We start from the raw sequence: 112,254 nt of genomic DNA, 5'->3' as shown, positions 1-112,254 counted from the left end.
CGTGCAGTTCCGGCAGGTCCACGAGAAGGACGGAGGCCGGATCCGGTACCAGCGCGTCTGCGCGATCGACGGAGAAGAAGTTCCCTATTCAGACATCGCGAAGGGATACGAGACCTCCGACGGCCAGATGGTCGTGCTCAGCGACGAGGACATGAAGAGCCTTCCGTCGCGCTCGTCGAAGGAGATCTCGATCGAGAAGTTCGTTCCCTCCGAGCAGATCGACCCGCTGCTGTTCGACCGGTCCTACTACCTCGAGCCGGACAAGACCGGCCTCAAGCCGTACGTGCTGCTGCGCGACGCCCTGGAGAAGGCCGACCGGATGGCGCTGGTCACGGTGTCGATCCGCACCCGGATGACCCTGGCCGTGCTTCGGGTCCGCGACGGGGTCATCGTGCTCCAGACGCTGCTGTGGGCGGACGAGGTCCGTGCACCAGAGTTCGAGTCTCTCTCCGAGGAGACGCACGCCACCGACAAGGAGCTCGCGATGGCGGCCTCGCTCGTCGACTCGCTCTCGGGCGACTACGAGCCGGACGAGTTCGAGGACGACTACTCCGAGGCGGTCGAGGCGCTCGTGTCCTCGAAGATCGAGGGCGGCGAGCTCACCGAGACGCCCGAGACCAAGGGCGAGGAGACCGAGGTCGTCGACCTGCTCGCCGCTCTGCAGCGCAGTGTCGACAAGGCCAAGGCCGCCAAGTCCGGCGGCGCCGACGAGGCCGCGCCGGCCGCCAAGACCACCGCGAAGAAGGCCGCGCCTGGCTCCGCGGCCAAGACGGCGGCAAGCACGCCGGCGAAGAAGACCGCCGCCAAGAAGACGACCGCGAAGAAGACGACCGCGAAGAAGGCAGCCACCAAGCGCGCCAGCTGAGTCCGACGCGGAGCAACACACCCCGCAACACACCCGGAAGTCGCGAACTCCCCACAGTTGCAACTGTGAGGCGTTTACGACTTCCGGGTGTGTTGCGGGGACGGGGGCTGGCCCGTGAGACATCCACCACTCCGGTGTGGAGGTGGGCCCGCGGCGCCCGCCGGTGGGACACGATGGTCATGTGCAGACCGTGACCGTCGAGGAGCTGGCGGGCCGGCTCCGTGCCCTTCCCGACAACCCCCGAGTCGTCTTCAGCGGCAACATGGCGTTGCCCTGGGAGGGCGTCCAGGCCGTCGACACCGCGCTGGAGCGGTACGTCCTGCACGCGCTCAACGCGCCACCCGGCATACCCGACCGGGACGGCGTTACCGCGGAGACCTGCTTCGTCGGCGCGGGTATGCGGCGTCACCCCGGACTGCGGTACGTGCCCTCGCGACTGTCCCTCGTCCCGCTGCTCTACTCCCGCGCGCTGCCCCCGGACGCCGTCGTGCTGCACTGCGCACCGCCCGTGGACGGGCGGCTGAGCCTCGGGCTCGAGGTCAACGTCCTACCCGCGGCGATCGAGGCATGCCGGGCCCGCGGCGGCCTCGTCGTCGCGGTCGTCAACCCGCACATGCCGTACACCTTCGGCGATGCCCTCGTGCCCGTCGAGCACGTCGACGTGGCGATCGAGGTCGGCTCGCCGCTCGCCTCGCACGAGCCGTCCGAGCCCGACCCCGACAGCAGGGAGATCGGGGCACGCGTGGCGAGCATGGTCGGCGACGGCGCCACGATGCAGCTCGGGATCGGTGCTGTGCCGGATGCGACTCTCGAGGCGCTGACCGCCCGACGGGGGCTCCGGCTCTGGACCGAGATGTTCTCCGACGGCGTGCTGGCGCTCGACGAGGCCGGCGCGCTCGACCCCGACCACCCGCTCGTCACGTCGTTCTGCTTCGGCTCGAAGCGCCTCTACGACTGGGTCGACCGCAACCCGCGCGTGCGGATGCTGCGCACGGAGAAGACCAACGACCCCGGCCTGATCGCGCTGCAGCGGCTCATGACGTCGGTCAACACGGCGCTCGAGGTGGACCTGTTCGGCCAGGCCAACGCCTCGCGGATCAACGCCCGGATCCACTCCGGGTTCGGCGGCCAGACCGACTTCATCGTCGGCGCGCTGCACTCACCGGGCGGGCAGTCGTTCATCGCGCTGCGCTCGTGGCACCCCAAGGCCGACGTGTCGACCATCGTGCCGCTCGTCGACGAGCCGGTGACGAGCTTCCAGCAGAGCGCGGTCGTCACCGAGCACGGCGTCGCGGCGCTGTGGGGACGCGACGAGCGCGAGCAGTGCCGCGACATCATCGACCAGTGCGCCCACCCGCGGGTGCGTGACGACCTGTGGGAGGAGGCCGCCGGGCTCGGCCTGGCCTGACCGGACCCGCCCCACGAGCAAGGTATGCCGTGAGGCTGGTGGGACGGAGCGCTCACTCGACGTGAGGAGGGTTCACGGCGGTCAGATGCGGCTCGCGCCTCGGGTCGGCACCAGGGCGAGCCGGGCGAAGGCGAGGGCCTCGGCCAGGTCGAGCTCGCGCTGGTCGCGGGTGCCCTTGCGGGTCGACACCTCGACGACGACGTCGCCTTCCCAAGCACCGTCGGCCAGCAGCTCGAGCAGCTGGGCGCACGGCTGCGTGCCACGCCCGGGCACGAGATGCTCGTCCTTGAACGACCCCAGCCCGTCGGCGAGGTGCACATGAGCCAGCCGCTGCCCCAGCTCGCGAGCCATGAGCAGGGCGTCGGCGCCGGCGGTGGCGGTGTGCGACAGGTCGAGCGTGACGTGGTCATAGGCCTGCTCGACGGGATCCCAGTGCGGTAGGTACGCCATCATGTCGCGGCGAGCGGTCCGCCAGGGGTACATGTTCTCGACGGCGAGGCGGATCCCCCGGTCGTGCTCACGCTCGGCGACCCCCTCGACGAACCCGACGGCATACTCCCGCTGCCAGCGAAACGGAGGGTGCAGCACCACCGTCGACGCACCGACCTCGAGCGCGAGGTCGATCGAGCGGTCGATCTTGGTCCACGGGTCGGTCCCCCAGACGCGCTGCGTGAGCAGCAGCGTGGGCGCGTGCACCGACCCGATCGGTATGCCGTGAAGGGCAGAGAGCGCGCGCAGGGCCCCAGCCTCCTGGGTGACCGGGTCGGTCCACACCATGACCTCCACGGCGTCGTAGCCGAGCCGTGCGGCGGTCGCGAACGCTGTGGCGGCGTTGTCGGGGTAGACCGACGCGGTCGACAGCCCGATCCGGATCGTCATGCGGACATTCTCCGACAGGGACCTTTCGTGAGTTGCGGGTGTCTGGGATCAGGTCGTGAGGTGGTCGAGGCGCCGGAGGATCAGCCCCTCGCGCAGCGCCCACGGGCAGATCTCGACGACCTCGACCTGGAGCAGGTCCATCGCAGCCTCGGCGACCAGCGCGCCGGCCAGAAGCTGCCGCGAGCGCCCTGCCGACACTCCGGGCAACACCGCGCGCGACGCGGCATCCATCCCGGGCAGGCGGTCGAGGATCTCGTGGACGTGCTCGCGAGTCAGCGAGCGCGGCACGAACGGTCCGTCGTCGCGTGGCGCGGCTCCGGCGATCCGTGCCAGGGACCGCATCGTCTTCGACGTCCCGACGGCGCGGTCGGGCGCGCCGGCCTTGAGCAGCGGGCGCACCTGCTCGGCAAGCGTGCTCCGGATGTAGGCGCGGACCTGGCGCACGATCTTGGCCTGGGGAGGATCCCCGGACAGCCGCTCGCGGGTCAGCCGGCCGGCTCCCAGTGGCAGGCTCAGGGCGACGTCGGGCTCCTCGTCGAGCCCGTTGGCGAGCTCGAGCGACCCCCCGCCGATATCGATGACGAGCAGGCGTCCACTCGACCAACCGAACCAGCGGCGCACCGCCAGGAATGTCATGCGAGCCTCGTCCGCACCGCTGAGCACCTCGAGCACGACACCTGTCTCGCCGTGGACCCGGGCGATCACCTCGTCGCCGTTGGGCGACTCGCGCAGCGCCGACGTGGCGAACGCGAAGAGGTCCTGCACGCCCTGGTCCTCGGCGATGCCGAGGCAGTCCTTGACGAAGGAGACGAGCCGGTCCGCGGTGGCGCCCTCCACCCGGCCGGTCGGGTCGAGGCTCTCCGAGAGGCGCAGCTCGACCTTGTGCGAGAACGCCGGCAGCGGGTGGCCGCCAGGGTGTGCGTCGACGACGAGCAGGTGGACCGTGTTGGACCCGATGTCGATGACGCCCAGGCGCATGGCTCGACCCTACCGAGACCTGGTCCATGCGCGTTTCGCCCGCCCACAACGGCTGCCCCGGCTCCGCCTCGACCCCTGCGCCCCCCGGCCCCACCGCCACTCCTGATGCAACACACCCGGAAACCGTCGGCTCGCCGTAGTTGCAACTATGCAGACCTGCAGGTTTCCGGGTGTGTTGCGGGGCGGGCCGATCGTGCAGGGTCAGGAGTGCGGGGTCAGGGGGTGCGGCGGCTCAGCGTGAACGAGCCGAGGGCCAGTGCGGCGACGATGAACCCGGCCACGATCGCCACGTTGCGCAGGGCCGGGCCGATCGCGTCGGCGTTGCGGGTGATCTCGTTCATCGCGTCCACGGCATACGAGAGCGGCAGCAGGTCCGAGATCCAGCTGAGCACGGTCGGCAGCTCGTCGCGCGGCAGGAACAGCCCGCACAGCAGGATCTGCGGCAGCATGAACGCCGGCATGAACTGGACCGCCTGGAACTCCGTGCGGGCGAAGCCGCTGGCCAGCAGGCCGAGCGCCGTGCCGAGCAGAGCGTCTGCGAGCGCCACCACGAGCAGCAACCAGATCGGGCCGGCGACCTCGAGGCCACAGACCCAGACGGCGAACGCGGTGGCGACCGCACCCTGCAGGGCAGCGAGGGCGCCGAACGCGATGGCGTAGCCGAACATGAAGTCGCCCTTGGCCATCGGGGTCGTGAGCAGCCGCTCCAACGTGCCGGACTGGCGCTCGCGGAGCGTTGCGACCGAGGTGACGATGAACATGACGATCATCGGGAAGACGCCGAGCAGCGCCGGGCCGATGGCGTCGAAGACCGGCGTGCCTTGGTAGATCCAGGCCAGCAGGCCGAGCAGGACGCACGGCACGACGAGGATCATCGCGATGGTGCGGTGGTCGGTGCGGACCTGGCGAAGCACCCGCCCGGCCGTGGCGACGGTGAGTCCGACGCTCATGATGCGCTCCTCTCCCGCTCGGACTCGGCATCGATGAGGGCCAGGAACGCGGCGTCGGCGTCGTGGGTGCTCGTGCGTTCGAGCAGCTCGTCGGGCGTGACGTCGGCCAGCACCTCGCCGTCGCGCAGCAGCACGAGGCGGTCGCAGCGGCTTGCCTCGTCCATGACGTGGCTCGAGACGATGAGCGAGTGACCCTGCCCGGCGAGCTCGCGGAAGAACTGCCACAGGTCGCGCCGCAGCACCGGATCCAGCCCCACGGTCGGCTCGTCGAGCACGAGCAGCGACGGCCGACCGACGAGGGCCGCGGCCAGCGAGACCCGCGACTCCTGGCCGCCGGACAGGTCGCGGACCAGCACGTCTGCGTGCGAGCCGAGATCGACCTCGCCGATGGTGCGGTCGACTGCGGCCTTGAGGGCCGTGCCGGTCAGGCCGACCATCCGGCCGAAGTACGCGACGTTCTCCCGGATGGTGAGGTCCGGATAGACGCTCGGGCTCTGGGTGAGGTAGCCGACCTGGTCGCGCAGCACCGGGCTGCCGGCCTCCTGGCCGAGCACCGTGACCGTGCCTGAGGCGATGATCTGGACCCCGACGATGCACCGCATGAGGGTCGACTTGCCGGAGCCTGACGGACCGAGCAGGCCCACGACCTGACCGCTCGGGATGTCGAGGTCGAGGCCGGGGATCACGGAGCGCTTGCCCCGCACGACCTTGAGGCCGCGGATGGAGATCGCGGGCCCGTCACCGTTTTTCATCATGTGATGAAATCTACTCCCGTGGACGGGGCGTGTCCACCAGATGCTGCTGCAGAACCGGCCCCAGGCGCGCGACGATCTCCTCGTTGCTGGCCTCGACCAGCGCAGGCACCTGCAGCACGTAGCGCAGGACCACGAGCCCGAAGACCTGCGAGGCCGCGAGAGTCCCTCGCAGCTGGGCGTCGGGCGCGCCTGTGGCCGCCGCGATCCGGCTGAAGACCTCACGCCCGAGGAACTCCCGCAGCAGCCGGGCCGCGTCGTCGCTCGTCATGCTCGACCGGAACAGGGCCACGAGACCATCACGACTCTCGGGCGGGTCCCAGACCCGCAGGAACGTCTCGATGACGCGCCAGCCGAGAGTCTCCCGGTCGCCGCTGAAGATCTGCTCGAACAGGACAGCCGGGTTGATCGGCGCGCCGAGCATCTCGGCGAACAGCGCCGGCTTGCCGTCGAAGTAGTGGTGCACCAGCGCCGGGTCCACCTCTGCGGCGCGGGCGATCCCACGCAGCGACGTGCCGTCGTAGCCCTTGGCCGCGAACTCCGCCCGTGCCGCGTCGAGGATCACCGCGCGCGTGTCGACGCCGCCCGGGCGCCGCCCCCGGCTCCGCGGCATCGGCTCAGCCTGCGCGCTCCCCATGCGCTCACGGTAGCCCCAGCGAACCGGCATACGGTGGTGCTGACAGACCAAACGCGCCGCCAGCGCGCGACCACGTCGTGAGCGCTCTGACGGCAGCGGAATCCCCGACGGCATAAGGTGTGCCGGTGGCCGAAGCACCCCTGGACCTCCCCCGCGTGTGGGTGGAGTTCACCGACCCGGCGGACGCGAACCAGCGTTTCCGCTGCGACCTCACGTGGCTGACCAGCAGCTGGACGTGCATCTTCGGCGCGGGCTGCCGCGGCATCTACGCCGACCGCCCCGACGACGGATGCTGCACGCTCGGCGCGCACTTCACCGAGAAGGACGACTGGAAACGCGTCGAGAAGGCCGTCCAGGAGCTCGGTGAGGACGAGTGGCAGTACTACGACGTCGGCACCGCCACCGGCGCCAAGGAGGACTGGACCGAGATGGAGGACGACGCCCGCAAGACGAAGGTCGTCGACGGCGCCTGCATCTTCCTCAACCGCCCGGGGTTCCCCGCGGGCGCCGGGTGCGCGCTGCACCAGCACGCGCTGCTCACCGGCGTCCAGCCGCACACGCTCAAGCCCGACGTCTGCTGGCAGCTGCCGATCCGCCGCTCCTTCCGCACCGTCGAGCTGCCCGACGAGTCGAGCTACCTCGAGGTCACGATCACCGAGTACGACCGGCGCGGCTGGGGCCCCGGTGGGCACGACCTCGACTGGTACTGCTCGGGCAACCCCGAGGCACACGTCGGGCGCGAGCCGGTGTACCGGTCGTGTGCCGCCGAGCTGGTCGAGCTGATGGGACCCGAGGCGTATGCCGAGCTCGCCATCCGCGCCGAAGCCCACCTCGCGCAGGTTCGCGCGGTCCGTGCGCGCGGCGCCCGCAAGCTGCTGCCGCTGCTCGTCCACCCGGCGACCCTGGCCGCCGAGGCCAGCCGACCCACCGCCCGAACGCCCCGCAAGCGCGCCTGATGAGCGAGATCATCCCGTCGCCGAACATCTGGGAGACGCCGGACGTGTACGAGGTCGAGAACCTCGGCGTCGACCGCGCTCACGTCATCGAGACGGCCATGCGAAGCATCCGCGACTGGGCCGGTGGGGACGTCGTCGACATCGGCTGCGGGACCGGATTCCACCTCCCCTACTTCGCCGAGACCGCTCGGTCAGTTGCTGGTGTGGAGCCACACCCTCCACTGGCTTCCCTTGCAGCACAACGTGTTTCGGGTATGCCGTCCGTGTCGGTTCGCGAGGAGGGCGCGGCAGCGATCGGGGTGCCGGACGCCTCCTTCGACGTCGCGCACGCACGCTGGGCGTACTTCTTCGGGCCCGGCTGCGAGCCGGGTCTGGACGAGCTCGACCGGGTCATGCGCCCGGGTGGGGTGGCGTTCGTCGTCGACAACGACGCGACCCGGTCGACGTTCGGCCAGTGGTTCCGGCGCGCCCTGCCGAGCTACGACCCGCGCGCCGTCGAGCGGTTCTGGGAGCGCAAGGGCTGGGAGCGGGAGCGGCTCGAGATCCGTTGGGACTTCGACACCCACGAGGACTTCGAGGCTGTCGTGGGCATCGAGTTCGCCCCGGAACACGCCGACCTCATCCTGGCCGAGCACCCGGACGACCGCGGGGTCGACTACGCCGTCAACCTCTGGTGGCGCCGCTACTGACCCCGTCACCAGAGTGGCGGGGCGGCCACTCGACCGGGGTTTGGTGTGGCGGGGCGGCCACTCGACCGGATTTGGGTGTGGCGGGGCGGCCACTCGACCGGATTTGGGTGTGGCGGGGCGGCCACTCGACCGGATTTGGGTGTGGCGGGGCGGCCACTCGACCGGATTTGGGTGTGGCGGGGCGGCCACTCGACCGTCGAGTGGCCGCCCCGTCCCAGGGGCACAGCCGGCCGCCTCGGGGTCACGCCTCGGCGAGGTGGCGGCGCTGCAGGAGGCGCAGGCCGATCAGGGCGAAGGGCGAGAAGCCGACGAGGACCACACCCGCGACGAGCATCGGAGACACGGCGCCGAACACCATGAGCCCCGCCACACCGCCGACCAGCAGCCCGATGGACCACCAGCCGAGCACTCCGGCACGAGCGAGGCCGACGAGCACGAGGACCGGCCCGAGAAGGCTGAACAGCTCGGTCGCGTCCCAGAACGGCAGCAGCGAGGCTTCCTTGAACCCACGGAACACCGCGACCGCCTGTTCGGACGACAGCACCGTGCCGGCCGAGGCGTTCCACCAGTCGCTGAGGACCATCCCTGAGACGTTGGCGAAGCCGAGGGCGGCGAGGATGGAGCCGATGACCGCGACGACCCGCCCTCGCGTGCCGCGCACGAGCGTCGGCGCCGCCAGGATCCCGAGCGCGATGGCCAGGTTGCCGTAGTGCAGGAACAGCGCCGAGAGCTGGGTCATCGTCGTGTCCCGGGTCAGCGAGGCGATGTAGTCCGCATCCGCCATGGAGTCCTGGGGCGGCGACGTGAGCATGCCGAGCGACCAGAGGACCGGCCCGGCGACGAGGGCGACGCCGGCGGCAACACGCATCGGGTGGGCGATCCGCCGGCGCCCGGTGGTGCCGGCATTCGTGCCGGCGACCGCGTCGGACGTGCTGGACGTGCCGGACGTGTCGGATGCAGTCCCGGCGGTCGGTCGGGTCGAGAAGGTGGACATGTGACGGTTCCTTTCGGGTGACCCGGACGGTGCCGGGGCCGCCTTGCTCGGCGACGGGTCAACCTTCCGTGTCACGCGCCTCCTCGGACCTCGGCCATGAGGCACCGACCCGGGGTCCCCCCTGGTGCGGAGGTCGCCGCCTCTCGGGTCCGTCGCAAGACGGATACGGGCTCCGCCGCGGGCCCCTACTCTTGCCGCCATGCCCGCCTTCCCGAGCCTCCGCGACGCCCGGATCCTGCCCGCCGTCGCTGCACCGGTGCTCGGGGCGCTCGGGCTCGTCGAGGCGGCCACCGACCCGGTGTTCCGGGAGTCGTTCGGCCAGCTGGCCCTCGTCGCCGTGTGGATCGCGGCCGGGTTCCTGCTGCAGATCCGGTGGCCCGCCGCCGGTGCGGTCGTCGTGGCCGCGTCCTACCCGCTGGGCGAGCTGCTCGGTGCCCGCGGGCCCGGCGGGGCCGGGCTCATCTCCGTCCTCGTCGCCGTCGCGTATGCCGGGTATGCCGCTCGGCCGTCCAGGTCGCGTGCCGCGACTGCCGCGTCGGTTGCGGTCTTCGTCGTCACGGACATGGTGCGGGCGGGGGTGAGCTGGGACTCGATCTTCTTCCCGGCGATCTTCGTGCCGGCCTGGTGGTGCGGCACCTTGGTGCGCCGAGAGCAAGCCCGGGCTCGTGAGATCGCCTCTCTCGCAGCGCAGCTCGAGGCACAACGTGAGGCGACCGCACATGCCGCTGTCGTGGAGGAACGTGCCCGGATCGCCCGCGAGGTGCACGACTCGGTTGCCCACTCGCTCAGCGTGATGACGCTCCAGCTCGGCGGTCTCCGCCGCCAGCTCGGGCCCCTGCTGGACGACCGGCCCGCGGAGCGAGAGGTGATGCTCGGGCTGGAGCGTCTCGGGCGACAGTCCGTCGAGGAGCTGCGGGCCACCGTCGGGATCCTGCGCGGGCCGCGCGACTCCGCGGCCGACCTCGACCCGCCGGTATCGCTCTCGCGCGCCGACGAGCTCGTTGCGGACGTCCGCGCGGCCGGCCTCGAGGTCGAGCTCGAGACGGAGGGGGAGCTCACCGCGCTGCCGCGCTCAGTCGACGTGGCGGCATACCGCGTGGTGCAGGAGGCACTGAGCAATGTCCTGCGGCACGCCCCGGCGGCAAGGGCGCAGCTGCGAATCCGCAACGAGGCGAACGCGGTCGAGGTGACCGTCGTCGACGACGGCGCCGGCCCAGCGCGCAACGGGTCGCCCGCCGGCGACCCGAACGGCGGGCACGGGCTGCTCGGGATGCGCGAGCGAACCGGCATGTTCGGCGGCACGCTCGCCGCCGGACCTCGTCCCGGCGGGGGCTTCGAAGTGCGGGCGCGGTTCCCACTGCCCGGAGGTGCGGCGTGACGATCGGGGTGCTCCTCGTCGACGACGAGGCGATGGTCCGGGTCGGGCTGCGGATGGTGCTCACGGCCGAGCCGGACATCGAGGTCGTCGGGGAGGCCGCGGACGGCGCGGTCGCCGAGTCGATGGCAGTCCAGCTGGCTCCGGACGTCGTGCTCATGGACGTGCGGATGCCTCATGTCGACGGCATCGAGGGCGCGCGACGGGTGCTCGCTGCGAGCCCCACCTCGCGGGTGGTCATGTTGACCACGTTCGGCGAGGACGAGTACGTCGAGGCGGCGCTGCGCACCGGGGTGAGCGGCTTCCTGCTCAAGGTGTCGCCTCCCGAGCAGCTCATCGCGGCGGTCCGCACGGTCGCCGCCGGGGGCGGGCTGCTCGACCCGGCGGTCACGCTGCGCGTCATCGAGACGTTCGCGACGGCGCCGGCCGCCCGGGCGACGCGCTCCCGCGACCTGGACCTCCTCACCCAGCGCGAGCGCGACGTCCTCGGCCTCGTCGCGAAGGGTCTGTCCAACGCGGAGGTAGCGGCCGAGCTCTACCTGGGCGAGGCCACGGTCAAGACCCACGTGTCGAGCATCCTCATGAAGCTCCGGCTCCGGGACCGCGTCCAGGCAGTCGTCGCCGCCTACGAGACGGGCCTGGTGCGCCCCGGCGACGCCTGAGTGGGTATCGGGAGCGTGCCCCCGGTGGGCATCAGTCGGCGAGGTCGAGGGCGATGTCGACGATCGGCGAGCTGTGGGTCAGGCCGCCGACGCTGATGAAGTCGACTCCGGTGAGGGCGTAGTCGCGCGCCACCTCGAGAGTCATCCCGCCCGTCGCCTCGATCTCCACGGGCTCGGCATGAGCCCGCAGCAGAGCCACGGTCTCTGCCAGCACGTCGATCGACATGTTGTCGCACATGATGAAGCGCGCGCCGGCGTCGTACGCCTCCTGCGCCTCCGCCGGGGTGGTCACCTCGACCTGCACCGTGACGTCGGGATTCCGCATGCGCACGAGCTCGTATGCCGCAGCGACCGATCCGGCGGCGAGCTTGTGGTTGTCCTTGATCATGGCCACGTCGTAGAGGCCCATCCGCTTGTTGATGCCGCCGCCGCAGCGGACGGCGTACTTCTCGAGCCAGCGCATGCCGGGCGTCGTCTTGCGGGTGTCGAGGACCATCGTGGTGGTGCCCTCGAGGGCGTCGGCCCAGCGACGGGTGTGCGTCGCGACCCCGGAGAGCCGGCTCATGATGTTGAGGATCGTGCGCTCGGCGATGAGGATCACCTGCGTCTGGCCCTCGAGCCTGGCGATGACGTCGCCACGCTCGACCTGTGCACCGTCGTCGGCGAGAACCTTGACCTCAGGCGTCTCGCCCGCGACCGCCTCGGCCACCGCTTCGAGGACGAGCCGCACCACTGGCACACCGGCCACCACCCCGGGGGCCCGGGCGACGATCTCGGCCGTGCGCCGCTGCTCGGGCGGGATGGTCACGAGAGTCGTGACGTCGACGAGGTCGGGCCCCAGGTCCTCACGCAGAGCGGTGGCGACGAGCTCCCGCGCCCACTCCTCGGGGAAACCGTGTGGTTCGTCGATCATTATGAGTCTCCTTGCGCTGCAGTGACTTCCGCGGCCGACGGCGGCAAAGCACCATCAAGCCCAAGACCGTCGAGGTTGGACCGGGGCACCTCGACGACCGCGGCGGTGAGCAGACCATTCCCGGACCTCATGAGCTGCACGTGGTGGAGGAAGCGCTCGTCGTCGCGGGCCGGGAAGTCCTCGCGCACGTGACCGCCGCGGGTCTCCTCACGCAGCCAGGCGGCATACGTCAGGGCTCGGCCGAGATGCAGGAGGTTCGTCGTCTCCCAGCTCTTCGGGCCGCCCTTCTTCTTGGCGTCGTCGGCCGCCGCCCGGGAGGCCAGCCCGGCGAGGCTGGCCTCGGTCGCCGCGAGGGACTCTGCCGAGCGCACGCTCCCCGCACCGGCGGTCATGGCGCGCTGCACCTCCAGGCGGCGCTTGCCGCGGATCAGCTGGGGCTCGCCGCCCGGGTCGACCGGCGTCGTCTCCGGCAGCTCACCGGCGCCGAGCCGAGCCGTGAGGTCGTCCGCGATTCGCCGCGCGAAGACCAGCCCCTCGAGGAGCGAGTTCGAGGCGAGCCGGTTGGCGCCGTGGACGCCGGTGCAGGACGTCTCACCACACGCGTAGAGACCCTCGAGCGACGTGCGGCCGCGGAGGTCCGTCTTGACCCCGCCGCTGGCGTAATGCTGCGCAGGAGCGACGGGCAGCGGCTCGGTGGCCGGGTCGAAGCCGAGCTCCCGGCAGCGCTGCACGATCGACGGGAACCGCTGCTCGAGGAACTCCGCGCCCAGGTGCCGGCAGTCGAGGTAGACGTGGTCGGTCCCGGTCTCGCGCATCCGCCGGATGATGGCGCGGGCCACGACGTCACGAGGCGCGAGATCGGCAAGCGGGTGCTGGCCCACCATGAAGCGCTCCCCCGCCTCGTCGACGAGGAACGCGCCTTCACCGCGGACCGCCTCGGAGATGAGCGGCTGCTGGCCGCGTGAGCCCTCGCCGAGCCACAGCACGGTCGGGTGGAACTGGACGAACTCCAGATCTGCCAGGACCGCCCCGGCCCGCAGCGCCGCCGCCATCCCGTCCCCCGTCGCGACGGATGGGTTCGTCGTCGAGGCATAGATCTGTCCCAGCCCGCCGGTCGCGAGCACGACGGCTCGCGCGTGCGCGGCACCGACGCCATCGACCTGACCCTCGCCGATCACATGGAGCGTCACGCCGCACACCCGGTCAGCGGAGTCGGCGAGCAGGTCGACCACCAGGGCGTGCTCGATGACCTCGATGCCCGGGTCGTCGCGCACGCGGTCCAGAGCGGCGATGAGGGCCCGAGAGATCTCGCGCCCGGTCGCGTCGCCCCCTGCGTGAAGGATGCGGTCGCGATGGTGGCCGCCCTCACGGGTCAGCGAGATCTGGCCGGAGTCCCCACGGTCGAAGTCTGCGCCGAGCGCGATGAGGTCCCAGACCGCGTCCGGGCCCTCGTTGACCAGCGTCTCGACGGCCTCTACGTCGCACAGCCCGACGCCCGCGACGAGCGTGTCATGCATGTGCTCGGCCGGGCTGTCCTCTGGCGACATGACGGCGGCGATGCCGCCCTGCGCCCAGGCCGTCGACCCCTCGTCGAGCACGGTCTTGGTCACGAGCAGCACCCGGTCGACTCGCCGCCGCAGCCGCAGCGCGGTCGTGAGACCGGCGATGCCGGAGCCGACGACGATGACGTCGGCCGTTGCGGTCCAGCCCGGGGCAGGCGCGCGGAGGCGCCGCGGGACGGTGATAGCGCTCGCGCTCATCGCGGGCTCCTCCCGTGAGCAGTCACGACCCATACCGTATGCCGCCCGGCCCGGACGCGCTCCCACCGCCCGGCCCTCGACCCGTCACCACGCCGGCCCGCTCGCAACACACCCGGAAACCGGAAACTAGGGCCAGTTGCAACTGGTCCGGGTTTCCGGTTTCCGGGTGTGTTGCCTGGAGAGTGGCCTGGGGGGTCAGGGGTGGCCCTGGTAGTCGTGGTGGCGCTCGGTGACCGCCGAGGTCATCAGGCCGAAGCCGTCGGGGACGTCGCCGGCATCGTGCCCCACCTCGACCATCCGGTTGTGGTCGTCCACGAAGACGACCCGTGGCTCGAAGGTGCGGGCCTCGGTGTCGTCCATCGCGGCATACGCGATGATGATGACGGTGTCGCCCGGCGAGATCAGCCTGGCTGCCGCACCGTTGACGCAGAGGATGCCCGAGCCGCGCTCGCCCTCGATGGCGTAGGTCGTCAGGCGGCTGCCGTTGTCGACGTCGACGACATCGACCTGCTGGCCCGGCCAGAGGTCGGCGGCGTCCATGAGATCCCGGTCGATGGTCAGCGAGCCGACATAGTGCAGATCAGCCTGGGTGACCTTCGCCCGGTGGATCTTGGAGTGGAGCATGAATCGCTGCACGGTGGATCAGTCCTTGGGTCAGGGGTTTTCGACGGCAGTATCCGTCAGCGCGCCGAGAACGTCTCGAGTGCGCCGCCGCCGGGGCCGACGAGGACGGGCAGGTTGTCGATCAGGCGCGTGGTGCCGACCCGGCCGGCGACCGCGAGGAGAGCCTCGCCGCGGTACCACTCCGGCACATCCTCGAGAGTGTCTGGGTGGACGAGGACGAGGTAGTCGATGAGGGCCAGCGGCTCACGGACCAGCACCGCACGGGCAGCGCGCCGGATCGCCGACGGGCCCTCGGTCGCGGCGGCGGCGCCGGAGCGCAGCGCAGCGGACAGGCAGAGGGCCGTCTCGCGGTCCGAAGGCGTGAGGTACGTGTTGCGGCTCGACATCGCCAGGCCGTCCGGCTCGCGCACCGTCGGCACGGAGACCACGTTGACCGGGAAGTCGAGGTCGCGGACCATCCTGCGGATGAGGAGCAGCTGCTGGGCGTCCTTCTGCCCGAAGTAGGCCGACGTGCACCGGGTCAGATGCATGAGCTTGGCCACGACGGTGAGCATGCCGTCGAAGTGACCTGGCCGGGCCTGACCCTCGAGCACGTCGCCGAGCGGGCCGGCGGAGACCCGGACGCCCGGATCGCCGTCGGGGTAGACGACGTCGGGCGTCGGGGCGAAGACGAGGTCGACGCCGGCGGCCGTGCAGATCGCGAGGTCGTCGTCGAACGTTCGCGGGTAGCGCGAGAGGTCCTCCCGTGGCCCGAACTGCAGCGGGTTGAGGAAGATGGTGACGACGACGTGGGCGTGCGTCTTGCGGGCCTGGTGGATCAGCGTGGCGTGACCCTCGTGCAGCGCACCCATCGTCATGACCACCGCGACATCGCCGTCGTCGAGGGTGGCACGTGCCGCCAGAAGCTCGTCGCGGGTCCGGGCCACAACGGGCGCAGGCGTGCCCGGAGTCCCGTCTGTCGCGGTGAGTGCTTCGACTAGTGCCCCGGTGACGGGAGCTGAGTGGGTCGGGTCGGTCACGGTCGTTCCTCCTCGTGCGCGAGCAGCTCGAGCAGCGGGCCGGCGTTCGACGGTCTGAGGCGCCCGCTGAGAAGAGCCCGCTGTGCCGTCGCTCGGGCCAGGGCCAGGTAGGTCGGACGGATGTCCGGCGCAACCGTGCGTAGCATCGCGACGTGCCCGGCCACGGTACCGGCATCTCCGCGTGCCACCGGGCCGGTGAGGGCAGCATCACCCAGCTGGAGGGTGTTGGCGAGCGCCGCCGAGAGGAGCGGCTCGAGCAGGCGCGCGGGATCCTCGACGCCTGCCTCGCCGAGCAGCTGCAGCGCCTGGGCGACCAGCGTGACTAGGTGGTTCGCGCCATGTGCCAGGGCCGCGTGATAGGTGACGCGGTCCTCCTCGGCGATCCACACCGGGTCGCCGCCCATCTCGATCACGAGGGCCTCGCCGACGGGTCTGGCCAGGTCGGTCGTCGTCACGCCGAAGCAGCAGTCGTGCAGGCGCTCCAGGTCCACGCTCGTGCCCGTGAACGTCATCGCCGGGTGGAGGGCGAGCGGGACGACATCGCTGTCCGCGGCGTCGTCGAAGACCCCGATGCCATGCGCGCCCGACGTGTGCATGACCAGCTGTCCCGGCGTGAAGGTCCCGGTCGCGCTGAGCCCCGCGATGAGGTCGTGCAGCGCGTCGTCCGGCACGGCGAGCACGACGAGGTGGGCGCCGCTGACGACGTCGGGGATCGGCTTCACGGGCACGCCCGGCAGCAGCGTCGCCGCGCGCTCGAGGCTCGCCTCGCTGACGGCAGACACTCCGGTCACCGAGTGCCCGGCCCGCACGAGGGCGGCTCCGAGCACCGACCCGACCCGGCCGGCGCCCACGACGCCGACCTCGAAACGTGCGGGTCGTTCGTGCGGGGTGCTCACCCACGGCACGCTATCGCCTACAGTCCGGGGCGTGGATCCCGTCCCTTGGCGAGAGGCCTGGCACGACGCCCTGTATGCCGCCGGGCGCGGTTTCTACGTCGCGCGTGGTGGGCCGGCGGCTCACTTCACGACGGCCACGCACGGGGTGACCGGTGGCGTGCTCGCCGAGGTCCTGCTGGCCCTGTGGGCCCGGATGCACGGGCCGGTGATGCCTCGCGTCGTCGTCGACCTCGGCGCGGGCCGCGGCGAGCTCGCGACGCACCTGCTGCGCGCCGTGGCGGCCCAGGATGACCTGACGGCCGCCGGCACGCCCACGCCCACGGCCACCCCGACGGCCACCACCTCGGCCACCCCCACGGCCACCAGGATCGTCGCAGTCGACGTCGTCGACCGGCCCGGAGGTCTCGACGCACGCATCGAGTGGGTCCGCTCCCCTGGCGGCGCAGACCTGCCGGAGTGCCTCGCCGACCTCGAGGACGCCCTGGTCGTCGCCCACGAGTGGCTCGACGTGGTGCCCTGCGAGGTCGCCGAGGTCGACGGCGACGGCCAGACCCGAGTGGTGCTCGTGGATCGCGAGAGCGGCACCGAGTCTCTCGGCTCGGCGCTGCCCACGGCTGAGGCGGACTGGTGTCGCGACCACTGGCCGACGAGCCGTCCCCGCAGCCGCGTTGAGGTCGGGCTGGCCCGGGACGAGGCTTGGCTGCAGCTGCTGAGCGCCATCCGCTCGGGCCTGGCGGTGGCGGTCGACTACGGCCATCTCGCGACCGAGCGGCCGAGCGGGGGGACGCTGGCGGCATACGTGGGCGGACGCCTCACCCAGCCGGTGCCCGATGGCTCGCGCGACATCACCGCTCACGTCGCGATGGACACGCTGGCGGCCGACCTTCTGGTGCGCCAGCGAGACCTCCTGCGCGACCTCGGCTTCACCGGTGCGACCCCCTCGATCGAGCTCGCCACGACCGACCCACTCGCCTATGTGCGTGCGCTGGAGCGAGCGGGCGCGGAGGCGGACCTCATCCGCCCGGCCGGCGGCTTCGGCGACTTCTGGTGGGCGGTGAAGCGCGTGCATCGGGGCGACGTACCCTGATCGGCATGCGCCGCCTGTCGTCCCTGCTGCTCGCCCTCGGAGTCTGCCTCAGCGTCACCGTTGCCCTGCCGACCGTCGCAGCCGCGCACGACGTCCTCGAGCGGACGAACCCCTCCGACGGCGCGACGGTCGACCGGCTGCCGGGCGCTGTGGTCCTGACGTTCGCCGAGGCCCCGCTCTCCCTCGGCACACAGGTCGTGGTCACTGGTCCGACCGGCAATGTGGCGAGCGGGACTCCGACGATCGACGGGCGCGACGTGACGCAAGCGCTCCTGCCGACCGCGCCCGCCGGCGACTACACCGTGACCTACCGCGTCACCTCCGACGACGGCCACCCGGTCAGCGGGTCGTTCTCGTTCCACGCCACCGTCGGGCTCGACGGGTCGACCGCCACGGCCGGAGCCACTGTGCATGTGAGCCCGCAGCCGACGGCTGGCGACGAAGCGGAGTCGTCGCCGTTCGTGCCGATCCTGTTGACGATCCTCGGCACGACCGTGCTGCTCGTCATCGGCGGCTACGTCGTCCTGCGCGGCCGCGAGGCCGACCGCTCCTGAGACGTCCGAGACGGAGCGCTCACTCGACCTGTGACGGAGCGCTCACTCGGCCTGTGCCGGGGGCCGGTGCTCGAGGCGACGGCCCCCACTCCTATCGAGTGAGCGCCCATCAATCCTGTCGAGTGAGCGCCCCGTCACTCCCATCACACGGGGCAGTCACTCGAACGGCTGGTTGAGGAACCAGCGGTGCCCGAACGGGTCCCGGAAGACGGCCACCCGCCCGGCCGGCGGGCTGTCCTCGGGGCCTCGGTCGAGGGTGGCCCCGGCCGCCTGGACCCGGCGGCACGCCGCGTCGCAGTCCGCGACGGTGAGGTGCATCGTCACCGCGTTGCCGCGCGCCGGGTCTGGCGGGGCGATGTTCACGCCCTCGAAGCTGTCGGACATCATCCACCGGGCGCCGTCGACCGCCAGCTCGCAGTGCCCGACCCGCCCGTCGGGCATGATGATCGGCTCGAAGGTCACCTCGGCCCCGAGCGCCTGGCGGTACCACTCGATCGCGGCCCGCGAGTCCTCGACGCAGATGTACGGCGTCAGCTCACTCATCCCGGCTCCCTTCCTCTGGACCGGGGCGCGGTGCCCTGGCCACGACGAGATGCTCGTAACCCCGCAGCACGAACGTCGGCCGCTGCATCGCGTCGACGACCTGGAGCGCGCCGAGCCGGCGCAGCAGCGCGCGCACGGAGATCTGCAGCTCCATTCTCGCGAGCGGCGCGCCGAGGCAGAAGTGGATGCCGGCGCCGAAGGCGAGGTGCGGGTTCGGATCGCGGGTGGGGTCGAACCGGTCCGGCTCGGCGAAGACCCGCGGGTCGCGGTTGGCGGCCCCGAGCAGCGCGGCCACCTTCTGGCCGGTCCGGATCGTGACGCCGTGCAGCTCGACGTCGCTGGTGGCGGTGCGCTCGAACAGGTGCAGGGGCGAGTCGTGCCGCAGCATCTCCTCGACGAGGCGCTCGACCGCGCGGTCGTCGTCGAGGGCGGCGAGCACCTCGTCGAGGACGGCGGGATCACCGAGCAGCCAGTGCAGCCCGTTGCCGAAACCGTTGACGCTGGCCTCGTGCCCCGCGTTGAGCAGCAGCACGACGGTCGCGACCAGCTCGCGTCGCGAGAGGCGGTCGCCGCCGTCGCGCTCCTGCACGAGCGAGGTGAGCAGGTCGTCGCCGGGCGTCGCGGCGCGCTCCGCGGCCAGCTGCTCAACGTATGCCGCGAAGTCGGCGCACGCTCGCTGCGCGTCCTCCTGTGCCTGCGGGCTGGGCGCGACCTCGTACATCGTGACGATCGCCTGTGACCAGTCACGCAGCCGCTTCCAGTCCTCGGTCGGCGCACCGAGCAGCTCGCAGATGACCAGCACCGGCAAGGGCTCGGCGTAGTGCTCGATGACGTCGACCCGGCCGTCGGCGTCAAGGCGCGCCACGACACCGTTGAGCAGCTCATCGGCGAGCTCCTCGATCCGCAGACGCATGCGCTCGATGTGCCCGCGGCCGAACGCGCCAGACACCAGACGCCGCAGCCTGGTGTGCTTCGGGGGCTCCGAGTCCAGGATCGAGTCGGCGTGCAACCAGTCGAACGTCGTCCATGCGTCGTCCTCCGTGCTCGCCCGAGGCCGGAAGATCCGGCCGAGACGCCGGTCACGGAGCACGTCGTTGGCAGCGGCGTGGCTCGTGGTCACCCACTCGCCGAGGCCGTCGTGCCACAGGATCGGGCCACTGGCGCGCGAAGCGGCCAGGACGGCATACGGGTCGGCCACGAAGCCGGGGTCACTGAGGTCGAAGGGCTGCGCCACTCTCCTACTGTGCCGCACGGCATACTCGACCCCATGCCGGACGTAGGGTCGAACCGTGAGCGCTGACACGAGCCAGAGGACCACGTCGCTCGCCGCCGCCCCCAGGGGCGGCCAGGCGCTCACCGTCGGAGTCGGAGCCGGTGGGCTGGCGACGGCCGACATGGTGCTCAACATCGGGCCGCAGCACCCCGCCACGCACGGCGTGCTCCGGCTGAAGATCGTCGTCGACGGCGAGCGGATCGTCAGTGCGGAGCCGGTCATCGGCTACATGCACCGCGGCGCCGAGAAGCTGTTCGAGGTGCGCGACTACCGCCAGATCCTCGTGCTTGCGAACCGCCACGACTGGCTCTCGGCGTTCTCGAACGAGCTCGGCGTGGTGCTGGGAGTCGAGCAGATGCTCGGGATGGAGGTGCCGGAGCGGGCCGTCTGGGCCCGGACGGCTCTCGCCGAGCTGAACCGCGTGCTCAACCACCTGATGTTCCTCGGCTCGTACCCGCTCGAGCTCGGGGCGATCACGCCCGTCTTCCACGCGTTCCGCGAGCGCGAGGAGCTGCAGGCCGTGATGGAAGAGGTCTCCGGCGGCCGGATGCACTACATGTTCAACCGGGTCGGCGGCCTCAAGGAGGACCTCCCGGCCGGCTGGATGGGCCGCGTCGACAAGGCCGTCGCGAACGTCCGCAAGCGGCTGCCCGGTCTCGAGCGGCTCGTCGTGGGCAACGAGATCCTCGAGGGACGCACGCGCGGCGTCGGCGTTCTTCCACGCGCCACCGTCGAGGCCTACGGCGTCTCGGGGCCGATCGCGCGGGCGAGCGGGCTCGACGTCGACCTGCGGCGCGACACGCCGTACCTCGCGTACGGCGAGCTCTTCGGCGACAAGGGACCAGGCCGGGTCGTCACGCGTTCCGCCGGCGACTGCCTGGCCCGCCTCGAGGTGCTGCTCGAGCAGGTGCACGTGTCGCTCGACCTCGTGGAGGCCTGCCTCGACCGCCTCGTCCAGCTGCCCCAGGGGCCGATCAACGTCAAGCTCCCCAAGGTGCTGAAGGTGCCGGAGGGCGAGATCTACTGCGCGACCGAGAACCCTCTCGGCTTCAACGGCTACTACCTCGTGTCGCGTGGCGAGAAGACGCCGTGGCGGCTCAAGCTGCGCTCGGCCTCGTTCAGCAACATCTCGGTGCTCAGCGAGATGCTGCCGGGCCAGCTCATCGCGGACATGGTGGCGATACTGGGGTCGATGTTCTTCGTCGTCGGAGACATCGACAAGTGAGCCCCATCCGACTGGAACGTCCCGACGGGGACGGTATGCCGTCGGACGACGGTATGCCGTCTCGCCGGCTGACGCGGGGCGGGGTGGTGCGCGGCGTGGCGGTCGCGGTCATCACGGCCACGATCACGTTCGCGGCCGCCTGCTCCGACCAGGACACCGTCGACACGATCCCGCCGCCGTGGCCGGTTCGCACGACAGTGCCGGACGGGCCGGCGGGTCCCCCACGGGCGACGCCGACGTCGACGATCTCGGTCGTCCCGACGCCGACTCGCACGTCGACGACGCACACCACCGCCGCCGCCCCCTGACCGTTCGAGGTAATCGGTTCGATGTAGTGCCTCGTTGGAGGAGGCGACCTGTCACCTCGACCCGAGTACCTCGAAGGGCGACTCGGCGGTCAGGGCCTGCAGAGGACCTCTGTTCGTGCCCTGCCCTGTCGCGCCCGGGCTGGTCCTTCTCCAGCTTCGTACGCAGTCGGTGGGCCGAGGGGATGCCCCGGTCGGTTCGACTGAGCGGATGTCGACGTGGTCCGACGTCGGCACCACCCTCTGCCGAAGGCGCATCGCGCCCATGTGGGCTGGCTTGGACCCGCGGGCCGTGCCGTCAACGTGCAGCTCGAATACAAGCACCAGGGGTCAAACTCTGGATAACGTGATGCAGCCGCAGCAAGCGGAAGTGGATCAACGCATCGAGGGGGTGGAGCATGAGCGCACAGCTTCGCGAGATCGCCGACGAGGTCACTGAGGCCACCGAGCAGGACCTGCTGGGTCCGCTCCAGATCAACTGGGCCCACGGCTGAGCTTCGCGACCGGGTGGGCACCGTCGGACGGATGCCCGCCCGGTCGGGTACCGATGGAGGTTGAGAGCACGGATGAATGTTTCTGAGTTGGCCACTGATCTGCTTGCACGCCATGACCCGGACGCTGTCGCCGATGGGTTCACTGAAAGACTCACTCTGGCCGCCGCCCCGCGATTGGCACGGCGGACGACATTGTCACCGGAGTACCTCACCGATCTCGGAGTGCGGCGCAGCGCCGACCCATCTCGCTTCTGGCGCGCCCACTTGGCGTTGTTCGGCTGGGACGTCTCCTACTCGGTGCAAGACAACGCCGCCTGGATCGCATGCCTCGACCTTGACGATGCAGTGTTGGCTGCCGACGCGACGGTCCTGCTTGTCGGCGACTTCGATAATGCAGCCGCTGCACTTGCTCCGCGCGTCGCGGAGTTGACGTCCGGGGAATCGACGGACGTCTTGCCCCGGCTCGGGGTTCTTCTCGCTGCCGTGGGTGATCTCCGCGCCGTCGACGTCTTCGATGTCGTCGTCAGTCGCGGCACGGTGCGCCAGGCCACCATGGCCAGACATCGTCGTGCGGCAACCCAGATCAAACGCGGCAACGACCTTGAGGGCGGGGACCACACGCTGGATGTTCTGCTGGACGACACAGCGCGACTCCTGCGGGACGGCGCCATCACGGAACGCGACGCGACCGCGATCGCGGCCTTAGTGTGCAACTTGCGGGCGCTGGTTCACATGCGCCGTATGGACATTACCGCCGCCCGATACGAGATCGATCGTGCTATGGATCTCGTGCAAGGGGCGGGCGACGTGGTCGTCACACCAGACGAGGCGCTGCGGTATCAAGCTGAGATCTCGCTCAACGACGCCCAACTCGCCATGGTGGAAGGAGACCACTCGCGGGCGAGCCGAGTGCTTGAAACGAACATCGACCGCTGTCGCAGAGACTCGCCTGAGTACCTCAGTGAGGCCTTGTCGGCCGCTGGAGTCGGGCTCATCCGAGAGCGGCGATTCAACGAAGCCGTCATAGTGCTGGTCCAGGCCGTCGACTTGATTCGCCACGAGGCCTCGCCCGTGCGTCTGGAAATGACGCGCAAGTTGCTCGCGACTGCTCTCGCGAGGTCGGGTCGCGCCGACCAAGGCTGCCGGGTGCTGTACGCCATGCATCATGACGAGCTGGGCTTCTGGGGAACTGGCGCAGCATGAGCGACATGGCATCTGCGGCTCTTTCGCTTCGGGGAGTGTCCCGCAGATTCGGTGACCGGCTGGCCGTTGATGACCTGAGCCTCACCGTTCCTCGAGGCCAGATCGTCTGCCTGCTCGGGCGCAACGGAGCTGGAAAGACCACGACCGTCCGCATGGCTGCAACCCTGTTGACGCCGGACCAGGGTGGCGTTGAGGTTGACGGCGTGGATGCCCTGCGTAAGCCGCGGGCGGCCCGGGCCCACACCGGCCTGGTGCTGGGTGGCGAGCGTGGTTTCTACACACGCCCCAGCGCCTACGCGAACCTCATGTTCTACGCGGACGTGGCTGGGGTCCCGTGGAGGCGGCGCGCGCAGCGAGTCCGACAGGTCCTGGACGCGGTACGTCTGACCGACCGGGCGAACCAGGCCGTCGGGGAGTACTCGCGCGGGATGGTCCAGCGCCTCCATGTGGCTCGAGCGCTCCTCACCGAGCCGCGCCTGCTCATTCTTGATGAGCCCTCGGCCGGCTTGGATGTCCAGGCTGCGAAAGACCTGCGCGACCTCATCCGGGATCAGGCGAACGGCGGCGCCGGCATTCTCTTGACTACTCACGCGATGCCGGAAGCCGAGGCGCTTGCCGACCGTGTCGATGTCATCCGTCACGGCAGGATCATCGTCAGCGGCGGCGTCGCCGACATCGCTCGCGCGGCAAGGATCACGTCGGTGACGACGGTCATCACGAGTTGCGCACGCGATATGGCCGAGGCCATGGAGAGCCTGACCGGTGTGGCCCGGGTTGAGGCAATGCCGATGCATGGGCGTACGGCATACACCGTGCTCTGTCAGTCTCCATTGCACGTCCAGCGGGTTCGCGATCTCTGCGGTCCAGACGCCGACGTCACCATCCGGGAGCCCACGCTGGAGGAGTCTTACCTCGCTTTGGAAGGAAACTCGTGATCGCCGTTGTACGGATGACGGGGTTCCATGCGCAACGGTTCTGGAGCACCCCGTTCTTCGTGCAGGTCTTGATGTTCTCAACCACTCAGGTCGTGTGCCTGCAGGCACTTGCGAACCACGCCGGCGTCGGCGCCAGCCCGCATGGCTGGATTCGGGCTGCGCTGACCGGAGTGTGGACCGTGTCAACCGTGTCCGCGGGGATCATCGGCTTCCAGCGCTTTCAGGGCACCCTCGTCCATCTGGTCCGCAGCCCCCGCCCTGCCTGGCAGTCGGTCACTCCGGTCGTTGCCGCTGTCTCGACGTTCGGGTTGTTCTCGGTCCCCGTGTCTCTCGTCCTGTCGATCCTCCTTGGCCTGCCGGTCGAAGGGGTTACCGACGGCAGGCTTCTCGTTGGTGTCGGAATGTTCTGGCTCGGTTCGCTCACGATGGCGACGCTGATGGCAACGCTTTTCGTTCTCTCGCGTTACGCGACGACATACGAGGCGCTGATCGGCAATCCACTCGTGCTCCTGTCGGACGTGTTCGGTCACCCGCCAGCCTGGACGTGGTTCGACATTGCCAGTGCTTGGCTGCCTACTGCGTGGGCCGTCCGGCTGGTGTTCGACCCCGGCACGGGTTTGGGCGAGTCCACCGGCTGGTTCGTCTTCACGGTGGTGCTCTGGGCCGTGGCATCGGCGGTCCTTGGCCGTGCTGTACTTCGGCGCGCCACGCGCCACGGCACGCTGGAGGTCGTGTGATGCTCAGGTCGTTTCAGTACTCCATCGTCGTGAGCCTGCGTTCGACTGACGCCCTGGCGACACCTAGCACGGCGATGGTCTCACTGCTGCTCGTTCCGTTCCTGAACGCGGCGATCGTCACCGCGGTGAGCTTCTCGGTCGGAGCCATGGACCCGGCGATGTCGACGCACGCCGCTATGGTCGCCTGCATCGTGGCGTCAACCATCTCTGTCGTTGCGTCTCAGTCGGCCATGGACCGAGTGCGCGGGGTCGTCGCCGAGGTGAGCCCATACGGCCTGCTGCGCCCCGCACTGTGGGCGGGCAAGGCCGGCGTCGGACTGTTGACTGGCGTCACCACGGCAACCTTCTTGGTCGCGGTCACGGCGCTGACTGGGCACGGCGGGGCCCGAGTGACCGCTGTCGCCCTCTTGGCCCCTTTGGTGTCCGTCCCTGCCGCCGTCGCAGCGTCGATGTTGTCCCTGACGGCACGGGACCCGTTCACCGTGGCCAACCTCACGATGTGGGTCGTCCCCGTTACTGCAGGTGCCATTGTCTCGACCAAGCAGTACCCCGGCGTGCTCAGTACCGCAACGAGCGTTCTGCCTGGCACGTGGTCTGTGCGCCCGCTGAGGAACGAGGTTCCCCTGTTGCTCGGCCTGGCAGCAGAGTTGTGCGTCGGGATCGCCTGGCTTCTCGCGGCTGGCACGATGCTGCGTCGTGCCGAAGGTCGTCAGCGGCGCGGCCTGATCGACGCCTTCCCGATCTGACGATCCCACGACCGGTCGTTGCGGAGAGCCGGTTGGAGGTGTTGGCTCGCCGAATAGGGCGACACATCACCTCGAACCGAATACCTCGAACGGCGATTCGGCGGTCAGTGGGCGGCGGAGGACTTCCCGTTCGCACCGTTGCCTTCGTCCTCTTCGTCGCGCGGCCGGACCCGGCACCAGCGCTGCACGACCATCCCCGCGACGGCGAGCAGCGCGGCCACGGCTGCGTGGGCCACGAACGGCCAGATCCGGCTGCGCTGCGACTCGACGTCGGCATCGGGCAGCAGCACCAGGGTGTTCGCGACGTACCAGCCCACGAGCACGGCGCCCGTCAGAGCAGCCGCCTGGGCCAGGACCAGCGTGCGCGCCGCCCGCAACGGCGTCACTGAGCCGTCGCCCGCACCATCACGCACCTTGCGCACCTGCCAGCCGGCCACGAGCAGGCCCGCCGCAAGGAACGCCATCACCGCGATCGCGACCCAGCCCGGGTCGGGCAGGCTCGTGCCGCCGGAGGACACCGAACGCAGCACGAGCCACGCCACGATCGTCATCGCGAGGCCCGCGAGCACGAGGGTGGTCGCCCGGATGCCGGAGTGTGGTTTCACTGCTGCTCCCATTCGGGACCGGGACGTACGCCCGATCGGTCGAGTTCGGTCAGGACTTCGGACACGGGCCGTATGCCGCCGTCCCCCCGCCCCACGCGGATCGTGGCCTGGCCGTCGGCGTCGGCCCAGGGGACCAGCACGAAGGCGCGCTCGGCCGCACGGGGGTGGGGCAGTGTCAGGCCGGGGAGGTCGCTGAGGACCTCGCGCGGGCCGCCAGGGGCCCCGAACTGGATGAGGTCAAGATCGAGCGTCCTTGCGCCCCAGCGGATCTCACGAGTGCGGCCGTGCTCCGCCTCGATCGTGTGCAGGGACCGGAGCAGGTCGTCCGGGGCGAGAGTGCACCGCCCGACGACCACGGCATTGAGGTAGGGCGGCTGGTCCGGCCCGCCCACGGGGTCGGTCTCGACCAGGGACGACACGGCGGTCACGGTGAGTCCGCGCAGGTCACGAAGCGCTCGCACGGCTGCCGCGAGTGTCTCGCCGCGGTCGCCGAGGTTGGACCCGAGAGCGACGACGACCGCGGCCGCGTTGGTGCGCTCGAGCCGCACCTGGACATCGGTGAACGGCTGGCCCACGGGGGCCTCCGGCTTGTGGACCACGACCTCCACCGAGTCGACGAGGTCGTGACGCAGCACGTCGTCGGCGATGACCTCAGCCAGCCGCTCGATGAGGTCGAACGAAGGCCCCGTGATGCGGGCGACCACATCAGTGGCGACCTCGGCGTAGCTGACGGTGGCGGCGAGGTCGTCCGTGCGCCCCGCCCGCGAGAGGTCGGCCGTCATCGTCACGTCGACGACGAAGACCTGTCCGTCACGCTTCTCGAAGTCGAGCACGCCGTGGTTGCCGCGAGCCGAGACGCCCTGCAGCACAATGCGATCCGGCATCAGTCGGCATCCTCCAGTGCGTGGTCGAGCGCCGCCTGGACCACCGACAGCGCGCGCACGGTCGAGGCGACATCGTGCACGCGCACGCACCACATGCCCGCCATCGCGGCCATGACCGAGGTCGCCGTCGTCTCGACGTCGCGCTCGGCCGCCGGACGTGGCGGCTCTCCTTCACGACGCCCCAGGCGGCCGAGGAATGCCTTGCGGGAAGCGCCGACGAGGATCGGGTGTCCCAGGTCGTGCAGAATCGGCAGCGCGGCCATCAGCGCCCAGTTGTGGTCCGCGTTCTTGGCGAAACCCAGCCCGGGGTCCAGCACGAGCCGGTCCTGCTCGATCCCGGCACCAAGCAGCACGTCACGACGAGCGACGAGCTCACGGCATACGTCCTCGACGACGTCGTCATAGACGGCACGCGACTGCATGTCGGTGCTGTGGCCACGCCAGTGCATCGCTACGTAGGGAAGGCGGTTCATGGCCACGAACGACACCATCTCCGGGTCGGCGAGTCCGCCGGACACGTCGTTGACGATGGACGCGCCCACGTGCACGGCGGCCCGCGCCACCTCAGCGCGCATCGTGTCGATCGAGACGACCGCTCCGGCGGCGGCGAGCTCTGAGACGACCGGAAGGACGCGGCGCAGCTCCTCCTCGACCGAAGGGCGTTCTGCCCCAGGGCGGGTGGACTCGCCGCCGACGTCGACGATGTCGGCGCCGGCCGCCACGACGTCGTGGCCGTGCGCGATCGCCGCGTCGGGCTCGAACCACTCCCCGCCGTCGGAGAACGAGTCGGGCGTGACGTTGACGACGCCCATGACAAGCGTGCGGTCGCGCACCTCGAGCAGGTCGTCGGCGGTCACCGTCGGGGCAGTCATGGCGCACATCCTTCCACCGGGGAAGGCGTCTTCACCGGTGACGAGGACACGGCGGCGCGGAGGTGTCGCTCACTTGTTGCCCTCGAGCATGAGCGCCATGGCCTCTGCTCGAGTGGCCGGGTCGCGCAGCTGCCCTCGTACGGCGGAGGTGATGGTGCTCGCACCTGGCTTGCGGATGCCGCGCATCGACATGCACAGGTGCTCGGCCTGCACCACGACGATCACGCCACGCACGCTCAGGTGCTCGACGAGGGCGTCCGCGATCTGCGACGTGAGCCGCTCCTGCACCTGCGGGCGTCGGGCGAACACATCGACGAGCCGAGCGAGCTTGGACAGACCGGTGACCCGCCCATGCTTGTCGGGGATGTAGCCCACGTGGGCCACCCCGTGGAAGGGCACGAGGTGGTGTTCGCACGTGCTGTAGAGCTCGATGTCGCGCACGATGACGAGCTCCTCATGGTCGATCGAGAAGGTCGTGCTGAGCACCTCCTGAGCGGTCATGTCGAGACCAGCGAAGATCTCGGAGTACGACCTCGCTACGCGCGCCGGCGTGTCCCGCAGGCCCTCCCGCTCGGGGTCCTCCCCGATGGCGAGCAGCAGCTCACGGACGGCCGCCTCGGCGCGCGCGTGGTCGACCGCCACGTGTCAGCTCTTCTCGCCGGGGCGCACGGGCTCGTCGTCGGGGACCTCGATGACCTGCTCCGGCGGGTGCTCGTCCGTCAGCGGGTGGGCACCGACAGCGGCCGCCTCGTCGATCTTCTCCTCGATCGTCCGGTCCGGCGGCACGGGCGGCGGCAGGTGGCCGTTCTGTCCGTTCTGGCCGTTCTTCGCGGCGATCTCCGCGGGCGTGAGCACCGGGGGCCGGTCGCCCGGCACGCGGGCCTGCGACGACAGCCAGGTCGGGCGCTTGGGCACGCGATCGACGTGCTTGAACATGTCGGCGAGCTCGGCCTGGTTGAGGGTCTCCTTCTCGAGCAGCTCGAGCACGAGGTTGTCGAGGATGTCGCGGTTCTGGTTGATGGCCGCGTAGGCCTCGTCGTGCGCCGCCTCGATGAGCTTGCGCACCTCCTCGTCCACGACGCTGGCGATCTCCTCGGAGTAGTCGCGCTGGTGGCCCATGTCGCGTCCGAGGAACACCTCGCCGGTGCTCTGCCCGAGCTTGATCGCACCGATGCGCTCGGACATGCCGAACTCGGTGACCATCTTGCGGGCCAGACCCGTGGCCTTCTCGATGTCGTTGCTCGCGCCGGTGGTGGGCTCGTGGAAGACGATCTCCTCCGCCACGCGACCACCGAGGGCGTACGACAGCTGGTCGAGGATCTCGTTGCGGGTCGTGGAGTACTTGTCGTCGACCGGCATGACCATCGTGTAGCCGAGGGCCCGGCCGCGCGGCAGGATCGTCACCTTCGTGACGGGGTCGGTGTTGTTCAGCGCCGCAGCGACCAGGGCGTGGCCACCCTCGTGGTACGCCGTGATCTTGCGTTCCTTGGCCGACATGATGCGGGTGCGCTTCTGCGGGCCGGCGATGACACGGTCGATGGCCTCGTCGAGCGACGGGTTGTCGATGACGCGGCGGTCGCCACGGGCGGTGAGCAGCGCAGCCTCGTTGAGGACGTTCGCGAGGTCGGCGCCGGTGAAGCCGGGCGTGCGCCGGGCGACGGCCAGCAGGTCGACGTCAGGCGACATGGGCTTGCCCTGCGCGTGCACCTCGAGGATGCGGTGACGGCCGATCATGTCGGGCGCCTCGACGGCGATCTGGCGGTCGAATCGGCCAGGCCGCAGCAGCGCGGGGTCGAGGATGTCGGGCCGGTTGGTCGCGGCGATAAGGATGACGTTGGTCTTGACGTCGAAGCCGTCCATCTCCACGAGCAGCTGGTTGAGCGTCTGCTCGCGCTCGTCGTGACCGCCGCCGAGGCCCGCGCCACGGTGACGACCGACGGCGTCGATCTCGTCGACGAACACGATGGCCGGGGCGTTCGCCTTGGCCTGCTCGAACAGGTCGCGCACGCGGCTGGCACCGACACCGACGAACATCTCGACGAAGTCGGAGCCGCTGATCGAGTAGAACGGGACTCCGGCCTCACCCGCGACGGCGCGGGCCAGCAGCGTCTTGCCCGTGCCCGGCTGGCCATAGAGCAGCACGCCCTTGGGGATCTTGGCGCCGACGGCGAGGAACTTCGCGGGCTCCTGGAGGAACTCCTTGATCTCCTGGAGCTCCTCGATGGCCTCGTCGCAGCCGGCGACGTCCGCGAAGGTCACCTTCGGGGTGTCCTTGGTGGCGAGCTTGGCCCGCGACTTGCCGAACTGCATGACGCGGTTGCCGCCGCCCTGCATCTGCCCCATGAGGAACCAGAACAGGCCCAGGATGATGATGATCGGCAAGATCGAGAAGAGCAGCGACCCGAACCAGCTCTGCTGCTCGATGTAGTCGTCCACGCCCTTGGTCGGCGGCTTCGCATCGAGCGCGTCGACGACCTGCTGGCCGCGGGCGTCGACGTAGTAGGCATAGACCGACTTGGCGTCCTTGACGGTGCCGTCAGGCGAGTCGTAAGGGGTCTTGAGGGTCAGCTCCATGCGCTCGTTGTCGATGAGCTTGGCCGACTCGACGTTGCCGTTCGTGATCTGTTTCATCGCCTCGGATGTGTCGATCCGCGGCGGGCCGGACTCGGAGAACAACATGCCGAAGACGAGCGCGCTGATGAGGACCAAGATCCACAACAGTGGCGTGCGCAGAATCCGCTTTGCGTCCATGTACCTGCGGGGCGATGACGCCCCGGCCCTCCTGCTCGTCCGGTGAGTTGGTCCACCGGCACAACGTCCGGCGAACTACCAGTGTTCCGCATGTCGCGTGCCGGTGACCAACCAGCCCACGCGTAGACGTTCCCGACCGCCCCGCAGCCGTATGCCGCCGCCCCGCCGGGGTGCCGTCCCCTCGATCCTCGAGTGGCCAGCCCATCACGCTAGCCACGCCTGCCCCATCGTCGAGTGGCCACCCCGTCACGCTAGCCACGCCTGCCCCATCGTCGAGTCGCCCCGTCACGCTAGCCACGCCTGCCCCATCGTCGAGTGGCCACCCCGTCACGCTAGCCACGTCTGCCCCAGGGGTCCCGCGTAGCTGTGTGACGGAGCGGCCACTCGACGGGTGGGGAGGTCTGGGGACGGTCTATGAGGCGGTTATGGGAGGTCTATGGGGAAGTCGTCGCGCGAAGGGCGGCGAGCACGCGGGCATCGATGCCGTCGGGGCTCAGGCGGGCCTCGTAGTTCGCCTCGCCGGCCCAGTCCGCCAGGGCCGTCGCCAGGTCAGCCGCCCCGTCGCCGCCAGCCGCGGCAAAGGGATGGCCGGCCCGGGCCAGCCGGTCGGCGACCTCGGTGGCGAGGTCGCCCTCGAGCGGCTGGACGTCCTCGGGCTTGCCGAAGTACATCTCCCAGTCGTCGAGCAGCCGGCCGAGCTCCGGCACGGGCTCCCCGTGGTCGTCGACGCGGAGGTCGACGAGCACCCCGCAGCTGTCGTAGCCGGCACCGGGCTCGACGGCATACATGGCCGCGCTCTGACGCCCGCGCGAGTCCCCTCCGGCGGCGTCACCGGCGGTGAGCGCCGCGAGCAGGCGTCGAGCCAGACCACGCCCCTCGGAGTCGTGCCAGGCCTGTTCCATGGCCTCGACGACCTCGGGCCCGGTGAGGATGTTGCCCTGGATGGCGTATGCCGTGTCGCCGTCGTCGCGCGCCACGCCGCCCGCCCACGGGTTGCACTCGGAGCCCGTGAAGGTGGCGGCCGAGCCGGTCCCGACCACCCCGACCTGCCGGGTCTGCCTGCCGTCGTCGAGGGCGGTCGCGGCCTCGAGCGCGGCCGGGGCGGACTCACCCGACGCGAGACGCTCGAGCAGCTCCTCGAGATAGGCCACCCGGGCGTAGGACTGCGTGGCAACGGCACCGACTCCGGTGCGAGCAGCGGGCACGACCGCGCCGACCGCAAGGAACTTCGAGGCGACCGCGACACCGTAGGCCTCGCCCTGGCGCGCGACGATCGAGAACGTCATGGCCCGAGGCTCTCACGCCGCAACCTCGGTCGAGGTATTCCGATGGAGGTATTGATCCGGGGCATAGTGCGAGATATCACCTCGACCCGAATACCTCGAACGGGGTCAGGCGTAGACGTGCGGGGCGAGGGTGCCGACGCAGCGGAGGTTGCGGTACTTCTCGGCGTAGTCGAGGCCGTAGCCGACGACGAACTCGTTGGGGATGTCGAAGCCGACGTACTTGACCGGGATGTCGACCTTGACGACGTCGGGCTTGCGCAGCAGGGTGCAGATCTCGACCGAGGCCGGGCGGCGCGACTCGAGGTTGCTCTTGATCCACGAGAGCGTCAGGCCCGAGTCGATGATGTCCTCGACGATGAGCACGTGCCGGCCGGTGATGTCGGTGTCGAGGTCCTTGAGGATCCGCACGACACCGGACGACTTGGTGCCCGAGCCGTAGGACGAGACCGCCATCCAGTCCATCGGAGCGGTGCCGGGCAGGGCACGCATGAGGTCGGCCATGACCACGACCGCTCCCTTGAGCACGCCGACGAGGAGGAAGTCCTTGTCGGCGTAGTCCTTCCAGATGTCTACTGCGAGCTCGGCGAGACGGCTCTGGATCTGCTCCTCGGTGAGCAGGACCTTGGCCAGGTCGTCTCCCATGTCCTCGTGGTCCACGAAGGCTCCTCGGTGTCGTCGACAGCGGCGTGTCGGGTGCGGGCGGCGTAGACCATTCAACAGCACCGTGCCGAGGTGCCCAGCGACCCGCCGGACGCCGACGCGAGAGGTCAGAGCCGGGCGGCCTCGTGGTCGCGGATCGGGCTGAACCTGATCGAGCTGCCCGTGCGGCTCACGGCGATCCCACCCGGGACGTGCAGCGGCCCCTGGCCGTGCCACGACGTCAGCAGTGCGTCGAGCGACTCCACATGCGCGGCGTTGACGTCGGCGAGCGGGGCACCGGCCTCGGCGGCGAGGATCCGCCAGACGCGCGTGCGGATCGCCCGCGGCAGCGCAGCGAGGGCGTCGAGGTCCACGCCCGGCTGGCCGTCCGCGTCGGGAAGGCCCGCCCGCGCCGTCAGCGCCAGCCCCTCGAGGAAGTCGGCGTCCTCGCGCAGCAGGTCCGCGGACCTCGCGAGAGCCGCGCCGAACCCCGGCCCGAGGTCCTGCTCGAGGTGGGCCAGCAACCGGCGGGCCCGCACCCGCCGGAACGACGTGTCGCTGTTGTGCGGGTCCTGCCACGGCTCGATGCCGTATGCCGCACAGGCGGCGAGCGTGGTCGCGCGCGGGAGCGCGAGAAGGGGACGGACGAAGCGGTCCCGGCGGGCCGGCATACCGCTCAGCGACCGGGCACCGGAGCCGCGGGACAGGCCGAGCAGGACCTGCTCGGCCTGGTCGTCGCGGGTGTGCCCGATGAGGATGGCTGAGGCGCCGAGCCGGTTGGCGACCTTCTCGATCGCGGCATAGCGCGCACTGCGGGCGTCGGCCTCGAGGCCGGAGCCGGTGGGCCGGACGTCGGCTGAGACGATCTCGACAGGGTCGAGGCCGAGGTCGCGGCAGATCGTCGCGGCACGCTGGGCGACCTCGCGCGAGTCGTCCTGGAGGCCGTGGTCGACGATGACGGCGGCGGCACGCAGCCCGGACCTCGGAGCCTCGAAGGCGAGCGCGGCGGCGAGCGCCACGGAGTCGGGCCCCCCGGAGCAGGCCACGAGGACGACGGCTCCAAGCGGAAGGTCGGCGAGGTGCTCGCGCACAGCGAGGCGCGTCGCGGCAACGGCAGGGTCTGGTCCGGGCATCTCGGAAGGGCCTCGCACGGCGCTCAGCCGTGGACCCGGCGCACCCAGGCGCTGGGCTCGAGGATCTCGGCGGCCTTGGGCAGGGTCTCGGGCGAGGACCACACGGCGTTGAACCCCTCGCGACCGACCTGGTCCATGACGGCCCGGACGAAGACGGCGCCGTCACGGTACTGGCGCATCTTCGCCTCGAGACCGAGAAGCTTGCGCATGAGACGGTCGACCCCGACCGCGTTGTTGCGGCGCTGGTCGAACTTGCGGCGGATCTCGTCGACCGACGGGATGACCTTCGGCCCGACCGCGTCCATGACGACGTCGGCGTGACCCTCGAGCAGCGACATGACCGCGGTGAGCTCGGCGATGCGCGCCTTCTGCTCGGGCGTCGCGAACAGCTGACCCAGGCCCTCGCCCGAGGAGATCACCTCGGGAAGGTTGCGGGTGAGCTGCTCGAACCGCTTGTTGAGGTCCTCGGGTGTGGGGGCGAGGTCGACGGCGAGGCTCTGCGACTCGGTGACCATGTGCTCCCGCAGCCAGGACACCGCAGTGAACTGCACGCGGTGGGTCTCCTCGTGCATCGCGACCCAGCGGCGGAAGTCGTGCGGGTCGACCTCGAGCTTGCGCTCGGTGGCCACGATGTTCGGCGCGACGAGCAGCAGCCGGGGCGTGCCGCCCGGGGCCAGGTCGTACTGCCCGAGGATCTTGCTGGACAGGAAGGCGAGCAGGGTGCCCATCTCGGCGCCGGTCACCTTGCCGCCGATCATCGTCGCGGCCGAGCCCGGCGCGGTCTTCTTCTTCGCGTTGAGCTTGTCGACGACGGGGTCGAGCATCGCCCGGAACGAATCGACGTTGGCGCTGATCCAGCCGGCCCGGTCGACGACGAGCGGTGGCGGCGCGTCCTCGGGGGCGGCCAGTGCGCTGGTCTCGGCGACCGGTGCCACGGCGGAGGAGGCGGCGCTGCGCAGGTCGGCCACGATCGCCGCGGCCTCGTCGCTGGAGACCTGGGGCCCCGGCTTGACGATGGCGCGGCCGGTCCGCTTGGCGAACTCGTAGTCGATGGAGGCCGCCGGTCCCGCTGGGGGCACGCCTGGCACCCCTGGTCCCGATGCGCTCGTGACGGTCGTGTCGGTCATTCCAGGCCTTCCGGTGCGGTGCAGACGTCGTGCGCTGGGTGCGCCCCCCGCGACTCGTGCGGCACGCGTGGCGGCCCACCAGGTGGTCCAGCCGGCCGCACAGGGTTTCGTGTCGTCACCGACTGTCTTACCCCGAGCGACCCACCGGCCCGTCAACGGCACCCGCACGAGGCGAGTACCGCTACAAAACGGTCCAACGCCGCCCGCGCGTCTTTGGTTCCCGCTCCGGCGACCATGCCTACATAGACGATCAGCCGCCCGTCGTCGTTGACCACGCTGCCGGCGAGCGCGTTCGCGCCGGTCAGGGTGCCGGTCTTGGCCCGGGCTCGGCCTGCGGCCTCGTGGTCGTCGCCCTCGAAGCGTTTCTCCAGCGTGCCGGTGAGGCCGCCGATGGGGAGCCCGTCGAGCGCCCGGCGCAGCACCGGGTGCGTGCCGTCGTAGCCGAGCACCAGCACCTGGCCCAGCAGGGCGGCGCGGACGCGGTTCTCCCTGGACAGTCCGCTCGCGTCGGCGAGGTGGACGCCGGTGGTGTCGAGGCCGAGGGCTCCCACCTGCTCGACGACCCAGGCTCCGACCTCCGGGAAGTCGGTGCCGGACCCGGAGCGGTATGCCGCCTGGCGGGTGAGGATCTCGGTGAGCGCGTTGTCGCTGTCGGTGAGGGCCAGGGCCAGCTGCTCGCGAACGGGCGCCGACTCGACCGAGCCGAGGACGGAGCCAGGCCCGCTTGCCGGCGGCGTCGGTGTGCCGGTCGCGCCCGCCGTCGTGCCGGAGCTGCCGTCCGAGCCCGGCCCGTCCGGTGGGGTGGCGTGGGTGCGGTCGCCGGTCGTGACGGAGATGCCGCGATTCTCGAGCTGCTGGACGAGGAGGTCTCGAACCGACGCCACCGGGTCGGCAGGGCCGGGATGCGCCCCGCCCTCCGCCCGCTGCGTCGACAGGCCGAGCATCGCGACTGCGCCGGTGATGCCGGACGGCCGGAAGTTGGGACTCCATGTGGAGGCGAGACTCGGGCCGTAGGCATAGCTCTCGTCGACGTCGAGGCGCACCGAACGGATCCCCTTGTTACGCAACGACTTCGCGACCTGGTCGGCGAGGTCGCGCAGGCCCGCGCGGCCCGCGACCGCGGAGGCGTCGCCGCGGCCGGGGTTGATGAGGGAGTCGCCGCCGGCGACGAGGACGATCTCGTCGGGTCCCGGCCCTTCCCGCACCACGGTCTTCAGCGTGGCATCCGGTGCGAAGGCCTGGCCGATCGCGGCCGCCGACAGCAGCTTCGTCGTCGACGCCGGCACGCGCAGCTCGTCGCCGCCCTGGTCGAGCAGCACCTCGCCGGTCTGGCCGTCCTGCACCACGAGTGCGGAGTCACGCAGTGCCGGCAGGGCGCGCACCTGCGCGAGCGCCGCCTCGACCCCGGCCGCGCTGGGCGCCGCGGTCTCACCTGCGAGCGCCGGAAGCGGCATACCGACCGAGGTGGGCATCGTCGGCTGCGGGACGACGGGCAGAGTGCGCTTGCCTGGCGTCTCCGTCGGCGGCGGTGGCGGCGCCGGGGCCAGCGTGAGCACGCCGGGCGCGGCGTCCGCGACGTCGAGGACGGCATACCCGAGCAGCACGGCGACAGCGGACCAGACGGCCGCCATGGTGTAGGTCATCCCCCGAGCCATGCCCGAGCCACCCCCGTCCGTCGTCGCCTGTGGTCACTGTTTCGCGCAAGGACCACCCTTGCTGACACACTGTCGCGGAAGATTCTGTCAGCCGTCGGGGCGTGCCTCGGCATCAGAGCCCGCCAGCGGGCCGCACGAAGGGGAAGACGTGGAGTTCGACGTCACCATTGAGGTCCCTCGCGGACAGCGGAACAAGTACGAGGTCGACCACGAGACGGGTCGGATCCGGCTCGACCGTTACCTCTTCACCCCGATGGCGTACCCGGCCGACTACGGCTACATCGAGGACACCCTCGGCGAGGACGGCGACCCGCTCGACGCACTGGTGCTGCTGCCCGAGCCGGTCTACCCCGGGGTCGTCGTCGAGGCCCGCCCGGTCGGCGTCTTCCACATGACCGACGAGGCCGGCGGAGACGACAAGGTGCTCTGCGTCCCGGTCGATGTGCGGTCGGACGACGTGCAGGACATCGACGACGTCAGCGACTACACGCTCAAGGAGATCCAGCACTTCTTCGAGCGGTACAAGGACCTCGAGCCCGGCAAGCACGTCGAGGCCTCGGACTGGGGCGGTCGCGAAGAGGCTGAGAAGCTCGTCGCCGAGGCCTTCGAGCGCGCCAAGGAGCAGGGCACGTCGACCGCCCGGTGGAGTATGCCGCCGGGCCACTGACGGGGCGTCCGCCCCTTCCCACCCCACGTATGCCGCTGGGCGCGCTTCCTTCGCAGGAGGCGCGCCCAGCGGCACGTCGAGGGCGGTTGGCCTGGTCGGCCGCGGATCAGTCCGCGATCACGGCCGCGCTCGCGACCACCGGCGCAGGCTGGCTCGCGGGCTGTTCTGCTGGCCGAACGGCCGCGGGCTCACGCCGCAGGACCAGCGTGGCCAGCAGGAACGCGACGCCCGCGAAGATCGCCGAGGTGTGGAACGCCGTCGAGACCCCCGGCACGAACCGGCCCGGCACCGCTCCTGAGGCGTAGACGCTGACGATCGCGGCGAGGCCCACGGCGCCACCGAGCTGCTGGCAGGTCTGCAGCAGTCCGGAGATCGTGCCGGCGTGGGACCGGTCGACGCCGCCGAGCACGACGACCGTGACCGGCATGAAGACGAGCGCCGCCGATGCACCGTTGAGCACGAGCGGGCCGAGGAGCTGGGCGGCATACCCACTCGTCTCGGTGATGCCCGCGAGCCAGACGAAGCTCGCCGACAGGCCGATCGTTCCGACGATCATCAGCGCCCGCGGACCGACCTTGGCGACGAGCCGGGCGCTGACCCGCGACATGGCGAAGATCGCGAGGCTGAGCGGCAGGAACGCCGCCCCGGTGGCGACCGGGCTGAACCCGAGGACCCGCTGGAGGTACTGCGTCACGAGGAAGAACGTCGAGAACTGCGCTCCGACTACGAGTGCCATCACGACCAAGGCCGTGGCCCGCGAGCGGTTGCGCACGAGCGGAAGCGGCAGCAGCGGGTCGCGCACCCGGCCCTCGGTGCGCACGAAGAGCGCGAGCAGGACGGCGCCGATGGCGAAGGCGCCGATCGTGTAGGGCGACGACCAGCCGCGGTCGGGAGCGTTGATGAAGCCGTAGACCACCGCAACCGAGCCGAGGGTCGCCGTGACCGCGCCGACGACGTCGAAGCGGCTCGAGCGGCGGGGGGTCTCGGTGACGAATCGGCGGGCCAGAAGTAGGACCGCGACGCCGATCGGCACGTTGATGAACAGCGTCCAGTGCCAGCTGGCCAGGTCGGTGAGGACCCCGCCGAGGAGCAGGCCGATCGAGGCGCCTGCCGACGAGACGGCGGTGAACAGGGCCAGGCCGCGGTTGCGTGCGGACTCGTCGGGCGCGCTCGTCGTCAGCAGGGCGAGGACCCCGGGAGCGGCGAAGGCGGCGCCGACACCCTGCAGGGTGCGGGCGGCGATGAGCCAGCCCGGGGACGGCGCCAGGCCGCCGAGGAGGCTGGCCACGGTGAACACGCCGAGCCCGATCTCGAAGGTGCGGAGCCGGCCGAGCACGTCACCGACGCGCCCGCCGAGCAGGAGCAGCCCGCCGAAGGCGAGCGTGTAGGCGTTGAGCACCCAGGAGAGGCCGGCCGGCGTGAAGCCGAGGTCGGCCTGGATGCGGGGTAGGGCGACGTTCACGACGGTCGCGTCGAGGACGAGCATCAGCTGTGCGACGAGCACGATGCCGATGCCGATCGACGCCCGTCGCGCGTCGGTGGAGCGGGTGGTTGGGTTGGGCGTTGCTTGCCCGGTCGTGGAGCGCAGTGACATCGAGTGCCTCAGGATTCCTGGTTTCGTCGCGTTTCGTCCGCAGTGTCGGACTGGTGGGCACGCTCGACGCTGAGCGGGTCGCGTGCCATCGGGATGAACCCGGTGACGCGCTGGTGGGCTGCACCGTCGGCCCGCGTGCTCAGCGGCGCGCGGTGCGTGGTGGCGAGATGGGACAGGTGCAGGCGCTGGGCCTGTCGGGTCGGGTGGATCGTGGTGGTCATGGCTGCCAACTCCCTCGAAGACGACGGTCGGCGCTACTATTAGCGGAGAACCACTCCGGTTCTGCTCGACCCACAATACGGAGACTGTCTCCGTTTAGCAAGGAGCTTTTGCCGTGACATCTGTCAAGGTCGGCGAGGCGCAGCTGGACTCGTCACCGGAAACCGTTGCCGCCCAAGGCAGCTCGGCCGCCGGAGGCACCCCGCGCCCGATGCGCGCAGATGCACGCCGCAACTACGACAAGATCGTCGCGACCGCACGGGTGGTCTTCACCGAGCGCGGGACGGACTGCTCCCTGGACGAGATCGCCAAGCGCGCGGGTGTCGGCCCGGGCACGCTCTACCGCCACTTCCCCACCCGCGAGGCCCTCGTCGACGCCCTCATGCGCGACTGGGCCGAGCGTGTGACCTCCGACGCCCAGGCCGCCGTGGCGGCCGACCGCCCGGCCCGCGAGACGCTCCTGACCTGGTTCGAGAACTTCGTCGAGCACATCACGCTCCACCGTGGCGCCGCGATGAAGCTCTGCGCCGCCATGGACGACCCGACCTCGCCGATCTACGGAAAATGCCAGATCATGGGCGAAGCCAACCGCATGGTCATCGACCACCTCGACGAGCGCGGCGAGCTGCGCCCCGGCGTCGACCCGCGCAACGTCATGCGCCTCGTCAGCGGCATCGCGAGTGTGGCCGACCAGAGCCGGGTCCCGATCGACGCCCGCCCGATGCTCGATGTCGTCATCGACGGAATCGTCCGAGACTGACCGCTGTTGTCGCTGACCCCTCGACGCCGGAGCGGTCGCTTCGAGGCACGCCCACACCCGCCCACACGCGTCCGCGCGCGTCCACACGCTGCCGCGCGGATGAGAACGGCTCCAGGACGGTCGAGTGGCCGTCTTCATACGCACACCCACGCCGACGAGGAGAGAGATGGACCTGCGCGTCTTCACCGAGCCCCAGCAGGGAGCGACCTACGACGACCTCCTGGCCGTCGCCCGGACAGCCGAGGACCTCGGCTTCAGCGGCTTCTTCCGCTCTGACCACTACCTCCACATGGGCGGCGACGGCGGGGCGGGCCCTACCGACGCGTGGACCACGCTCGCGGGCCTGGCCCGCGACACCACCGCGATCCGCCTCGGCACCCTGGTCACCTCCGCTACCTTCCGGCTCCCCGGACCGCTGTCGGTCCAGGTCGCCGGCGTCGACCAGATGAGCGGCGGCCGGGTCGAGCTGGGCCTCGGCGCCGGCTGGTTCGAGGCCGAGCACACGGCTTACGGCATCCCCTTTCCGGCGCTCGGCGAGCGCTTCGACCGGCTCGAGGAACAGCTCGCCGTGATCACCGGCCTGTGGGCAACGGAGCCGGGAAAGACCTTCAGCCACAACGGAACCCACTACCCGATCATCGACTCACCCGCGCTCACGAAGCCGGTGCAGCCCGGTGGCGTGCCGATCATCGTCGGGGGCGGCGGCAAGCGACGCACCCCTGCGCTCGCTGCGAGGTATGCCGCCGAGTTCAACGCCGCCTTCGTGTCACCCCAGGACTCGGGGCGGCTCTTCGAGGGCGTTCGGGCCGCTGCGTCCGGCGCCGGCCGTGACCCAGCGTCGCTCACCTACTCGGCGGCGCAGGTCGCCTGCCTCGGCGACGACGAGGCGACGTTGCGCCGCCGCGCCAGTGCGATCGGGCGGGATCTCGACGAGCTGCGCGCGAACGGGCTCGCCGGCTCGGCCGACGAGATCGTCGCGAAGATCCGGGAGTTCGAGCAGGTGGGGACGCAGCGCATCTACCTCCAGGTGCTCGACCTGTCCGACCTCGACCACCTCGCCGAGATCGCCGAAGGCGTGCTCCGCCGCCTCCCCTGACCTCGAGTGGCCTCGCAACCCCAGCAGCCACACCCAAACCCTGTGACGACGACGAGGCCACTCGACCGGGTCCTTACCTCGAGTGGCCTTGCAGCCCCACCAGCCACACCCAAACCCTGTGACGACGAGGCCACTCGACCGGGTCCTTACCTCGAGTGGCCTCGCAACCCCACCAGCCACACCCAAACCCTGTGACGACGAGGCCACTCGACCGGGTCATTACCTCGAGTGGCCTCGCAACCCCAGCAGCCACACCCAAACCCTGTGACGACGAGGCCACTCGAGTGATGGACAGCGTCAGGCGACCTGGTCCTTGGCGAACCGCCGGACGATGAGCTTCAGCAGCTCGGACAGCACCAGGAACCCGGCCGTGACCACCAGGCAGATCACCCACTGGTTGGCGGTCAGCGGCGTCGTCTTGAAGAGCCGGTTGAACCCGTCGAACAGCGACAGTGCGATGGTGAGACCGATCGCGAGGAGCACCAGCAGGTTGAACCGGCCGTTGGCGATGGTCCCGCGGCTGAAGATGCTGTGGCTCGGGTCGCGCCACTCGACGGCGGCCACGATGTGCATGAGGCAGGTCAGCGTCACCGCCATGGTCATCGCGACCGGAAGGCCGTACTTGTCGTCGCCCCAGGCCACCACGCCGACGACGCCGATCGCGATGAGCAGGCCGGACACGGCGAGCCAGATGCCCAGGAAGCGGTTGATGATCGGCTCCGTCGGAGGCCGTGGACGGCGGTCCATCAGTCCCGGCGTCTCGGCGTCGAACCCGAGCCCGACCGCGAGCACGACATCGATCGCGAAGTTGACGAAGAGGATCATCAGCGGCGTCAGGGGGGTGCCGTTGGCGATGTCGAAGATGCCGGCGCCCAGGAAGGTCAGGATGAAGGCCCCGACGCCAAGCATCTGGAACCTGACGTACTTCATGAGGTTGTCGTAGAGGGCGCGGCCGCCGCGGACGGCCGACACGATCGTCGCGAAGTTGTCGTCCGTGAGGATCATCTCGGCGGCGTCCTTGGTGACCTCCGTGCCGGTGATGCCCATGGCGACACCGATGTCGGCTCGGGTCAGTGCGGGTGCGTCGTTCACGCCGTCACCCGTCATCGCGACGATATTGCCCTTGCTCTTCAGCACGCTGACGAGACGGACCTTGTCCTCCGGGGCGACGCGCGCGACGACGCCGATCTCGTCCACCTCGGCGAGGAGCTGGTCGTCCGGCATGGCAGCGAACTCCGCGCCCGTGATCGCCTTGCCCTCGATGCCCAGCTGGCCGGCGATGGCGGCGGCGGTGGTGGCGTGGTCGCCGGTGATCATCCGGACCCGGATGCCGGCGCTGTGGCAGGCTGCGATCGCGTCCTTGGCCTCCTGGCGGGGCGGGTCGACGATGCCGATCAGGGCAAGCAGCTGCAGGTCAGCGACCAGTGGGAACGGGTTGCTGTCTCGGTCGAACGTCGCCGGGTCGAAGCTCTTGCGCGCGAGCGCCAGCACCCGCATCCCCTCGGCGGCCATGCTGTCGTTGGCCTCCATGACCCGGGTGCGGGCGGCGTCGGTCATCGACTCCTCCTTGCCGTCCGCGTCGAGGTAGGTCGCCGACCGGGCGAGGAGCACGTCAGGCGCGCCCTTGACGAGGCAGCGGATGACCGTCGGCGCGCCCGGCGAGCGGTCGGCGGCCATCTCGTGGAAGGTCGCCATGAACTTGTACTCGGCGTCGAAGGGCACCTCGTTCACGCGCGGGTAGAGGCGCCGGGTCTCCTCGACGTCGATGCCGTCCTTTGCGGCCAGCACGACGAGGGCGCCCTCGGTCGGGTCGCCGATGCACTGCCCGTCGCGGATCACGGCGTCGTTGGCGAGCGCCATCGCGATCGTGAACGGCTCGAGTGCGACGTCGCCCGTGCTCGTGCCACCACCGTGCAGGATCCGGCCGGTCGTCGAGTAGCCCTGGCCGTCGACACTGAACCAGCGCCCAGCGATCATCAGCTTGCGGGCCGTCATCTGGTTGAGGGTCAGCGTGCCCGTCTTGTCCGAGCAGATCGCCGACGTGGACCCGAGCGTCTCCACCGACTTGAGCCGCTTGACGATGGCGCCCTTCTCGGCCAGGTCGCGGGTGCCCATCGACAGCAGCATCGTCACGACGGCGGGCAGGCCCGTTGGGATCGCGGCGATGGCGAGGCTGATGCCGACGATGAACAGGTCGTCGAACGCCTCGCCGCGGGCGAGACCGAGCAGGACAATCGCGACGAGGGCGACGGCCGCGAGCGTGGTGATGATGACGGTCAGCTGGTCGAGCTGCTTGGTCAGCGGTGTCTTCTCCTGCTCGACCGAGCTGAGCATGCCGGAGATCCGCCCGACCTCGCTCGACATGCCCGTGGCGGTCACGACCATCTCGCCGCGGCCCCGGGTGACCTGGGAGTTCATGTACGCCATGTCGACGCGGTCGCCGAGCGCGACATCATCGCCGGCGACGGCCGAGACGACCTTGGAAACCGGGGTGCTCTCACCGGTGAGGCCGGCCTCCTCGATCTCGAGGGTGGCCGCGACGAGGACGCGCCCGTCGGCCGGCACCTTGTCACCGGCCTCGAACCCGACGATGTCGCCGGGCACGAGCTCCTCGGCCGGCACCTGGACGCGCTGGCCGTCGCGGCGCACGTTCGCGGTCATGATCAGCATCTGGCTCAGGGCCGCGACGCTCTCGGCCGCCTTGCCCTCCTGGTTCAGGCCCATGACCGCGTTGAGCAGCGTCAGGCCGAGCACGACCAGCGCCGTCTTCACGTCCTGCAGCGCCACCACGCTGACGATGGCGGTGCCGACGAGCACCAGCTGCATGAGGTCCTGGTACTGCCGCAGGAACGCGCGCCAGCCCGGCTCCTTGGCCTCCTCGGCCAGCTTGTTCGACCCGTAGAGCGCGCGGCGCCGCGTCACTTCGTCAGGGCTGAGGCCCTGCGCCGGGTCGACGTCGAGCTCGCGGCATACCTGGTCCGGCGTCATCCCGTGCCAGTTGGGCTCGCTGCCGGCACGACCAGGCGCCGCGGTCGTCACTGCACTCATGGCCACCACCTCTCCGTTCGGGCCGCCGCGCGAGGGCGCGGCGGCTACTGCTGTGCGTCGGAAAGCTCCTGGGCGAAGAACTCCAGGGCCGTGCGCGTCTTGGTCTGCTGGGGTGCGTCGAGGTCGACGCCGCGCGAGTGCAGGTACGCACGCGCCTCCGCCACGACCGCGAAGGTCTCAGCGGTGGCGCACTTGGTCGACAGCTCGAGGATCCGTGAGCCGTCCGGGTACAGCCAGAGCTCGGCAACGAACCGGCGGGTCTGATCGGGGGGCGTGAACTTCAGCTTCATGACGTTGATCGGCCCGAGGACCGACAGGTCGTCGATGGTCAGGCTTTCGGGCGCGTTCGCGGCATACAGCGCGCGCTGCTCCTTGGTGAACAGCTTCGAGATCGGACGGTCGCCGAGGATCACCCCGCGGATCTTCGCGTCGATGGTCTCGACCTTGAGCCTCGCGGAGCACACGAACCCGCCGGGCATGGCATCCACCTCGACGCCGAACCCGGGCGACTGCCGCTGCTCCGCGCTCAGCTTCTCGGGATCGACCGGGCGCAGCTTGACGACACTGTCGCCGGCCCTGCCCTGGATCCGCCTCGCGCGCAGCACGACGCCGTGCTTGTTGAGGTAGAGGTCGGGTGTGTCGAAGAAGACGACCTGACGGATCTGGGCATCGAGCGGGTCAATGCCCAGGGCTGCGACTGTCGACCGCTGGTTCGCGTCGGGCACACTGAGCTTCAGCTCCACCGTGTCAGAGCCCTTGATCAGCCGCAGCAGCTCGACGAGCTGCTCGTCCGTCAGGGCCTGCCTGCCTGCCGGCGCGGTTGCTGGGACGGCACTGCTTTCTGTGGTCACACGCACCTCCTCGAAACGCCTCGACGCTAGGTCGGCCGTGGGTGGTTCGATACCACCCCGACCGGGGTGGAGGCGCCGCGGCCGCTGTGGCCGTATGCCGCCCGCACCCGCCCCGTATGCCGCTGACAGGGCCATCGTCAGGCCGGAGCGCTCCCGCGCGCTTCACCCGGAGCGGGTGTGTTCCTGCCGCCTCACTCGGTCGCGTGCCCGCCCTCGCGGGCGAGGCGCTCGAGCAGCTCGAGCTTGCCGCGGGCCTCGAGCCACAGGTCCAGGGCCGTCGAGTCGTCGACGACCGCATCGTCGTGGAACCCTTTGTCCACGAGGTCGGCCCGCTTGATCTCGAGGGCCACGGGGTCGGCCACGACCCGGGAGAGATACTGCTCCTCGGTCTCGTCGTCGCGCTTGGTCAGCAGGTCCACGAGCCCGACCAGCCGCTCGTCACCCGACTGCTCGAGCAGGTCGTGCAGGCTGATCGCGCCTTTCTCGACGACGTCGTGCAGGAGAGCGACCGGCACGGCGTGCGCATCGTCCGTCTCGCGCACGTGGTGCGCCACGCGTCGTGCGTGCGCGATGTGCAGGCCGCCGAGGCGCGTGCGCAGGTCGCCGAGCAGCCTGGCAGCCAGCTGGTCGGCCACCTCCGGTGACATGGGGGCGACAGTCGTCGGAGCGTCCGCGCCCGAGACGTCGGACATGCGGTCAGGACACCATCGATGACCTTTCCTGTGCAAGACCCGAGATCGGGGTGTTGGGTCCGGGTCCTGTGTCCGGGTGCTGGCATTTCACCCCGCCGGGGTGGGGTCGAGGCACCGGCCGCTTCCTAGCATCGGTGGCAGCCGCGCTACCGGGGGGGTGGCGCGGCCCCGCCCAGGCACAGCGCCGGAGGACTGACATGGCCGAACCAACGAGCGACCCGGCTCCGATCCCGGACCCGGCTTCTGATCCCGGAGCGGGGCACACCCCCGACCGCACTCCGGATGCTGCAGCCGAGCGAGCCTCCGAGCCCGCGCCCGCGCCGCCGTCGGAGCCTGAGTCGGAGCGGCTCGACATGCGCCTGGCCCTGCTCATGGCGATGGCCATGTTCGTGCTGGTCGTCGACACCTCGCTGATGAACGTCTCGATCTCCGCAGTGGTCCGCGACCTCGACACCACGGTGAGCGGCGTCCAGGGGGCGATCGCCCTCGAAGCCCTGGTCTCGGCCGCGTTCATCCTCATCGGCAGCAAGGTCGGCGACCTCATCGGCCGCAAGCTCGCCTACATCCTCGGCCTGCTCGGCTACGGCATCGGCGCCATCGCGATGACCCTCGCCCAGGGCCTGACCGCCATCATCATCTTCTGGGCGGTCATCGGCGGCCTGGGCGCCTCGCTGATGCTGCCCGCGATGCAGTCGCTCGTCCACGGCAACTTCGAGGGCAAGGCGCAGCGGCAGGCCTACGCGCTCGTCGGCGCCGCAGCAGCGATCGCCGCGGCGGTCGGGCCCCTGCTCGGTGGCTTCATCACGACCTACCTGTCCTGGCGGGTCGGCTTCCTGCTCGAGGCGGTCATCATCGCCGTCGTGCTGGCCTGCATCCGGCTCGTGAAGGACGCGCCCTACACCGGCTCGCGCGAGCTCGACCTCGTCGGCGCGGCCCTGTCGGTCGTCGGGATGGGCGGCCTCGTGCTGGGCATCCTCGTGTGGCAGGAGGGCGGCGAGGCCGTCGGGATCCTGATCGCAGTCGGTGCGGTCGCGATGGCCGGGCTCGTCACCTGGCTGCGCCGCCGCAAGCGCGCCGGCCGTGCGGCGCTCATCGACCCGGACCTGTTCCGGTCTGAGCCGTTCCGGCTCGGCGTCTCGGGCCAGATGCTCCAGCAGATCTCACTCGGCGGGATGATGATCATCCTGCCCATCTACCTGCAGATGGTCCTGGAGTACAACGCCATGCAGTCGGGCCTGTCGATGGCGCCGCTGTCCTTCAGCATGTTCGCCATGGCCCTGATCGCGGGGCGGCGCGCCGGGCACCGTCGCCCGAGCAGCATCATCAGGGCCGGGTTCGCCCTCGCCACGGTCGGCCTGCTCATCCTGCTGCCCGTCATGCCGCGCGCGAGCACGGGCTGGTGGCTCGTCATCCCGCTCATACTCACCGGCGCCGGCCTGGGCCTGCTCGTCTCGCAGCTGAACAACTACACGCTGTCGCCGATCTCCGAGGACCGGGTCAGCGAGGCCGCGGGCGTGAACTCTGCCGCCGGGTCGTTCGGCCTGTCGTTCGGCCTGGCGTTCGGCGGCGCGATCATGCTCGCCACCCTGTCCTTCGCCTTCACGACGATGTCGAACAACAGCACGGTGCTGTCGTCGAGCGAGCAGCAGCAGGTTTCGCAGGCCCTCGAGGAAGACGCCCAGGTGATGAGCAACACCCAGCTCACCGAGCAGCTCGCCGGCCAGCCCCCCGCGACGCAGGCCGAGATCGTGCAGATCAACACCGACGCCCGGCACGTGGCGCTGCAGGTCGCCCTCCTGGTGCCGATCCTCGCCGGCGCTGCCGGGTTCGTGACCTCGATGCGGATGCGGCGGCTGCCCGACCCGGAGCCGTCCGGCGCCGCCGAGAACATCCTCGGCGGCTAGCCCGTCGAGTGGCCCCCTCGTCCCACCAACCCAGCCCCACCCCAGTCGAGTGGCCCCCTCGCCCCATTGGTCACGAGTCGATGGCGTGACGCATGGGACCGCGAGGCCACTCGAGTGGGTAACGGTGGGATCGCGGGGCCACTCGAGTGGGTGGCGGTGGGATCGCGGGGCCACTCGAGTGGCTGGGGGGTGGATCGTGCATTCGACATACATAGGTTTTCTATGTAATCTGCTTCCTCGTGACCACGACCGTCGCTCTCGGCAACGAGCTGCTCCGCTCCTCGGCCCGCCTCTCCCGGTGGGCCAGCCGTCACGCCTCGTTCGACGTCCCCTTCGCCCAGGCGCGCCTGCTGGCCCTGCTCGACGAGCTCGGCCCAGCCAGGGTCAGCACCCTTGCGATCGCCGACCACAGCTCGCAGCCGACGATCACCGGTCAGCTGCAGCGCCTCGAGGCGCACGGCTGGGCCCGGCGCGAGCAGGACCCCGACGATGCCCGGGCCAGCCTGATGTCGCTCACCGACGAAGGGCGCCGCAAGCTGGACAGCCTTCGCGACGCCAGGGTCGCCGTGCTCGCCCCGTTGCTCGAAGAGCTCGATGACGACGGCGTCGAGGAGCTGCGCACCGCGGTGGCCGTCCTCGGCCGCCTCCTCGACTCGGCCGCGCGCTCGACACCGCGCCCCCGCCCGACGGCCGGCGCACGCACGACCTCAGCCGGCAGCGCTGCGTCACCTGTCCGCGCGACCTAGCCGGTCGGCATACCCCCTCGGGTGCCACGAGCGCCCTGACCGCAGTACATCTTCCGAGAAAGGAACCCGCCCGCTCATGTGGCGCCAACCCAAGACCGTCTGGTCCGTCGCCTTTGCCTGTGTGATCTCGTTCATGGGCATCGGACTGGTCGACCCGATCCTCAAGCCGATCGCCGACGAGCTCGGTGCCGGGCCCTCGCAGGTCTCGCTGCTGTTCACGAGCTACATGGCCGTCATGGGCGTCGCGATGCTCGGCACGGGGTGGGTGAGCAGCCGTGTCGGGGCGAAGCGGACCCTCCTGCTCGGGCTGGTCCTCATCATCGTCGGCGCGGCCCTGGCCGGCAGCCAGGACACGGTCGGCGGCATCGTCGCGTTCCGCGCCCTGTGGGGCCTGGGGAACGCCCTGTTCATCGCCACCGCCCTGGCGACCATCGTCAACGCGGCGGCAGGCTCGGTCGGCCAGGCGATCATCCTGTACGAGGCCGCTCTCGGCGTCGGCATCGCGACCGGCCCGCTCCTCGGCGGCTGGCTGGGCGGCATCTCCTGGCGTATGCCGTTCTACGGCGTGGCCGTGCTCATGGCCGTCGCGTTCATCGCCACCGCGACCACCCTGCCGCCCACACCGCGGTCGCCCCACCCGACCTCGATCATGGCGCCGCTGCGCGCGCTGAGTCACCGCGGCCTGCTCACCGTCGGCATCACCGCGCTCCTGTACAACTTCGGCTTCTTCACACTGCTGGCGTTCACGCCCTTCCCGCTCGCGATGGGCGCCCACGAGATCGGCCTGATCTTCTTCGGCTGGGGCGTGCTGCTCGCGATCACCTCGGTCTTCGTCGCTCCGAAGATCCAGCGGCGGTACGGCACCCTGCCCGGCGTCGTCGGCGCGCTGCTCGGCTTCGGCGTGATCCTCACGGCGATGGCGATCTGGACGGACCACAAGGCCGTGCTCGTCGTCGGGGTCATCGTGGCCGGCGCCTTCCTCGGCGTGAACAACACGCTCATCACCGAGACCGTCATGAAGGTCGCTCCGGTCGAGCGCGGGGTGGCGTCCGCGGCATACAGCTTCGTCCGCTTCAGCGGCGGCGCGATCGCGCCCTGGCTGGCCGGGAACCTCGGCGAGAAGTCGATCCACCTGCCCTTCTGGGTCGGCGCCCTCGCCGTGTTCCTGTCGGTCGGGGTGCTGCTGACCGCCAAGAGCATCATCACCAGGATCGACGCCCAGCCCGACCACGGTGCCGAGCCGCTCACGTCCCGCGTCGAGGCCGAGGCCCTCACGGTCGGGGACGCCTGACGCGGTCGGCCGGGGCCGGCCGAACCCCGGGCAGCTGAGGTCAGGCGAGCAGGTCGGCGAGCCCGACGTCGCCGCGGCGACGTCGGCCGCCGCGGATGTCGTACGAGTCGAGCAGGAGCTCCGCCAGCTCCTCGCGGTCGAGCCGGTCCAGCCGGCCCCACATCGACACGCGGTACTCGAACGTGTGGATGACGGGAAACACCGCACCCCGCGGTGCGAGCGCCTTGCCGGTGTCCATGTCGCCGGTCCAGACCTGCACGAGCTCGCGGTCCTCGTCGTCCCAGCGCAGCCGCGCGAAGGGATGCCGTCCGGCATACCAGGCGGGCGAGCCCTCGTGAGCCTGCCCGAGCACGGCTTTGGGCAGCCGTTGCGCCAGGTCACACACGTCACCCCACGTCGCCATCGCCCATCCTCCCGCCAGCAGCGTATGCCGCCCGGTCCCCCCGGTGCGCGAACGCGGCGTTCGGTGTCGAACGCGCCTGTTGGAACACTGGGTTCGCAACCGAACCTGCGTTCGGTGTGGAGGGTCCAGCCGTCAGTGGAAGGTGACGGACTGACCGGCTTGCATGGCGGCATACCCCTGGGGGTCGGCCTCGAGGGCGTAGCGCCGTGCCTTGCGGCGGTACCGCAGGATCTGGACCAGCCCGAGGGCCCAGACGGGGTACTGCACCAGCATCGCGGCGCGGAAGGAGTCGACGTCCCAGGTCGACGGGCCGCCCGGCGCCACCCGGTCGAGCACGATGCCCACGAGCGCCACCGCCGTCAGGGTCGCGATGAATCCGCCCGTGTTGACGATGCCGGAGGCGCTGCCCAGCCGGGTCGGCGGGTTGAACGTGCGAGCCAGGTCGAAGCCGATCATCGAGCCCGGGCCACCGATCGCGATCGCGACCACGAGCATGACCAGCAGCCACGCCGGAGCTCGCCCCGGCCACAGCAGCACGACCGACCAGGCGACGACGGCGGCCCCGACGATCCACAGGACGAGGGTGCTGCGCGAGAAGGGATAGCGCATCGTCAGGGTCCCGATGAGGGGGCTCGAGATCACCGTCGTCACGGTCATCGTCATGAGCAGGATGCTCGCGGTTGCGGGCGACACACCCTCACCGGCCACGAGAAAGGGGAAGCCCCAGAGCATCGTGAACATGTTCGCCGCGAACTGAGACGTGAAGTGCGACCAGAGCCCCAGACGCGTCCCCGGCACGACCCACGCAGCCTTGAGGGTCCGCGCGATCGCGGTGAGCCGCAGCTGGTCGCGGTGGTGGTCCTCCGAGGGGCTGTCCCGGACGACGACGACGAGGGCGACGCCGGTCAGGATGCCCGCGGAGGCGGCCACGGCATACGACGGCGTCCATCCGAAGTGGTCGAGCGCGGCCGCGAGCGGACCGGCAGCGGCGAGCGCCCCGAGCTGGCCGAGCAGGCCGGTCAGCTGCGTCACCATCGGCGTGCGGCGTGGCGAGAACCACAGCGCCGCGATGCGCAGCACGGAGATGAACACCATCGCGTCGCCCATGCCCAGAAGCACGCGGCACACGAGTGCGAGCGGGTACGACTCGATGAAGGCGAAGGCGAGCTGCGCGACGGTCAGTAGGCTGAGCCCGATGGTGAGCAGTCGCTTCGAGCCGTACCGGTCGAGCAGCGCCCCGACCGGCAGCTGCATCGCGGCATAGACGGCCACCTGCAGGATCGTGAAGGTGGCCAGCTGTGACGACGAGATCCCGAACCGCTCGGCGGCCTGCAGGCCGGCCACCCCGAGCGACGTGCGGTGGAAGACGGCGAGGACGTAGACCGAGATGGCCGCAGCCCAGATGCTCCAGGCGCGGCGCCCGTCGAGAGGGAAGCGGTGCCTGGACGGGGTCGTGCTCGTCATCCGTTCAGTTGGCTCCCGTCATCGGGATCGACGTGGCGGGCGCCTTGGGCACGCACTCGACGATGGCCCGCGCCACCGTCTTGCTCATCTCGGGCTGGAACACGCTGGGGATGATGTAGTTCGGGTTGAGCTGCTCGTCGCTGACGACCGAGGCGATCGCGTCGGCGGCCTTGATGAGCATCTCGGTCGTCACGTCGGTCGCGCGGGCGTCGAGGAGCCCCCTGAACACGCCGGGGAACGCGAGGACGTTGTTGATCTGGTTGGGGTAGTCGCTGCGGCCCGAGGCGACGACGGTCGCCCGCTGGGTCGCCTCGTAGATGTCGACCTCCGGGTCGGGGTTGGCGAGGGCGAAGACGATCCGCTCGTCGGCCATCTCGTCGATCCACTCGGGCGCCAGGATGCGTGGCGCGCTGACCCCGATGAAGACGTCCGCACCCTGCAGGCCGTCGCGCAGGGTCCCGCGCAGCCCGCGCGGGTTGGTCTTCTCGGCGAGTGCGCGCCAGGCCGGCGTCAGCGACTCGTCCTGCTTGTTGAGCAGTCCCGGCCGGTCGGAGACCACGACATCGATCGCGCCCGCTGCGAGGAGCAGCTGGACGATCGCCGACCCGGCCGCGCCGCCGCCCGAGACGACGATCTTGGCGTCGGGCAGCTTCTTGTCGATGATCCGCAGCGCGTTCTTGAGGGCGGCGAGCACGACGATGGCGGTGCCGTGCTGGTCGTCGTGGAAGACCGGGATGCTGAGGCGCTCGCGCAGCTTGGCCTCGACCTCGAAGCACCGCGGGGCGGCGATGTCCTCGAGGTTGATGCCGCCGAAGCCGGGCGCGATGAGCTCGACGGTGCGCACGATCTCGTCGACGTCGGTGGTGTCGATGCAGATCGGCCAGGCGTCGATGTCGGCGAACCGCTTGAACAGCGCCGCCTTGCCCTCCATCACCGGCAGAGCGGCCTGCGGACCGATGTTGCCCAGGCCCAGCACGGCCGAGCCGTCGGTGACGACCGCAACCGAGTTGCCCTTGATGGTCAGGCGCGGGACGTCCTCGGGGTGATCTGCCAGCGCCTGGCTGACCCGGCCGACGCCGGGCGTGTAGGCCATGGCGAGGTCCTGCCGGTTGCGGAGGTTGACCTTGGGCTCGACGCTGATCTTGCCACCGAGGTGCAGCAGGAAGACCCGGTCGGAGACCTTGTGCACGCGTACGCCCTCGAGGGTCTCGACGGCAGCGACGACCTCGGTGGAGTGCTCAGCGTTGGAGGCCGAGCAGGTCAGGTCGATGACGAGGCGGTCCGGGTGCGAGTCGACGATGTCGAGGGCGGTCGTGATGCCGCCGCTGTCGGCCACCTTGACGGCGAGTGCGCCGATCACCGCGGGGTCCGTGCCGGCGTGGATCCGCATGGTGATCGAGTAGGAGGCAGTGGTGGCGCGCGCGCGTTGGATCGACTCTGTCACCGCGCAATCGTCCCACGATCCGAGAAACACCCCGGAAATCGTCCGAGGACCGGCCAGTAACAAGGTTCGAGGTATTCGGGTGGAGGTGATGGGTCGGGCCATCGGGCGAGGTTGTACCTCGATCCGATCACCTCGAACCAGGCGTGGGTCGCTGACTCAGCCGGGCGGCATACGACAATGGGCGGGTGACGACGCACGGGGACGCCGCCCTGGTGGAGCGGCGCGACGACGGGTATGCCGGCCTGACGGGCTCCGAGGTCGCCGCGCGCGTGGCGCGTGGCGAGGTCAACCAGCTCTCCGAGCGCACCTCGCGCTCGCTCGGCGAGATCTTCCGCGCGAACGTGCTGACGCGGTTCAACGCGATCCTCGGTGCCCTCTTCGTCCTCGTCATGACGACAGGGTCGCTCGCGGACGGGCTCTTCGGCGTCGTCCTCGTCCTCAACTCCGCGATCGGCATCGTGCAGGAGTACCTCGCCAAGCGAAAGCTCGACCGCCTGGCGCTGCTCAACGCCCCCACGACCCGGGTCGTGCGCGACGGCGCGGTGCAGGTGGTGCCGACGAGCGAGGTGGTCCTCGACGACCTCATCGAGCTGCGGACCGGCGACGAAGTGCCTGCCGACGGCACCCTCATCGACTCTGCCGGGCTCGAGCTCAACGAGTCGAACCTCACCGGCGAGTCCGACCCCGTGGGCCACGACGCGGGCGACGGCATCCTCTCGGGCACGAGCGTCGTCGCCGGCTCGGGCCGGTACCGCGCGAGCCAGGTGGGCGCGGACGCCTACGTCAACCGGATCGCTGCTGACGCCCGGAAGTTCACGCGCACGCGGTCCGAGATCCAGGAGTCCATCAACACGCTGCTGAAGTACACGACCTGGGTCATCGTCTTCGCCCTGCCCATCGCGGTCTGGTCGCAGTGGCAGACCGTGGGCGACCAGGGCTGGCAGCAGGTCGTGATCCGGTCGGCGGCCGGGGTCGTTGGCCTCGTGCCCGAGGGGCTGGTGCTGCTCACCTCGGTGGCGTTCCTGCTGTCCGCCGTGCAGCTGACCCGTCAGAGCGTGCTCGTGCAGCAGCTGCCGGCGGTCGAGGGCCTGGCCCGGGTCGATGTCGTCTGCCTCGACAAGACCGGCACGCTCACGGTCGGCGAGATCGCCTTCGACGACGTCCGGCCGCTCGACGGCCAGGATGCGGAGCACGTCCGGTGCGCGCTCGGTGCGCTCGCGGACGACCCCAACGCGAACGGCACCCTGACTGCGGTCGCAGCCGCGATCCCGGCCCCGGACTGGACCCGCACCCGGACGATCCCGTTCAACTCCGCCCGCAAGTGGAGCGCGGCCGTCTTCGACGGGCAGGGCACGTGGGTGCTCGGGGCGCCGGAGATGCTTCTCGCCGACGGCGACCCGATCCGCGAGCAGGTGGCCGGCCTCGCCGAGTCCGGCCGCCGTGTCGTGCTGCTCGCCTCCAGCGACGTGGACCTCGCCGAGGCGACACTGCCGCCCGATCTGACCCCATCAGCACTCGTGACACTCACCGAGCAGGTGCGCCCCGACGCGAAGGAGACCCTCGCCTACTTCCGCGAGCAGGACGTGGCGATCAAGGTCATCTCCGGCGACAACCCGGTCACGGTGGGCGCCGTGGCCCGCGCGGTCGGGCTCGACGTCGGCGAGCCTTTGGACGCGCGGACCCTGCCTGACGATCCCGACCAGCTACGCGAGATTCTCTCTCGCACAACGGTTTTCGGTCGCGTTACGCCTGAGCAGAAGCGGGCGTTCGTCCATGCTCTCCAGTCCGACGGGCACGTCGTCGCGATGACCGGTGACGGCGTGAACGACGCGCTGGCCCTCAAGGACGCAGACATCGGTGTCGCGATGGGCAACGGCGCGCAGGCGACCAAGGCGGTCGCCGAGCTCGTGCTGCTCGACGGTCGGTTCTCGCACCTGCCGACCGTGCTCGCCGAGGGCCGTCGTGTCATCGGCAACGTCGAGCGGGTCGCCAACCTCTTCGTCGCCAAGAACGCCATGAGCCTCGTGGCGATCCTCGCCGCCGCCGTGATGACGGTGCCGTTCCCGTTCCTGCCGCGGCACCTCACGCTGGTGTCCGCGGTGACGATCGGGATCCCGGCGTTCTTCCTCGCCCTCGGGCCGAACAAGCGCCGCTACCTGCCCGGTTTCCTCGGCCGGATCCTGCGCTTCGCCGTGCCGTCCGGCGCCGTCGCCGGCGTCGCGGTCATCGTCTCCTACCTCCTCGCGGGCAGCCACTACGGAGTGCCGCAGGACGAGTTCGCGAGCCGCTGCGGCCTCGAGGCCGGGACTCGGACGGTGGCCGATGTCGCCTGCTGGCAGCCGGGCACCGGTGCCACGATCACACTGCTCACGGTGTTCTTCTGGATCCTCATCGTGCTCGCGCGGCCGTTCGTGCTCTGGAAGGCGCTGCTCGTCGGCTCGATGATCGCGCTCGCGGTGCTCGCCTTCGTGGTGCCGTTCGCCGCGACCTTCTTCAACTTCGACGCTCCGGCGTCGCTCGTGTGGCAGTCACTGGCGGTCGGCGTCGTTGGGGCCGCGGTCGTCGAGGCGATCTACCGGCTGTCCCCGTCGGTGAAGCACGCCCATCACCAGCCCGACTGAGGGCCAGGTGTTTCTCGCTGGGGCCTGCCAGCCTGACTCCGCAACACACCCGACAGTCGCAAACCCCTGACGGCTATTTCCGCAGACGTTTGCGACTGCTCGGTGTGTTGCGGGGTGTGGTGGTCAGCGCGGGAGGCGCAGGCGCATCGCGGGCCACGCGGTCCGGGTGAAGCCGAGATCCTCGTAGAGCCCGGCGCCCTCCCCTGTGGCGAAGAGCTCGATGACGGTCGCCGGCGTCTCGTCCCGGAACCAGGCGAGCACGCCCTCGACACAGGCCCGCGCCAGGCCGTGTCGCCGCGCGTGCGGCTCGGTGGCGACGTTGTTGAGCAGCCCCCAGACACCGTTGGGGTTGACCGGCGACGGCGTCTCGAACCGCAGGGCGCCCATGGCGCCAGCCACGACGTGGCCGTCAGGCCCTTGGGCCAACACCACCAACGTATGCCGGCCGGACAGCTCCCGCTCGAGCCACTCCATGGCTGCCCTCCGCCACCCGTCGTCGTCGACGCCGGGGACTCCCATGGCGCTGAACATGAGAGCGCGAAGACGGATCACCGCGTCGATGTCGTCACGCGTTGCGCGGCGAATCATCCACTCGCTCATGATGATCCGCCGTTTGCAAGCCAGCGTGCCAAGCCGCGCTCCCCTGCTCGCATCATCCACGTGTGGTTGAGCGTGAGCAGCGGCCGGGCCAGCGGGACGAAGTGCTCCAGACCTGCCGCGGTGACCGTCGCCTCCTGTCGGTAGTCGGCGATCGTCGCGTCGCCCGGAGAGCCGTCAGCGGCATACGAACCTGCTTCGGTTGCGTCGGGGTCGGGCGACACGCGGAACTCGCTCCATCCCTCGAGGTCCCCGCCGAGCCGGACCCGCAGGACGCCGGCCTGCGAGTCCTCGATCTCACGGGTGAGCACGAGGTCCAGCGTGTAGGGCAGCAAGCTCCGCACGTAGGCGTGGCCACTGTCGTCGTCGATCCGGCGGATCCCTCGGACCTGAGGCCACCAGAGCGGGTACCGGTCGACGTCGGCCAGTGCGTCGAACGTCGCCGCCGGGTCGGCCGGCACGTGCCACACGTGACGGAACGTGAAGATGCCCACGCTTCAGCCTTGCACGTACCGGGGCCTACCTTCGCGGCACCGTGGGACCGGGCGCTCACTCGACCGGAGACTCGCGCAACGGCATGCCCCGTCGAGTGAGCGCGCGGTCACTCAGGTCACTCTGGTCACGGGTCACTCTGGTCACGGGGCTGGTGGGACGGAGCGCTCACTCGACCGGAGCTTGGGACGCAGCGTCCACCCGAGGTGAGCGAGGAAGGCTGCTCGTGACCGGGCACCTCCTCGTGCCGCCCACAACATCGCCAGCCTTGAGGCCAGCGACAGGTCCGTGCCCGAGGCTCGTTTGGCCAGAGCCCACCGCGTCTCCAGGGCTCGTCGGGCGACCTGGCCGGGCGCTCGGTGATAGTGACGCAGGGCTGCGTCCATCGCGACGAGGAAGCGTGGGCTGACTCCATCGAATCCGACCGCACCCAACGACGTCTCCAGACGCCGGACCGTAACCAAGGGCTCGTCGACATAGGTGAACCGGCAGCCGAGGGAGGCGAGCCGCGCGAGAAGCTCGAAGTCCTCGTAGAAGAGGTGGTCGGCATACTTCCCGGCTGCGACCAGGACCGCCGTCCTCAAGAAGATCGACGCGGCCGGGATCCAGTTGGCATCGAGCAGGCACTCGAGGATGCGCTCAGAGCGGGCCGGCTCATCCGGCCACGGGAACTCGACCTTGGACGACGCGTAGGTCCTGCGGCCTTCGTGGTCGATCACCTCGGCATCGCTGTAGGCCAGGTCTGCTCCACACATCGCGGCCAGGTGCTTCGCGATGCGGTCGGGACGCATGAGGTCGTCCGCAGCGATGTAGGTGACGAACTCGGTCTCGACCATCGCCAGCATCGCGTTGAGCGTCTTGGTGAGGCCGATGTTCTCGACTGCCGGATAGAACGCGGCAAAGCCCGGATGCTCCGAGAGATAGCCCGAGATCACCTCGACGGAGTCGTCGTGGGACGCATCGTCGGCGACCAGAACGCGGTCCGGTGGGACCGTCTGCGCGCGGATGCTGTCGAGGCACTCCCGAACGTAGCGGGCGTGGTTGTACCCCACGACGATGACGGTGACTGTCCCCGGCTCCATCCATCCCTCCCCTCGTCGGCCTCCAGCAATGAAGACGAACGACTGCTCCGGCGATGACGGGTGACGGCGATGTCTCCCTGAGAGCCCTCAGCCGATCAGCTGGAGGAGGAGCTCGACCGCCCGGCGGGCCGCACTGTTGCCGGCAGGGTCGCGCACCACCGCGACAATGTGCCGCACGGGTGTCGGTGCGGTCACGGGCAGGACCCGCACCTTCTTCGGGATCACGTGAGCGGCGAGCTGGGGCAGGACGGTGACGCCGACACCTGCCTGCACGAATGCGATGGCGGTGTAGTGGTCCTGGGCCTGGACGGCATACCTCGGTTGGAACCCGGCCGCCTCACAGGCCGCGGCAAGGATCCGGGCGACCGCGGTGTTGGGCAGGTCGTTGCGGATCCACGTGTCGCCGGCGAGCTGCGCGAGTCCTACGCCAGGCTCGTCGGCCAGCGGATGGTCCGCCGGGAGGATGGCCACGTACGGATCGGCGGCGAGCGGGACGCGGCGGGAGCCCGGAGCGTCGTGGGCCCCGGGCAGATCGACGGCGATGTCGATGTCGAGGGCGGCTCCGACGAACTCAGGCACCTCCGTGAGCACGAGCTCCAGCGTCAGGTCGGGCAGCTCGGCCGTGAGTCTGCGCGCCAAGGTCGGCATCCACTCGGCACCGGCAGAGGCGAAGTAGCCGATCGTGAGCCGACCCGAGCGACCTTCACGCAGGTCGGCGACGACGCTGTCGAGCCGGCTCAGCTCGCCCATCAGCTCGTTGGTGCTCGCGAAGAGGGTCTGGGCCGCCGCGGTGGGGCTGAGCCCACGGCCTTCACGCTCGAACAAGGTCAGCCCGGTCTCTTTCTGCAGCGCCGAGATCTGCTGGCTGATCGCCGAGGCGGTGTACCCGAGATTGTCCGCGGCGGCCTGGATCGACCCGCTGGCCATCACTGACCTGAAGACCCGGATCCGACGTGTGTCGAGCACGATCCAACACTACAGACATTCTTAATGGTCATCAAGTAAACATCGCTTGTGCTGAATAGTTGAATGCCGGATCATAGAGACATGACGACGACTCGCTCCCTCTCCTTCAGCTCGCTCCGCGCCCTGGCCGCCTCGCGCCGGCACGACCTCGCCGGCAACTGGTCGAACCGCACCGACCGTGACCTCAGCCGGACCGCGACCGACCTGCTCGCGACGGCATACGACGACGGCGAATGGGCCGACCACCTGATCAAGGCCACGGCAACGACCATCTCTGCCCCGGTCGACCTCCACGCCCGCCGCGCTCGCAGCTCCCGCGGCGCCACCCCGAAGACGCCTCGCCCGGCCGAGCGTCACGCGCGCGCCAGCTGACGTGGCCCTTGGCCCGGTCTGACCCGGGCTTGAGGTCAGCGCCGCCCTGCGAACAAACTGAAGTTCACGTCATTCGGTCACCTCAACGTGATGCGCGTCGCGCTCATGCATGTGCTCGCCGAATGCTTCAAGATCCTCGGCTCCTCCGATGTCATCGACCTCTTTGGCGCGGACAGTGCTTGGGATGTCGTTGACGAGGTGCTCACCCGGCACTTCGACGAGCGGCTCCAAAGCTCTCTATGCCAGCGATGGCCGTCGCCGGACGCGACGTGCCCCCGCGGGCTCGCCGGCCCGCACATCCTGGAACGTCACGCGGCGAGTTCGAGGCCCGTCTGACGAACATCGCTGAGCCTGCCGAGGAGTGGCTGACCTCCACTCCGTCTTCGGCGTGGCGCCGGTCCTTTTGGGTTTCGGCCCAGCCGACGACGGCGCCCAGGGACCGCAGGAGTCCCTCAATCTTGGACGACTGGGCTCGGGGAGTCGATACACTGGTCATCCTGCTGGACCGGCTGCCGCCTGTTGCACAGAGGGGCGGAACTCGACGTGGGCCACCTCGAGAGCGCGTCATTCTGCCACCCACCTGTCGGGTAAGACAGTTGCTCCAAGCCCTCCCTGACCGCTCGCACTATTATCTTGACCAGGTTTGGGGTTCGACATGAAGATCTTTGTCTCTTCGACCTTCGAGGACCTGAAAGACTACCGCGAGGCAGCAATCAGGGTCTTGCGGCAAATGGGGCATGAAGTCATAGCCATGGAAGACTTCACAGCTTCGAGCGCTCCGCCCGTCGAACGAGTTCTCAAGCTGGTCAGCACGTGTGAGGCCTACATAGGCATCTTCGCCTGGCGATATGGCTTCATGCCTGAGCCGGCGGACATCTCACCCACAGTGATGCCCATGCTCCCGGATGGGTTTGTCTCGGGGAAGACGTCGATCACGCATCTGGAGTATCTTCAGGCGCAGAAGAGTGGAGCGGAGATCCTGGCCTTTCTGCTCGACGAGACCACCCCCTGGCCCCCACACAAGATTGACGCCTACACGCAAACGTTCGAGCAGACGGCCCACAACGAAGCTGACCGTGAACCGCCAGGCAAGAGCATTCGGGACCTGCGTCAGGCGCTCAAGCGCGCCCGAATCATCTCGTTCTTCACCAGCCCCTCCGACCTAGAGGCTCGCGTGGCCGCCGCGGTCACCAACCTCGGACTCACGACAAAGTTCGCGCGAAACCTGGAAAGCCTGACGAGCCCCGTTCCCGCGCCGGTGGCAGACAGTTCGGTGACGTGGGCAATTCAGGGGGAGATTCGTCAGGCACAGTCGACCCTCCAGCGCACGGTGACTGTCAATCTCGCAGAAACGTGGTGGGCATCCCGGCTGTACTTGCTCGCTGAGCTTGCAAAACGATTCACGCAGATCAGTCGAATCGTTCTGGTAAAGATGCATCCTGATCAGGACGAGTTCATAGGCATGCTTTCGGTCGCCACAACCCTGGAGCGTCTTGCGCTGCTTGACCCGCGGTTGGAAACATTCTCGGCGCAACTCCCAGGCGTTCTCGGTCGCATTCAGGACTTGGATGCGGCGCTCGACTCCGCGCTTGTCTTGTGGGACCAAACAGTTCCCGACGCCCAACAGCATGTGACCGTGACAGCGCCGAATCTCGACCTCTGGTTCGGGGACTCGCTTCTTCGCGAGCCAGTGAAAGTCACCGATCTCTCAAAGGTGACGCTGCTCGACATCGGGAGAATTCTCAGCTACCCAAACGACTTCGTGCCCGTGGAGTCAGACCCACAGGCGATGAAGGAGCTTCGCGAGATCTCCCCTGGGCCAATCTCGCCGACCGCCCAACCAAGCCCTCCCGCGGCCGGTCAGACGCCGAGCGCCTCGGCGGTCCCGATTGCTGTCGTGCACAAACGCGCTCTGAACGACCAGCTCGCTCAGCTGTATATCGATGAGCTGATGGAGCGTGCACGTCTCAAGTAGTGGCCCGAACGGTCTGCTCGAGGTGCCGGTCGGCGAGCTTGCGCAGGACGGGAACGGCTGCGGCCAGCGCGGCCCGCTCGTCCGCGGTGAGGTCGGCCAGCTCCGTGCTCAGCTGCGTAGCCGCCTCGTCGCGCAGCGTGTCGATCGTCTTGCGACCCACCGGTGACAGCACCAGCAGCAGGCAGCGCTGGTCCTGTGGGTCCCGACGGCGCTCGACCCAGCCGGCCTCCTGCATGATCTCCACGAGTCGGGTCATGCTCGGGGCCGACATGTTCATCAGCTCCGCCAGGTCGCCCTGCCGCACGCCGTCGGGGTAGCGCGTCAGGGCGGCCAGCGCGGCCAGCCGGGTCGGCGTGATGCCGGAGCGGGTCGCGGGTGTGCGCAGGTGGTAGGCCAGGCGGCCGACCTCGGTGCGCAGGTCGCCGGCGAGCCGGTCGACCTCACGTGACGGCATACGGGATGGTGTCACGACCGCACCTCCTCGGGTTCCGGAGCACCCGCCTCCGGCTGCGCGAAGTCCATGGGCACCTCGTCCATAGGCACCTCGTCCATGGGCACCTCGTGCTGGTCCTCAGCATGCACGAACTTCTCGCCCATGAACCATGAGGCCACCGCGGCGACGAGACAGGCCACGATCGCGAACGCGAACGCGACGATGAGCCCTTCGTGGAAAGGGCCGGAGATCAGCGACGGGAAGAAGGTCTGGCCCGTGAGGAACTGAGCGTCCGCGGGGTGCAGCTGAGCGAGCGTCTGGCTGCCGAGCAGCGACTGCACCGGGTTGTAGCCCAGCAGCGACGCGAACAGCACCGCGACCGGCGGCAGTGCCGCAACGGCGTGCGCCTGCTCGGTCGTCACTCCGTGCGCCGTGAGGCCGGCCTGCATCGTGTCAGGAAGGGAGCCCGCCAGGCCGATGATCATCAGGGAGAAGAAGATGCCGATCGACAGCACCATCGAGGCATTCTGGAACGTCGTGCTCATGCCGCCACCGACTCCGCGCCGGTTGGCGGGCAGAGCGTTCATGACTGCGGCGCGGTTGGGTGAGGCGAACAGGCCCATGCCGAAGCCGTTGACGAACAGCGCGGCCGCGAACATCCAGTAGCTGAAGTCCACTGAGAGCGCGGCGAACCAGAAGAAGCTCACCGCGGCGATCACCATGCCGCCGGTGGCGAAGGGCCGGGCGCCGTACCGGTCGGAGAGCCAGCCCGACAGCGGCCCGGCGACGAGGAAGCCGACCGTCATCGGCAACATGAAGATGCCCGCCCACAGCGGCGTCGACTCGAACGAGTAGCCGTGCCGGGGCAGCCAGATGCCCTGCAGCCAGATGATCAGGATGAACATCAGCCCACCGCGACCGAGACCGGCCAGCAGGCTCGCGATGTTGCCGAACGTGAAGGCCCGGATGCGGAACAGGTCGAGGTGGAACATCGGGTGCTCGACCCGCGTCTCGATGACGCAGAAGACGGCGAGGAGGCCGACGCCGCCGATCATCGACGCGAGCACCCACGGGTTGGTCCAGCCCATCACGTGGTCGCCGTAGGGCTGGATGCCGTAGGTGATCGCGACCAGCACGCCGATCAGGCCCAGGGCGAAGGTGATGTTGCCCCACCAGTCCATGACGTGGTGGCGGCGTGGGCTGAGGTCACGCAGCTTGAGGTAGCCCCACAGCGTCCCGAAGAGGCTGAACGGCACCGAGACCAGGAACACGTAGCGCCAGTGCACCGGGGCGAGGACGCCGCCGATCACCAGACCGAGGAAGGAACCGGCGATCCCGGAGACCATGTTGAGGCCGAGCGCGAGCCCGCGCTGGTCCGACGGGAAGGCGTCCGTGATGATCGCCGAGGAGTTGGCCATCAGCAGCGCGCCGCCGACCCCTTGCAGGATGCGCATGACGATCAGCCAGACCACGCCCTGCGTCCCGGTCAGCCAGGTCACGGCAAGGGCGACCGAGAAGAACGTGAAGATCGCGAAGCCGGCGTTGAACATCCTGACTCTGCCGTACATGTCGCCGAGGCGCCCGAACGTGACGACCAGGACTGCGGTGACGACGAGGTAGCCCATGATCAGCCAGAGCAGGTAGCTGGAGTTGCCCGGGGCGAGCGGGTTGATCTGCAGGCCGCGGAAGATGTCGGGCAGGGCGATCAGCAGGATCGACGAGTTGATCGTGGCGATCAGGACGCCGAGCGTCGTGGTGGACAGGGCGATCCACTTGTAGCTGGGACCGAGAGCTGTGGGGGTCGCTGGCGAGTTCATTAGTTCAAGGGTACTAACTAATTGGCCGCCGGCAACGGAATGTCGCACCTGAGATGATCAGTGTCATCTCGGATGACCCGCCTCGGAGGCCTGCCATGGCTGACCACACCCTGATCCTGCTCCGTCACGCGAAGTCCGACTGGTCGGGCGGCGAGGCCGACTTCGACCGGCCTCTGGCGCCGCGCGGTCGGCGCCAGGCGCCCGAGGCAGGCGTCTGGCTCGCGCGCCATGTCGACCGGATCGACCTGGCCGTCGTCTCGGCGGCCAACCGCACTCGTAGCACGTGGGACCTGGTCGCGGCGGAGCTCGACGCCCCGCCGGAGACGCTCACGGAGGAGAGGCTGTATGCCGCGTCGGACCGTGAGCTCCTCGCGGTCGTTCGTGAGCTGCCGGAGGACGCCGAGACGGTGGTCCTGGTCGGCCACAACCCCGGGCTCGAGGACCTGGCCTGGACCCTCACTGGCGAGCCGGTCGCGCTGCCGACGTCGGCCCTCGCGGTCATCACCCTGTCCCGGCCGTGGTCGGCGGCCGGTCAGGATGTGGGAGTGCTGCAGACCTCCGGCAGGCCGCCGTGGCCCCCGGTCGAGGTATGACGTCGCGAGATGGCCCGACCTGTCACCTCCACCGGAATACCTCGAAGGCCTGACTCATTGCGCCGTCGGGGGGATCTGGCCGGTGAGCACGACGTCTTCGGCGATGTCGCTGATCTTGCGGTTGGTGTCGTTGCTGTGAGCGCGGAGCAGGTCGAAGGCGCGGTCGCTGGTCACGTGGCGTGAGGACATCAGCACACCGACGGCCATCCCGATGGAACGGCTGGTGGTGAGCGCGGTCTGCAGCTGCCCGGCCTTCTGCTCAGCCACGACGAGAGCCTGGCTGCGGTCCTGAGCGAGCTCGTAGTGGGTGCGCAGTCGAGCGAGAAGCTCGATCGGGTCGAACGGCTTGCCGACGTAGTCGTTGGCTCCCGCTGAGAGCCCGCTGGCCACCTCTTTCGGCCCGGAACGTGCGGTCAGCAGGACCACGGGGACCGAGGCCCAGTCGGGAGTCGCTCGCATGGTCGTGACCAGGTCGAGCCCGCTGGGCCCGGGCAGCATGACGTCGCACAGGACGAGGTCGGGCACCCGTTCGGTCTGCAACGCGCTCGGCGCATCGGGGACGGCGACCACACTCCAGCCGTCTTCGGTGAGCAGACGCGTCAGGTACCCGCGCAGATCCACGTTGTCCTCGACGAGCACCAGTGTCGGCCGGCCGTCGTGCGCCGGGGCCTCCTGTATGCCGGACGGCAGCTCCAGCGCGTCTGGCAGCTCGCGCAGCAGGCCGCTGGCGGGTCGGTCGAGCTCCACCCTTGCAGCGGCGCGGCTCATCGAGGGGGCGGGGAGGTGAACGGTGAGCTCGCTTCCCTGCCCGGGGGTGCTGTCGAGGGTGACCCGGCCGCCGTGGGCCTCCACGAGGTCCTTGACGAGGGCCAGCCCTATGCCAGTGCCCGCGGTGCCGCGAACGGGTCGGCGCGCGACCTGGTGGAACCGTTGAAAGACCCGCTCGGCGTCCTGCTCGGCGATCCCTCCGCCGGTGTCTCGCACGGCGAGCACCACGCCGTCCCTGGTCTGATGCAGGCTGACTCGGATGCTCCCGGAGTCGGTGAACTTGTAGGCGTTCGAGAGCAGGTTTCCGACGATCTTGACCCACGCTTCCGGGTCGATCATCCGGGTGGACCGGCCCTCGACGTCAGTCGTCTCGAAGTCGGCGTCCAGGGCCAGGCCGGCCGACTCGATCGCACTGCGGAACATGCCCACCACGTTGCCCGTGAGCTCGGCAACATCTGTCGGCTCGCGGTGCGGGACCAGCTGGCCTGCCTCTGCTTGTGCGAAGTTCAGAAGCGTGTCGACCAGACGGTTGAGCCGCTCGGTCGATCGCTGGATGGCGTTGACATGCTGGGCCTGCGACACGGTCAGACCCGAAGCCTGCAGCTCGTCGACGGCCGACAGGGCGACCGTCAACGGGGTCCTGAACTCGTGGCTGACGTTGGCGAAGAACTCGGTCTTGGTCTTGTCCAGCTCGGCCAGGGCGGCCGTCCGCGCGCGCTCGTCGGCCGCGGCGCGAACGTCGACGAAGAGCGCGGACAGCTGCCGGGTGACTAGCGTGGCGTAGGTCGAGAAACGTTCGTCGACTCGACGGTACGGGTTGATCCCGAGGACGAGCACACCTTCCAGCGGACGACCCACGGCACCCAGCGGCACCACCAGCGCGCTGCTGGGTGAAAGGGGACCGAGCGGGCCCGGCACTGCGCCGATCTCATCCGGGTCGTAGCTCACCTGCAGCCGCACCCGAGAGGCCGCTACCTTGACCAGCGGGTGCTCGCTCGCGTCCGCACCGATGGCCTCGGGCAGCTGTGGTGACTGGCCCGACAGCCCGTACTGCGCGGCCCGCACCAGTCCCCCCGCCTCAGATGGCAGGTAGATCGCCGCGAAGGGCACTGCCTGACGGTTCTTGGCCAGCACCCGCGTGACGGCCTCGGCGATGGCCTCCCTGGTCGTGTAGTCCGCGCTCGACAGCACGGCCAGGTCGCGGACGATCCCGAGCCGCCGCGCCTCGACCACAGGGAGGGTGACGTCGGTCGTCGCGACGAAGACGCCCAGCACGCCGCCCTGTGACGACCGGACCGGGCTGTACGAGAACGTCCAGTAGGTCTCCTCGAGGTACCCGTGCCGGTCGATGAACAGCAGCAGGTCCTGCTCGAAGGTGGCCTCGCCGGACGCGCGGACGTGGGCGGCCATCGGCCCGACGTCGTCCCACACCTCCGCCCAGCACACCTTCGCGGGCTGACCCATCGCCCCGGGATGCTTCGAACCCAGGAGGGAGCGGTACGCCTCGTTGTAGATCTGGACCAGATCGTCGCCCCACCAAAGGAGCATCGGGACCTTCGACGGCATCACGGTGCGGATCGCGGCGGCGAGCTCCGGAGACCATCCGGCAGGATCACCCATGGCTGTCTCGGCCCATGGTGTCCTTCTCGCCAGGACGGCCGTCTCGTCCTCCCCGGGAAACAGCCAACCCAGCTCTGGCCCCTTCTCAGGAGCCGATGCCTGGCTCATCGTCCATGCCTCCGGCTCGCTCCGCACGACCACTCGTCGGCGCGCTCTCGCTCCAGGAAGACTCCCACACGCCGGCCTCCACCGGTCCACCTGCACCACTGGGCAGCTCGCCTCAGCACCGCAGCCACCTCCATGGCGTCCTCGTTCCGATCTGTGTCAGCCCTTGATATGATCTCAGGCACTGGATACAGGTTTTGTAAGGTTGAAACGATCGTTTGTCAAGCCCTGGAGCAGCCGATTGGACAGCGACACCCCAAGCCTCTCGAAGCACCCGCTCTACGCCATCTCGGTGGCCGCCGAGCTCGCCGGGCTGCCCGTTCCGACCCTGCGCCTGTACGAGCAGCACGGGCTGGTGACGCCGGCCCGGACCGATGGTGGGACCCGCCGCTACAGCGATGCCGACGTGGCGCGCATCAGGCGGATCTCCGAGCTGGTGGAGAGCGGCGTCACGCTGGCCGCTGTGGAAATGGTGCTCGACCTTCAGGACGACAACGCCGACCTCACGGTGCGAAACCGCGATCTGCGGTCCCGCAACACCTCGCTCAGCCTGGACAACGACCGCCTTCGCAGCGAGCCCGCCGACTGAGCGCCCGACGCAGCGGTCTGTGGTGCCAAGAGGACAGCAGAGTGTCCACTTGGCACCACACAAAGCCCTCGGTGTCCTCAGCGGAGCTGGCGGCGCCACCCCACCAGCACCACGACGAGCACGGCGGCGAGCGGGAACAACGGCGGCTCCGCGACGCACATGCCCAGCAGAGCGAGCGCCCCCGCCCACCAGAGCAGCAATCCGAGCCCTCGACCGGAAATCGCCCTGCGCACCCGACCCCTTGCGTCACCCCTGGCGACGGACCTCTCGAATGGCATCGACTCCATGCCTCTCAGTTACCCACTCGGCGAGGTCACGCGTCCTCCATGCCGGCCGTCAGGCGAACCGCCTGGCTCACCACCTCGATGAGGCGACCCGTGCGTGCGGCCGTGCGACGCTGCAGGTCGGCGCCAGTTCCGGCCTCGAGCAGACGCTTCACCCCAGCCCGCACCGCGCAGCTGTCGCCGGCGGCATCGACGTGCGGCCAGATGCGGGTGATCAGCTGGTCGACGACGGCCGCTGCAGGGGCGGGCCGGCCGGTCGCCGGGTCGATGAGCTGACCCGAGAGACCTTCTCGGCTCGCCTGCCACGTCGCCAGCTTGAGCAGGGCGGTCGGCACGTCGGGGAACGGCTCACCCCGGCGCCAGCTGGCCGCCGCAGCCTCGACCAGGCCGCGGCATACAGCGGCGACGAGCACAGTGTCGGCTCGACGAAGACACACGTCAGGGCATCTGATCTCGACCGTGGGGTAGTGGTGCGAGAGCCGAGCGTCGAAGGACACCATCGCCTCGTCGAGGATGACACCTGTGTCCTTCATCCGCCGCACGAGCCGGTGATAGGCCTCGGCCGTGCCGAATGGTTCGGTCTGGCCCCACGCGGGCCATCGCCCCTGCATCTGGGTGCGATAGCTCGCGAAGCCGCTGTCCTGACCGGCACTGAACGGCGAGTTCGCCGACAACGCCAGCACAACCGGCAGCCACGGCCTCAGCCGGTCGATGACGGCCACACCTTCGTGGTCGGACTCGACCGATACGTGCACGTGAAGCCCACAGGTCATGGTTTCGCGCGTCACGACCTGGTAGCGCTCCTGGATCCACCGGTAGCGCTCTGAGTCGGCCAGGACCGGTGTCGCCGGGAGTGGAGAGGCGGCCAGTGCGGCCACGGCTGCGCCGATCTGACGCGCGGCCCAGATCACCTCGGTGCGCCAGTGGTCGACCTCGGCGTCCAGGTCGCGCAGGTTGGTGACCGGGGCGGTGTGGATCTCGACGACCTGCTGGTGGAACTCGCCCTCGATCGCGCCACGCACGCCGACGTCGGGGAGGTTATCGACCCCCGCCCGTCGCAGCAGCTGGACCGACACCGACCGGGGCCGCCCGGTGCGGGGATCGACAAGGAGCAGCTCTTCCTCGACGCCGATGCTCCTCATGAGTCAGCCACGGCCCGCTCCATGGACGTCATGGCCCTCCTGTACCCACCCGTCCTGACGTCGTACCCCGCGCAGTCGGTGTCGCCTGGGGGCCCGCCGGGCTACGGGACCTGCATGGAGCGCAACGACTCCATCGACGAGGCCGAAGCGGTAGCGCTGTCGCTTGGCGCGAGACGGGCTCCAGGATCGCCCGAGACCGGCAACCGCGTCTTCCTGGACCCGGCCGGTCATCCCTTCTGCCTCGTCCATGGCGCGTCACCGGTTCAGGACTCACGCATCGGTTTCGACACGAAGGCCTGAGCGGTGGCGACGTGCCGCTCCCTGCTGTGGTCGGCGCGGGTTGACCGGCGGTCCAGCGGTCGGGGGAGCTGACCTGGGCCAGGTCGCCGGCCCCGTGTGTCACTCCTCTTCGGACTCCTCTTCCTTCGCCTTCGCGGCAAGCTCCTCGGCGATCTCGTCCTTGGACTTCGACCCGCGGCCGTCGATCTCGGCATTGGCCGCCTGGGTGCGGCGCTCGGCCAGCGTGATGTCCTCCGGGGTGTCGCCGAGGTGCTCGGCCCGGCTGGCAAGGAACGCCTCGGCCAGCTCATCGCGCCGGGTGTCGTCGAGGCCCTGGCTCATCGCCGGCAGCACCGTGGACTCCTCCTCCTCGACGTGGTGGGACACGGCCTGGGCGAGCTCCTCGAGGACCGAGTCGAACTCGTCCGACTCGGGGTCAGCGGACTCGAGCCGCTTGAGCAGCTCGTCGGCCTCGGCGTGCTCGGTCTGGGAGTGCGCCACCTTGTCCGCCGCTCCGGCCTCGTCGCGGGCCACCGGGTAGACGGCAGCCTCCTCGGCGCGGCTGTGCGCGGTGAGCAGGGTGACCAGGACGGGCACGTTCTGGGCTCGGGATGCCGGGTCGCGCAGCAGGTCGAACAGTCGCTCCACCTCGCGGTGGTCGTTCTTGATGAGGTCGACGACATCGGGCACGGCATTCTCCTTGCGGTTGAGGTTGTCCGCTCACCTACCCCCTGGGGCGTTCGAGGAAACCACACCCAGGACCGCTACGTATGCCGTCACGCCAGCCGGACTGGCGCGCTCAGTCCTCTTGGTCGCCGACGGCATACGGGTGGCGAAGGTCGGCGGTGCTGCTGACCACCACGGGCCGGTCGGGGCCGCCGAGGTCGCGCACCAGCGTTGCGGGGACGGCCCGGTTGCCGCGTTGCCAGAACCGGACGAGCGCGGCGACGAGCCACGGGCCTTGCTTGCTGTCGGCGTTGTACCCGAGCTCGGATCCGCGAAGATGCTGTCCGTACTGCAGGTGAGTGACCTGCATCGGGGTTTGCGGGGCGTCCAGGGGCTCTGCTGCTGCGTGGATCTCGCAGAGCCTGCCGACCTGGTGCTGAGTCGACTCGTCCACGACGGGGCGACCCACGAAGGCGCTTGCGAAGCAGGCGCCCGGGAGCGGGTTTCGAGTCGCGCCCGGGCCGGGAGCGCTGGGGTCATCCGGCGCCCGCTGTGCCGTGTCTCTGTCGTCGCCGCCGCCCTTGGCTCCGGGGATCCGGGAGACGACGTATTTCCTGAGCCACAGCTCGAGCCCGAAGGCCTCACCCAGGACCGTGGCGGCATACCGGTCCACTTCGACGGCCGAGTCGATGCGGGTGACGCGCTCGATGGGCACTACGAGCGGCTGGGGATCGGGCTCGGGGTGCAGGCGGCGCCAGATGGCGTACAGCCAGTCGCCGATGCGCCCGGGCAGCCGCTGCGCCAACGACGCCGGTCCGATGGCGATGCCGGTGACGAAGAGCCCGGCGCCGGTGTCGAGCAGCTCGACGTCATCGACGTTCCCGAGCAGTTCGTCGTCAGGCCCGACGATCTGGTGGTCGAGCAGGCGCAGCATCACGTCCAGGCGCACCGAGTCCGGCCGTGAGGTGGCCTCGTGGGCCCGCTGCGCAGGCTGCGCCCGCTGGGACCGAGCGGGATATGGCTGTGCTGGACGCGTCATCGGGGCCTCACTGTCCGGCTCGGGTGACGATCATCAGCGGGACCGCGGCGACCGCTGCGACGAGGACCACGACCAGGTAGATGGAGCCGAGCGTGCTGGCCAGCCGCCCGTTCGCATGCCGGCCCATGTAGGTGCGGTCGTTCGCGACGACGAGGATCGGGAAGTACGTCAACGGCAGCGCGATGGCCGAGAAGACCACTGAGTACTCGGTGAGCATGATCGGATCGACCGTCGTGAGGAGCACGCCGACCGCAGCGATCGCCGACAACAGCAGGACCACGTGGAAGCGGGCCGCCTTGAGCGGCTCGACGTACTTCCCCCACTGCCAGCCGAAGTACTGCGCGATGCTGTAACCGACGGAAAGCCCTGTCTCGCAGGCTGCCCCGAACGTGGCGGCGAAGAAACCGATGAGTGCCAAGGCGATTCCCAGCTGACCAAGGGCCAGGCCGATCGGCATGCCGATCTGGCCCAGCGTGTCGACCTGAACCCCTTGCGGGAGGTAGACAACGGCCGCGCACGCCGCGATCGACAGGGAGATCGTCCCGCCGAGCGGGAACCCGACGAACACGTTGGACCGCATCGTGCCCAGGTCGCGGCTGGTCCACCGCTCCTCGACACCCCCGGAGGAGAAGAAGAACACCTCGTATGGGGTCATCGCCGCGCCGAACAAGGCCACGGCGTAGTACCAGTACGTCGTGTGGCTCTCGTCGTGCGGGACGATCGGTCCGGACGCCTGGCGCCACAGGTCGGACCAGTCCGGGCCGAGCTGCCACAGGGCGACCGCGAACACGACCAGGGCGAGCCCGCCGAGACCGAACGCGTTCTCCAGGACAGAGAACTTGGCCCGCCACAGCACGAGCCACACGACAGTCCCGACGATCGGGATCCACAGGTACCGGTTGACGTCGGTCGCCAGCTGCAGTGCCAGGGCGACGCCGCCGATCTCGGCAGCGAACGTCAGCAGAGTCACCGCCATCGACGCGAGCAGGTTGGCCAGTCCCATCCGGGGCCCGAGGCGCTCCCGCACCAGGTCGAAGGTCGCCCGGCCGCTCACCGCAGCAACGCGGCCACTCATCTCCGCGAAGACGCAGATGCCGAGGATGCCGACCAGGACGACCCACGCCAGCGACATCCCGAATCGCGAGCCGACCAGGCCGTTGGTGACAAGGTCGCCGATGTCGACGAACCCGCCGATAGCCGTGAGGATCCCGAGGCTCAGCGCGAAGAGCTTCTTCACGCCAGTGCCTGCGACTTCTTCTCGAGCTGGTCGGCCAGCGTGCCCAGGTCCTTCACGCTCTGCCGCATACCCGGCTCGTCATGCTCGCGCACTGCGATCCGGGCCGAGGAAAGCGCGTCCGCCGCGTCGCTGAGCAGCCGGCCCACGTCGTCCCGCAGAGTGCCGTCAGACGCCGTGGGTGGGTCGACCTTGCCGAAGCTGTCCTCGATCGGGCCCATCGCGTCCTCGGACTCGGTCACGACGTTGTCGACGTAGGGCTGGGTCAGCTTGTCGTCGAGCTTGGCCTGCACGGCCAGGTATGCCGTCCTGGTCTGGCTCTGCGCGGAGTCAAGCGCCTGGATCGCGTTGTGCGTGAACGCACCCGAGTCGAATGCCGGGGCTACGCAGCCTGCGACGCACACGGAGCCGAGGAGCCCAGCTGCGACGAGCGATCGAGCGCTTCGCCCGGACCGCCGAGGCAGGTCCGCCGGCGAGCACTCACCCTCAGACACCGGGCTCACGACCTGCTCCGCAGCAGCACGGCCGCCAGGACGGCAAGCAGCAGCAGGAAGATCAACCAACCGAACCCGAGGGCGAACCCCTCCGTCATGACGCTCCTCTCATGTTCCCCGGGGTTACATACCCACGCAGCGCTCTACCTCGGGCCACCCAGACCCAGACTCATGACCTGCCGCACCCAGCCATCGGCGATAGAGTCGAAGGACTGCTGAGGAAGTCAGGCAACGGCTGCTCGAGGCATGTGAGTCCCGGAGGTGTACCGATGGGAGAACACGGAAGCCAGTTCAGGGTCATGAGCTTTGACCTGGAGGAGCGAGATGCCCTCGCCCGTCAGGTCACGCTGCTCAGCGATGCGTTGGAGAACGGACCGACCACCTGGTAGTCGCCATGAGGACTGACGACCAGACCAGTGCCCTCTGGGCGCGAGCCCGCGAGGCGGCCGGAGCGCGGGCGACCGAGTGCGGGGTCCGGCTGAACGCGTTGCTCGAAGAGGGCGCCACCAGCAGCGACGCGGATGTGGCGCTCGCGCAGGAACGCGCCCGGAGAGCTCTCGCTCGGGCCGTCGAGGCCCGGACTCGTCTGTCTCGCACCCTCCAGCGGCGCCACGAGCGGGAGTCGCTGCGCCGGCTCGGGGTCCCCGACCGCAGGCAGTCATCAGCGCTGCCCTCGCTCCTCGAACCGGGCTCCGACCTCCACGGTACGAGCGCCAAGATAAGGCACGCCCTGGACTCCGGCGCCCTGTCCGCGGGAAGACTCTGGCAGGAGTTCGTCGCGTGCGGGGGCAATGCTTCGCTCATCGAGCTTGACGCCTACCTTCACGGGGCGTGGTCCATGGCGCTCCCCGATCTTCGGGTGCTCGAGCACGTGTGGTGGGAGCGCGAGCACCTCAACTGACTGCCGGGTCGCTCCCTCCTCACACCGCTCATGCCGCGCTGTGATCCTGGCGCAGCCACCGTGGTCCAACGGCCCGTCGCGAGCCGAACGGCCGATGCTGGTTACCGCCCTCGCCCGTGGGGTAGGGGTCCTTCGACTCGTCGTGCTGGTCGCACGACCGCGCTTGGAAACCAAGCGTTCCCAGCCTGATTCCGAGGAGGAGTCCGTATGCCGCTTCGTGCCCTTGCGCTCAACTGCACCCTGAGCCCGTCACCCGCCGAGTCGAGCACCGAGCTGCTGACCCAGCAGGTCCTCGACGCGCTCGCCTCACATGACGTGGCCGGTTCGATGGTCCGCATCGTCGACCACGACATCCGTCCCGGCGTCGAGATGGACCTGGGCGACGGCGACGAGTGGCCGCTCATCCGCCAACAGCTCATCGCCAGCGACATCGTCGTTGTCGCCACCCCGACCTGGCTCGGGCAGCAGAGCAGCGTGTGCCAACGCGTGCTGGAACGGCTTGACGCAGAGCTGTCGGAGAAGGACGACGAGGGACGGCTGCGCACCTACGGCAAGGTGGCGGTCGGCGTCGTGGTCGGCAACGAGGACGGCGCGCACCACATCACCGGTGTGCTGTTCCAGGCCCTGAACGACGTCGGCTTCACGATCCCGGCCGGTGGCGTCACCTACTGGAATGGCGAGGCGATGCACAGCACCGACTACAAGGACCTCGACGAGGCGCCCGAGGCGGTCACGGGCGTGACGTCGACCCTGGCTGCCAACGCGGCACATCTGGCCGGGCTGCTCAACGGTTCCCCGTACCCTCCGGCGTGAGGGAGTCGGGCGGACCTGCCGACCGGGTCGGTGATGATCCTGTCAGTGGTGATCCGCTCAAGAGGCCGCCACCTCCGGCAGGACGTGCTCTCCATAGAACTGGATCATGTCCTGGTAGTGCGGGCCCATGTTGGCAACATAAACCTCGTCGAAGCCGGCCGCGGCATACGGCTCGAAGCCGTCCCTGTGCTCGGCGGCGTCGCTGCCGGCGACGACGGACTCCCCCGTCGCCTCCCGCGTCACCAGCTGTGACGCCTGCTCGAAGTGCTTCGGGTTGGGCAGCACCTGGGCCAGCTCTCCCGGAACCCCGGCGTTCGCCCACAGACGGTGGGCGTGGTCCACGCCCTCCTCGCGCGTGGCCGCGAAGGCGACCTTGACCCCACCGACGCACTTCGCCGAGTTCGTTCCACCTGAACGGAACTCGCGGACAGCGTCGCCGTCTGGCTGGGTGGTCACGAAGCCGTCGCCGATCCGCCTGGCAACATCGAGCGCCTTCGGGCCGAAGGCCGACACGTACACCTTCGGCGGCTCGTCCGGGAGCGTGTAGAGGCGCGCGGTGTCGACGGTGTAGTGCGTCCCTCGGTGCGAGACAACCTCGCCGCTCCAGAGCCGCCGCATCACCTCCACGGCCTCCTCGAGCATCTCGAGGCGCACGGCCTCCTCCGGCCATGCGTCGCCGAGGATGTGCTCGTTCAGGGCCTCACCGGTGCCGACACCCAGCACGAACCTCCCGTCCAGCTGCACCGACGCGGTCGCCGCTGCCTGCGCGACGACGGCCGGGTGGATCCGCACGGTCGGACACGTGACTGCCGTCATGACCGGCAGCGAGCACACCTGCGAGATGGCGCCGATGACCGACCACACGAACGGGCTCTGTCCCTGGGCATCGTTCCACGGGTGGTAGTGGTCGCTGATCCACAGGCCGGTGAAGCCCGCCTCCTCGGCGAGGCGGGCCTGCTCGACGAGCTGGGACGGGGTGTACTCCTCACAGGACAGGAAGTATCCGATCTTCACGAGCACGCTCCTTTGCCGTTTGGGTTGTCGTCAACCACCTACCCACGCGGCCGACCCCCCACCCGCTCATCCGGTGCTCATACACGGCCGTGGATCCGAGAGTGCCGGGCTCTACGTGTGTGAGGCCTTGCCAGCCACGTGGCAGCGGTCACGCCGAGCCCGGCAGCGACACCGTGAAGTCGATCGGCTTGCACGAGCCGTTGTTCGACTTCTCGGCCGAGCAGGCAGTCAGCCCGACGACGAGGTCTGCCTCGGCCCGCAGCGTCAGGCGGTCACCGGCGCGGGAGGTGGGAGGGTCGATGTGCACGGTGCCGTCCCGTTCGGTCCACACGTTCATGAAGACGTTCAGCGTGGTGGCGATGGTGTCCGGCGCCACTCGGTAGGCCGCCATCGATGTCGCGAGGTTCTCGTAGCAGCTCGGGTGGTAGGCACCGTCAAGCTGTGGATAGAGGATGTCGAACGTCTCCTGACTGCATGGGGTCAGCAGGATGTCGTGGTGCCCGCACGTGTCCTGCTCGACGACGGCCATCCTGCGGCTGCGGTTGCTGTAGAGCACCGTGCCCGTCGTGACCGCGACCGAGTTCGCGTAGTCGATCGTCCGCCCTGAGGAGAACCATTCGTCGAGCCGGTCGGCCATCACGCAGAAGAAGTCGCTGACCTGCTCCCCCACGGGGTCCACCACGGTCAGCCGGGCCCCGGCGGGCAGGAGGAAGGCGACGCCGGTCTGAGGTGACAGCCGCTCGAACCCGTATGCCGGAGAAGGCCATTCGCTGTCCGACTCACTCTGCTTGTGGGTGGTTCCCGGCCTCGTCACACTGTCGGTCATCGGTCAGTCTCTTCCTCGTGTACGTCGAGCGGTGGAACCCAGCGCGCATCGTGGAAGCGACCTGAGTACTGCCTGGCCTCGCTCGACTGGCCGTGGTCGGCCACCATCGGGTTGACCGAGCCCTGGAGCTGCTCGTCCCGCGCCCGGATCCGGGTGCGCATGCCGTCGAACCTGCCGTCTGCCCTAAGGCGCTCGAACTGCTCATGCGGGTTGAACACCAGTGTGGGCAGCGGCGCCCGACGTGCGACGCGCGAGGCCACCGGGTGCAGTCCGACGATGAAGTACGCCGTGCCCTGGACACTGAACGCGAAGTGCGGGTCGGCCGGGTCGGACCGGACCCCAGGCGCCCACGGTGCGCTGTCGGCGTCGTGCAGGTGCTGAAGCAGCTCGAACAGGGATCTCTCGAAGCCCGCCTCATCCCTGTGTACGGGGCCGCGGAACGAGGCGATGAACGAGTGAAACCCGTCGGGGTCGAAGCCGCCCTCGGCGAACGCCTCGAGGTGCCTGAGCAACACCTCCGCCGTCGCCGGCGCGTCCATGTCGTCGAGCACGACGTGCGTGACCCGGTCACGCCGGAACACCGACTTTGCCCCGAGACAGGGGTATGCCGGATCGGCGACCATCTCTTCGAGCGCGCCAAGTACTCCGCGGTCGGACGGATCGCCATGGGCGGCTGGAACGGGCAGGGTCATGCCACCTCCTCGATTCCCACTTCCGACAGACCTTGTGGCGCAGACCTACCCAGGGCGAGGCCGTTCAAAACCTGCCCCGCCGCCTGCTCCCGACCTACGCCTGCCATCGGAAGTGCGGACGGGCCGGGACCGTTTGTGTTCTGAGGCGGTCGGATCGGCAGATGGGCCGATCGAGGCTTACCCGAGCCAATGCGGATCCAGAGGCCCGCGGAGACGCCCTAGCTGTGTCAGCCGTGCGGAAGGTCCCGGTTGTCGAACTCGCCGGTCTCGGCCAGCCGTCGCGCCACGGCCCGGAGCTTCTCGTTCAGCCGCTGGGACGAGTGACGTAGTGCGTCGAAGGCGTCTTCCGGGGTGAGCTTGAGCCGCTCCATGAGGATCCCCTTGGCCTGCCCGATGACGTCTCGGGTCAACAGGGCCGTGCTCAGGTTGTCTGCCAGGTCCTGAAGGTTGGCGCGTTCGTGGACGGCTCCCGCGGCCATCGACGCATGCGCGGCCAGGATGAGCCCGATCTGTTGGGCCTCGTCGGTGAATGCGTTGGGCACGTTGCCGTAGGTGTTCAGCGAGCCGCCGGCCCCGGCGGTCGCAAGACTTGCGGCTGATAGGCGGTAGGAGGCGGCCGACTGGGCTCCAAGGTCGGCGGGACGTGAGGCAAGCCGGGGCCAGCGCTCGTCCGGGAACGACTGCGCGTACACGATCGGTGCGTCGACTGCGTCCAGAGAGGGTCCTTCGCGAGCGTCGTACTGTGCCTGGTCGACGGCCCTCGCGGCCGGATCGGTGGTCGCGGCCGTCTGGTAGGCGCCGCGCTCGCTGAGCGTAACGCTGGCCATGTCGCAGCCAGTGACCGTAGACACCGCGGCTTGCGCGATGCGGAGCAGGACATCGTCGAAGGTGTCAGCGGAGTACAGCTGCTCGGCGATCTCGGCGAAGGCCATGGCCAGCCTCGTTGACGGCAGTGCGGCGTCCCGTCGCTTCGTCGCCGCGTCCCGGTCTGACGAGTCGAGGTCACGTTGGGCCCGCAGCTCCTCTCTGTCGAGGCGCTCCTGGTCCCGCGCAGCGCGCTCGTCGGACCGCTGCGCGGCAGCCTCGGATCGCCCGGCGCTGTCGGTGGGCAGACCCTGCTCGGCAGCACGCTCGTCCTGTTGCCGATCCCGCTCGTCCATCGCCGCTTCTCGCGCGTCCATGGCTGCCTGCCGCTCGTCCGCGACGGCATCCCTGGTGTCGGCGGCGACGTCGCGTTCATCGGCCAGAGTGTCTCGTCGATCGGCCACGAAGTCGCGCTTGTCGGCCGCCCAGTCCCGCTCGTCCTCGCCTGAACGCTTCGTCATCGCCCTGGCCTCTCCTTCACGCCGCGCCCAAACAGACTTTACGCCCGCGACGCCATGACCGTAGCCCTGAGACCGCCTGCGCCGGCGACCTGGACGACCTGCGAGAACGGCGGACGAAGCCTTGGAGCGTCGCCGCCCTGGTGCGCGGGGTGGGGACACGCTGACGACTCTCGACCGTCTCGAGGCAATGGCGAGAGGCCTACGGCCACCGCTGAGCGGACTGCTCGGCGCGCGAGCTCAGGTATGCCGCGGGGCTCAGCCAGGCGGCATACCTCCGCTGTGGGTATGTCGCTCGCGCACGCGGGCGGCCAGACTCGTGACGTAGGGGTCCTCGAGGTCGTGCGAACGCAGAGCGTCGGCGAGCCGGAAGAGGTAGTCGCGGTTGGTGCCAACCGGTCCCTCGGCGTGCGCGATCCGGCGTGCCTGCTCTTCGAGGTCGAGCTCGACCACGAGGGACGGCTGGGCCGCGAACACGAGACCATCCACGGACAGGCCGCCGATGGTGAGCGGCAGGAGCGATGCGCGGTAGGCGCCGAAGGCCATCTCGCGGAGCCAGAGGATGGTGGTTTCTGACTCGATGTCCGCGGCCGCGATGCGCAGCCCCACGCCGTGGCAGCGACCCGAAGGCACGAGCGCGCACATGAGTCCAGGCCGGTCGGCCGAACCGCGGCCGCCCGGCAGGTCGATGCAGAAGGACCGCTGCCATCCGGCCACGGTTGCGGGCTGGCTCTCGACGACCGCGATGGCGGGGTTCCACATGAGCGAGCCGTAGGCGAACACCCACAGGTCACTGCCGGCGGGATGGGAGCGGAGCGCGTCGGCTCGTGAGGTCGCAAGGTCGTCGTCGGTGAGCGCGACCGTGCCGCCCGCGGCCGCGAGCTGGTCGAGCCGCTCCCTGGTGAACTCCGATCGCACCGGCACGGCTCAGAGCACCGCCACCGCTGTGGTGACCGCGAGCGCCAGCCCGAACAGGTAGGTGCCCGCGGCCGCGGCCTCGCGCGAGATCGTCGGCGTGGCCAGGGAGGTGCTTGCCAGCATGCCCGAAGCGTGCACGAGGCGGCTTGCCGTGGCGGCGACGACCAGGGTCGTGCTCCACCAGCCGGGCGACTGCCAGGCGACAAGCAGGAACAGCACGATCAGCGTCGGCACATACTCGCTCGCGTTGCCGTGCGCCCGGATCGCGATGAGCAGCCGGTCGGCCGGGTCGGTCGAGGCCTGCGGGCCGCCGTTCTTGCCGCGGATGGCGCGTAGCCGCGTGACGTTGGCCCCGAGGGCGAAGACCAGAGCGCCGAGGACGGCGGTGCAGACGAGGGCTGTGGTCATGGTGGTCATGCGAGTTTCCTTCCGTGGCGCGTGGGGGTGAGGACGCGGTCGACGACGTCGTCGCAGAGCGTGGTGCCGAGCAGACCGTCGGCCTTGCGCAGGGCGCCGGGGCTGGTGACGTTCACCTCGATGAGGTGTGGGCCGATGACGTCCAGACCCACGAGGCGCTGCCCGTGGCGGGCGAGGATCGGCGCCAGGCGCTCGCAGATCTGTCGGTCGCGGGCCGTGACCGGCGCGGCGGAGGCTGGTGCGCCGATGCGGAAGTCGGTCTCGAGCGGGTAGCGGTAGACCGCGGCCTGTGGCTCTCCGTCCAGGACGAAGACGCGCTTGTTGCCGTCCGACACCTCGGGCAGGTACCGCTGCGCGACGACCAGGCGCCTGCCGTGGTCCGTTGCGAGCTCGAGGAGTGACGGGAGGTTGGGGTCGTCCGGGTCGAGTCGCAGGACTCCTCTGCCGGCGAAGCCGTCCACGGGCTTGAGGACGGCGACGCGCTGCTGGGTCACGAACGCGCGCAGCGTGTCTGGGTCGGCGGTCACCGTTGTCGGCGGGATGAGGTCGGGGAACTGGAGCGGCAGCAGGTGCTCGCTCACCACGCGGAGGCCGCGCGGGTCGTTGACAAGGGCGGTGGCGAAGGGGTCGACGAGGTCGAGGACGAAGGTGGCATGCAGGTACGTCTCGTCGACGGGTGGCTCGGTGCGCATGAAGATCGCCGTGGTGTCGTCGAGCCAGAGGTGCTCCGGCGCAGACGCCTCGAACCACGGCGTCGGCACGCTCCACCGGGTGCCGTGGGTCCGTTCGCTCGGAGCGAGTCGCACCTGCCGGGCGTGGGCGCGTGGACGCCCGTCGACGATGTCGAGCCGTCGGGCCTCGGTCACCCAGACATCGGCACCGCGGTCCTGCGCCGCGTGCATGAGCCCGACGCTGGTGTCGATGCTCGGGTCGAGCCGCGCAAGCGGGTCGCTGACGAAGACGATGGTCATGACCCGGCCTCCGTCTCGTCGTGGGCCAGGCGCGCGGCGCCGGCGGCAGCGATCTCGAGCAGGTCGGGGACGTGGGGCGCGTGTCCTGCGGCGGCTGCGGCCCAGGCCGAGTCGAGGTCGCCGGCGACGGCGTCGAGCAGGTCGAGGGCCTGGCGGCGCGCGACCGGGTCGTACATGAGGGCCGTGACGGTGCGAACGACCTGCTCGATCCGGTCCACGGGCTGCGCGTCGAGGAAGCGGAGCTCCAGGTAGCGACCACGTGGCCGGACCGGCGGGAACAGCGTCGACAGGTGGTAGTCCGGGTCGAGCGCCTGCTCGATCGGGAGCGGCTCGGCGGCCGCGGCGAAGGCCGCATAGGCGCCGACCGGGTCCGAGGCGTCGACGTGACGGCCGTCGTAGCCGGTACGTCGCAGGTCGACACCGCGCCAGATCGCGGTGCGCGAGCTGCCGGCCGGCGAGGTGCTCGGCGTGTTGTCGAACGCGACCGCGAGCGCGGGTCCCATGAGGTTCGCCACGACCCACTGGTCGACGCCGGCGGCGCCGGGGAGCAGGTCCACGCAGATCTGCAGGGACGCGGTGGTGCGCATCATCCGCCGCCCGTCGTGCCCGCGCTCGTCGAACAGCTCCTGCATCGCCAGGTAGCGCGGCGTCGCAGTGCGCAGCGGCACGTCGAACCATTCGAGGGCTGGGTTCACGCCGACGAGCTGCAGGGTCACGCCCTCACGGGCAGCGCGGCGTCGAGCCCGGCCGATCGCCAGGACGGCGTCGCGGACCGCCTGCCTTGCCGACGGTCGCGGACCGAGGCTCAGCTCCACCTGGCCGCCGGGCTCCACCGAGACGTCGACATCCCGGCCGAGCCGCGCGGCGGTCCGGCCACGATCGCTCAGCTCGTAGGTCGGCACGTCCGGGATCAGCTCGATCTCCAGGCCGACTCGCCGGCCCGGACTCGGGTGCGGTCGGAAGGCCCGGGCCACCGCTTCGTCGAGCCCCGTGCTTCGCAGCAGCGTGCTGGTCATGACTCCTCCTTCGCGACCCGATGACGACGAGAGTCCTCCGCGGAGCCCGTGAGCACCCGAGTGCCAGTACGCGGATCGAGTACGCAGATCGAGTACGCGGAGTACGCGGATCGAGCCCGTGGAGCACGCGGACCAAGCATCAGAACCGGGCGTCTCGACGCAGCCACCGGATGACTCAGCTCCCGTTCCACTCCACGACTCCTGCTTCGATCCCGTGTCTGACTGACCCGTAGGCCCAAGACTCACAACCCCCTTTCGTCGTCGGCGTCGTACTTACGGATGAAGATCCTTCAGTGCGTCATCCTCACGGACGCTTCGGATGTCGCCGGGGGTCGAGACAATGAGCGGGTGATCAGGGTCCTCATCGCCGACGACCAGGAGCTCGTCCGCACCGGGTTCCGGGTGATCCTGGAGGCCGAGGGCGACATCCAGGTCGTCGCCGAAGCCGACAACGGCAAAGAGGCGGTCCGTCAGGCGGCACTGACCAAGCCGCAGGTCGCGCTCATGGACATCCGAATGCCCGAGCTCGACGGACTGGCCGCCACCGAGCAGATCCTGCGTCAGCAGGACCCGCCCACGATCGTCGTGCTCACGACCTTCGACCAGAACGAGTACATCTATCGGGCACTCCGCGCCGGCGCAGCAGGCTTCCTCCTCAAGGACGCGCCTTCCTCACGCCTGATCGCCGCGGTCCGTGCCGCTGCAACGGGCGACTCGCTGATCGAGCCGTCCATCACCCAGAGGCTGGTGGAGCGTTTCGCGGAACCGGAGCCGCCCGCCGGCGTGCCGGACCGGCTGGCGTCGCTGACAGGGCGCGAGCTCGAGGTGCTCCGCCTGATCGCCCGCGGCCTCTCGAACGCGGAGATCGCCGCCGAGCTGGTGGTCGCTGAGACGACCGTGAAGACCCACGTCGCCCGTATCCTCGCCAAGCTGGGCTTGCGCGATCGCGTGCAAGCGGTCGTGGTCGCGTTCGAGACAGGCTTCGCCCGCCCCAGCGGAACGTAAGCCCCGCACCACCCAGCGCGCGTGTCACTGCGCGGAATCGACTCGGGCTCAAGCGGATCGGTCAGACGTCATCGACGTATGCCGTTAGGCATGGACGCGGTTGTGGTTGAGCTTCCCGCCGGCGCAGTCGGGGTGCTCGGCGGTTCGTGGGTCGGCCCGGCTGGCGAGGATCTGCGGCGGCATACGAAGCCTCCCTGAGGATGACGCGCCGAGAGATCTTCATCCTCATTGACGACGCCGACGACGAGCCCGGGTTGTGAGTGTGGGGCCAACGGGTCGGTCGGACAACGGATCGGAAGGAGGACGCACAGGATGAACGCGAGCCCAGCCGTGGTCGCCGGCGTCATCTCCAGCCTGGTGTTTGCAGGCAGCGCCGTGCCGATGCTGGTCAAAGCCCACCGCACGAGGGACCTGCAGTCGTACAGCCTGGGCAACCTGGTGCTCATCAACGCAGGCAACGCCGTGCACACCGTGTACGTCGTCAGCCTGCCGTTCGGGCCGATCTGGTTCCTGCACTCCTTCTACACGGTGTCCTCGCTGGCCATGCTGGGCTACTACCTGCGGCACGCACGTGGGGCATCGCCGTCCGCCATCAGCGCACCTGGCGGTCGCGTCATGGGACCCGTGCCGTCAACCAGCCAACCCAGCCGACCCAGGAGCACATCCGTGAGGCTCCGCACGACCACAGCCCTCGGGACGGCGGTCACCATCCTCGCCGTATCAGCCGGGTGCGCCGTCGAGCCGGCGAGACTTCAGGCCGGAACCGCCGACCCGGCTCAAGGGCCCGGCCCCACGCCCTTGGCCTCCAGGCCACCGGCACCGTTCGTGTCGGACCGTCACGGGTACCGCCTGATCGTCCCACCGGGCTGGGCCGTGGTCGAGCACGACGGGACGTGGCGCAGCTTCGCCCAGTTCGTCGCAGGGGTGAGACTCCCCGGAGAGGAGGTGATCTCGGCTCCGGACCGCGACGCCTTCCTCGTCGCCAACTCCATGGTGATCCCAACCGAGACCGGACCGGCCAGCTGGATTGCCGGGCTCGACAGCCTCGTCGACCGCGCGCGCCCGCCGGGCTGCCGCGAGAGCGCCGCCAGCGATGTGGTCGGCGGCCAGCCCGCGAGCGTCGTCACGCACCGGTGCGCGGACGTCACCATCGTCGGCAGCGGGCTGACGCACCGTGGGCGGGGCTACTACTTCACGATCGGGTTCCCGACGGGGGACGCCGCTGCGGCGAACCTTCTCGAGGACGTGGTCGACTCGATCCGGTTCACCGAACCGTGACCCCTGCCAAGGGGGGCGCCGTGGGGGCGTGGCCGGCATACGAGAGGACGTATGCCGGCCACGCGCGACAAGGTGACGCCGGCGCAACGTTCAAGGCGCATTTGGCGCACCTCGTGGAGGAGCGACCGACCGGGCGGGCCGACGGCAAAGCAATACCCCGCGACCCCGGCCCTGAGGATGACGCCCCGGGGAAACCTCATCCTCGTTGAGGACGCCGACTACGAGGCCGGGTTGTGAGCCTGGGGCCAACGGGGTCAGTCAGACACCGGATCGAAGGAGCAGTTATGGACATCTTCAAGGGCATCCGGCCCCTCGACTACGTGCTGACAGCCATGATGGTCGTCCTTGCGGTGCTGATCGGCCTCGAGAACGTCTACGCGACCGCGGACGTCGCTCACGCACTCGACTCGCACTCCGCGCTCATGGTCCCGGTCTTCGCGATCGCCGCCGTGCCGATCCTGTGGCGGCGACGCAGCATCGTGACGGTGATCGGCGTCTCGTTCGTGGTCACCGCAGCCAGCGTGCCGATGTTCGGATGGGTGACCAGATGCGGGTGGGCGCTGCCGCTGTCGATGGCGATGGCATACGCCGTGGCACGCTTCGCCGGCAGCAAGCAGAACCAGGCCCTCGGCCTGGTCGGGATCCTCGCCTTCCAGATCGTCACTCTGGTGAAGGACTCGGCTACAGGAGGTCTGGGTGCTCTCGCGGTCTCGGTGCCGGCAGCCGCCCTCTTCTACGGGATCGGAAGGTTCGTGCAGTCACGTGCCGAGAAGTCGGCGGCCGGGCCTACGCTGGCAGTCGAGCACGTGCGCGCCTGAGGGGATCGAGCGATGAGTGACGGCTCCAGCAGCGGGATCTTCACGGGGCTGCGTCCCGTTGACTGGCTGCTCGCCGGAGCCCTCACCGCGCTGGGCGTGTGGCTGATGGTCGGGAACGTCGTGATCTCGGACGCGCAGGTGGCAGCGAACATCTCGGCCGGCAGCATGGTCCACGAGATGACGTCCCACTCGTGGGCCATGGTCCCCGTCTTCGCCGCGGCCACGGTCCCGGTGCTGTGGTGGCGGCGCGACGTGATCGTCGTGACCGGGATCGCGGTGGCGGCGATGGCGGCACATGACCTCGCCTTCGGCTGGGTCACCAGGTGCGGGGCCGGCCTGCCGCTGGCGCTCGTACTCGCCTACCTCGGGGCCGCGTCCCACGAGCGCAGGCGGTCGTGGACATCGCTGGGCCTCGCCATGGCGCTGACGGCAGCCGTGCTGGTGATGGACGCCACGACCGGCTTCGGACTGATCGTGCTCGCGCTGCCGATCCTGCTGATCGTCTTCGCCATCGGTCGCGCCGTGCGACACCGCACGGCCATGAGCTCCGAGCTGCGCGCGCGCACGGCAGAGCTCCGGCAGCTGCGCGACCAACGGGTCTCCCTGCAGCTCACCAGCGACCGGATCCGTCTCTCCGGCGAGCTCGACAGCCTGCTGCAGGAGCGGCTCGGCCAGCTCACGGCCGCCGCCGAGTCCGGCAAGGACCTCGACCCGGACAGCGCCCGGGCGCTGTTCGAGTCCATCGAGAGCCAAAGCCGGGCGACTCTCGACGAGATGCGCGAGCTCGTGGGTCTCCTGCGTGGCGGCGACGTCGCACTGGCCCCCGCACCGTCGGTCGCCCACCTCGACGCCTTGCTGGCCCGGCACATCGGTGCGGACTCTCGTCTGACGGTGGCCGGTGACCCGCGCTCGCTCCCCGCGAGGGTCGAGCTCTCCGCGTACCGCATCATCGAGCACCTGGTGAACGTGCTGGTCGACCAGCCGGAGTCACCGATCGAGGTAGGCGTCCGTTTCGAGGACGACGCGCTGGAGATCCGCGTGCACGGACCGGTCGACAGGTCCGCCGACTTCAAGGCCGCCGTATCCCGCGCCAAGGAACGCGCCACGTTCCTCGGCGGCTCCCTCGATGTCAAGGTGAGCAGAGGCCACGCCAACGCCCTGGCCCAGCTCCCCGTGCATGGATAGCAACACCGGCATGCGCGCGCTCGAGCGGAGCGGCATCGCCTTCGGGATCCTCGCTCTCGTGGCGCTGCCGACCGCGCTGCGCGGCTGGCCGACCACACTCCGCGGCAACCTGTTCACCCTCGTGGTCCTGAGCGCCGGACTCGCCCTGATGTGGTGGCGCAGCCATCCGCGTGCCGCGCCGGTCCTGGCGCTCGGGCTCCTGCTGCTGGCGCTCGCGATCGGGGGTGGCTGGTTCCCGGACACGGCGGTGGCGATCTTCTCCCTCAGCTACGCCCTGCTGGCGCTGGGCTGGTCCGGCCGCGCAGCCTGGCTGGTCGCGCTCTGCGCCGCGGCATACCTGGTGCCCCTCTACATCCTCAGCGGAGCGACCAGCTGGGTGCCCGTGCTCATCTTCACGGTCCCCCCGTATGCCGCCGGAACCGTACTGCGCCTGCGCAGGGAGACCGCCGACCAGCTGGCCATGCGCGTCGAGGAGCTCGAGCAGGAGCGTGAGCTCTTCACCGAGATCGCCCTCCGTCACGAGCGGGCTCGGATCGCCAGCGAGCTGCACGACATCGTCGGTCATGCGATCAGCGTGATGGTGATCCAGGCAGCCGCTGGGCAACGACTGGTGGACTCCGACCCGGCACGGGCCAAGGAGGCCTTCGCTGCCATCTCGGAGTCCGCGCGGCAAGGCACCGAGGACCTCGAGCAGCTGATCAAGCTCCTTGGTGGAAGCGCCGGCGATTTCGTTGGGAGACCAGACCTTTCGCTGGTGGACGAGGTCGTCGCGCGGGCCGCCCGCAGCGGGCTCGACGTCAGCTGCCGCTTCGAAGGCGACCGTGACCGCGTCGCTGCTCCCGTCGCGCATCTGGCTTTCCGAGTGGTCCGGGAGAGCCTCACCAACGCGCTCAGGTACGCACCGGGGTCGGAGGTGCGCATCGTCATCAGCGTCGACGAGACCGAGCGCAGCCTCACCGTGCGCGTCGAGAACGACAACACGGTGCACGGCAACCCGACTCTGGCAGGGACCGGGCGCGGTCTGGTCGGACTCCGCGAGCGCATACAGACCCTCGGGGGCCAGTTCTACGCCGGGCGAACCCACCATGGCGGGTGGGCCGTCGAAGCACGGCTCCCCAGCGGCTGAGCCTCCCGACGCCCAGCACAGGCGCGCGAGCCGCGAGCCGCAAGCAGCGAGCCTCAAGCCGCAAGCCGCAAGCCGCGAGCCGCGAGCCGCGAGCCGCGAGCCGCGAGCCAATCATCGCGACGACGGCATGGTCGGTCGACGAGCGCGCCTCGTGCGTCCCGGACCCACGACGTCGTATCGTGGCGGCCGAGAGGAGGCGGCGATGGCCGATCCGGTGGGCGACATCATCGGGGACTATCGGGCGTTCGCCGCGCAGCAGCGAGACCGCCTTCTGGCCCGGGGCATCGACATCCGCCCGTACCCGCTGAGCCACATCGCGGTCCGCGTGCCGGAGTGGGACCAGTACGTGCACGTTCGGAACCTGCTCGAGCGCCACGCGGTCGCCAATCGCGAAAATGTGTGGAACGGCCGCCCGATCTCCTTGATCGTCCCCGCCGAGCCGCTTGAAGTCCTTGACGGCAAAGTCGTCCCGCTCATCGAGCTCATCCCGCCCGTGCACCAGCGCGTCTACAAGATGGGGTTGGAGCACCTCGGCGTCGTGGTCGGTGACGGTTTCGACGCGTTCGTCGGGGCCCACAAGCCCGTCCTGACGGGCCAGCAGTTCCAAGGCCCGAACAGCACACCGGACCCCGTCTACATCTTGTTCGAGGACTTCACTCACGTGAAGTTCTATCGACTGTCACTCAGAGCGTCCGTCGAGCTTGATGCCGGCCCGTTCGACGACGGGTTCCATCACGTTGACGCCTGGGTGCCCCAGCGGCTCGTCACCGCGACCGGCCCGAACCCGCTGCCGCGCTGAGCGACGCCGGGGACCGCGGCTCTGCCGCGCCGTCTGCGCCTCTTGTGGGCACGAGGGGATTGTCCTCTCGAATCAACCATCCTGTTCGGCGTGCGGCCGCCACGGCTCGTGCTCGTGCGAGAGCCAGACCTCCTTGGGGTCGAGCGCTCGCACCAGCCGCTGGCCTTCGGTGCGCGGCTCGTCGAGCTCGGCGAAGAAGACCGCCGTGTCGCCCCCGATGACAACGGGACCTCCGCCCGTCTGGACAACGACCACCTGCGAGCCTGGCGTGTGGCCCGGCGCCGAGACGAGCTGAAGTCCCGGCAGCAGCTCGAGCGCACCGTCGACCGGTACGTACTGCACTCCGGGCGCATCGACCCACTCCGGAATCGTGTAGTCGTCCTGGCTACGCGCGTCGTCGAGCTCTCGGCGCTGGACGTAGATCGGCTTGCCGGCGAACAGGTGGTTGCCCCCGCAATGGTCAAAGTGCAGATGCGTGTTGATGACGACGTCGATGCTGGTCGGGTCGAAGTCGGCCCGCGCGCTCAGCGGCATCAGACGCGGATCCATGTCGGCCACCGCCGGGTGCAGCTGCGTCATGCCGGTATCGACGAGCACACGCGCGTCGGGATGCTCGATGACGTGCACGTAGACCGGCATCCGTTCGCCCTCCGCGAGCAGCTCGGCCACCAGAACCGGGGTGACAGTCGGCGGCGACACCTCGATTCCCGCTCCGTCAGCCGGGCCAGGACGCTGGTCACGCATCGCGGACACCCGGTGCAGATGCCATGAGGCCCGCGCGATCGACGTGACCGATGGTCGTGAACGTAGCCATGCTTCCTCGATTCCCGTTGGTGGTGGTGCGCCGCTGGATGCGGCTGCCAGCAATAAGACCGCGGAACCGCACGAAAGTCATCGGTCGGGGTCGGTCACGAGAGAGAGCACCGAGACGGTGCTGGAGAAGTAGTCGGCGACGTATGCCGCCGACCTGTCCGGCCTGACGGCCACCCCGTAACGCGACGCCTCCCGGTGTCGCCGGCGGGTCGCGCGAACCTCGGTGAAGGGCATGGGCGACGGCAGGCAACCGTCAGTGGTGCCCGCTCTGGTATTCGGGCCGGACACTTGCTGCATGATCGACGTCGATCCACAGCGATTCGAGGTGATGGTGAGCGAGGCACTCGACGGCATACCGGAACAGCTGGGCGTACTCATGAGCAACGTGGCCGTCACCGTGCAGCACGACGGTGGTCCGCCGGGACTCTTGGGGCTCTATCAGGGAGTGCCCTTGACCCGTCGGTCGCCGTTCTACGCTGGCGCTCTGCCGGACCGGATCACGATCTACCGGCAAGCCATCTGCGCCCTGTGCAACAGCGATTCCGAGGTGGTGGAGCAGGTCCGCCGCACGGTCATTCACGAGGTGGGGCATCACTTCGGGATCGGCGACGCGCGCCTGCGCGAGCTCGGCTGGTGAGCCAGCACAGCGCCGGCTGGAGGGACCGTCGGTGCCGGAACGGGCCCGCCTGGAGCAAACGGCGCGTCCTCGGCCCGCCGCGAAACTACGGCGCAACCCGTGCGGCGCGTCGCCGCTCGGTGAGTCGCCGGGCCTTCACGCTGTTACCGCAGTCGGCCATGCGGCACCAGCGGCGGGAACCGTTGCGGCTCTGGTCGAGGAACAGCCAACCGCAGCCGCCCTCAGGCACTGGGCAGGAGCGCAGCCGGGTCAGGTCACCCGTCAGCAGTACGGCGAGCGAGGCCTCAGCGACCCGGTCGGGCACCAGCAGTGCCGGGACGGTGCCAAAGGTGAGCCGTATCGCTGGGGGGTCGCCCTCGTCCATCACCAGCGTGGCTCGCGTGGCGGCCGCAGACCACCGCTCATGCAGCGCGACCAGGGCGGCCTGGGCAGCGATCGGGTCGCCCGCCGCGGTGCCGTCGGGATCGCCGGGTGTCCCCGCGTGCGTGGGCGGGATCAACGCGAGCAGAACGCGGTGAAGTCTCTCGCGGAGGTCGAGCACGGCGGCGAGACCCGCGTATGCGGCCGCGGGAGTGTCGCGCCAGGCCTCACGAACACGGTCAGCGTCCTGCTCTGTGACGAGGCCCGCCCGGATCGTCCAGCGCAGTAGCGCCGAGGCGTCGGTCAGGTAGTCGTAGGGCGCCTCTCCGGCGAGCGGCATACCTCGTTCACGCGTGTTGACCAGGTCGAGCGCGGCGTGGCCGCCGACGAGCGGCAGCTCGGCAACGTCTGGATGCATCTGGAAATGATACCGCCTATGAGGTAGATGGAGGTTGCATCACGTGTCTGGCCGAGCATCCGGCCACGGGATCCGGGCGACCCCGGGCACGGGACGGTCGGCCGGTGGCCATCGCGAGCCGCTGGCTCGAGAAGAGGGGTTCCGCCAGCACGAGTGCAAGCGCCACGAGGCTGAGCAGGGCTCCAGCGAGCGCCGTGCTTCGCACGCCTGGCCCGGCCAGCAGCATGCCGCCGAACAAGGCTCCCGCGGTGATTCCGATGTTGAACGCGGTCGAGGTGCCGGCGCTCGCCATGTCCGACGCGCCCGGCGCGTGCCGGAGCACCCGAGAGCCGAGGACGGCTGGAAGGCCCGCCAGCGTGAAGCCCGCTAGAGAGATCGCGATGACGGTCGCGACCTGGGACTCGCCGAAGACGAACTGCCCCGCAAGCGCAACGACCTGCAGTCCCGTGATCCCAACCATGGTGAGCCAGCCGTGGCTGTCCACGAGGACGCCGACGACGACGACAGCCGCCAGCCCCGCGAGGCCGCGTGCCAGCAGGAGTGCACCGACCGACGATGTCGCGAAGCCGGTCAGGCCGGTCAGGAAGGGGCTGATGTAGGTGAAGGCGGTGAATCCGCCCGTCACCGCTACGGCAGTCGTGGCAACGATGGACAGGTATCGGCCTCGGTCCGGTGCGCTCCCCCGGTCCGCTGCGCCGTGCCCGGCGGCCGTGTCGGGCAGGAAGGCTGCGACCACGACGAGCGCGAGCACGACCGGCGCGGTGAGCAGCACGAACGCCATCCTCCAGCTCGTCTGTTGGCCGAGCCACGTTCCAGCCGGTATGCCGGCCAGCGCGGCGACGGAGACGCCGGCATACAGGATCGACACGGCCCGGCCGCGCACCTCGGCTCGGAACATCCCGGCCGCGGCCGGCGTCACCACGCACCAGAACAGAGCCTGGCTCAGTGCGGTGACCATCCTGGCGCCCATGAGCAGCCAGTAGTTCCACGCCGCCGCCGACACACAGGTCGCGACGACGAAGCCCGCGAGCAGGATGCACAGCAGCCGCCGTCGAGGTAGGCGGCGCGTCATCCGGGTGAGGGGCAAGGACACGGCCACGATGACCAGCCCGTACCCGGTGACCAGGAACCCGACGGCTGACTCGGTCGTGCCGAGGTCATTCGCGATCACCGGGAGCAGGCCGATCGGCAGCGACTCGGTCGTCACGTAGCTGAACACGGCCAGGGTCAGCGCTATCAGGGTGACGATCGCCGGTCTGCTGCCGAACCGTTCTCGCATGCTTGCCCCTCGGGCGGATCACCGTCGTTGCGGGTGATGGCGGGAGCTCGCGGCCCTCAGCCTGTGAAGCTCCCATCACGAAGCAGACTAGACGACTCATCGCTACCAGTCAATAGGCTTTAGATGGTAGCGATCTGGATGTGGCGTATCGGTCTGTTAGCCGCCAGCCTTAGCCTCGCGCTGGTCGTCGCTCGTCGGCCGGTCTACTTGACGCAGGCACATTCACCGCAGCAGCAGCGCCTGGGCTCGGTGCCAGCCGCCGTCGCTGAGCTCGCCGACGCCGGGGACGGCCTCGAAGTCTGCCTGGGTGATCTCGTCGAGCTGAGCCATCGCGAGCCGCCGTACGATGAGGACTCCCGGGCCACGGTCCTCTAGAAGCCCTGATCGCTCAGGCGCCATCCGTGCGCTGTGTGCATGAAGCACAGGCTCCACGGCCGACTCCCCGCGTCGAATGAGTGATCCGATGATGCCGTGGTTTCGATCGTGTAGGGCACACAGGTCTGCTGTTGACCCCCAGGTGGGCCCGGGAGGGTGCGCAACTCACCGTCGCGTCGATACGAGACGAGCCTGGGGTCGCCGCACCACGTCGGGGTCGTGGGCACGGCAAGTGCGCGGATGGTCTCGCACTGCTCGGCCGTCAAGGCCCGCATATAGGCGTCGGCCACCTCGGTGACGCTTGCCCCGGCAGGAGGAACGGACCCTGCTGGAACAGCCTCCACTGGCGCGAACGGCCTGACTACAGCCACGCCGGCAGCGACGAACGCAGCGCAAGCGACGGCGCCCACGATCCCACCCGCACGCATGCGCTTCCGTCGTACGGCAGCGGCCAGAGCACGGTCCGGGGAGACCGGCGTGAACTCCGGCGCGGTCACTCGGGACAGCAGTTGGATGACGTCTTCGTCGTTCATCACTCACACCCTTTCACGGTCGATGAGCGCGCCGCGAAGCTTCGCAACGCCCCGGGAGGCGCTCGCCTTGACAGTTCCGACGCTGACGTCGAGAAGGTCCGCGACTTCTCGCTCGGGCAGGTCGCAGATGTAGCGCAGCGCGACCGCGGTTCGCTCTCGTGCCGGGAGGCGCTCGAGGGCCGCCAGGACGTCGAGACGCAGGTCAGGCGCCTCGGTCGGGGCGGGCGTGTTCGCCAAGCCCTGCGGCAACGGCAGAAACCGGATCAGCTTGTGACGCCGGACCTGATCGAGGTGGCGGTTCACGATCGCCTTCCGGGCATAGGCCATCGGGCTGTCATCGATCGATCGCCACTTCACGTAGACGCGCTGCAACGCGTCCTGCACGAGATCCTCGGCCGTCTCACGTCGGCCAGTGACGCCCCATGCGAACCGCAGCAGATCCGCCGAGGATCGCTGAACAAACTCTACGAACTGCGCATCGTGTGCAGCCACGCTGTCAACGCTCCTTCTACGCCGGTGTCGTCGTACGGGGTGCCTCATCTATAGGGACGAGTGGCGAGCCGCCAAGGTTGTTGGCCGGTCCCGGCATTCTCGGTGCCTGGACCTGCCGACCCACGGGGGTCGCTCAGGTTCGCGCCGCCACGTACGCCCAGCTCTGACCGCTGACGATCTCGCTCAATGGCTTGTTCACATAGTGCTTGACGTGTTGGGTCATCAGCGGCTTGCCAGCGCTGTCGTGCCCAGTGCACATCGCCCAGTGGTCGACCGAGTGGTCATTCGTCCAGTCGTACCCGAGGCAGTCGCCGTTGCCGAGCGACCAGATGCTGCTGAGCCACCTGACCCGGCCGCTGTTGATCATGAAGTTCTTCAGGTTGTTGGCGCCGGTCCAGCTGTACGAGGCCGACGTGGAGTCCTTGCCGTCGCAGAACCAGTTGTACGGGTCGGACCTGTTCGCCGGCCAGAAGTCGCTACGCACCATCGCCCAACCCCCGGCGTACAGCGCCTGCGAGACGAAGTTGGTGCAGTCCTCGGGATAGATCGGGTAGATGGGGTTGTATCTCGTGGGCACACCCCAGTACTTGGCGTAGTTCACCATCGCGGTGTAGTTGTACGACACGGCCAAGGCCGCGAACTGGCCCTGGCCGGCAGGGTCGGCCTTCTGTTCACTCGACGGACTGGGGACATCGGTCGCGTAGGTGGACGGCTCGAGGTTCGATGACACGTCGGGGATCTGTGCGGCGAGCTCGGTCGACTGCGCGAGAGCGGTCCGCAACATGGCCGCGTCCGGCACCTGCGTGAGCGGGAACGAGGCGGGATTCTCCGGAAGGTAGCTAACGTCCTTGACGGTCCACGTGCCGTTCACGGTCTCGGCCCTGACCGCGTGTCGAGCCAAGTACTGGGTCTCCGTCACGCCTCGACCAGGCCGAGCGAAGGCCAGTGACGTGGTTTCACGCACGACCAGATCGGCGGACCTGCCGGTCGCGCTCGACGACTCAACGGCCATCGCCGAACGGGCCCGCCGATAGCCGCCGTGCAACTCCCGCGCATGTCTGCCATTCGCCGCGATCCCCGCGACGTCATCCTGTTTGGGAAAGCGCCGATGGCTGGCCGAAGGCGCCGCACCAGTCACCACAGCTTGCGCGCGCACATCGAAGTAGACCTGAAGCGAGGCCCGGATGGCCTGCCACGCCTCTCTGCTCAGGCCAGCATCGAGGAGATCCGCTGCGGAGTCCTGAACGCCTGCGGTCCGCGCAAAAGCACCACCCTCCCCCACGGCGGGCGCGCCAAGCGCTAGTGCCGATCCGATCAGCGTCCTTCGCGCAAGACTCACAGCGGACCCCCCTGCCGAACCAGACGCGTGGCGCCAAGGGAGCTAACTCCGGCGACCCCCAGTCGACTGAACGATCGATGTGCGCCTCTCACATGCCCTCCAAGACAGTGGTCGGGACCCATGCGGCCGGTCGCCGTCGACCGGTCGGGCCGAGGACGTGAACGCTGTTGGGCGGCGCTGCCCTCGCCTACCGAGACGCAGGTCCGTGCGGGTCATGTCGCCCGAATGGCTCCCCCCAATGGCTCCCCTCGCATCTTCGACGGAGATAATGCGAAACGGCCCCTCACCTGTCTGTGCAGGTGAGGGGCCGTTCGGCGTTGAGCCGCCTGTCGGAATCGAACCGACGACCTATTCATCACGAGCGGTTTGCGCGCTGCATAGTGTGAGTCCCGAGCCTGCGCCTGGTGCGCAGCGCGGGCTCGAGACCTCCCTGCCGACCGCGCACAGCGGTGTGAACCATGCGCGGCACTATGTGAGACGGGCGCGGGCGCCGGGCATTACGCCGGGCTGTGCCCTAGGAGTGGCCTCGAGGTCAGGCCATCCGCTCTATGGACAGGCCTGGCATCGGGCCGTGTCCGGTGTCCCACCACTCCTCGATGTTGGCGCGCACGGTCAGGATGAACGAGTACCTGTCGAGCAGTGTCAGGTCCGCTGTCGGCACCTCGTATCCCAGCCTCCACCGCTGTGGTTCGCGGTTGCCGGTCGCCTCGACCAGCACGTCGATGAGCAGCACGAGCTCGTGGCCGGGCCGAGCTTGCACCGCGGTGACGCGAAGGCCGCGCGGCGCACGGGTTGAGCCAAGCGTCTGCTCGCGGCCATCCGACGCCGCGTCGCCTGATCCCTGCCCAGCATCGTCGGCTTTTGGGACGGCAACCGAGCCAAAGAGATCAAGAGCCCCGCCCGTCCTCCCTGGACGGACGGGGCCGATCACGCCGTAACCACGCACCTCTGCGACATTGTTGTGACGTTCGCGCGTCGTCACAGACGAGGCTCCACAGATGTGGACTACTCATGCAAAGGGGCATAAGTTGACGAAGGAACGATCCGATCGCCGCAGGTCGCGACGCACTGCCAGGACGCTCTTTGCCTTACTGCTCGCGCTCGCGACCGCACCCCTGCTCGAGGCCTCACAGGCACACGCCAGCACGAACTCGTGCATCACTGACACGTACTACTCGACCCCGAGCAAATCTAGAGGGTTCAAAGGGACCTCAGAAACGTCCTATCAGGCCGCGGGTCCCACGACGATCCACTACACCGAGACCTCGACGGCGTCGCAGACCTTCTCCGCCGGCGCGGCTGTGTCGGTCGAGGCGGGGGTCATCATCGCCAAGGCCGAGACCACATTCAGCGTCAACTACTCGTACACCACGTCATCGTCCAAGGCATGGGGATACGACACGGCCATCCCGGCAGGCAAGACCGGGCTCATGGCTGTCCTGCACAGTGACGACCGCGTCTCGACGATCAAGTACGTGGACCAGCCCAACTGCACGACAACCTCCACCACCTTCTACTCGTACCTTCCACGAGCTGCCACGACGAACCTGGACTACTGCATCTTCCGGGACCTGTACCCCTACGGGTACAGCAGCTGGCGCTCGTCGTGCGTCGGAGAGTAGCCACCACGCCGTCCAGGAGCGTCCTGACCGCGGTCGCGCTCCTTGCGGCCGTGCTGGGGACCCTGCCCGGCTGCACCACCTATCAGGCATCAACCAGCCTGCACACCCCGAGCAGACCGACACCATCCGCGACCACACCGTGCCTTCTCACCAGCCTGCCACCATCCGGGACGATCACCAGGTATGCCGCAGGCCCACCAGGATCGATGTGGTGGGTCGGCTACACGACCCTGGAGAATCCGTGCGGCACGCCCGCCACCCTCACCGGACTCGAGCTGGCCGGGAGTCAGCCCGGGTCATCGCTGGAATGGACGACGCAGACAACGACGCGCGTTCTGCCCGAGGGGGCGGTGCCAGATGCATTCCTCCCAAACAGGAACCTGTCGCCGACGTCCCTCGCGGGGTATGTGATCAAGCCAGGTCAGCGCGTGGAAGTCATGGCCCAGATCCGCATGGCCGGACCGAAGGACGCCGCGCAGCGGGTGCCAGCCTTCTGGCTCAGCCTCACCGACCCTGGCGGTCCCGGACACCTCACCCTCGCTCCCGACATCCGGATGTGCGCCTGCAACCCTCCGTCATGACGCGGCCTGGCTGACGAGCGCCCAAGGGCAACCGCCCCGTCTGTCACATGGGAGACGGGGCGGCTTCCCTTTTCAGGGAAGTCGTGGCCCCTCGTGCGACTCGAACCCTGGGCCTTCAGGGTCAGCCGTCAAGACGCCGTCCTGGCACAGACGGTCGAACTTCCCCCACAGCTCGACGGCCTGGTCGACCGAGGCACGCAGCCCGGACTGATACCTGACGTCGTTGCTCATCTGGTGCAGCTTGTCGTAGGTGCCAGCGGCTCCCCGAAAGGGCACCACAAGCTCGTTGACACCCCACTCACAACACGCAACCGCGGGCCGCCTGCCCTTGTGCCGCGAGGTGAAGCGGTCCTCCGGAAAGAGATCCACGTGAGTCCCGGGCATACAGCGCCTCCGGAAGGGCTGCCCGCCGCGCGCTCCCGAGAGAGCGCGTCATCACCTGCGAGGAGCTCTTCCAACTCAAGGAGCCGAGGGCATCTCGGGAGATGTCCGGTCGCAGGAGACCCACCGCACGCCCGACCGGATATGGGCCAGGAGCTCAGCCAAGTGGTCCGCGGGATTGACCAACTCCGTAAGGGTCAAGTCACCGTCACCGTGGCTCCACTGCCACGCGCTGGCAGGTCCCTGCGCGTCGGCTGCCAGTTCCCCGAGCGTGATGGCCTCCTCATCTCGGCCGAGAAGGTGCAAAGCGAGCACCCGATTAACAGGTATGCCGCCACACCGGCCACGAGCAACCCCAACACGACGAAGTCGGCCCGCCGCCAGGTCGACCGCGGGCTCGATGCCGAGCCGGGATTGGTTGTCATGTGGAGGTATCTCCCGCGATGTGGGGTGGGGTCTCCTGGCTTGGTGATCTGGGGATCCAGCTGCAGGATGCCTGGATGTCCACGCGGAGTGAGCTCGCGTTGTCCTTTGGTCCGATACGGATGCTGGCGGGGTCGACGACAGGGAGCTTGAGCTCGATGACGATCGGTTGACCGGGGGGAGGTTCCGTCACGGAGACGGCGATGGATGCAAGCCCGTACAGCTTGTAGGCACGCCAGAGCGCCGCGTTGATGGGCGAGCGCTCAGCGATGTGGTCGGTGCTGAGGGTCACGTCGTAGAGACGGCCTCTGGTTCCGTCGCCGAGGAGCACGGTGGCGATGCGTGGCTTTCTCTCGGGCGTGAGGTCCGCCAGCGCGCGGTAGATGTCCGCGATCAGCGTCGGGTCGGTGCCCGGTGCCGCAAGCTGGCCCGGGATGCCCCCAGCCCGCGGGGCCGGCGCGAGCCGCCACTTGTGAATCCCCGAATCGGACTGGTACCAGCGACTGCCTGCACGGGCGGAGGCTTGGTTGTGGCCGTCGCCGTACTTCAGGGTCAGCGAGCCGACGCTCGAGGGCTGGAAGACGTATCCAGATCCGCTCGCGGTCATGATGGCCTGCACCCCGAACTCGACCGTTTGTTTCGTCGTCAAGTCGCACGCGCGGTCAGCCGGGCGGCCCGACAGCTCGCGCACTCGTGCTGCGATCCAGTCGGGTCCGGTGTTGTCGAGGCCCGACGCTGGGGCGGTGCAGCCGGTAACGGTCAGCAGCGCCGCCAGGGCGAGCAGTCCGCGGGCTATGGCATGGACCCGTCGACTGGATGGCCAACATAGTTGGTGACGAACCACTTCCCGCCCACCTGCTCAAGCTCGACGGTGAACTGGTCGTCGCCCGCCGGGCTCGACTCGATCCATGACCCGTCAGAGTTCTGGAGCTGGAACCGGGACCACGACGTCATGGTCCCCTCGACAGTGGCATGGTCGCCCGAGATCATCGTCCGCGAGAATGTCATCTTCGAGACGCCGGATCCGAGCAGGCGCTGTCGAGGATCCGCCAGGGCCGCGGTGACGTTCTTGAGGGCGAGCTCTTCGCGGGCAGCGAAGTCGGGCTTGGCGTGAGCGAGGTCCATGGCAAAGTTGGCCCGCGTGCGCGATGCGGCCGCCGCGGCCTGCGAGGCGGGTGCGAGAGCCGCCGGTCGCGAGATAGCGCTGGGGGCACTCACGGGCCTGCCGTTGGGGCTGAGCTTCCCCAGGTCCGCCCCGAGGACAGCATCAGGCATGCCGATCTGCCAGTGGTCGATCAGGACCCTGCGAGCGACGGCCTGGACACGGCCCTCCTGCCCCGCGTTCGCGCTGTCCTGCGCAGCGGCGGTGACCCCGGTCCCGTTTGCGGAGGACTGGATGTAGACGGCGGCTCCGGCGCCGATCAGGACCACCAGGACACCCGTGGTCAGGGCCTTGTTGAGGCTCATCTGGATCACCTGTCAGTAGTTGTTCGCCGCGATATGCATGAAGTAGACGGTCGTCTGTGCGAAGTACTTGTTGTAGGGCCGCAGCGACCAGAACGCGTGGTAGCGGTCGGTGGCATGCGCGTCGACGAAGTTGCCGTTGATCGTGCTGTTTGGGTCGTCACCCCAGCCGACCTGGATGGCCGTGTGGCTGATGCCCTCGCCCTGGCCCCAGTCGTAGAACAGGACATCCCCGGTGACGATCTGGTCGGGAGTCCAGTAGTTCGTGGAGCTCCCTGGCGCGGTGCCGTACGAGATACCGCCCGGCACGTCGTAGATGAAGAAGTACCGGAGCCTCGGGGCCACGGACCAGGTCGTGGCGTAGTCCCAGGTGCCATACCAGTTGCCGTGGATCCACCACTCGTACAGGCTGCTCGGGTTGCTGCTACCGACGAAGCTGTATCCGCCGGCGTGAACCGCCTGGGACACAAAGTTCGCGCAATCCGTCCCGGCAAAGTTCGGATATGACAGGTTCCGAGACAGCGCGTAGGTGTTCGCGTAGTCCTTGGCACCCACCGGGTTGTACGCCGTCGCCGGCAGCGACGGCCCCAACACCATCGCGGCAGCCAGGACCAGCAACGCGGCGATGCCGCGAGCACGGCTGTTCGGACCACTACCAAAGGACAACACTCGACGATGACCCACAGGCACTCCAATCGGTTGTCAGACCCAGGTGACCGGTCACCGTCGACTGGCTGGACCGAGGGAGTACACCGCTGTGCGCCACTGCCCTCACCTACCGAGACGCAGGTCGGTGCGAGTCATGTCGCCGAACGGCATACCCAATGGCCTACCTTGGCCCTCAGATGCCCACCCAACAGAAACGGCCCCTCACCTGTCTGCGCAGGTGAGGGGCCGTTTCGACGTGGAGCCGCCTATCGGAATCGAACCGATGACCTATTCATTACGAGCGGTTTGCGTCCTGCATGCGCCATCGTCGCGGCCGCGCCAGCCGCACGAACCGCATCAACTCGACCCGGTCGTGGCCATCGGCCAAAGAACTCCTGTGCCCATTTCGTGCCCAGGTAGCGCGATGGGGCCGAAGGCGCGAGCTCACCGGCGGCCCTCGGCTTCCAGGAACTCGTGGACCTGGCGGATCGCGACCGAGCCCTCACCGACGGCGGAGGCGACCCGCTTGACCGAGCCACTGCGTACGTCGCCCACGGCGAACACGCCCGGGCGGCGGGTCTCGAACATGCCGTCGTGGCAGTCGGGGGCGGGTCCGGTGAGCACGAAGCCCTTCGCGTCCAGCGGGATCTCCTCCTGGAGCCAGCTGGTGTGGGGGGCCGCACCGATCATCACGAACAGGGCTGTCGTCGCGACGCGGTGCTCCTCATCAGTGTGGAGGTGGTGCAGCCGCACCTCGTGGAGCGCTTCGTCCCCGATGAGCTCGCACACCTCGCTGTTGCGCCACACCTTGATGCGTGGTGACCGCACGACGCGGTCGGCCAGGTAGCGGGACATGTCCCTCCCCAGGTCGTCGTGTCGGATGACCAGGTTGACCACTGGCGACTGTCGGGCCAGGAAGCAGGCCGCTTGGCCTGCGGAGTTGCCGCCGCCCACGACGGTGACGGGGTCCTGTCGGCACAGCCGGGCCTCGAACTCCGTGGCGGCGTAGTAGACGCTGCTGCCCTCGAGGCGGTCCGTACCCGGGATGTCGAGACGTCGGTAGCGCACGCCGGTGGCGATGACCACGGCGTGTGCGATCAGGGCGTCCTCCTCTGCCAGCCCCACCACGTGGTAACCGTCGGCCTGGGTGAGGGATGTTGCCTCGCCGGGGATGTTGAAGACGGCGCCGAACTTTCGGGCCTGGACCACGGCGCGGTCGGCCAGCTCGGCGCCGGTGACGCCGGCGGGGAACCCCAGGTAGTTCTCTATCTGGGACGACGTGGCCGCCTGGCCGCCCGTGGCGAGCGCGTCCAGCACCACTGTCGAGAGCCCTTCGGAGGCGGCGTAGACCGCCGCGGCCAGTCCGCCCGGGCCTGCGCCGACCACGACCAGGTCATATGCCGCCCGGCTCGGCGCCGCTCGCAGGCCGAGGAGCTCGGCCAGCTCTGCGATGGTGGGGTTTCGCAGGATCGTCTGCCCTTTCAAGATCACGACGGGCGTCTGGTCGGGTGGGATGTCGAACGCCCGCAAGGTGGCCTCTGCCTCCGGATCCTCCTCCACGTCCTCCCAGCGGCACGGGATGCGATTGCGGCTCGCGAAGTCCCTCAGCCGGCGGGTGTCGGCTGAGTAGCGGGAGCCGATGATGCGGAGGCCGACGCCGAGGTCGGCGTGAATGTTGCGTCGGAGGATGAAGGCCCGCAGGATCAGATCTCCGAGCGCCTGATCCTGGGTGACCGCCTCCTTGAGCCGGTCGTAGACCACTTCGAGGACCTCCACGTCGGTCTGGGCGACGGCGGTGACGTAGACGGCTTGGCCGGTCAGCATGGACAGATCGCCCACGAAGCGACCCCGGCCGTGGACGGCGAGCACTCGTGACTCTCCCTCGGGGCTGACCTCCTGGACCACCCGGACCCTGCCGTCCAGCACGACGAACAGGCCGCAGTCGCGGTCACCCTCGCGGAACAGCTTGGTGCCCTTGGTCAACGCTTTCCGCTCGCCGTACAGCGCCAGCAGCATGATCTGCTCGTCGGTGATGCGGGGGTAGGCGCCGGTAGAGTCGGGTGTCTCGGGTAGGTCCGCGAGCTCGAGCTCAGACGAACTGCTCGTCGGCATAGCACCATCTCCAGTTCTCCCCGGGCTCGATCGAACGCACGATGACGTGGCCCGTCGTGGCGGCGTGAGCGCGCGCGTGTCGCATCGGTGAGGAGTCGCAGCAGCCGACCTGGCCACAGGTCAGGCACTGGCGAAGGTGGACCCATGGGGTGCCAAGCTGCACGCACTCCGCGCACGCGCGCCGGGCGGGTGGCGGTACGGGCCGGATGATTTCGAGGTGCGGGTCGGCGCCGACGCGCGCCGGGTTGGCAGTCATCACGCCCCCGTCGGGAGCTTGGACTCGAGCCATGAGCGCAGCTGGTGCTCTGGAAGGGCGCCAATCTTTTTGTCGACCACCTTGCCGTGGTCGAGGAGGACCAGCGTCGGGATCGACTGGACCTCGAACCGCTGGCTCACCTGTGGGTTGTCGTCGGCGTTGACCTTGACCAGCTTGAGCTTGCCGGCTAGCTCCCCGGCCAGCTTCTCCAGGGCTGGGCTCACCATCCGGCAGGGCCCGCACCACGGAGCCCACACGTCGACCAGCACGGGCAGGCTCGACTCGTCGGCGACGGCGTGGAACTCGTCGTCGTTCGCGTCCACCACCCAGCGCAGCGGAGTGCGGCACTTCCCGCAGCGCGGCATGCCCTTGGCGACCGCCGGAATACGGTTCATGGCTCCGCAGTTGCCGCATGCGATCTTCGTCGACTTCTCCGTGGTCGCGGTCATGCCACTGCCCGTCCCTCTGACGGGTTGCCGGCCGCGGTGATCGTGAGCTCCCCGTCGACGACGTCGACCGAGATCGTGCCACCGTCAGCCGCGTCGCCGCGCAGCAGCGCCCGGCCGACCTGGGTCTCCACCTCGCGGGAGATGTACCGCCGCAGCGGGCGGGCGCCGTACGCCGGGTCGAATCCTTGGTCCGCGATGAAGCGGCGCGCCTCGGCCGTGACGTCGAGGGTGATCCGCATGTCGGCCAGCCGCTCGCGCAGCTCTTCGAGCTGGAGGTCGACGATGCGCTCGATCTCGGCGAGGGTCAGCGGCTTGAACATCACGATCTCATCGACGCGGTTGAGGAACTCCGGGCGGAAGTGCGACTGCAAGGTGCGCATCACCATCGAGCGCGCCTCGTCCTTGACCTCGCCACCTGCGGTGACCCCCTCGAGGAGGTATTCCGAGCCGATGTTGGAGGTCATGATCAGCACGGTGTTGCGGAAGTCGACGGTGCGGCCGTGGGAGTCGGTCAAGCGTCCGTCGTCGAGCACCTGGAGCAGCGTGTTGAAGACGTCGACGTGGGCTTTCTCGATCTCGTCGAGCAGGACCACCGCATAGGGCTTACGGCGCACAGCCTCGGTGAGCTGACCGCCCTCCTCGTAGCCGACGTAGCCGGGAGGTGCCCCGACCAGCCTGCTGACGGTGTGCCGCTCCTGGTACTCGCTCATGTCGATCCGGATCATGTTCTCCTCGGTGTCGAACAGGGCGGCGGCCAGCGTCTTGGCCAGTTCGGTCTTGCCGACGCCGGTGGGGCCGAGGAAGATAAACGACCCGATGGGGCGTTGGGGGTTCTTGATGCCTGAGCGGGCCCGAACGACGGCGTCGGCCACCAGCTGGACCGCCTCGTCCTGGCCGATGACGCGTTCGTGGAGCACCTCGTCGAGGCGGAGCAGCTTGTCGCGCTCCCCTTCCTGCAGGCGCGTGACCGGGATCCCGGTCCACCGCGAGACGATGTCGGCGATCTCGTCGGCGGTCACGACCTCACGCAGCAGCCGGCGGCCGCCCTGCTTGCCGGCGAGCCGGGACTCGGCCGCCTCCAGTCGCCGCTGGATCTCCGGCAGCTGGCCGTGTCGCAGGGACGCCGCTCGGTTGAGGTCGTACTCGCGCTCGGCCCGCTCGCTCTCCAGCCGTACCTGTTCCAGCTCCTGGCGTAGGGACCGCACCTCCCGCAGCGCCGACCGTTCGGCCTCCCACTGCGCGCGCAGGGCATCGGCCTCGGCCCGCGCGTCCGCCAGCTCCTTGCGCAGCTCCTCGAGGCGGGCCTTGCTCGAGGCGTCCTCCTCGTGCGAGAGTGCCGCCTCCTCGATCTCCATCCGGGTGACGCGCCTGGTGAGCTCGTCGAGCTCCGCGGGCATCGAGTCGATCTCGGTGCGCAGCATCGCACAGGCCTCGTCGACGAGGTCGATGGCCTTGTCGGGCAGGAAGCGGTCGGAGATGTAGCGGTGGCTCAGCGTCACCGCCGCCACCAGGGCGCCGTCGTGGATCTTCACGCCGTGGAAGACTTCGAGCCGCTCGCGGAGCCCACGCAGGATCGACAGGGCGTCCTCTTCGTCGGGCTCGTCGACGAGCACCGGCTGGAACCGGCGCTCGAGGGCTGCGTCCCTTTCGATGTGCGTGCGGTACTCATCGAGGGTGGTCGCGCCGATCATGTGTAGCTCGCCGCGGGCGAGCAGCGGCTTGAGCATGTTGCCGGCGTCCATCGCACCCTCGGCGGCGCCGGCGCCGACGACGGTGTGCAGCTCGTCGACGAACAGCAGGATGCGGCCCTCGGCGCTCTGCACCTCGTTGAGCACGGCCTTCAGCCGCTCCTCGAACTCGCCGCGGTACTTCGCTCCGGCGATGAGGGCCCCCATGTCCAAGGCGAAGACGGTCTTGTCACGCAAGCCCTCCGGCACGTCCCCGTCGGCGATCCGCTGGGCCAGACCCTCGACGATCGCTGTCTTCCCGACCCCGGGCTCGCCGATGAGTACCGGGTTGTTCTTGCTCTTGCGCGACAGGATCTGGATGGTCCGACGGATCTCCGAGTCCCGGCCGATCACCGGCTCGAGCTTGCCGCCCGCCGCTGCCGCGACGAGGTCGCGGCCGTACTTGTCCAGCGCCTCGTAGGTCCCTTCGGGGGTCGCCGACGTCACCCGCTGGTGACCGCGCACCTCGGTCAGCGCGGCCAGGAAGGTATCGCGGGTCAGGCCCTGCGCGTGGAGGAGCCGCCCGGCCGCCGAGCCCGAGCCCTCCTCCACCAGGGCAATCACGAGGTGCTCGACCGAGACGTATTCGTCCTTGAGCCTGCGGGCCTCGCGGTCGGCCGCGTCGAGCAGCCGCGAGAACCGCTGGGTGATGTGCACCTGTCCGGGCGTCACGCCGGGCCCGCTGACCCGCGGGCGGCGGCTGAGCTCGGCCTCCAGGTCCTCGCGGAGCCGATCAGGATCCGCCCCCGCCCGGGCGAGCAATGGCGCGACCAAGCCCTCCCCTTGGTCGAGCAGCGCCAGTAGCAGGTGCTCCCCGTCCACTTCGACATGGCCGAAGCGCAGCGCCTTGGTCTGGGCGTCGTGCAGTGCCTCCTGCGACTTCTGGGTCAGTCTGTTCATGTCCATGGAGCGCCTCCTCGTCGTGACATTCGCCGTTGCGTCCTCTCCAGCTCGGCGATCCGGTCGAGCAACTCGACGACCAGGCCGATGGCGGCGTAACTGAGGTTCAGGCTCATCCGCAGCCGCTGGATCCTGGCCATCTCCCTCACCTGGGAGGGGTCGAACCACAATCGCCCCTGCGCGTCGCGGGTGACTTCCAGCAGTCCGAGGGCAACCAGGCGACGTACGAGTTCGGGATGTACACCGGTGAGCTGTGCATAGCTGTCGAGGCTGAGCCGGTAGGGCCGAGCGAGGGCGAAGTGCTTGACCGCGGTCATCGTCTGCTCCTCGCGTCGAAGCTGGACACCTTCGCGAGCTCCTCGAAGAGCCGTTGCTCCTCGTCGGTGAGAGTCCTGGGCACGCGAACCTGAAGCTCGGCGTAGAAGTTCCCCGGCTTGCCTCGTGTGTTGGGAAGCCCGCGGCCCTTGAGCCGCAACCGGCGGTGACTGGATGAGCCTGCCGGAACCTTCACCGTGGCGGCCCCTCCGGGAGTGTCGACGGACACCGACGCGCCCAGGGCGGCCTCCCAGGGAGCGACCGGCAGGAGCGCGTGCACGTCGCGACCCTCGACCCGATAGCGCGGGTGGGCGGCGATCCGAACCACCAGATAGAGGTCTCCGGCCGCCGCCGAGCCGCTGCCTGGGCCACCCTGGCCGCGCAGCCGGATCCGCTGGCCGTCGACCACACCCGCGGGGATGGTGACGTCGAGCGTGCGGGGGCCGTCGGGGCCGCTGATCGTTAAACTGCGCGCGGTGCCGTGGTAGGCCTCCTCGACCGACACCTCCACCTCGGCCTCGTGGTCGGAGCCCGGTACCGGGCCCCGCCCCCAGCCGTCCCGGCCCCCGCCGCGCCCCCGGCCGCCGAAGATCCCCCCGAGTAGGTCCTCGATGTCGACGTCGTCACCGAAGTGGCCGCCACCGAACCCGCTCGACGGGCCGGCGCCCGACGACCAGCGGCCGCGCGCGCCTGCCCCGGCGTCGGCGTACGTTCGAGCTTGTCGCCAAGCGGCCGGGTCCGTGTCGGGAGGGACGCGTCGGAAGTCCTCGCCGAAGGCGTCGTAGCGGCGACGCAGCTCGGGATCCGACAGCACGTCGTAGGCCTCGGCGATGTCCTTGAACCGCTCCTCGGCCTCGGAGTCCTTGTTGACGTCCGGGTGGTTCTGGCGCGCCAACCTGCGATAGGCGCGTTGGATGTCGTCCGGGTCGGCATCGCGCGAGACTCCGAGGACCTCGTAGAAGTCTTTGGCCATCAGGATGCCCTGGTGGCCACCACGACCGCCGCCGGACGCAGGAGCTTGTCATCAGGCCCGTAGCCGGGGCGCACGACCTGAGCCACCGTGCCGGGCGTCAGCCCCTCACCGGACACGGTGCTGACCGCCTCGTGCACGGCGGGGTCGAAGGCCCGGCCGTGGTCGTCGCGACGCGGGTATCCGAGGTCGGCCAGGACACCGACCGCCTGCGCGAGCACCGCGCGGACGCCCTCGACCACGGAGCCGGGATCGGACGACGCGTGCTCGAGCGCCCTCTCCAAGTTGTCCAGGACGGGCAGCCAGCTGGCGGCCACGGCCGCCCGCTCCTGCTCGCGGCCACGGACCACGTCGCGCGCGCAACGCTTGCGGAAGTTGTCCAGCTCGGCAGCTGTTCGGCGCCACGCATCCTCCAGCTCGGCGATCTGACGCGTGTGGTCGACGCGCTCGGATGCGTCGTCGACGTGCTCCGGTGCATCATTCGCCGGGACCTCGTCGCTTCGTCTCCTGTCCGGGGGAGCCTCGGACGTCGGTGCCTCGTGGTCGGACATGGCCATCAGCGGGAGGTGAACTCGGCGTCGATGACGTCGTCGTCATCGCTGTCAGACATCTCATCGGAGGCGCTTGCCGGCCCGGTCGCCGGTCCACCGCCACCCCGGGCGGCGGCGCTCAGCACCTGGCCCATCTGGTGGAGCTCCCCGGTGAGGGCACGGAGGCGGTCCACGGGTTCGTCACCCTCGACGGCCTGCCTGGCCTCCTCGACCAACATCTCGGCACGAGCACGGTCGTGCTCGGCCACCGACGCGCCGGCCTCGTCGAGGGCCTTGCGCACCCGGTAGGCCACGGAGTCGAGCTCGTTGCGGGCATCGACCCGCTCGCGCAGGGCGGCGTCCTCACCACGGTGAGTTTCGGCGTCCTTGATCATCCGGTCGACCTCCTCCTGGCTGAGCGTGGAGGTCTCGCTGATGGTCACCTTCTGCTCGGCACCGGTGTCCTTGTCGCGCGCCGAGACGTGCAGGATGCCGTTGGCGTCGATGTCGAAGGTCACCTCGATCTGGGGCACCCCGCGCGGCGCGGGACGGATGTTCTCCAGCCGGAACCGGGCCAGCACGCGGTTGTCGGCCGCTCTCTCCCGCTCCCCCTGAAGCACGACGACGTCGACGGCGGACTGGTTGTCCTCCGCGGTGCTGAAGATCTCGGTCCGTCGTGCCGGGATGGTGGTGTTGCGTTCGATGACCTTGGTCATCACCCCACCCATCGTCTCCAGCCCCAGCGACAGGGGCGTGACGTCGAGCAGAAGCACGTCCTTGACCTCGCCCTTGATGATCGCCGCCTGGACGGCCGCGCCGATGGCCACGACCTCGTCCGGGTTGACGGTCATGTTGGGGTCCTTGCCACCGGTCAGGCGGCGCACCAACGCCTGCACGGCCGGGATCCTCGTAGACCCGCCCACGAGGATGACCTCGTCGATGTCGTCGGTGCTGACCTTGGCGTCGTCCATCGCCTGCTTCACCGGACCGAGGCAGCGGTCGACGAGGTCTGCCGTGAGCTGCTCGAAGGTGGACCGCATCAGGTTGACGTTGAGGTGCTTGGGCCCGGAGGCGTCAGCGGTGACGAAAGGAAGGTTGACCGCGGTCTGGGTGACCGATGACAGCTCCACCTTGGCCTTCTCGGCCGCCTCGAACAGGCGCTGGAGTGCTTGGGAGTCCTCGCGGAGGTCGATGCCGTTGGACTTCTTGAAGTCGTCGGCCAGGTAGTCGACGATGCGTCGATCGAAGTCGTCGCCGCCGAGATGCGTGTCCCCGGCCGTGGATCGAACCTCGACCACGCCGTCTCCGACCGTAAGGATGCTGACGTCGAACGTGCCGCCGCCGAGGTCGAAGACCAGCACCGTCTCGTTCTCGAGCTTGTCCATCCCGTACGCGAGGGCGGCAGCCGTCGGCTCGTTGATGATCCGAAGGACCTCGAGCCCGGCGATCTTGCCGGCGTCCTTCGTGGCCTGACGCTGCGCGTCGTTGAAATGCGCCGGAACGGTGATGACCGCCTCGGTGACCCGCTCGCCGAGGAACTTCCCGGCGTCGTCGACCAGCTTGCGAAGTACCTGCGCCGAGATCTCCTCCGGCGCGTAGAGCTTGCCGTTGACCTGGAAGCGCGCCGCGCCGTCCGGACCGGCGACCACGTCGAAGGAGACGGTGGTCATCTCGCTGCTGACCTCATCGTACTTGTGGCCGATGAAGCGCTTCGCGGAGTAGATAGTCCCCTTCGGGTTCAGGATCGTCTGGCGCCGGGCCATCTGGCCGACCAGTCGCTCGCCATTCTCCAAGAACGCGACCACGGACGGCGTGGTCCGGTTGCCCTCCGCGTTGGGGATGACCTGCGGCTGCCCACCTTCGGTCGCCGCGATCACCGAGTTCGTCGTTCCGAGGTCGATGCCGACTGCCCTGCCCATGACCACTCCATTCGCCGGAAAGCTTGTGTCCTGACCATGCTTCTCGCGGGCGCAGGTCACCTACATCCCGTGAAGGGGTGCTTCTTGACGGGCTGGTCCGGCCTATGGCTAGCCGGTGGGGAAGCCGTGCTGCAGGGCCAGCACGGTCAGCTGGACCCGCGAGTGAATGTCGAGCTTGAGATAGACGTGCTTGAGATGGGCGTCCACGGTATGGCGGGAAAGATAGAGCTCCTCGGCGATACCGCGGTTGGACACTCCCTGAGCCACACCGGCAACGACGCGCAGCTCGGCATCGGTCAGTGACGCCCACCCCTGGTCCGTGCCCACCTCGCCGGCCGAACCTACCCTGATCAGGGGATAACGGTTCGCCGCGGCGACGCTGGCGGCGGGGTACTCCGTGGGCGGCAGGTAGTGGGGGTTGTCGATCACCGTCCGGTCCAGCAGAACCTTGGGGTGGGTATGGAGCACCTCGACGAGCATGTCGGCACCGAACTTCTGCAGGTCGAAAAGCAAGATGAGGATGGCGGGCATCTGCTCGACCGCCTGGTTGAGGACAGACTCGTAGCGGAACAGGTCCTCCCAGGCGGGTGGCCCGGGCAGCACCCACGACATCTCACCGGCGGCTCGGACAAGGTCGTAGTCGTCACCGGTCGCGGCGTCCACGCTCTCTGCTAGGAAGCTCATCATGTCTTCGACGCTGAACTCCCCCGAGCTGAGGTAGGCGTCCGATGCGCGTTCGACGTCGAGTTGCTCTGATCTTCGCGAGTACGTCGCGCCGGGCTGTCCCAGGGCCCGGTCCCGGACGAGTGCCGGCTCGACACCGTCGATGAGGCACAGACACTTGTCGCCTTGCCGCAACCCCTCGTCAAGGAAGGGGTACAGCAGCCGGTCGCGCTCGACCGGGCCCGAGTACAGCGCGCAGAAGTGCGTTCCTGGCCTGACAACGCCGACCCCGGGGATCCCGAGGCTCAGACCGCTCATAGGGGCCGCCGTTCACGGGATCCGAGGATGTAACTTCACACTACGCGCATTTGGCACGCGTCGCGTCCAAGCCAGTTGGCTGCGCGACCGCCCAGACGAGCCGAGGAGCATCATCTGTGCCTACCAGCAGGGGGGCACCTACCCCGTGGTGCCGCATCGATCTGCGGCACCACGAACAAGACCGTCAGGCGCGGCATCGCGCGCTGAGCCGGCGATGAGCGCCCGGCGAGGTGGACCCCGGGCGAGCACCTGATCATCGAGCGCCCCCGCGGGTGTCCTGACCGGCGGGCACAGCCCTCATGACGCGTCTCCGGATGTGCCCGGATGTGCCCAACTCTGCTCTACATGTGCCCACGACCCCGTCGGAAGGGTTTCCGCATGGGTCTTTGACTGAGGTCGCCACAGTCGTCGGATACGCGGTCGACACGGCCGGTTGCCCGGGTTTGGCCGTACCGTCCGCTGACCATCATCGAGCTGTGCCGCGGTTGGGCGGAGACGCCCTTGTCCCGAACGAACAATCAGCGTGCGAGGTTCGCTGTGCTACACGCTGGTGGCCGCGATGGCCCGGATGGTGTCCGGAGTTGTGCCCGTCCAGCCCTTGAAGGCTCGGTAGAACGAGTTCGTGTCGTCGTACCCGAGGAGGTAGGCGATCTCGGAGGTGCGCAGCTCGCCGCTGCTCAGGTAATGCCGGGCGAGGTCTTCCCGGGTGGTGGCGAGGACGGCCTGGAACGACGTGCCCTCCCGGTGGAGCTGTCGCTGGAGGGTGCGGGCGCTGGTGGCGAGCTGGGTGGTGACCGCGTCCATGGACGGGTCACCCGCCGGCAGCGTCTCGTGGAGCGCCGCCCGGACCCTGTCGGTGACGGTCGCAGCGGCCTGCAGGTCGGAGAGGCGGCGGCGCAGGTCGGGAGCGAACACGCGCCACATGTGGTCGTTCTCAGTGAGGAAGGGTCGGCTGGCGTCGGTGGCCGTGAACGCGATCGTGTAGCCAGTGCCTTTGCGCAGCCGGCTGCCCAGGTAGTTCTCGACTCCCATCCGGTCGGCCGTCAGGCGGGGCACGGTGACCCGAGCGGGTCGGACCGGCTCGCGGGTGGCGATGCGGGCCAGCGCGGCCCAGAAGATGAGCTCAGTCGTGCCCAGCAGCGCGGGCGGCGCCGACCCCGCCGGCCACAGGTAGGTGATGGTCAACCCATCCGTGGCGTCGATTTCGATCCGCACCGGCCCGATCAGCGGCTTGTGCGCGGCGAGACGATGCGCGGCGGTGGCGAGGTTCGGGCTGCAAAGCGCGGCAAACAGCGGTGGCGAGAAGAGCTCGACGGAGATGGCATTGCCGATGTCGACCGCCAGATCCCGGTCGGAGCCGCTGTCGGCGTCTAGCGCCTCCCAGAACCGGTAGTACTCCGCCACCGAGAGCTCGATGGATCGACGGCTGAACAGGTCGGCCGGCAGCGAGGCCCGTTTGAGGACCCGGGCAGGGGAGATGCCGAGGTCGCGCAGAAGGACCCTGAGGCTCGGCTCCAGATCGAATCGCTCACCCGCCATGGCACGAAGGGTAGTCGCACTGAGGCGCTCTCCACTCGCGAGAGGCGTCGTTCTACTCGCGGATCGCGCCGCCAGCGACTTGGCGCGAACGGCAAGTAGATCGGCGCTCTGCGCTAGTGGCCAGGAGCGTCTGGGTTCCTAGCGTGGACGCCGAAGCGTCGAGCGGACCGCACCGAAAGGAGCAACCTATGAGCGATGTCATTCGGCACTACATCGACGGTGCCTGGTCGGACAACACCGACACCCCGACAGGCACCCTGACCAACCCCGCGAACGGCGAGCACACCGGAATCCTCCAGCTGGGCACGGAAGGGGTCCCCGCCTACCCGTTCGAGGAGGCCCACGGCTCGTACGTTCTGCGAAAGGAGCCGATCGGCGTGCGGTCTGATCCCCCGTGGAACTACCCGGCCTTGCAGATGACGGAGAAGGTCGCCCCGGCTCTGGCCGCGGGCTGCACCATGGTGCTCAAGCCCGCGGATCGCCCGCGAGGAGATCTTCGGGCCGGTCATGTCGGTGATCGGCTACGACACCGTCGACGAGGCCGTCACCATCGCCAACGACAGCCCGTACGGCCTCGCCGCCTACGTGCACGGCAGCGCGACCAGGTCCGCGACGTCGCCGTGCGGCTGCGGGCAGGACAATTTCTCATCAACACCGGCTACCCGGACCTGACCGCTCCGTCCGGCGGCTACAAGCAGTCCGGCAACGGCCGGGTTTGGGGACTAGGCGCCATCGAGGAATACCTGGAAGTCACGGCCATCGTCGGATCAGTCTGAACCGATAGGCGCCGGGCCCACCCGCGCGCACCGCACCCGCCACACCAACCCCTTCACGAAAACGGAGACCCCTATGTCTGACCCCACCACGAGCAGCCCCAGCACCGCCGGAAACCCGAGCACCACCGGCAAGGTCGCACTCGTTACCGGTGCCTCGTCCGGCATCGGCGAGGCCACCGCACTAGAGCTCGCCGACGCTGGCTACATTGTCTACGCCGCCGCGCGCCGTGTGGAACGCATGACGCACCTGGCGGACGCCGGTGTCCATCCGGTCGCTCTCGACGTCACCGACCAGGACTCGGCGCGTCAGGTCGTGGACGGCATCATCGAGCAGCACGGACGCATCGACGTCCTGGTCAACAACGCCGGCTACGGCTCGTACGGCGCACTCGAGGACGTCCCCCTGCAAGAAGCGCGGGCACAGATGGACGTCAACGTCTTCGGCGCAGCGCACCTCATGCAACAGGTGCTGCCACACATGCGCGCACGGGGCTCGGGCACCATCGTCAACGTCACGTCCATGGGCGGCAAGATCACCACCCCGCTCGGCGCCTGGTACCACGCCACGAAGTTCGCCCTGGAAGCGATCAGCGACTGCGTCCGCATGGAGGTCGCCCCTTTCGGCATCGACGTCGTCGTCATCGAACCCGGCGGCATCCGAACCGAGTGGAGCGCAATCGCCGCGCAAAAGGTTCGCGCCGTATCCGGAACAGGCGCCTACGCGGCCCAGGGCAACGCCGTCGCGGACTCGCTGGTGTCCGAGTCCACCGCCCGCCGCTCCTCCCCGCCCGAGCTCATCGGCCGAACCATCACCAAGGCTGTCACCGCCAAGCACCCCCGCACCCGGTACGCAGTCGGCTTCGGCGCCAAACCCATGATCGCCATGCACGCTCTTCTGCCCGACCGCGCCTACGACTCCGTCATACGCCGCGTCGTCGGGATACCAAGCACCTGAAGGCGGCGAGCGTGCCGCTGGGGTACGGCAACGCGGTTTTCACGCATGGCGCACGGCCCGGGCAACGGTCGGCAGCCCGCGTCATCTCCGGGCTCTCAGGCGGCGGGATAGATCTCTCGCACGGGAGCGTCAGAGTTTCGACTCCGTTGCGGCTCGAGGGAAAGGCTTGACCTCATCCGCGCGTTGCCACCTCACAAGGGACGCTGAGGATCTGCCGAGCAAGGATGCGATGGGCTCGTTCTGGTCGAGTGGCGGGGGACGCGGATCTGTCGGCGGGACAGGACGATGGTGGCTGCAGCGACCCAGGCGCTGCCAAGGAGCCAGCCGCCCAGGACATCCGATGGCCAGCGCGCCCCGAGCAGCACTCGCGAGGCACCTACGGCGGCGACGAGCATAGCGACGATCGTGGCGCTGGCGAGTCGCAACTGAGGGCCCGGTCGACAGAGCAGCCAGCCCACCACGAGGAGGATCGCCGAGTACGTGACCGTGGCTGCCTGGGTGTGCCCCGATGGATACGAGAAGCCGTGCGCTGACGTCAGGGCCGCCGCTGTCGGTGGCCTCGTTCTTTCGAGCCCCAGCTTGATCGTTGTGTTCAGCAGGG

The 112,254-nt window shown here is 69.4% G+C and carries 114 protein-coding genes (2 of these 114 running past the window's edge); 39 read left to right on the top strand and 75 right to left on the bottom strand.

All coding sequences use genetic code 11. From position 1 onward, the window contains the following. Together ku and ACYVLP_RS06565 are read left to right on the top strand one after the other, a co-directional pair. Positions 1-865 carry the 3' portion of a non-homologous end joining protein Ku gene (gene ku, locus ACYVLP_RS06570; protein ID WP_460626540.1) on the top strand. The gene continues 83 nt to the left of window position 1, outside the view, so the window shows 865 of its 948 coding nt (coding positions 84-948); its start codon lies beyond the left edge, outside the window; the stop codon is at positions 863-865. 181 nt (positions 866-1,046) lie between these two features. Then, the gene (locus ACYVLP_RS06565; RefSeq protein WP_460626539.1) at positions 1,047-2,273 is read left to right on the top strand and encodes an acetyl-CoA hydrolase/transferase family protein; all 1,227 of its coding nucleotides are present in this window, start codon (positions 1,047-1,049) and stop codon (positions 2,271-2,273) included. 81 nt (positions 2,274-2,354) lie between these two features. On the opposite strand, the gene ACYVLP_RS06560 is transcribed toward ACYVLP_RS06565, so the two are convergent. From ACYVLP_RS06560 to ACYVLP_RS06540, 5 genes are all read right to left on the bottom strand, one after another. After that, positions 2,355-3,152: a sugar phosphate isomerase/epimerase family protein gene (locus ACYVLP_RS06560; protein ID WP_460626538.1), complete on the bottom strand. Its 798-nt coding sequence runs from the start codon at positions 3,150-3,152 to the stop codon at positions 2,355-2,357. 48 nt (positions 3,153-3,200) lie between these two features. Beyond that, the gene (locus ACYVLP_RS06555; RefSeq protein WP_460626537.1) at positions 3,201-4,130 is read right to left on the bottom strand and encodes a Ppx/GppA family phosphatase; all 930 of its coding nucleotides are present in this window, start codon (positions 4,128-4,130) and stop codon (positions 3,201-3,203) included. A 215-nt stretch (positions 4,131-4,345) separates the two neighbouring features. Then, a complete protein-coding gene (locus ACYVLP_RS06550) occupies positions 4,346-5,080 on the bottom strand; it encodes an ABC transporter permease (protein WP_460626536.1) in 735 nt (244 codons plus the stop codon). Next, positions 5,077-5,835: an ABC transporter ATP-binding protein gene (locus ACYVLP_RS06545; protein WP_460626535.1), complete on the bottom strand. Its 759-nt coding sequence runs from the start codon at positions 5,833-5,835 to the stop codon at positions 5,077-5,079. The genes ACYVLP_RS06550 and ACYVLP_RS06545 overlap by 4 nt, the downstream gene beginning before the upstream one ends. Before the next feature lie 10 nt (positions 5,836-5,845). Further along, positions 5,846-6,469: a TetR/AcrR family transcriptional regulator gene (locus tag ACYVLP_RS06540; RefSeq protein WP_460626534.1), complete on the bottom strand. Its 624-nt coding sequence runs from the start codon at positions 6,467-6,469 to the stop codon at positions 5,846-5,848. A gap of 125 nt (positions 6,470-6,594) precedes the next feature. Between ACYVLP_RS06540 and ACYVLP_RS06535 the strand changes: the two genes are divergently transcribed. Next, positions 6,595-7,425 (top strand): hypothetical protein, encoded by an 831-nt coding sequence (locus tag ACYVLP_RS06535; protein WP_460626533.1) that lies wholly within the window; start codon positions 6,595-6,597, stop codon positions 7,423-7,425. Further along, a complete protein-coding gene (locus ACYVLP_RS06530) occupies positions 7,425-8,114 on the top strand; it encodes a class I SAM-dependent methyltransferase (RefSeq protein WP_460626532.1) in 690 nt (229 codons plus the stop codon). Before ACYVLP_RS06535 ends, ACYVLP_RS06530 begins: the two co-directional genes overlap by 1 nt. A 241-nt stretch (positions 8,115-8,355) precedes the next feature. On the opposite strand, the gene ACYVLP_RS06525 is transcribed toward ACYVLP_RS06530, so the two are convergent. After that, positions 8,356-9,108: a hypothetical protein gene (locus tag ACYVLP_RS06525; protein ID WP_460626531.1), complete on the bottom strand. Its 753-nt coding sequence runs from the start codon at positions 9,106-9,108 to the stop codon at positions 8,356-8,358. Between the two features lie 199 nt (positions 9,109-9,307). Here ACYVLP_RS06525 and ACYVLP_RS06520 point away from each other — a divergent pair, with 199 nt between their 5' ends. Together ACYVLP_RS06520 and ACYVLP_RS06515 are read left to right on the top strand one after the other, a co-directional pair. Further along, positions 9,308-10,486: a sensor histidine kinase gene (locus ACYVLP_RS06520; protein ID WP_460626530.1), complete on the top strand. Its 1,179-nt coding sequence runs from the start codon at positions 9,308-9,310 to the stop codon at positions 10,484-10,486. Continuing rightward, complete coding sequence (locus tag ACYVLP_RS06515; RefSeq protein ID WP_460626529.1) at positions 10,483-11,145, top strand: response regulator; 663 nt, start codon at positions 10,483-10,485, stop codon at positions 11,143-11,145. The genes ACYVLP_RS06520 and ACYVLP_RS06515 overlap by 4 nt, the downstream gene beginning before the upstream one ends. Before the next feature lie 31 nt (positions 11,146-11,176). Here the strand turns inward: ACYVLP_RS06515 and nadC are convergent, their stop codons facing one another. From nadC to ACYVLP_RS06490, 5 genes are all read right to left on the bottom strand, one after another. Next, entirely contained in the window at positions 11,177-12,058 is an 882-nt protein-coding gene (gene nadC / locus ACYVLP_RS06510; protein ID WP_460626528.1) for a carboxylating nicotinate-nucleotide diphosphorylase, read from the bottom strand. Further along, positions 12,058-13,818 (bottom strand): L-aspartate oxidase, encoded by a 1,761-nt coding sequence (locus ACYVLP_RS06505; RefSeq protein WP_460626527.1) that lies wholly within the window; start codon positions 13,816-13,818, stop codon positions 12,058-12,060. Before ACYVLP_RS06505 ends, nadC begins: the two co-directional genes overlap by 1 nt. A gap of 195 nt (positions 13,819-14,013) precedes the next feature. Further along, positions 14,014-14,454: an aspartate 1-decarboxylase gene (gene panD / locus ACYVLP_RS06500; protein ID WP_460626526.1), complete on the bottom strand. Its 441-nt coding sequence runs from the start codon at positions 14,452-14,454 to the stop codon at positions 14,014-14,016. A 44-nt stretch (positions 14,455-14,498) separates the two neighbouring features. Then, a complete protein-coding gene (panC, locus tag ACYVLP_RS06495) occupies positions 14,499-15,461 on the bottom strand; it encodes a pantoate--beta-alanine ligase (RefSeq protein ID WP_460626525.1) in 963 nt (320 codons plus the stop codon). After that, positions 15,458-16,366, bottom strand: coding sequence for a Rossmann-like and DUF2520 domain-containing protein (locus tag ACYVLP_RS06490; protein WP_460626524.1), 909 nt, complete (start codon positions 16,364-16,366; stop codon positions 15,458-15,460). The genes panC and ACYVLP_RS06490 overlap by 4 nt, the downstream gene beginning before the upstream one ends. A gap of 22 nt (positions 16,367-16,388) precedes the next feature. On the opposite strand from ACYVLP_RS06490, the gene ACYVLP_RS06485 reads away from it, so the two are divergent. Further along, on the top strand, positions 16,389-17,444 hold the full coding sequence (locus ACYVLP_RS06485) for an SAM-dependent methyltransferase (protein WP_460626523.1): 1,056 nt from the start codon (positions 16,389-16,391) through the stop codon (positions 17,442-17,444). A gap of 5 nt (positions 17,445-17,449) precedes the next feature. Next, the gene (locus ACYVLP_RS06480; protein WP_460626522.1) at positions 17,450-17,998 is read left to right on the top strand and encodes a copper resistance CopC family protein; all 549 of its coding nucleotides are present in this window, start codon (positions 17,450-17,452) and stop codon (positions 17,996-17,998) included. A 156-nt stretch (positions 17,999-18,154) separates the two neighbouring features. On the opposite strand, the gene ACYVLP_RS06475 is transcribed toward ACYVLP_RS06480, so the two are convergent. Then, positions 18,155-18,541 (bottom strand): VOC family protein, encoded by a 387-nt coding sequence (locus ACYVLP_RS06475; RefSeq protein ID WP_460626521.1) that lies wholly within the window; start codon positions 18,539-18,541, stop codon positions 18,155-18,157. Further along, positions 18,534-19,775 carry a cytochrome P450 gene (locus ACYVLP_RS06470; RefSeq protein ID WP_460626520.1) on the bottom strand — a complete coding sequence of 414 codons (1,242 nt, stop codon included), beginning with the start codon at positions 19,773-19,775 and terminating at the stop codon, positions 18,534-18,536. The genes ACYVLP_RS06475 and ACYVLP_RS06470 overlap by 8 nt, the downstream gene beginning before the upstream one ends. Before the next feature lie 160 nt (positions 19,776-19,935). Between ACYVLP_RS06470 and ACYVLP_RS06465 the strand changes: the two genes are divergently transcribed. The 6 genes from ACYVLP_RS06465 (at position 19,936) to ACYVLP_RS06440 (ending at position 25,459) form a co-directional block, all read left to right on the top strand. Continuing rightward, entirely contained in the window at positions 19,936-21,039 is a 1,104-nt protein-coding gene (locus ACYVLP_RS06465; RefSeq protein ID WP_460626673.1) for an NADH-quinone oxidoreductase subunit D, read from the top strand. Then, entirely contained in the window at positions 21,036-21,347 is a 312-nt protein-coding gene (locus ACYVLP_RS06460) for a hypothetical protein (RefSeq protein WP_460626519.1), read from the top strand. The genes ACYVLP_RS06465 and ACYVLP_RS06460 overlap by 4 nt, the downstream gene beginning before the upstream one ends. A 563-nt stretch (positions 21,348-21,910) precedes the next feature. After that, positions 21,911-23,041 (top strand): hypothetical protein, encoded by a 1,131-nt coding sequence (locus ACYVLP_RS06455; RefSeq protein WP_460626518.1) that lies wholly within the window; start codon positions 21,911-21,913, stop codon positions 23,039-23,041. A 35-nt stretch (positions 23,042-23,076) separates the two neighbouring features. Further along, the gene (locus tag ACYVLP_RS06450; protein ID WP_460626517.1) at positions 23,077-23,976 is read left to right on the top strand and encodes an ABC transporter ATP-binding protein; all 900 of its coding nucleotides are present in this window, start codon (positions 23,077-23,079) and stop codon (positions 23,974-23,976) included. Further along, the gene (locus ACYVLP_RS06445) at positions 23,973-24,713 is read left to right on the top strand and encodes an ABC transporter permease (RefSeq protein ID WP_460626516.1); all 741 of its coding nucleotides are present in this window, start codon (positions 23,973-23,975) and stop codon (positions 24,711-24,713) included. Before ACYVLP_RS06450 ends, ACYVLP_RS06445 begins: the two co-directional genes overlap by 4 nt. Continuing rightward, positions 24,713-25,459: a hypothetical protein gene (locus ACYVLP_RS06440; RefSeq protein ID WP_460626515.1), complete on the top strand. Its 747-nt coding sequence runs from the start codon at positions 24,713-24,715 to the stop codon at positions 25,457-25,459. Before ACYVLP_RS06445 ends, ACYVLP_RS06440 begins: the two co-directional genes overlap by 1 nt. 104 nt (positions 25,460-25,563) lie before the next feature. On the opposite strand, the gene ACYVLP_RS06435 is transcribed toward ACYVLP_RS06440, so the two are convergent. From ACYVLP_RS06435 to ACYVLP_RS06390, 10 genes are all read right to left on the bottom strand, one after another. Beyond that, entirely contained in the window at positions 25,564-26,064 is a 501-nt protein-coding gene (locus tag ACYVLP_RS06435) for a DUF3180 domain-containing protein (protein ID WP_460626514.1), read from the bottom strand. Further along, entirely contained in the window at positions 26,061-26,948 is an 888-nt protein-coding gene (gene folK, locus ACYVLP_RS06430) for a 2-amino-4-hydroxy-6-hydroxymethyldihydropteridine diphosphokinase (protein WP_460626513.1), read from the bottom strand. Before folK ends, ACYVLP_RS06435 begins: the two co-directional genes overlap by 4 nt. Continuing rightward, entirely contained in the window at positions 26,948-27,820 is an 873-nt protein-coding gene (gene folP / locus ACYVLP_RS06425) for a dihydropteroate synthase (RefSeq protein ID WP_460626512.1), read from the bottom strand. The genes folK and folP overlap by 1 nt, the downstream gene beginning before the upstream one ends. A gap of 69 nt (positions 27,821-27,889) precedes the next feature. Next, the gene (folE, locus tag ACYVLP_RS06420) at positions 27,890-28,462 is read right to left on the bottom strand and encodes a GTP cyclohydrolase I FolE (RefSeq protein WP_460626511.1); all 573 of its coding nucleotides are present in this window, start codon (positions 28,460-28,462) and stop codon (positions 27,890-27,892) included. Positions 28,463-28,465: 3 nt separating this feature from the next. Then, positions 28,466-30,571 (bottom strand): ATP-dependent zinc metalloprotease FtsH, encoded by a 2,106-nt coding sequence (gene ftsH / locus ACYVLP_RS06415; protein WP_460626510.1) that lies wholly within the window; start codon positions 30,569-30,571, stop codon positions 28,466-28,468. 434 nt (positions 30,572-31,005) lie between these two features. Then, positions 31,006-31,857 (bottom strand): DUF1028 domain-containing protein, encoded by an 852-nt coding sequence (locus ACYVLP_RS06410; protein ID WP_460626509.1) that lies wholly within the window; start codon positions 31,855-31,857, stop codon positions 31,006-31,008. 105 nt (positions 31,858-31,962) lie between these two features. Continuing rightward, complete coding sequence (gene hpt, locus ACYVLP_RS06405) at positions 31,963-32,514, bottom strand: hypoxanthine phosphoribosyltransferase (RefSeq protein WP_452270533.1); 552 nt, start codon at positions 32,512-32,514, stop codon at positions 31,963-31,965. 110 nt (positions 32,515-32,624) lie between these two features. After that, positions 32,625-33,629, bottom strand: coding sequence for a tRNA lysidine(34) synthetase TilS (tilS, locus tag ACYVLP_RS06400; RefSeq protein ID WP_460626508.1), 1,005 nt, complete (start codon positions 33,627-33,629; stop codon positions 32,625-32,627). Between the two features lie 23 nt (positions 33,630-33,652). Continuing rightward, positions 33,653-34,756, bottom strand: coding sequence for a zinc-dependent metalloprotease (locus tag ACYVLP_RS06395; RefSeq protein ID WP_460626507.1), 1,104 nt, complete (start codon positions 34,754-34,756; stop codon positions 33,653-33,655). A gap of 152 nt (positions 34,757-34,908) precedes the next feature. Beyond that, positions 34,909-36,411: a D-alanyl-D-alanine carboxypeptidase/D-alanyl-D-alanine-endopeptidase gene (locus ACYVLP_RS06390; protein WP_460626506.1), complete on the bottom strand. Its 1,503-nt coding sequence runs from the start codon at positions 36,409-36,411 to the stop codon at positions 34,909-34,911. A gap of 148 nt (positions 36,412-36,559) precedes the next feature. Here ACYVLP_RS06390 and ACYVLP_RS06385 point away from each other — a divergent pair, with 148 nt between their 5' ends. After that, on the top strand, positions 36,560-37,078 hold the full coding sequence (locus tag ACYVLP_RS06385) for an inorganic diphosphatase (protein ID WP_460626505.1): 519 nt from the start codon (positions 36,560-36,562) through the stop codon (positions 37,076-37,078). A gap of 106 nt (positions 37,079-37,184) precedes the next feature. Here the strand turns inward: ACYVLP_RS06385 and ACYVLP_RS06380 are convergent, their stop codons facing one another. Both ACYVLP_RS06380 and ACYVLP_RS06375 read right to left on the bottom strand, forming a co-directional pair. Then, positions 37,185-38,672 carry an MFS transporter gene (locus ACYVLP_RS06380; protein ID WP_460626504.1) on the bottom strand — a complete coding sequence of 496 codons (1,488 nt, stop codon included), beginning with the start codon at positions 38,670-38,672 and terminating at the stop codon, positions 37,185-37,187. A gap of 8 nt (positions 38,673-38,680) precedes the next feature. Further along, positions 38,681-38,893, bottom strand: a complete 213-nt coding sequence (locus ACYVLP_RS06375) for a hypothetical protein (protein ID WP_460626503.1) — start codon at positions 38,891-38,893, stop codon at positions 38,681-38,683. A gap of 113 nt (positions 38,894-39,006) precedes the next feature. Between ACYVLP_RS06375 and ACYVLP_RS06370 the strand changes: the two genes are divergently transcribed. After that, on the top strand, positions 39,007-39,651 hold the full coding sequence (locus tag ACYVLP_RS06370) for a TetR/AcrR family transcriptional regulator (protein WP_460626502.1): 645 nt from the start codon (positions 39,007-39,009) through the stop codon (positions 39,649-39,651). 166 nt (positions 39,652-39,817) lie between these two features. Beyond that, positions 39,818-40,747, top strand: coding sequence for an LLM class F420-dependent oxidoreductase (locus ACYVLP_RS06365; protein ID WP_460626501.1), 930 nt, complete (start codon positions 39,818-39,820; stop codon positions 40,745-40,747). Between the two features lie 297 nt (positions 40,748-41,044). Here the strand turns inward: ACYVLP_RS06365 and ACYVLP_RS06360 are convergent, their stop codons facing one another. From ACYVLP_RS06360 to ACYVLP_RS06350, 3 genes are all read right to left on the bottom strand, one after another. Then, the gene (locus tag ACYVLP_RS06360) at positions 41,045-43,795 is read right to left on the bottom strand and encodes a cation-translocating P-type ATPase (protein ID WP_460626500.1); all 2,751 of its coding nucleotides are present in this window, start codon (positions 43,793-43,795) and stop codon (positions 41,045-41,047) included. 44 nt (positions 43,796-43,839) lie between these two features. After that, positions 43,840-44,646, bottom strand: a complete 807-nt coding sequence (locus tag ACYVLP_RS06355; protein WP_460626499.1) for a hypothetical protein — start codon at positions 44,644-44,646, stop codon at positions 43,840-43,842. A 191-nt stretch (positions 44,647-44,837) separates the two neighbouring features. Next, a complete protein-coding gene (locus ACYVLP_RS06350) occupies positions 44,838-45,338 on the bottom strand; it encodes a hypothetical protein (RefSeq protein WP_460626498.1) in 501 nt (166 codons plus the stop codon). Positions 45,339-45,691: 353 nt separating this feature from the next. Between ACYVLP_RS06350 and ACYVLP_RS06345 the strand changes: the two genes are divergently transcribed. The 3 genes from ACYVLP_RS06345 (at position 45,692) to ACYVLP_RS06335 (ending at position 49,279) form a co-directional block, all read left to right on the top strand. Continuing rightward, on the top strand, positions 45,692-47,242 hold the full coding sequence (locus ACYVLP_RS06345) for an MFS transporter (RefSeq protein ID WP_460626672.1): 1,551 nt from the start codon (positions 45,692-45,694) through the stop codon (positions 47,240-47,242). Positions 47,243-47,481: 239 nt separating this feature from the next. Next, a complete protein-coding gene (locus ACYVLP_RS06340; protein ID WP_460626497.1) occupies positions 47,482-47,988 on the top strand; it encodes a MarR family winged helix-turn-helix transcriptional regulator in 507 nt (168 codons plus the stop codon). 76 nt (positions 47,989-48,064) lie between these two features. Continuing rightward, on the top strand, positions 48,065-49,279 hold the full coding sequence (locus ACYVLP_RS06335) for an MFS transporter (protein ID WP_460626496.1): 1,215 nt from the start codon (positions 48,065-48,067) through the stop codon (positions 49,277-49,279). A gap of 40 nt (positions 49,280-49,319) precedes the next feature. Here the strand turns inward: ACYVLP_RS06335 and ACYVLP_RS06330 are convergent, their stop codons facing one another. The 3 genes from ACYVLP_RS06330 to ACYVLP_RS06320 all read right to left on the bottom strand — a co-directional run bounded on the left by ACYVLP_RS06330 (position 49,320) and on the right by ACYVLP_RS06320 (position 52,536). Next, a complete protein-coding gene (locus tag ACYVLP_RS06330; RefSeq protein ID WP_460626495.1) occupies positions 49,320-49,682 on the bottom strand; it encodes a hypothetical protein in 363 nt (120 codons plus the stop codon). A gap of 132 nt (positions 49,683-49,814) precedes the next feature. Beyond that, a complete protein-coding gene (locus ACYVLP_RS06325) occupies positions 49,815-51,146 on the bottom strand; it encodes an MFS transporter (protein ID WP_460626494.1) in 1,332 nt (443 codons plus the stop codon). A gap of 4 nt (positions 51,147-51,150) precedes the next feature. Beyond that, a complete protein-coding gene (locus ACYVLP_RS06320) occupies positions 51,151-52,536 on the bottom strand; it encodes a malic enzyme-like NAD(P)-binding protein (protein WP_460626671.1) in 1,386 nt (461 codons plus the stop codon). 239 nt (positions 52,537-52,775) lie between these two features. Here ACYVLP_RS06320 and ACYVLP_RS06315 point away from each other — a divergent pair, with 239 nt between their 5' ends. After that, positions 52,776-55,211, top strand: coding sequence for an HAD-IC family P-type ATPase (locus ACYVLP_RS06315; protein WP_460626493.1), 2,436 nt, complete (start codon positions 52,776-52,778; stop codon positions 55,209-55,211). A gap of 123 nt (positions 55,212-55,334) precedes the next feature. On the opposite strand, the gene ACYVLP_RS06310 is transcribed toward ACYVLP_RS06315, so the two are convergent. The 4 genes from ACYVLP_RS06310 to ACYVLP_RS06295 form a co-directional block, all read right to left on the bottom strand. Next, entirely contained in the window at positions 55,335-55,811 is a 477-nt protein-coding gene (locus ACYVLP_RS06310; protein WP_460626492.1) for a GNAT family N-acetyltransferase, read from the bottom strand. Then, positions 55,808-56,302, bottom strand: a complete 495-nt coding sequence (locus ACYVLP_RS06305) for an SRPBCC family protein (RefSeq protein ID WP_460626491.1) — start codon at positions 56,300-56,302, stop codon at positions 55,808-55,810. The genes ACYVLP_RS06310 and ACYVLP_RS06305 overlap by 4 nt, the downstream gene beginning before the upstream one ends. A 141-nt stretch (positions 56,303-56,443) precedes the next feature. After that, positions 56,444-57,382, bottom strand: a complete 939-nt coding sequence (locus ACYVLP_RS06300) for a glycosyltransferase family 2 protein (protein ID WP_460626490.1) — start codon at positions 57,380-57,382, stop codon at positions 56,444-56,446. 87 nt (positions 57,383-57,469) lie between these two features. After that, entirely contained in the window at positions 57,470-58,348 is an 879-nt protein-coding gene (locus ACYVLP_RS06295) for a LysR family transcriptional regulator (protein ID WP_460626489.1), read from the bottom strand. Positions 58,349-58,429: 81 nt separating this feature from the next. On the opposite strand from ACYVLP_RS06295, the gene ACYVLP_RS06290 reads away from it, so the two are divergent. Next, positions 58,430-58,720: a hypothetical protein gene (locus ACYVLP_RS06290; protein ID WP_460626488.1), complete on the top strand. Its 291-nt coding sequence runs from the start codon at positions 58,430-58,432 to the stop codon at positions 58,718-58,720. 69 nt (positions 58,721-58,789) lie between these two features. Here the strand turns inward: ACYVLP_RS06290 and ACYVLP_RS06285 are convergent, their stop codons facing one another. Next, positions 58,790-58,951, bottom strand: coding sequence for a hypothetical protein (locus tag ACYVLP_RS06285; protein WP_460626487.1), 162 nt, complete (start codon positions 58,949-58,951; stop codon positions 58,790-58,792). A gap of 424 nt (positions 58,952-59,375) precedes the next feature. Here ACYVLP_RS06285 and ACYVLP_RS06280 point away from each other — a divergent pair, with 424 nt between their 5' ends. Then, positions 59,376-60,695, top strand: coding sequence for a DUF4062 domain-containing protein (locus ACYVLP_RS06280; RefSeq protein ID WP_460626486.1), 1,320 nt, complete (start codon positions 59,376-59,378; stop codon positions 60,693-60,695). On the opposite strand, the gene ACYVLP_RS06275 is transcribed toward ACYVLP_RS06280, so the two are convergent. Together ACYVLP_RS06275 and ACYVLP_RS06270 are read right to left on the bottom strand one after the other, a co-directional pair. Next, positions 60,688-61,164 (bottom strand): MarR family winged helix-turn-helix transcriptional regulator, encoded by a 477-nt coding sequence (locus tag ACYVLP_RS06275; RefSeq protein ID WP_460626485.1) that lies wholly within the window; start codon positions 61,162-61,164, stop codon positions 60,688-60,690. The genes ACYVLP_RS06280 and ACYVLP_RS06275 overlap by 8 nt on opposite strands. After that, positions 61,161-62,945 (bottom strand): MFS transporter, encoded by a 1,785-nt coding sequence (locus ACYVLP_RS06270; RefSeq protein ID WP_460626484.1) that lies wholly within the window; start codon positions 62,943-62,945, stop codon positions 61,161-61,163. The genes ACYVLP_RS06275 and ACYVLP_RS06270 overlap by 4 nt, the downstream gene beginning before the upstream one ends. Before the next feature lie 95 nt (positions 62,946-63,040). Here ACYVLP_RS06270 and ACYVLP_RS06265 point away from each other — a divergent pair, with 95 nt between their 5' ends. Then, positions 63,041-63,538, top strand: coding sequence for a SixA phosphatase family protein (locus ACYVLP_RS06265; protein ID WP_460626483.1), 498 nt, complete (start codon positions 63,041-63,043; stop codon positions 63,536-63,538). A 54-nt stretch (positions 63,539-63,592) separates the two neighbouring features. On the opposite strand, the gene ACYVLP_RS06260 is transcribed toward ACYVLP_RS06265, so the two are convergent. Beyond that, positions 63,593-66,034: an ATP-binding protein gene (locus ACYVLP_RS06260; protein WP_460626482.1), complete on the bottom strand. Its 2,442-nt coding sequence runs from the start codon at positions 66,032-66,034 to the stop codon at positions 63,593-63,595. A gap of 238 nt (positions 66,035-66,272) precedes the next feature. On the opposite strand from ACYVLP_RS06260, the gene ACYVLP_RS06255 reads away from it, so the two are divergent. Next, positions 66,273-66,620 carry a MerR family transcriptional regulator gene (locus tag ACYVLP_RS06255; RefSeq protein WP_460626481.1) on the top strand — a complete coding sequence of 116 codons (348 nt, stop codon included), beginning with the start codon at positions 66,273-66,275 and terminating at the stop codon, positions 66,618-66,620. Positions 66,621-66,697: 77 nt separating this feature from the next. Here the strand turns inward: ACYVLP_RS06255 and ACYVLP_RS06250 are convergent, their stop codons facing one another. Continuing rightward, positions 66,698-66,853 carry a hypothetical protein gene (locus ACYVLP_RS06250; protein WP_460626480.1) on the bottom strand — a complete coding sequence of 52 codons (156 nt, stop codon included), beginning with the start codon at positions 66,851-66,853 and terminating at the stop codon, positions 66,698-66,700. An 80-nt stretch (positions 66,854-66,933) separates the two neighbouring features. Continuing rightward, complete coding sequence (locus tag ACYVLP_RS06245) at positions 66,934-68,046, bottom strand: carboxylate-amine ligase (protein WP_460626479.1); 1,113 nt, start codon at positions 68,044-68,046, stop codon at positions 66,934-66,936. Between the two features lie 30 nt (positions 68,047-68,076). On the opposite strand from ACYVLP_RS06245, the gene ACYVLP_RS06240 reads away from it, so the two are divergent. Next, a complete protein-coding gene (locus tag ACYVLP_RS06240) occupies positions 68,077-68,346 on the top strand; it encodes a VOC family protein (RefSeq protein ID WP_460626478.1) in 270 nt (89 codons plus the stop codon). A gap of 99 nt (positions 68,347-68,445) precedes the next feature. Here ACYVLP_RS06240 and ACYVLP_RS06235 read toward each other — a convergent pair whose 3' ends face one another. The 4 genes from ACYVLP_RS06235 to ACYVLP_RS06220 all read right to left on the bottom strand — a co-directional run bounded on the left by ACYVLP_RS06235 (position 68,446) and on the right by ACYVLP_RS06220 (position 71,767). After that, positions 68,446-69,015, bottom strand: a complete 570-nt coding sequence (locus ACYVLP_RS06235; RefSeq protein WP_460626477.1) for a hemerythrin domain-containing protein — start codon at positions 69,013-69,015, stop codon at positions 68,446-68,448. Between the two features lie 109 nt (positions 69,016-69,124). Further along, the gene (locus ACYVLP_RS06230; protein ID WP_460626476.1) at positions 69,125-70,030 is read right to left on the bottom strand and encodes a PRC-barrel domain-containing protein; all 906 of its coding nucleotides are present in this window, start codon (positions 70,028-70,030) and stop codon (positions 69,125-69,127) included. Positions 70,031-70,037: 7 nt separating this feature from the next. Continuing rightward, positions 70,038-71,267 (bottom strand): NRAMP family divalent metal transporter, encoded by a 1,230-nt coding sequence (locus tag ACYVLP_RS06225; RefSeq protein WP_460626475.1) that lies wholly within the window; start codon positions 71,265-71,267, stop codon positions 70,038-70,040. Then, positions 71,264-71,767 carry a hypothetical protein gene (locus ACYVLP_RS06220; protein WP_460626474.1) on the bottom strand — a complete coding sequence of 168 codons (504 nt, stop codon included), beginning with the start codon at positions 71,765-71,767 and terminating at the stop codon, positions 71,264-71,266. Before ACYVLP_RS06220 ends, ACYVLP_RS06225 begins: the two co-directional genes overlap by 4 nt. Positions 71,768-72,152: 385 nt before the next feature. Between ACYVLP_RS06220 and ACYVLP_RS06215 the strand changes: the two genes are divergently transcribed. Both ACYVLP_RS06215 and ACYVLP_RS06210 read left to right on the top strand, forming a co-directional pair. After that, complete coding sequence (locus tag ACYVLP_RS06215; RefSeq protein WP_460626473.1) at positions 72,153-72,659, top strand: hypothetical protein; 507 nt, start codon at positions 72,153-72,155, stop codon at positions 72,657-72,659. Positions 72,660-72,866: 207 nt separating this feature from the next. Then, positions 72,867-73,472, top strand: a complete 606-nt coding sequence (locus ACYVLP_RS06210) for a flavodoxin family protein (RefSeq protein ID WP_460626472.1) — start codon at positions 72,867-72,869, stop codon at positions 73,470-73,472. Positions 73,473-73,529: 57 nt separating this feature from the next. On the opposite strand, the gene ACYVLP_RS06205 is transcribed toward ACYVLP_RS06210, so the two are convergent. The 8 genes from ACYVLP_RS06205 to ACYVLP_RS06170 form a co-directional block, all read right to left on the bottom strand. Continuing rightward, the gene (locus ACYVLP_RS06205; RefSeq protein ID WP_460626471.1) at positions 73,530-74,486 is read right to left on the bottom strand and encodes a TIGR03557 family F420-dependent LLM class oxidoreductase; all 957 of its coding nucleotides are present in this window, start codon (positions 74,484-74,486) and stop codon (positions 73,530-73,532) included. A gap of 148 nt (positions 74,487-74,634) precedes the next feature. Then, on the bottom strand, positions 74,635-75,312 hold the full coding sequence (locus ACYVLP_RS06200) for a DUF1989 domain-containing protein (protein WP_460626470.1): 678 nt from the start codon (positions 75,310-75,312) through the stop codon (positions 74,635-74,637). Further along, entirely contained in the window at positions 75,309-76,004 is a 696-nt protein-coding gene (gene gntA / locus ACYVLP_RS06195) for a guanitoxin biosynthesis heme-dependent pre-guanitoxin N-hydroxylase GntA (protein ID WP_460626469.1), read from the bottom strand. Before gntA ends, ACYVLP_RS06200 begins: the two co-directional genes overlap by 4 nt. Positions 76,005-76,231: 227 nt before the next feature. Then, on the bottom strand, positions 76,232-77,329 hold the full coding sequence (locus tag ACYVLP_RS06190; protein WP_460626468.1) for an ANTAR domain-containing protein: 1,098 nt from the start codon (positions 77,327-77,329) through the stop codon (positions 76,232-76,234). 255 nt (positions 77,330-77,584) lie between these two features. After that, on the bottom strand, positions 77,585-78,250 hold the full coding sequence (locus ACYVLP_RS06185) for a gamma-glutamylcyclotransferase (protein ID WP_460626467.1): 666 nt from the start codon (positions 78,248-78,250) through the stop codon (positions 77,585-77,587). A gap of 3 nt (positions 78,251-78,253) precedes the next feature. Beyond that, complete coding sequence (locus tag ACYVLP_RS06180) at positions 78,254-78,661, bottom strand: MAPEG family protein (RefSeq protein WP_460626466.1); 408 nt, start codon at positions 78,659-78,661, stop codon at positions 78,254-78,256. Further along, positions 78,658-79,632 (bottom strand): glutathione synthase, encoded by a 975-nt coding sequence (gshB, locus tag ACYVLP_RS06175; protein ID WP_460626465.1) that lies wholly within the window; start codon positions 79,630-79,632, stop codon positions 78,658-78,660. The genes ACYVLP_RS06180 and gshB overlap by 4 nt, the downstream gene beginning before the upstream one ends. Further along, positions 79,629-80,648 carry a glutamate-cysteine ligase family protein gene (locus ACYVLP_RS06170; RefSeq protein WP_460626464.1) on the bottom strand — a complete coding sequence of 340 codons (1,020 nt, stop codon included), beginning with the start codon at positions 80,646-80,648 and terminating at the stop codon, positions 79,629-79,631. The genes gshB and ACYVLP_RS06170 overlap by 4 nt, the downstream gene beginning before the upstream one ends. 348 nt (positions 80,649-80,996) lie before the next feature. On the opposite strand from ACYVLP_RS06170, the gene ACYVLP_RS06165 reads away from it, so the two are divergent. The 6 genes from ACYVLP_RS06165 to ACYVLP_RS06140 all read left to right on the top strand — a co-directional run bounded on the left by ACYVLP_RS06165 (position 80,997) and on the right by ACYVLP_RS06140 (position 86,859). Continuing rightward, positions 80,997-81,653 carry a response regulator gene (locus tag ACYVLP_RS06165; RefSeq protein ID WP_460626463.1) on the top strand — a complete coding sequence of 219 codons (657 nt, stop codon included), beginning with the start codon at positions 80,997-80,999 and terminating at the stop codon, positions 81,651-81,653. A gap of 312 nt (positions 81,654-81,965) precedes the next feature. Next, positions 81,966-82,931, top strand: a complete 966-nt coding sequence (locus ACYVLP_RS06160) for a hypothetical protein (protein ID WP_460626462.1) — start codon at positions 81,966-81,968, stop codon at positions 82,929-82,931. Positions 82,932-83,215: 284 nt separating this feature from the next. Continuing rightward, a complete protein-coding gene (locus tag ACYVLP_RS06155; protein ID WP_460626461.1) occupies positions 83,216-83,749 on the top strand; it encodes a hypothetical protein in 534 nt (177 codons plus the stop codon). Between the two features lie 12 nt (positions 83,750-83,761). Beyond that, positions 83,762-84,934 (top strand): sensor histidine kinase, encoded by a 1,173-nt coding sequence (locus tag ACYVLP_RS06150; RefSeq protein WP_460626460.1) that lies wholly within the window; start codon positions 83,762-83,764, stop codon positions 84,932-84,934. Then, positions 84,927-86,060, top strand: coding sequence for a sensor histidine kinase (locus tag ACYVLP_RS06145; RefSeq protein WP_460626459.1), 1,134 nt, complete (start codon positions 84,927-84,929; stop codon positions 86,058-86,060). The genes ACYVLP_RS06150 and ACYVLP_RS06145 overlap by 8 nt, the downstream gene beginning before the upstream one ends. 202 nt (positions 86,061-86,262) lie before the next feature. Beyond that, positions 86,263-86,859, top strand: coding sequence for a VOC family protein (locus ACYVLP_RS06140; RefSeq protein WP_460626458.1), 597 nt, complete (start codon positions 86,263-86,265; stop codon positions 86,857-86,859). A gap of 72 nt (positions 86,860-86,931) precedes the next feature. Here ACYVLP_RS06140 and ACYVLP_RS06135 read toward each other — a convergent pair whose 3' ends face one another. Then, complete coding sequence (locus ACYVLP_RS06135) at positions 86,932-87,603, bottom strand: N-acyl homoserine lactonase family protein (RefSeq protein ID WP_460626457.1); 672 nt, start codon at positions 87,601-87,603, stop codon at positions 86,932-86,934. Positions 87,604-87,967: 364 nt separating this feature from the next. On the opposite strand from ACYVLP_RS06135, the gene ACYVLP_RS06130 reads away from it, so the two are divergent. Beyond that, positions 87,968-88,309, top strand: a complete 342-nt coding sequence (locus tag ACYVLP_RS06130; protein ID WP_460626456.1) for a metallopeptidase family protein — start codon at positions 87,968-87,970, stop codon at positions 88,307-88,309. An 85-nt stretch (positions 88,310-88,394) separates the two neighbouring features. On the opposite strand, the gene ACYVLP_RS06125 is transcribed toward ACYVLP_RS06130, so the two are convergent. From ACYVLP_RS06125 to ACYVLP_RS06100, 6 genes are all read right to left on the bottom strand, one after another. Then, positions 88,395-89,087 (bottom strand): CGNR zinc finger domain-containing protein, encoded by a 693-nt coding sequence (locus tag ACYVLP_RS06125; RefSeq protein WP_460626455.1) that lies wholly within the window; start codon positions 89,085-89,087, stop codon positions 88,395-88,397. Positions 89,088-89,103: 16 nt separating this feature from the next. Further along, on the bottom strand, positions 89,104-90,366 hold the full coding sequence (locus ACYVLP_RS06120; RefSeq protein WP_460626454.1) for an MFS transporter: 1,263 nt from the start codon (positions 90,364-90,366) through the stop codon (positions 89,104-89,106). Between the two features lie 371 nt (positions 90,367-90,737). Further along, positions 90,738-91,274, bottom strand: a complete 537-nt coding sequence (locus ACYVLP_RS06115) for a hypothetical protein (protein WP_460626453.1) — start codon at positions 91,272-91,274, stop codon at positions 90,738-90,740. 3 nt (positions 91,275-91,277) lie between these two features. Beyond that, positions 91,278-91,766 (bottom strand): SigE family RNA polymerase sigma factor, encoded by a 489-nt coding sequence (locus ACYVLP_RS06110; protein ID WP_460626452.1) that lies wholly within the window; start codon positions 91,764-91,766, stop codon positions 91,278-91,280. A 133-nt stretch (positions 91,767-91,899) separates the two neighbouring features. Next, the gene (locus ACYVLP_RS06105) at positions 91,900-92,685 is read right to left on the bottom strand and encodes an amidase domain-containing protein (protein ID WP_460626451.1); all 786 of its coding nucleotides are present in this window, start codon (positions 92,683-92,685) and stop codon (positions 91,900-91,902) included. A 952-nt stretch (positions 92,686-93,637) separates the two neighbouring features. Next, positions 93,638-93,865, bottom strand: coding sequence for a hypothetical protein (locus tag ACYVLP_RS06100; RefSeq protein WP_460626450.1), 228 nt, complete (start codon positions 93,863-93,865; stop codon positions 93,638-93,640). 268 nt (positions 93,866-94,133) lie between these two features. Between ACYVLP_RS06100 and ACYVLP_RS06095 the strand changes: the two genes are divergently transcribed. Both ACYVLP_RS06095 and ACYVLP_RS06090 read left to right on the top strand, forming a co-directional pair. Beyond that, positions 94,134-94,727, top strand: coding sequence for a hypothetical protein (locus ACYVLP_RS06095; protein ID WP_460626449.1), 594 nt, complete (start codon positions 94,134-94,136; stop codon positions 94,725-94,727). Positions 94,728-95,155: 428 nt separating this feature from the next. After that, positions 95,156-95,308 carry a hypothetical protein gene (locus ACYVLP_RS06090; RefSeq protein ID WP_460626448.1) on the top strand — a complete coding sequence of 51 codons (153 nt, stop codon included), beginning with the start codon at positions 95,156-95,158 and terminating at the stop codon, positions 95,306-95,308. Positions 95,309-95,380: 72 nt separating this feature from the next. Here ACYVLP_RS06090 and ACYVLP_RS06085 read toward each other — a convergent pair whose 3' ends face one another. The 14 genes from ACYVLP_RS06085 to ACYVLP_RS06020 form a co-directional block, all read right to left on the bottom strand. After that, positions 95,381-95,584: a hypothetical protein gene (locus ACYVLP_RS06085; RefSeq protein WP_460626447.1), complete on the bottom strand. Its 204-nt coding sequence runs from the start codon at positions 95,582-95,584 to the stop codon at positions 95,381-95,383. 526 nt (positions 95,585-96,110) lie between these two features. Further along, positions 96,111-96,761, bottom strand: a complete 651-nt coding sequence (locus tag ACYVLP_RS06080) for a hypothetical protein (protein WP_460626446.1) — start codon at positions 96,759-96,761, stop codon at positions 96,111-96,113. Between the two features lie 143 nt (positions 96,762-96,904). Next, positions 96,905-97,579, bottom strand: coding sequence for a hypothetical protein (locus tag ACYVLP_RS06075; RefSeq protein ID WP_460626445.1), 675 nt, complete (start codon positions 97,577-97,579; stop codon positions 96,905-96,907). A 12-nt stretch (positions 97,580-97,591) separates the two neighbouring features. Then, entirely contained in the window at positions 97,592-98,242 is a 651-nt protein-coding gene (locus ACYVLP_RS06070) for an amidase domain-containing protein (protein ID WP_460626444.1), read from the bottom strand. 426 nt (positions 98,243-98,668) lie between these two features. Next, positions 98,669-100,336: an FAD-dependent oxidoreductase gene (locus tag ACYVLP_RS06065; protein ID WP_460626443.1), complete on the bottom strand. Its 1,668-nt coding sequence runs from the start codon at positions 100,334-100,336 to the stop codon at positions 98,669-98,671. Further along, on the bottom strand, positions 100,314-100,592 hold the full coding sequence (locus ACYVLP_RS06060) for a UBP-type zinc finger domain-containing protein (protein ID WP_460626442.1): 279 nt from the start codon (positions 100,590-100,592) through the stop codon (positions 100,314-100,316). Before ACYVLP_RS06060 ends, ACYVLP_RS06065 begins: the two co-directional genes overlap by 23 nt. Beyond that, positions 100,592-101,041, bottom strand: coding sequence for a thioredoxin (gene trxA, locus ACYVLP_RS06055; RefSeq protein ID WP_460626441.1), 450 nt, complete (start codon positions 101,039-101,041; stop codon positions 100,592-100,594). Before trxA ends, ACYVLP_RS06060 begins: the two co-directional genes overlap by 1 nt. Beyond that, positions 101,038-103,674 carry an ATP-dependent chaperone ClpB gene (clpB, locus tag ACYVLP_RS06050; protein WP_460626440.1) on the bottom strand — a complete coding sequence of 879 codons (2,637 nt, stop codon included), beginning with the start codon at positions 103,672-103,674 and terminating at the stop codon, positions 101,038-101,040. Before clpB ends, trxA begins: the two co-directional genes overlap by 4 nt. Next, positions 103,665-103,985: a chaperone modulator CbpM gene (locus ACYVLP_RS06045; RefSeq protein WP_460626439.1), complete on the bottom strand. Its 321-nt coding sequence runs from the start codon at positions 103,983-103,985 to the stop codon at positions 103,665-103,667. The genes clpB and ACYVLP_RS06045 overlap by 10 nt, the downstream gene beginning before the upstream one ends. Further along, a complete protein-coding gene (locus ACYVLP_RS06040; protein WP_460626438.1) occupies positions 103,982-104,956 on the bottom strand; it encodes a DnaJ C-terminal domain-containing protein in 975 nt (324 codons plus the stop codon). Before ACYVLP_RS06040 ends, ACYVLP_RS06045 begins: the two co-directional genes overlap by 4 nt. Further along, positions 104,956-105,504: a nucleotide exchange factor GrpE gene (locus ACYVLP_RS06035; protein WP_460626437.1), complete on the bottom strand. Its 549-nt coding sequence runs from the start codon at positions 105,502-105,504 to the stop codon at positions 104,956-104,958. The genes ACYVLP_RS06040 and ACYVLP_RS06035 overlap by 1 nt, the downstream gene beginning before the upstream one ends. A 5-nt stretch (positions 105,505-105,509) precedes the next feature. Beyond that, complete coding sequence (dnaK, locus tag ACYVLP_RS06030) at positions 105,510-107,402, bottom strand: molecular chaperone DnaK (protein ID WP_460626436.1); 1,893 nt, start codon at positions 107,400-107,402, stop codon at positions 105,510-105,512. A 108-nt stretch (positions 107,403-107,510) separates the two neighbouring features. After that, complete coding sequence (locus tag ACYVLP_RS06025; RefSeq protein WP_460626435.1) at positions 107,511-108,383, bottom strand: MEDS domain-containing protein; 873 nt, start codon at positions 108,381-108,383, stop codon at positions 107,511-107,513. A 540-nt stretch (positions 108,384-108,923) separates the two neighbouring features. Then, entirely contained in the window at positions 108,924-109,922 is a 999-nt protein-coding gene (locus tag ACYVLP_RS06020) for a helix-turn-helix domain-containing protein (protein WP_460626434.1), read from the bottom strand. A gap of 188 nt (positions 109,923-110,110) precedes the next feature. Here ACYVLP_RS06020 and ACYVLP_RS06015 point away from each other — a divergent pair, with 188 nt between their 5' ends. Continuing rightward, positions 110,111-110,698 carry an aldehyde dehydrogenase family protein gene (locus ACYVLP_RS06015; RefSeq protein ID WP_460626433.1) on the top strand — a complete coding sequence of 196 codons (588 nt, stop codon included), beginning with the start codon at positions 110,111-110,113 and terminating at the stop codon, positions 110,696-110,698. 73 nt (positions 110,699-110,771) lie between these two features. Continuing rightward, positions 110,772-111,653, top strand: coding sequence for an oxidoreductase (locus ACYVLP_RS06010; protein WP_460626432.1), 882 nt, complete (start codon positions 110,772-110,774; stop codon positions 111,651-111,653). 191 nt (positions 111,654-111,844) lie between these two features. Here ACYVLP_RS06010 and ACYVLP_RS06005 read toward each other — a convergent pair whose 3' ends face one another. Continuing rightward, positions 111,845-112,254, bottom strand: partial view of a phosphatase PAP2 family protein gene (locus ACYVLP_RS06005; protein WP_460626431.1) — the 3' portion only. Its footprint extends 142 nt past the window's final position; the window shows 410 of its 552 coding nt (coding positions 143-552); the start codon falls outside the window, past its right edge — the gene reads right to left on this strand; it ends in the stop codon at positions 111,845-111,847.

This window comes from Intrasporangium mesophilum (genome assembly GCF_054783095.1).
This window is presented reverse-complemented; position numbering and strand designations above follow the sequence as displayed.

Coding starts and splice junctions, on each gene's coding strand:
- ACYVLP_RS06025 (WP_460626435.1), bottom strand. CDS start 108,383: ATGAGCGGTCTGAGCCTCGGGATCCCCGGGGTCGGCGTTGTCAGGCCA.
- ACYVLP_RS06015 (WP_460626433.1), top strand. CDS start 110,111: ATGAGCGATGTCATTCGGCACTACATCGACGGTGCCTGGTCGGACAAC.
- folK (WP_460626513.1), bottom strand. CDS start 26,948: ATGCCGGATCGCATTGTGCTGCAGGGCGTCTCGGCTCGCGGCAACCAC.
- trxA (WP_460626441.1), bottom strand. CDS start 101,041: ATGACCGCGACCACGGAGAAGTCGACGAAGATCGCATGCGGCAACTGC.
- ACYVLP_RS06325 (WP_460626494.1), bottom strand. CDS start 51,146: ATGACGAGCACGACCCCGTCCAGGCACCGCTTCCCTCTCGACGGGCGC.
- ACYVLP_RS06335 (WP_460626496.1), top strand. CDS start 48,065: ATGTGGCGCCAACCCAAGACCGTCTGGTCCGTCGCCTTTGCCTGTGTG.
- ACYVLP_RS06210 (WP_460626472.1), top strand. CDS start 72,867: ATGCCGCTTCGTGCCCTTGCGCTCAACTGCACCCTGAGCCCGTCACCC.
- ACYVLP_RS06155 (WP_460626461.1), top strand. CDS start 83,216: ATGGACATCTTCAAGGGCATCCGGCCCCTCGACTACGTGCTGACAGCC.
- gshB (WP_460626465.1), bottom strand. CDS start 79,632: ATGACCATCGTCTTCGTCAGCGACCCGCTTGCGCGGCTCGACCCGAGC.
- ACYVLP_RS06290 (WP_460626488.1), top strand. CDS start 58,430: ATGACGACGACTCGCTCCCTCTCCTTCAGCTCGCTCCGCGCCCTGGCC.
- ACYVLP_RS06440 (WP_460626515.1), top strand. CDS start 24,713: ATGCTCAGGTCGTTTCAGTACTCCATCGTCGTGAGCCTGCGTTCGACT.
- ACYVLP_RS06125 (WP_460626455.1), bottom strand. CDS start 89,087: ATGCATCCAGACGTTGCCGAGCTGCCGCTCGTCGGCGGCCACGCCGCG.
- ACYVLP_RS06555 (WP_460626537.1), bottom strand. CDS start 4,130: ATGCGCCTGGGCGTCATCGACATCGGGTCCAACACGGTCCACCTGCTC.
- ACYVLP_RS06350 (WP_460626498.1), bottom strand. CDS start 45,338: ATGTCCGACGTCTCGGGCGCGGACGCTCCGACGACTGTCGCCCCCATG.
- ACYVLP_RS06060 (WP_460626442.1), bottom strand. CDS start 100,592: ATGACTGCCAACCCGGCGCGCGTCGGCGCCGACCCGCACCTCGAAATC.
- ACYVLP_RS06130 (WP_460626456.1), top strand. CDS start 87,968: ATGATCGACGTCGATCCACAGCGATTCGAGGTGATGGTGAGCGAGGCA.
- ACYVLP_RS06345 (WP_460626672.1), top strand. CDS start 45,692: ATGCGCCTGGCCCTGCTCATGGCGATGGCCATGTTCGTGCTGGTCGTC.
- ACYVLP_RS06135 (WP_460626457.1), bottom strand. CDS start 87,603: ATGCGTGACCAGCGTCCTGGCCCGGCTGACGGAGCGGGAATCGAGGTG.
- ACYVLP_RS06270 (WP_460626484.1), bottom strand. CDS start 62,945: ATGAACTCGCCAGCGACCCCCACAGCTCTCGGTCCCAGCTACAAGTGG.
- ACYVLP_RS06160 (WP_460626462.1), top strand. CDS start 81,966: ATGAACGCGAGCCCAGCCGTGGTCGCCGGCGTCATCTCCAGCCTGGTG.
- nadC (WP_460626528.1), bottom strand. CDS start 12,058: ATGATCGACGAACCACACGGTTTCCCCGAGGAGTGGGCGCGGGAGCTC.
- ACYVLP_RS06520 (WP_460626530.1), top strand. CDS start 9,308: ATGCCCGCCTTCCCGAGCCTCCGCGACGCCCGGATCCTGCCCGCCGTC.
- ACYVLP_RS06200 (WP_460626470.1), bottom strand. CDS start 75,312: ATGACCGACAGTGTGACGAGGCCGGGAACCACCCACAAGCAGAGTGAG.
- ACYVLP_RS06320 (WP_460626671.1), bottom strand. CDS start 52,536: ATGCGGATCCACGCCGGCACGGACCCCGCGGTGATCGGCGCACTCGCC.
- folP (WP_460626512.1), bottom strand. CDS start 27,820: ATGACTGCCCCGACGGTGACCGCCGACGACCTGCTCGAGGTGCGCGAC.
- ACYVLP_RS06545 (WP_460626535.1), bottom strand. CDS start 5,835: ATGATGAAAAACGGTGACGGGCCCGCGATCTCCATCCGCGGCCTCAAG.
- ACYVLP_RS06010 (WP_460626432.1), top strand. CDS start 110,772: ATGTCTGACCCCACCACGAGCAGCCCCAGCACCGCCGGAAACCCGAGC.
- ACYVLP_RS06265 (WP_460626483.1), top strand. CDS start 63,041: ATGGCTGACCACACCCTGATCCTGCTCCGTCACGCGAAGTCCGACTGG.
- ACYVLP_RS06035 (WP_460626437.1), bottom strand. CDS start 105,504: ATGTCCGACCACGAGGCACCGACGTCCGAGGCTCCCCCGGACAGGAGA.
- ACYVLP_RS06045 (WP_460626439.1), bottom strand. CDS start 103,985: ATGACCGCGGTCAAGCACTTCGCCCTCGCTCGGCCCTACCGGCTCAGC.
- ACYVLP_RS06375 (WP_460626503.1), bottom strand. CDS start 38,893: ATGACCACCACGATCCACCCGACCCGACAGGCCCAGCGCCTGCACCTG.
- ACYVLP_RS06380 (WP_460626504.1), bottom strand. CDS start 38,672: ATGTCACTGCGCTCCACGACCGGGCAAGCAACGCCCAACCCAACCACC.
- ACYVLP_RS06390 (WP_460626506.1), bottom strand. CDS start 36,411: ATGGCTCGGGGGATGACCTACACCATGGCGGCCGTCTGGTCCGCTGTC.
- ACYVLP_RS06245 (WP_460626479.1), bottom strand. CDS start 68,046: ATGAGGAGCATCGGCGTCGAGGAAGAGCTGCTCCTTGTCGATCCCCGC.
- ACYVLP_RS06540 (WP_460626534.1), bottom strand. CDS start 6,469: ATGGGGAGCGCGCAGGCTGAGCCGATGCCGCGGAGCCGGGGGCGGCGC.
- ACYVLP_RS06525 (WP_460626531.1), bottom strand. CDS start 9,108: ATGTCCACCTTCTCGACCCGACCGACCGCCGGGACTGCATCCGACACG.
- ACYVLP_RS06260 (WP_460626482.1), bottom strand. CDS start 66,034: ATGAGCCAGGCATCGGCTCCTGAGAAGGGGCCAGAGCTGGGTTGGCTG.
- ACYVLP_RS06505 (WP_460626527.1), bottom strand. CDS start 13,818: ATGAGCGCGAGCGCTATCACCGTCCCGCGGCGCCTCCGCGCGCCTGCC.
- ACYVLP_RS06480 (WP_460626522.1), top strand. CDS start 17,450: ATGCGCCGCCTGTCGTCCCTGCTGCTCGCCCTCGGAGTCTGCCTCAGC.
- ACYVLP_RS06560 (WP_460626538.1), bottom strand. CDS start 3,152: ATGACGATCCGGATCGGGCTGTCGACCGCGTCGGTCTACCCCGACAAC.
- ftsH (WP_460626510.1), bottom strand. CDS start 30,571: ATGGACGCAAAGCGGATTCTGCGCACGCCACTGTTGTGGATCTTGGTC.
- ACYVLP_RS06410 (WP_460626509.1), bottom strand. CDS start 31,857: ATGACGTTCTCGATCGTCGCGCGCCAGGGCGAGGCCTACGGTGTCGCG.
- ACYVLP_RS06190 (WP_460626468.1), bottom strand. CDS start 77,329: ATGACGAAGCGTTCAGGCGAGGACGAGCGGGACTGGGCGGCCGACAAG.
- ACYVLP_RS06465 (WP_460626673.1), top strand. CDS start 19,936: ATGGTGCTCAACATCGGGCCGCAGCACCCCGCCACGCACGGCGTGCTC.
- clpB (WP_460626440.1), bottom strand. CDS start 103,674: ATGGACATGAACAGACTGACCCAGAAGTCGCAGGAGGCACTGCACGAC.
- ACYVLP_RS06280 (WP_460626486.1), top strand. CDS start 59,376: ATGAAGATCTTTGTCTCTTCGACCTTCGAGGACCTGAAAGACTACCGC.
- ACYVLP_RS06395 (WP_460626507.1), bottom strand. CDS start 34,756: ATGACCGACACGACCGTCACGAGCGCATCGGGACCAGGGGTGCCAGGC.
- ACYVLP_RS06065 (WP_460626443.1), bottom strand. CDS start 100,336: ATGCCGACGAGCAGTTCGTCTGAGCTCGAGCTCGCGGACCTACCCGAG.
- ACYVLP_RS06240 (WP_460626478.1), top strand. CDS start 68,077: ATGGCCCTCCTGTACCCACCCGTCCTGACGTCGTACCCCGCGCAGTCG.
- ACYVLP_RS06310 (WP_460626492.1), bottom strand. CDS start 55,811: ATGAGCGAGTGGATGATTCGCCGCGCAACGCGTGACGACATCGACGCG.
- ACYVLP_RS06040 (WP_460626438.1), bottom strand. CDS start 104,956: ATGGCCAAAGACTTCTACGAGGTCCTCGGAGTCTCGCGCGATGCCGAC.
- ACYVLP_RS06300 (WP_460626490.1), bottom strand. CDS start 57,382: ATGGAGCCGGGGACAGTCACCGTCATCGTCGTGGGGTACAACCACGCC.
- ACYVLP_RS06115 (WP_460626453.1), bottom strand. CDS start 91,274: ATGAACGACGAAGACGTCATCCAACTGCTGTCCCGAGTGACCGCGCCG.
- gntA (WP_460626469.1), bottom strand. CDS start 76,004: ATGACCCTGCCCGTTCCAGCCGCCCATGGCGATCCGTCCGACCGCGGA.
- ACYVLP_RS06170 (WP_460626464.1), bottom strand. CDS start 80,648: ATGACCAGCACGCTGCTGCGAAGCACGGGGCTCGACGAAGCGGTGGCC.
- ACYVLP_RS06215 (WP_460626473.1), top strand. CDS start 72,153: ATGAGGACTGACGACCAGACCAGTGCCCTCTGGGCGCGAGCCCGCGAG.
- ACYVLP_RS06360 (WP_460626500.1), bottom strand. CDS start 43,795: ATGAGTGCAGTGACGACCGCGGCGCCTGGTCGTGCCGGCAGCGAGCCC.
- ACYVLP_RS06020 (WP_460626434.1), bottom strand. CDS start 109,922: ATGGCGGGTGAGCGATTCGATCTGGAGCCGAGCCTCAGGGTCCTTCTG.
- ACYVLP_RS06120 (WP_460626454.1), bottom strand. CDS start 90,366: ATGCGAGAACGGTTCGGCAGCAGACCGGCGATCGTCACCCTGATAGCG.
- ACYVLP_RS06365 (WP_460626501.1), top strand. CDS start 39,818: ATGGACCTGCGCGTCTTCACCGAGCCCCAGCAGGGAGCGACCTACGAC.
- ACYVLP_RS06330 (WP_460626495.1), bottom strand. CDS start 49,682: ATGGCGACGTGGGGTGACGTGTGTGACCTGGCGCAACGGCTGCCCAAA.
- ACYVLP_RS06150 (WP_460626460.1), top strand. CDS start 83,762: ATGAGTGACGGCTCCAGCAGCGGGATCTTCACGGGGCTGCGTCCCGTT.
- dnaK (WP_460626436.1), bottom strand. CDS start 107,402: ATGGGCAGGGCAGTCGGCATCGACCTCGGAACGACGAACTCGGTGATC.
- ACYVLP_RS06140 (WP_460626458.1), top strand. CDS start 86,263: ATGGCCGATCCGGTGGGCGACATCATCGGGGACTATCGGGCGTTCGCC.
- ACYVLP_RS06550 (WP_460626536.1), bottom strand. CDS start 5,080: ATGAGCGTCGGACTCACCGTCGCCACGGCCGGGCGGGTGCTTCGCCAG.
- ACYVLP_RS06530 (WP_460626532.1), top strand. CDS start 7,425: ATGAGCGAGATCATCCCGTCGCCGAACATCTGGGAGACGCCGGACGTG.
- ACYVLP_RS06230 (WP_460626476.1), bottom strand. CDS start 70,030: ATGACGCGTCCAGCACAGCCATATCCCGCTCGGTCCCAGCGGGCGCAG.
- ACYVLP_RS06145 (WP_460626459.1), top strand. CDS start 84,927: ATGGATAGCAACACCGGCATGCGCGCGCTCGAGCGGAGCGGCATCGCC.
- ACYVLP_RS06075 (WP_460626445.1), bottom strand. CDS start 97,579: ATGAGCCTCAACAAGGCCCTGACCACGGGTGTCCTGGTGGTCCTGATC.
- ACYVLP_RS06180 (WP_460626466.1), bottom strand. CDS start 78,661: ATGACCACCATGACCACAGCCCTCGTCTGCACCGCCGTCCTCGGCGCT.
- ACYVLP_RS06475 (WP_460626521.1), bottom strand. CDS start 18,541: ATGAGTGAGCTGACGCCGTACATCTGCGTCGAGGACTCGCGGGCCGCG.
- tilS (WP_460626508.1), bottom strand. CDS start 33,629: ATGCCCGGACCAGACCCTGCCGTTGCCGCGACGCGCCTCGCTGTGCGC.
- ACYVLP_RS06455 (WP_460626518.1), top strand. CDS start 21,911: ATGAATGTTTCTGAGTTGGCCACTGATCTGCTTGCACGCCATGACCCG.